Origin of the sequence: Limnohabitans sp. 2KL-3, assembly GCF_001269405.1 — a bacterium.
Classification (GTDB): domain Bacteria; phylum Pseudomonadota; class Gammaproteobacteria; order Burkholderiales; family Burkholderiaceae_C; genus Limnohabitans_A.
Window position 1 is genome coordinate 286,679 of the sequence record NZ_CXON01000001.1, and the last position, 110,028, is coordinate 396,706.

Below are 110,028 nucleotides of genomic sequence, written 5' to 3' on the forward strand. Positions count from 1 at the left end.
GCCCGTGCGCCCGCCATGCCACGCACGCCGCCTTGGCCATCGTCCTGCGGGTAACGCATGGCTTGCACCAGCTGCGTGGCTTGCTCGGCCGTATCCACCATGGGCACCAAAATGTTTTGCGCCCCGAGGTCGAGGTATTGCTTGATGAGCGCCGTCTCACCCAAAGGCACGCGGCACACCGGGTGGCTGCCGGGGTAAGCGTCCAGGGTTTGCAGCTGGGCCTGGATGCTGCGCAGGTCGTTGGGCGCGTGTTCGCCGTCGATCACCAACCAGTCAAAGCCCGACAGGGCGCAGATTTCGGCGGTGTAGGCGCTGGCCAGGCCCATCCAAAGACCGATCTGGGGCTGTTGGTGTTGCAGGGCTTTTTTGAAAAGATTCACAGGCGTGTTCATGGGGTGTTTCCTTTGTTAATGGCTTCGACGAGGATGCTGATCGGGTCTGGCGGGCCTGGCCGGGCTCAGAGGCGCTTCGCTTTGCCACATCGCCCAACCAGGCCCGCCAGACCCGATCAGCGTGGGCTTGCAAAACGCCCTGGTGTTAAGTGAATTTGAACTCCAGTTTGCCCAAAGGTCCGTAGTCCACCTCAAACACATCGCCCACCTTGGCGAGTGCGGGTTTGGTGAACGAGCCGGCCAGCACAATCTCGCCCGCCTGCAGGTGTTCGCCCCAGGGCGCGAGTTTGTTGGCCAGCCAGGCAATGCCCACGGCCGGGTGTCCTTGCACGCCCGCAGCCAGACCCGTTTCTTCGACCACGCCGTTTTGGCGCAAGACCGCACCGCACCAAGGCAAGTCGGTGGTGAGCGGGTCGACCCGCTTGGCTCCGAGCACGATGCCCGCATTGGCGGCGTTGTCGCTGATGGTGTCGTACACCTTGCGCATGACCTTGGTGTGGCGGTCGAACTGCTCGATGCGCGAATCGATGATCTCGATGGCGGGCGTCACGTAGTCGGTGGCTTCCAGCACCTGCTGCACCGTCACGTTGGGGCCGCGCAGTTCTTTTTTGAGGATGAAGGCCAGCTCCACCTCGACACGCGGGGCGATGAAATCGGTGAAGGGAATGTCGAGCACCTGACCGGGTGTGCAGGTGTAGCGCATGTCGTCAAGCAAGGTGCCGTAGTCGGGCTCGTCAATCTGGCTGGAGACTTGCATGGCGCGGCTGGTCAGCCCAATTTTGTGGCCAATCATGGTGCGCCCTTCGGCGAACTTGATCTGCATCCAGGCGCGGTTGATGCGGTAGCCGTCTTCGATGGTCATGCCCGGGTAGCGCTTGGAAAAGTGCTCGATTTGCAAGCGGGATTTTTCGGACTGGTTGAGCTCGTGGGCGAGCTGCTGGATCAATGTGTCGTCAAACATGGTGTTTCCTGTCAGAGCGGCACCCTCGCCGCGATGTTTTCATTGACCTTGCCGGGGTTCATCGCCGCGAGGGCGCGGCTCCCACAACCAGGTCAGGACAAATCAGGTCTTGTTGAACAAAGGATGGATGTTGCTGTGCTTGGCGTCAAACACCTCGGGTCCCACGTCGATCTGCAGCGTGATGCCGATGTGGCGTTGCGCCATCACGGGGGCAAAAAAGGCCTTGGCCACTTCGAGCAATGTTTGCCCAGCGCGTTGTTGCGTGGCCTCGCTGCGGCCCCGGCCCATGCGCACATTCAGGTACACAAAAGCGTAGTCGCCAGAACCCCCGTGGGGGTTCTGCTCATGCAGCCCTGCCGCTTTGCCCGCCGCGCCGCCATCGGCCACGGCGTAATGCGGCGCGGGGTAAGCCAACACCCGCGTGCCACCGGTCGGAAAGACTTGCTTGCCTTCGTCATCTTTGACGGTGAGCATGGCGTCAGCCATCTGGCGGCACAGGGTCGTCATGTTGACCTCGGCGTCGAGCTGGCCGGTGTAGAGAATCACAAGATGGGGCATAGCGAGGTCTTTGTAGGTCGGACCTTCAGGTCCGACATGGGTGGTTTGGTAAAGGTCCATGTCGGGGCTAAAGCCGCCGACCTGCGGGGAAAGTTCATAGCCTTGTACTCACAGCCGTGTAACCCGCCGCGCTGCTGGCCACGGCTGCCGGGATGTGCTCGCCTTTTTGGGGTGTCACTTCAAAAATCGCGTTGAGCTGACCTGTGCCGCTGGCCCCGAAATACGGGGTCACCATGTCCACCGCGCCGTCATAGTCCGTCCAACCCAATGCCCCCATCAGCATGGCGGTGTCGTGCATGAAGCCTTCGCCGTGACCTTTGCTGGCGTACTCGGGCAGCATCTCGCAAAAGGCTTTCCACTCGCGCTGGTCCCACATGCGCAGCACTTGCTCGTCGAGTTTTTCGAGGAAAGGGCTCCAGATTTTGTGGGCGAACTCCGGGGCCAAACCGTTTTGCGCAAAACGGTGGCTCAGACTGCCACTGGCCAAAAACGCCACCTTGCCGTCGTAATGCTTTTCCACCGCCTCGCGCATGGCCCAACCCAGACGTGCGCTGTCGGCCAAATAGTGCGAGGTGCACAAAGCCGAGACCGAGATCACCTTGAAGTGCTGGTCGGCGTTCATGTAACGCAGCGGCACCAGCGTGCCGTATTCGGGCTGCAAAGTGGTGGCGTCGTGCGCCAGGGTTTCCACGCCATGGTCGTTTGCCACTTGGGCCAGCAAGTGCCCCAGCGCAGGGTTACCGGGTGACTCAAACGCCATATTGCTGATGAAGTGTGGCAACTCGTTGCTGGTGTACACGCCCTTGAAATGCGGGCCACAGTTGATGTGGTAACTGGCGTTGACCAGCCAGTGCGTGTCAAACACCACCAAAGTATCGACCCCCATGGCGCGGCAACGGCGGCTGATTTCATGGTGGCCGTCGATGGCGCTTTGGCGCGTGCCAAAGCGTGGGCCGGGAATTTCACTCAGGTACATGCTGGGTACGTGGGTGATTTTGGCGGCGAGGGCGAGTTGTCCCATGGGGGTGTCCTGTCTGTGCGTGTGGGGGATGGGTCAGGGACTGATCAGGTCAATGCCCGGAAAGTAGCTGCGGTAGCGCCCCGCATCGCGGGTGAGCAATGGATAGCCCTCGGCTTGGGCATGTGCGCCGATGAAAAAGTCGGGCAGGACGCCGGTTTTGGTGCCGCCGCGTTGGCGGTACTGACGAAAAGCCTGACCGGCCAGCTTTGCGGCAGGTCGTGACAGCTCTGCCAAGCGGATGCCCAGTGTGTCCAAAAAAGTATCCAGATTCGCAGGCTCTCCAGGGTGCCCAGCCAGCTCGGCATAGACCACCATGTTGGTGCCCAGTTTTCCGGCTTTGGCGCTGCGCAGTTGTTGCAAAGACCAGGGCATCCAGATCGGGTCTGCCTTGTAGATGTCGAGCAGAACGTTGGTGTCGACCAGGATCATGGCTTGTTCCAATCCTCGCCACGCGTGATGGCCATCCATTCGTCTGTGCTGGGGCCATCCTTGACGATGCCAATGAATTGACGGATCGGGTCATCGGGTGCCAAAAACGACAGATCGGGCTCCGGCGCTGCGTTGTGGCCGGAGGCTGTTTTGGCCGCCACCAAATATTCGGCCAGTGCTTCCTGCACGACGTGTGACTTGCTCAGCTTGCGCGCAGCGCAATACTGGGTCAGTTCACGTTCAACGGTTTCAGGCAGGCGGACAGACAACATGGCTCACTCCTTGTCATACACATTCGAAATGAATGCATGACATCAAGTATGACAGATGACGGGAAATTGTCATACACCCCAATGCGGGATGTGGTGACCGCCCAAGGACACCGCCACGTTTTTGGGTTCACAAAACACTTCGTAGCTCCAGGTGCCGCCTTCGCGGCCGGTGCCGCTGGCCTTGGTGCCGCCAAAGGGTTGGCGCAGGTCGCGCACGTTCTGGCTGTTCACAAAACACATGCCCGCCTCGACTGCAGCTGCCACGCGGTGCGCTTTGCCCAGGTTCTCGGTCCAGACATAGCTGGAGAGGCCATATTCAATGTCGTTGGCTTTTTCAATCGCATCCTGCTCGTCCTTGAACGGGATCAGGCAAGCCACGGGACCGAAGATTTCTTCTTGGGCGATGCGCATGCGGTTGTCGACATCGGCAAACACGGTGGGCCAGACGAAGTTACCGCTCTTCACATGCGCAGGCAAATCGGCAGCGTAGCCGGGTTGGTCCAGTCCGCCGCACAGCAGGGTCGCGCCTTCTTTGGGTCCCAGCTCAATGTAGCTGCGCACCTTGGCCAAGTGGGCTTTGCTGATCATCGGACCGACGATGGTTTTTTCATCGAGCGGGTCGCCCACGGTGATGCGTTTGGCACGCTCGGCAAACTTGGTTGCAAAGTCGGCGTAGATGCTTTGCTGCACCAGGATGCGGCTGCCTGCTGTGCAGCGCTCGCCGTTGTTGCTGAAGATCATGAAGATGGCGGCATCGAGTGCGCGGTCCAAATCGGCGTCTTCGAAGATCACGAAGGGGCTCTTGCCGCCGAGTTCCATGCTGAACTTTTTAAGACCCGCGCTTTGCACGATGCGGTTGCCGGTGACGGTGGAGCCGGTGAAGCTGATGGCGCGCACATCGCGGTGCGACACCAGCGGCTCGCCCGCTTCTTTGCCGTAACCATGTACGAGGTTCAAAACACCTGCGGGTACGCCAGCTTCGAGCGCCAGCTCGCCCAGACGCGCTGCGCTCAAGGGTGAGAGTTCGCTCATCTTGAGCACAGCGGTGTTGCCAAAAGCCAGGCACGGCGCGACTTTCCAGGTGGCGGTCATGAAGGGCACGTTCCAGGGACTGATGAGGGCGCACACACCCACCGGGTGGAACAGGGTGTAGTTCAGGTGCGTGGGGGTGGGGTAGGTGTGGCCGTCCACGCGGGTGCACATTTCGGCAAAGTAATGGAAGTTGTCGGCCGCGCGCGGCACCAGCTGCTTGCCGGTCTGGCTGATGGTCTGGCCGCAGTCTTTCGTCTCGGTCTCCGAGATTTCAGGCACATGCTTGGTGATCAGGTCGCCCAGCTTGCGCATGATCTTGGCGCGCTCAGTGGCGGGGGTGGCGGCCCATTTCGGGAAAGCAGCTTTGGCCGCTGCGACGGCGGCGTTGACCTCGGCTTCGCCGCCAGAGGCGACTTCGGCCAGCACTTCTTGGGTGGCGGGGTTGACGGTTTCAAAGTAGTCGCTGCCTGCGACGCTTTGGCCATTGATGAGGTGGTTGATTTTCATAGCGGGTCTTCCTCGGTTTTTTTGTAGGAGCGACGCCCTCGTCGCGATCAGTGAAGCACTCGTTGAGCAATTCGCGACGGGGTCGTCGCTCCCACAGATTCAGGTCATGATGAAACAAGGGTGTTGGTGAGCGCCCCGATGCCTTCGATCTCGGTCACAACCACATCGCCAGGGTTCACGTTGACGATGCCGTCGGGCGTACCCGTCAAGATCAAGTCGCCGGGCTTGAGCGTCATGAAGCTGCTGAAGTATTCGATCAGCGTTGGCACATCAAAAATCATGTCAGCCGTGCTGCCGCTTTGGGTGACTTGGCCATTGACGGTGGTCTGCAATTTCAGCGCCATGGGATTGGGCACATCGGCCGCATCGACCAGCCACGGCCCAATGGGCGTGCAGGTGTCGCGGTTTTTCACGCGCAGGTTGGGGCGGTACCAGTTTTCCAGGTAGTCGCGGATGGCGTAGTCGTTGGCCACGGTGTAACCCGCGATGAAGTCATAAGCGTCGGCCTTTTTCACACGACGCGCTGTGCGGCCAATGACCACGGCCAGCTCGCATTCGTAATGCATGTACTTCACATCGGCGGGGCGCTTGGTGAAGGCCTTGTGCCCGATCAGCGAGGCTTCGCCCTTCATGAAGGCCAGCGGCTCTTCGGGGGCCTTGAAGGCCAGTTCCTTGGCGTGGTCGGCGTAGTTCAGCCCCAGCGCGATGACGGTGCGTGCTTGCGGCACGGGTGCGAGCGGAGGCAACCAGACGACCTCGTCAAAAGCCACACGGTGGCCCTTGTGCGGGCCTTGGGTGATGAGCAACTGGCCGTCAGATTCCACGGCTTGCTGGATGGCGCCCGACCAGGCGATGCGTGCGTGTTTCATGCGGCCTCCGCTTGAACAGTTTGAACCCAAGGTGCGAAGCCTGGCACCATCAAACAGACGGTATCGCCTGCACGGGCTCGAGGCCTTTGGCCTGACTCGAGCACATCGGTGCCCAGCATCAGCACATCGCCCGCTTGCAAGGTCATGAATTCGGCCACATCGGCCAGCAAACGGTCCATGGGCCGCACCACATCGGACAGGTGCACCGTCTGAACACGTTGCCCGTTGACCTGCACCGAAATGCTCAGTGATGTCAGGTCCAATGCCGACAGAGGCACGGGCGGCACACCGCAGCCCAAATAGCCGTCACGGCAGCGAAACTTGACCGGCGGACGGAAATAACTGCTGTGGGGCACCGACCAGTCATTGAGCAACACCACACCCTCAACGTGCCCTTGCTCGCCCATGACCAGACCCAAACAGGCCCCGATGTCCACCTCTTTGATCCCGTCTTGGAGCGTCAAAACTTTACCCGGGTTGAAAGTGTTGGCCGACTTGACATAAAGCACAGGGGCTTGCGGTGCCGCTTTGTGAGGGTCTTGCGTCATTTTCGGGACCCAAAAGTCCCATTCACGCCGAAAATTGAGCAAGGTGCCATACACCGTGCCCTGGGGTTGCCAATGGTTCATTCGTCCTCCTGGCCTTGCGGCCTTTGCTGTTCACATGCCGGGTCCACCTCCATGGCGATCACCGTGTCCAGCCACACATAAAGGTTTTGCAGGGCCTGTTTGCCCAGTTGTCGCTCCATCCAGTCGTAATGGGCTTCGATGCTTTGCGACAAAGCATGAACCTTCTCCAGACCGGCAGCCGTGGCGCGAACCACGGTGCGGCGTGCGTCTTGTGGGCAAGGGCTTCGCTCAATCAAACCGTCCCTGGCCATGCGAGTCAGCACCCCCGTCAGACTGGGTCCGAGCAAAAAAGCCTCTTTGGCCACACGCCCGGTTTCCACGCCTTCCGGGTCTTGTGCATGCTCTCCCAACACACGCAAAACACGCCACTGCTGATCCGACAGACCGTGGGCTCGCAAACTGGGACGGGTGTGCGCCATCACGGCCTCACGCGCCTGTAAAAGCAAAAGTGGGAGATTGCGGTGAACAAACGGTAGGGGGGTCATTTATTTAACATGTTAAATGATTAAGTCGATCCGCACCCGAGGGTTTACCCGTGTTTTGGCGCTTGACGAAAGCGCCGTACCGCCCATCCGATCACGATCCATTGATTTTTAAATATTTAACATGCATAAGAATAGAATTAAAAATATTAAGAACTCTTTTGTTCGCAATAAAAAGGGTCAACAGCCCCCTTTGAGTCCACCTTGACGACCTGCAGGGCAAGCCCCCCGATGGCAAAACGACCGATGAAAAACCTCAGCATCAAACTTCAACTGTCCCTCAGTGCCATTGCCATGGTCATCCTCTTGCTGCTCGCACAGTTGGGTTTGCAGTTTTACGTGATGCGTGCAGACATCGTTCAAAGGATTGAAAAACACGAGTTTCGCTTGCTGTCAGATTTCGCCACACACCTGGACGAAAGACTGCAAGACAACATCAGCATGTTGGCCAATGTGGCCTTGAATGTGCCTGCTGAGTCGATGGGCCAGACCGCAACACTCGAACGCTTATTGCAAAACGAGCATGCCTTGCTCACCACCTACGACGACTTGTATGTTTTTGACGCCAAGGGTGTCTTGCTGGTGGATTGGCCCATCAAGCCCGGACGCAGAAACCTGGACATGTCGTCAAGGGACTACATCCAAGACGTCATCGCCAGCAAAGAGCCCGTCATCTCCAAGCCATTTTTGGGCAAAGCCACCAAACAACCCATCGTGGTGATCGCGGCGCCCATCTTGGGCAAAAACAACCAATTGATCGGGATCATGGGGGGCGTGCTCAATCTGTACAAACCCAATTTGCTGGGCTCCATCGCCAACCGAAAAAACGGCGAAACAGGGTACTTTTACTTGGTCACCAAGGACCGACTGCGCATTGCCCACCCCGACACAGAACTGATTTTCAAAAAAGTTCCCGAAGGCAGCAGCAACGTCCCTTTTGAAAACGCCATGAACGGTTTTGAGGGCACCCAAGAAGGCTACACAACGCGGGGACTCAAAGGCTTGTTCACCTTCAAAAAGCTCACAACCACCGACTGGGTGGTGGCCTCGGTGGTTCCTTCGGCTGAGGCCTTTGCCCCCATTGAAGATTTGTTTCAAAAAATGATCTGGATCAGCATTTTGCTGATGCTGGTGATGGTGCCGCTCATGTGGACCTTTGTGGGGCGATTGGTCCGACCTCTGGGTTTGCTGGCCAAAGCCATGCACGAGACGGCCTCCAAAATGCGCGATGGCCGCCTGGCCGCGCCCATTGGGGCGCTGGGGGGCAAAGAAATCAAAACCGTGGTGCACGCCTTCAATGAATTTGTGGAAGCGCGCATCCGCGCCGAAAACGACCTGTCCAAAGCGCGCGATGCCGCACAAGCGGCCAACGCCTCGAAAAGCCATTTTCTGGCCAATATGAGCCATGAAATCCGCACCCCCATGAATGGCATTCTGGGCATGACCGAGCTGTGCCTTCAGACCCGCATGACGGCCGAGCAACGCAGCTATTTGGACATGGTGTCCACCTCGGCCAACTCCTTGCTGGCCGTGATCAACGACATCCTCGATTTTTCCAAAATAGAAGCGCGCAAACTGAGCCTGGATCCTCACCTGTTTTCACTGCACAGCCTGGTCCGCCAGGCCACCCGCACCTTGTCCTTGCGCGCATCCGAGAAAGAGCTGGAACTGGTGTGCGACATGGCCTGCAAGGTGCCCGATCAGGTGATCGGCGACCCTCTGCGCTTGCAGCAGGTCATCACCAACTTGCTGGGCAACGCCATCAAATTCACCGCTCAAGGCGAGATCGTCCTCAGTGTCAAGCCCATGGCCACCCCCCCGGGCAGCGAGGGCATCTGGCTGGAGTTTTCCATCAAAGACACGGGCATTGGCATTTCCCCAGACAAGCAAGCCATCATTTTTGACGTGTTCACCCAGGCCGACTCCAGCACGGTGCGCCGTTTTGGCGGTTCAGGTCTGGGTCTGGCCATCAGTCGCAGCTTGGTTCAGATGATGGGCGGCGACATCAGCGTGAGCAGTCAATTGGGTCACGGCAGCACCTTCAGTTTTGGCGTGAACCTGCAGCAAGCCGTCAGTGCGCCCTTGAACCAAAACGAGATTCCGCGTCAACTGGCGGGTCAAACCCTGCTCGTGGTCGACGACAACGCCAGTTGCCGCAAGGTTCTGAGCCAACAATTGCAGACCATTGGCCTGCATGCGGCCGCCGTAGACGGCGCAGCACAAGCCTTGCACTCACCCCAGTTGGCGCAAGCGCGTTGCGCATTGATCGACGTCAACATGCCCGACATTGATGGCTACGCCCTGGTGTCTCAGTTGAGGCAGATTCGCACAGCCACCCAGATGCCCATCATCATGATGGGGGCCTTGAGCGAACAAACCAGCCAGGAACAACTGGACCCACTGGGGATCCAGGGGTTTTTGGTCAAACCCATCGACACCCATGAATTGGTGTCCATGCTCAACACCTTGACCTGTCCTTTGGCTGAGGGCAAGGAAGAACCTGCCCCGAGCTCAAACTCACCCGCAAGCCCTCAGCGGGTTTTACTCGTCGAAGACACGCCCATCAACCAAACGCTGGAAACCATTTTGTTGACCCGCATGGGCTATGAAGTCACCATTGCCAACAATGGCGTTGAAGCCATCGAGGCCTGCACGGCAAGCACCTTTGACCTGATCATGATGGACATCCAGATGCCCGAGATGGGCGGCATTGAGGCCACGCAGGCCATCCGCGCCATGGAACTGGCTCAAAAGATGCGACGCACCCCGATCATTGCCGTCACGGCCAACGCCCTCAAAGGGGACCGAGAGCGTTACATCGAGTCGGGCATGGACGGCTATGTGTCCAAACCCATTGCGGTGGAGGCCTTGCGCACCGAAATCAAACGTCTGCTCCCCCAACCGACAAGGCCCGGCGCTTGATACGGTCAAGTCTTTGCACGCCTTGGCCTTGACGCTAAAGTGCATGCATGCACGCTTTCTTCAAAACACTGGGGCTGTCGGCCCCGATCATTCAAGCCCCCATGGCGGGTGTCCAAAATCACGACTTGGCCATCGCCGTGTGTCAAGCCGGTGGCCTCGGCTCCTTGCCTGCCGCCATGCTCAACCCACCGGCCTTGCAGGCGCAATTGCAGGCCCTGAAATCGGCAACGAACGGTCCGTTCAACGTCAACTTCTTTTGCCACACCACGCCCACACCCGACCCGGTGATCCAAGCACACTGGCAAGAAATACTGGCCCCCTACCGCCGTGAACTCGGACTTGACACAAGGCCCCCCAGCACCGAGCCCGGCCGATTGCCCTTCAACCACGACAGCGCCGATGTGCTGGAGGCCTTTGCACCTGCGGTGGTGAGTTTTCACTTTGGCCTGCCCGCACCCGACTTGCTGGCCCGGGTCAAAAGTTGGGGATCCATGGTGCTCTCGAGCGCGACCACCGTGCAAGAAGCCCTGTGGCTCCAAGCGAACGGGGTGGACGCCGTGATCGCACAAGGACTGGAAGCCGGTGGACATCGCGGGATGTTTTTGACCCAAGACCTGAGCACCCAAGTCGGCACCTTCGCCTTGTTGCCGCAAATCGTGCACGCCCTCGATGTGCCCGTCATTGCAGCAGGGGGCATTGGCAGTGCACAAAGCATTGCAGCCGCCAAAATGCTCGGCGCGCATGGCGTGCAAATCGGCACGGCTTATTTGTGCAGCCATGAAGCCACCACCAGCGCCTTGCACCGTGCAGCGCTCCAATCAGACGCTGCCCGACACACCGCCTTGACCCCGGTGTTCAGCGGCCGGCCGGCCCGAGGCATCGTCAACCGGGCCATGCGCGAACTCGGCCCGGTGAGCAGCCAAGCACCCGCCTTCCCGCTGGCCACGGCCGACATCACCCCCTTAAGAACGGCCGCCGAAGCCTTGGGCAGGACCGACTTCACGCCTTTGTGGGCCGGACAAAATGCAAGTCTTGCACGCAGCCTGAGTGCCTCCGACATCACCCGCGAGTTTGTGCAGGCCTGGCTGGATGCGCCCGAAATGGCCAAGCCCCACAGCAGCCCCACACCAGCGCCACATGCCCCCCTGAGGAACCACGACGCGGGCTAGAGCGCTGGCTTGGTCCGCCTGACCTCAAAGGCACAATCACCCCCATGGCCAAAGACAAATCGATATTCACCTGCACCGAATGCGGTGGCACCAGCGCCCGCTGGATGGGCAAATGCCCCAGCTGCAACGCCTGGAACACCCTGATCGAAGCCTCGGCCGAGCCCGCAGGCGGCAAAAACCGCTTTGGCTCGGTGCACGCCTCGCTGGCGCCCACGTCTGAAGTGCTGCCCTTGGCACAAATCGAAGCGGCCGACTTTGAACGCCACCCCACGGGCATCGACGAGCTCGACCGGGTGTTGGGCGGCGGCATGGTCGAAGGCGGGGTGGTGCTGATCGGCGGTGACCCGGGCATTGGCAAATCCACCTTGCTGCTGCAGGCGGTGGACGCCTTGCAGCGCAGCGGCATGAACACCCTGTACGTGACGGGTGAGGAAAGCGGTGCGCAAGTGGCCATGCGCTCGCGCCGCCTGGGCCTGCCCGACTCGCAAGTGCCGGTGCTGCCCGAAATTCAGCTCGAAAAAATCCTGCACACCTTGCAATCGCGCCAGCCGGGCATCGCCATCATCGACTCGATTCAGACGGTGTATTCGGACCAATTGACCAGCGCACCCGGCTCGGTGGCGCAGGTGCGTGAATGCGCGGCGCACCTGACGCGCACCGCCAAATCGACGGGCACCACCATCGTGCTCGTGGGCCACGTCACCAAAGAAGGGGCTCTGGCTGGCCCCCGTGTGCTGGAACACATGGTGGACACGGTGCTCTACTTTGAAGGCGACACGCATTCCAACTTCCGCCTGATCCGCGCCATCAAGAACCGATTTGGCGCGGTGAACGAAATTGGCGTGTTCGCCATGACCGAAAAAGGCCTCAAAGGTGTCAGCAACCCCAGCGCCATCTTTTTGAGCCAGCACGCCGAGCCCGTGCCCGGCAGCTGCGTGATGGTCACGCTCGAAGGCACGCGACCGTTGTTGGTCGAGATTCAAGCCCTGGTGGACAGCGGCGGCCCATCGCCCCGCCGCTTGAGCGTGGGCCTGGACCGCGACCGCCTGGCCATGCTGCTGGCGGTGCTGCACCGCCATGCGGGCGTGGCCTGCATGGACCAAGACGTCTTTGTGAATGCGGTCGGCGGCGTGCGCATCAGCGAACCAGCGGCCGACTTGGCGGTGATGCTGGCCATCACCAGCAGCTTGCGCGGCAAAGCCTTGCCCAAAGGTTTTTTGGCTTTTGGCGAAGTCGGCTTGGCGGGCGAAGTACGCCCTGCACCACGTGGGCAAGACCGCTTGAAAGAGGCGGCCAAACTGGGCTTCACGGCTGCGATCATCCCCAAAGCGAATGCACCCAAAAACCCCATTCAGGGCATGACTGTGCATGGGGTTGAAAGGATTGAGGAGGCCATGAGCCTCATCCGATCACTGACTTGATGACAGCTGAAATCTTCCTGCGTGTGTCATCTGCGCATCACCATCAAGTGCCGCACCCCAAGACCGCCAAAAGGCGGTCTTGGGGGGTGAGGTGCCTTTGTCAGGCCATCAAGGTTTGGGCAGGATCACCTTGTCGATCGCGTGAATCACACCATTGCTGGCCAACACATCGGTGGCGGTGATGTTTGCACTGCGTGCTCTTTGATCGGTGATGGCCAAAGCGGCATTGACCGTGAAGGTGTCCTTTTGCACGGTGGTGATGGGACTGCCCACAGGCACTTGCGCTTTCAACACCAAACCGGGCACCACGTGGTAAGTCAACACTTTCGTCAAAAGGGGCTTGTCCGCCAGCAAAGCGGCCTTGGTCGTGCCAAGTTCAGTCAACAGTGCCGCAAAGGCTGCATTGTTCGGGGCAAAGACCGTGAACGGTCCGTCGCCACTCAAGGTGGTGACCAAGTCTGCCGCAACCACGGCCTCGACCAGAATGCTGAACTCAGGCTGAGCTTCTGTGCTCAAAGCGATGGCCGTTTGCAGCACGTTTTTGTTAGCGGGCAGCAAGACCTTGTCGATGGTGTGTACCACCCCATTTTGGGCCACCACGTCTGCAGTCACCACGTTGCTGACGCGGTTGCGCCCGTCCGTGATTGTCAAACTCCGGCCCAGAGTCCCGGCTTTGAAATAACCTTTTTGCACCGTGGTGATGGGTTGGCCCACAGGCACCGCGCTCGACACCACTTTGCTGCCCAAGACATGGTAGGTCAGCACCGAAGTCAGGAAGTCTTTGTTGGCCAGCAACTCGGCTTTGCTTATCTTGAGTTCAGCCAACAAGTCAAGGAATGCCTGGTTGGTGGGGGCAAACACCGTGTAAGGCCCTGCTGCGCTCAATGTCGTTGCCAAACCTGCCGCATCGATGGCCTCGGCCAAAACGCTCAAGTTGGCATTGCTTTTGGCCAGTCTCACGACGTCCAAAGTTTCGTGCTCACCGCTACCGCCCTCTCCACAAGCTGACAGCAGTGCTGCACTCGCTGTGATCAAAGTGGCCAACCATCTTTTGATGTTCCATTGCATGATGTTCTCCTTCGCCCTGAAGATTGTTTAAAAAATCAGTATTTTTTACTACTGATGAGTTTAAATTTAAAACTTATCAGTTTTTTTGTCAACGCTTAAGAATAATTTTTTAACCGAAAGTCATCAAAACAAAGAACTTCAATGGTTTGAATGGGTCCAACAGAGTGGCAGAGATCCTTTGACCGCAGGTGATCACAAGGCACAATCGGCCCCCATGAATTTCAACAAAATACTTGCGCCACTGGCCATTCTTGTTTTCACCATTGGGGCTTGGCAGGCTTTTCAGTGGGCGGGCATTGCCCTGGCCGTGGGCGGCGTGGTCATGTGGGTGCTGCTGCACTTCACCCGCATGGTCACCATCCTCAAAAAAGCCGCCGACCGGCCCATTGGCCATGTGGCCAGCGCCGTGATGCTCAACGCCAAGCTGAAAAAAGGCGTCAATTTGATGCACGTCATCGCCATGACGCGCTCTTTGGGCCAGCTTGTGACCGACAAAGACGCCCAGCCCGAGATCTACACCTGGACCGACACCAGCGATTCGGTGGTCACCTGCACCTTTGTGGGCGGCAAGTTGACCGAATGGACCCTGATGCGCCCTGAAGTGCGCCCCGAAGAGCCAAACCCTTAAAATCCACGCCAACCCTGTTTATTGCAGCTAATTCAAAGGACACTTTCATGAGCGTTGTCATTCCCTCCATGTCAGACCGTGACGGCAAAATCTGGATGGACGGCCAGATGGTCGATTGGCGCGATGCCAAGATCCATGTGCTGAGCCACACCCTGCACTACGGCTGCGGCGCTTTTGAAGGCGTGCGCGCTTACAAAACCGAGCAAGGCACCGCCATCTTCCGCTTGGCCGAGCACACTGAGCGCCTGTTCAACAGCGCCAAGATCTTGCGCATGAACATCCCCTTCACCCAAGCGCAGGTCAACGAAGCCCAACGCGCCGTGGTGCGCGAGAACAAGCTGGAAAGCGGCTACATCCGCCCCCTGACCTGGATTGGCGACAAAAAGCTGGGCGTCAGCCCCAAGGGCAACACCATCCACCTGATGGTGGCCGCCTGGACCTGGGGCGCGTACCTGGGCGAAGAAGGCATGAAGCGCGGCATCCGCGTGAAAACCAGCAGCTACACCCGCCACCACGTCAACATCACCATGACGCAGGCCAAGGCGGTGAGCAACTACACCAACAGCATTTTGGCCAACATGGAAGTGACCGACGAGGGTTACGACGAAGCCCTGTTGCTCGACACTTCGGGTTTTGTGTCTGAGGGTGCGGGCGAGAACATTTTTGTGGTCAAAAACGGCGTGATCTACACCCCCGACTTGTCGGCCGGTGCCCTGAACGGCATCACCCGCAACACGGTGTTCCACATCGCCAAAGACCTGGGTCTGGAGATCGTGCAAAAGCGCATCACCCGCGACGAGGTTTACATCGCTGACGAAGCCTTCTTCACCGGCACCGCCGCCGAAGTCACGCCGATTCGTGAACTCGACCGCATTGAACTGGGCAAAGAAGGCTATGTAGGCAGCCGCGGCCCCATCACCGAGAAGATCCAAAGCGCCTTCTTTGACATCGTCAACGGCCGCAACCCCAAGTACGCCCATTGGCTGACTTTGGTCTGAGGAGCACCGATGAGCACCCAAGCTGTTGAACTGCTGGCCACCGACCTGAACCCCCAAGGCGGTGTGTTTTGCCCCAGCCCCAAAGCCGACATGAAACTGTGGAACAGCCACCCCAAGGTTTATTTGGATGTGGCCAAAACCGGTGAAGCCAAGTGCCCTTATTGCGGCACGGTTTACAAACTGAAAGCGGGTGAAGTGGTGGCACACCACTGAAGTTCGCGCTCAGCCATCTTGCCGATGGCAGGGCCGCCCCACGGCGAACACTCAGGTGTTCGCCGTTTTGCTTTGGGGCAAGCTCACTTCGAAACAAGCACCGCCACCCGGTCGGTCTGCGCACCGCACCCGCCCGCCGTGGCGCTCGGCAATTGACTTGACCAGCGACAGCCCCAAGCCCACGCCACCCACACGCTCGCTGGCCCCAGGCAAGCGGAAAAACGGCTCAAAAATCCGATCTCGGTATTCGAGGGGCACGCCAGGGCCACGGTCACCCACCGCAATCAGAACTTGTTGACCCAGGGTTTGCAAAGACAGCTCGATGCCACCGCCCTGCGTTGCATCCTGGCTGCCAGCCCCGTACCGCCCCGCGTTTTCCAGCAGGTTGCGCACCAAGCGCCGAAGCAGTTTGGACACGCCGGGCACTTCGAGCTGGGCCAGGCCCTCGGGAACCTCAAACCTCGCCCCCACCCGCGCACACTCTTCGGCGCACAAGCCCACCAAATCCACAGACTCCACGGTGCCGATGTTGGCCTCTTGGGCGTCCAGGCGGCTGGCCAGCAAGATCTCGTCGATCAGTTGGTCCAGCTCGGCCATGTTGCGCAAGATTTCGGCGCGGCTGCGGGCCAAAGCGTCCGAATCGGTCGGGCTGTTCATCAGCTCCAGACCCATGCGGATGCGCGCCAGCGGCGAGCGCAACTCGTGTGAGGCGTTGGCCAGCAAAGACTTTTGCGAAGCCATGAGGGCCTCAATTCGCTCGGCCGCCGCGTTGAAGCGCTCGGACAGGTCGGCCACCTCGTCGTCGCCCTGCACCGGCACACGCACCGACAAGTCGCCCTCACCCCAGCGCTGCACGCCGCGCTGCAGGCCTTCGAGGCGTTGCGTGAGCCTGCGCACCACCGGGTACAGGCCCAGCGCCACGGCCAGGCCAATGAGGCCCAGCATCCAGAAAAAACCCGAGGGCTTGGCCCACCAAGGCATGTCCTGGCGCAGGTGCGGCGGCAAACGACCCTCTGAACCGTGCCCTGTACCGGGCATGCCGTGCATCGCGGAGGCGCGGGGGTGCTCGGCCGAGCGTTCGCCGCTGCGCTGCACTTGCAGCGGCAGGGTCTGGCCGCCCGGCAAAGGCACCTCAAAGACCAAAGGCGCACCCGGCCCGGCCCGGGTGGTGCTGGCCAGCACATCGCCCTGGGCGTTCAGCACCAGCCATTCACGCGGTGCGGGTGGCGCAGCATGGTGCTCCACCGTGGCCCGCCAGGCCCAGCCCACCACCAGCATGAGCAGCGCCACGCCCGCCACCACGGCCAACCAAATGCGCAGGTAAAGGTGGCGTGACCAGTGTCGTGACAGGCTGCGAATGGGCATGATTGGCGCTCAGTCTTGCTGGCGGGCAAACACATAGCCCACACCGCGCACGGTGAGGATGCGTTGTGGCGCTTTGGGGTCGGCCTCGATGGCGGCGCGGATGCGGCCCATGTGCACGTCGATCGAACGGTCGAAGGCCTCGAGTTCACGGCCCCGCACCGCCTCCATGATCTGGTCGCGTGTGAGCACACGCCCGGCGCGTTCGGCCAGCGCCACCAACAGGTCGTATTGGTACGAGGTCAACTCGCAGTCCTGCCCCTTGACGCTCACGCGGCGGGCATCGCGGTCAATTTCCAGCGAGCCAAACTGCATGAGTTGAGGGGGTGTGTCGTTCACCTTGTTTTTGCGTCGCAAAATGGCCTTGATGCGGGCCAGCAACTCGCGCGGCTCAAAGGGCTTGGGCAAGTAATCGTCGGCACCCATCTCCAGACCAATGATGCGGTCCATCGGGTCGCCTTTGGCCGTGAGCATGAGCACCGGCACTTGGCCCACGCTGCCGGGCAGTGCGCGGATGCGTTGGCACACCTGCAGGCCGTCCATGTCAGGCAGCATCAGGTCCAGGATCACCAGCTCAATGCCCGGTGTTTGTAAACGGTCCAAACCACTGCGGGCATCGGGCGCATGGGCCACGGCAAAACCGTTTTGCCCCAGATAGTCCGCCACCATGCCAGCCAGGCGCACATCGTCTTCGATCATCAAGAGTTGTTGCATGGGGTGATCATCCTCCAAGCCGAAGAGCCCAGGGTTTCGCTTTTGTAAAGCTGGGTAAATCCTGGACCCTACCTCACCGGGGGGCCATGGCTTCAAGCCTTGCGCGCATGCACCCTGGACGCCAGCGCCACCAGCAGCAGCACGGGCAAGCCCAACCAGGCCGTGGCCGTGAAGAAGCTGGCGTAGCCGTGGGCATCCACAAACTCCCCCGAAAACCCGGCGATGAACTTGGGCAGCAGCAGCATCATGGAGCTCAGCAGCGCGTATTGCGTGGCCGAATAGCTGATGTTGGTGAGCGAGGACAAGTAAGCAATGAAGGCCGCAGACGCAATGCCGCTGGCCAGGTTGTCGGCCGAGATGACCCAGATCAAGGCCTGCACATCGTGGCCCACGCCGCTGAGCCAGACAAACAGCAAATTGCTGGCCGCACTGAGCGCCGCGCCCAGCATGAGCACACGCATGACACCCAGCCGCGCCGACAGCACGCCGCCCACAAACGCCCCCACCAATGTCATGATGACGCCATAGACCTTGGTCACACTGGCCACTTCGCTTTTGGTGAAGCCCATGTCGACATAAAACGGGTTGGCCATGATGCCCATGACCACGTCGGAGATGCGGTACACCGCGATCAGCGCCAGCAGCAGCACCGCTTGCCAGCGGTAGCGCAACCAAAAATCGGCAAAGGGATCGAGCACCGCGCCCTTGAGCCACTCGGCCACGTTGCGCGCTGGCGCAAAAGGCGCGGGCACCGGCTCGGGCGAGGCCAGCACCACCCCCATGCCCGGCAGCATGCTCAGTGCCATGACCAGATAGGCCGCTTGCCAGGCCGATTGTGAGTAACCCGCAGCTTGTTCGCCTTGCGCCCAGGCCGCCACCCACAACACGCCCGCCCCGGCCCAGATCATGGCCAGGCGGTAACCCGTCTGGTAACTGGCCGCCAAGGCGGCTTGGGCGTTGACCTCGGCCGACTCGATGCGGTAGGCGTCCAGCGCAATGTCTTGTGTGGCCGAAGCGATGGCCACCGCCAAAGCGCACGCCACCAAGGGCCCGAGCAATTGCGAAGGGTCGTTCAGGGCCATGCCCACCAAGCCCAGCGCAATCACCAGCTGCGACACCAGCAGCCAGCTGCGCCTGCGCCCCAGCTGCCGTGTGAGCCAAGGAATGGGCATGCGGTCCACCAGCGGGGCCCACATCCATTTCACGCCATACGCGAGACCCACCCAGCTGAGGTAACCAATGGTGCTGCGGTCAATGCCCGCCTCGCGCAGCCGAAAACTGAGCGTGCCCAGCACCAACAGCAGCGGCAAGCCCGCTGCAAAACCCAGCGCCAGCATGCGCAGGCTGGCGGGCTGCAAATACAGGCGCAGCGCCTCGCGCCAGGTGCGCACCGTTGGGGTTTGGGCAAGGTCAGCGGGGGGGAGAGTGGCGTTGGACATCATGGAATTATCAGCGCCTGCGAGCCAAGTGACCCAGCCACGCCCACAGGGACACACGGTGGCTCGCTTGATTTCTGGCCATTCGTTATCATTTGCGAACTATGTGCTTTATTTGCAATTTCAAAACCCCTGCCGCCCACGACCCTCACGATGTCAAGGCCCCCCACCCTGCCCGGTGGCAAGCACGACGGGCATTCCTCCTGGCGGCAGGTGCCGGTGCCGCAGGGTCTGCCTTGGCACAAGTGGAAGTCGGCTCTTCATCTGGCCTTCGCAAACTGGTCCCCGCTGAAACCCTGGAAGCTTCAGCACGCCAGCAATACGCCCAGGTTTTGGCCGAAGCGCGTGCCAAGAATGCCTTGGCCCCTGAAGGACATCCACAATTGCAGCGTCTGCACGCCATTGCACAAAGACTCATCCCGCACGCCGCACCGTGGAACCCCCGTTCACGCGAATGGAAATGGCAAGTCAATCTGGTGGGCAGCAAACAAATCAATGCCTGGTGCATGCCGGGCGGCAAGATCGCTTTTTACACAGGCATCCTGGACCAACTCAAACTCAACGACGATGAAGTGGCCATGATCATGGGCCATGAAATGGCGCACGCACTGCGCGAGCATGCCCGCGAGCGATTGGCCAAAACACAGGTGACCGGCATGGGCCTGTCCATTGCCTCACAACTGCTGGGCCTGGGCTCTTTGGGAGATGCGGCGGCCAATCTGGGCACACAGTTGTTGACCCTGAAATATGGCCGTGACGATGAAACCGAATCCGATCTGGTGGGCTTGGAGATGGCTGCGCGTGGCGGCTTCCGCCCCGAAGCCAGTGTCAGCTTGTGGCAGAAAATGTTGGCCGCCAATGGCAATGGCGGCCCATCCTTTTTGTCCACCCACCCCAGTGGCAGCAACCGCATTGAAGAATTGCAGGCCAACTTGCCCAAGGTTCAACACCTTTACGAACAAGCCCGCCGGGGCTGATGCACGCAGCACTTTGCCCCCCTCTGGGTGTGTAACCACCGAGCGGCTGGCAAACCGGCCACCTCAGATGCACCCATGGCATACAGAACTGGGCTCAGGTTCCGCCCACATAGGGGTTGCTTTTGCGCTCACGGCCAAAGGTGCTTTCGGGGCCATGCCCGGGAATGAACACGGTGTCATTGCCCATGGGCCACAGGCGTTGGGTGATGCTGGCGATCAAATCGTCGTGATTGCCTTGCGGAAAATCCGTGCGGCCAATGCTGCCAGCAAACAACACATCCCCCACAAAGGCCCGTTTGATCTCCGGTGAATAAAACACCACATGGCCCGGCGTGTGCCCAGGGCAATGGCGCACCTGCAAAGTGTGCGCCCCCAGGCTCACCGTGTCGCCATCGGCCAGCCAACGTGTGGGATGAAAAACCCGGGCGGGGGGAAATCCATAAGCGGCCGCCGCCTGCGGCAGTCCATCAATCCAGAACTGGTCTGCCGGGTGCGGCCCGATGATGGGCAATCCGCCCAGCTGCTCGGCCAAGTCGGCGGTGCCCGAAGCGTGGTCCAGGTGCCCGTGGGTGATCCAAATCTGCTCCAAACGCAGGCCATGGGTTTTGACGGCAGCCAATATCAATTCGAGATCGCCCCCCGGATCGACCACCGCCGCTTGACGGCTTTGGTCGTCCCAAACAAGGGAGCAGTTTTGCTGAAAAGGCGTGACAGGGATGGTTTGGTATTGCAGCATGCTGCAAATTATCGACCATGCGCTCAACGTGATGGGATCAACAGAACAGGCCGACACGGGCGTGTACAGTCCAACGCAGCCAGCGCCTTTTGATTTTTGGCTTTTGCGCTGCAACGATTGTCTGTTTGCACACCACTTCACCCGGCTATTTGACCCAGCACCACAGCGTTGCCATTGCGGGGGCGGATAAGCTGCTCATCCGCGCTCTGCTGAACAACAACCAATTCCACGACCCCCTGGATGAGGCCCTGAACTTGGGCATCTCCTCGGCCACCTGGCCTTTGTTTGGCTTGCTTTGGCCCTCTGGCCAACACATGGCCGATCGCATGGCCAAACGCCCGGTATCCGTCGAGCGCATTTTGGAAATTGGCTGCGGTCTGGGGTTGGCCAGTCTGGTGGCGCATCGGCGAGGGGCCTCGGTCACCGCCAGTGATTGCCACCCCTTGGCGCACGCCTTTCTGGATGAAAACACGCGATTGAACGGTTTGCCCCCCATGGCTTACTGTCACGGCCTGTGGGGCAAGGCGGCCTTGCGCGAAGATGGTTTGCCCGTCTTGACGACCGCCCAGGATGCCCTGCCCAGCGGCGTTTTTGACCTGATCATGGGCAGCGACATCTTGTATGAGCGCGATGACGAGGGCACGCTGGCCAGTTTCATCCAGGCGCATGCCGCCAGCCGCTCGGAAATCTGGGTGGTCGATCCCAATCGGGGCAACCGTGCGGCCTTTCACAAGCAGATGGCCCGGCTGGGCTTTGCCCGTCATGAACAGGTGCTGGATCAGCCCGCGCACGAGGGCGTGGCCGCCTACAAAGGCCGCATGCTCACCTACACACGCGGCTGAAGCCTCAGCGCGGCAACCAGCCCAGCCCCTTGGCGTGCAGGCTGTGGATGTAGAGCCGGTCCGCTGTCTCGGTCACGCCCGTGCTCTCGGGGTAAAGGCCGCTGGGGTCTTGCAGGTCTTGGACGACTTGGCCGTCTTCGGTGAAAGCCATCACATGGCCGTAGGCTTTGGGAATGGGCCACAGGGCACGGGGCAGGCGCAGCGTGACCTTGCGCATGAAGGGCTGGTCTGCCAGCTGGTCGATGGTCGGATTGCGCGGTTTGGCAAAGCCCAGCCAGATCTTGCCGTCCCGCCCCCGCATCAGGTTGTCGGGGTAACCCGGCAGGTTGTCGAACAACACGCGGGCCTGTGCGCCGCCTTGGGCCACGTCCAGGTTCTGGGCGTTGACGTCGATTTTCCAGACGCGGTATTTGCCCGTCTCATTCACAAACAGGTGTTTTTCATCTTGGCTCAGCGCCACGCCGTTGGCAAAGCTCAGGCCCCGGGCCACCACGCGGGTTTGGCCGCTGGCCGGGTCAAACTCCAGCACCCGGCCCGTGGCCGCTTGCTCCAGGATGTCGAGCACGCTGGCCTCGAAGGTGCCGCCCCAGTCCTTGGGGGCAAAACGGGTGGACGCATCGCTCAGGTACATCTTGCCGTTTTGGGCCACCACCACCGCGTCGGCATAACGGATCGGGTCGGGCTGACCGTTCACCGCCACCTTGTCGGTCAGCAGCTGGATGGATTTGTCGGGCGCAATCGACAGCAAGCCCTTGACCGCATCGGCCGCGATCAGGTGGCCACGGGCGTCAAAGTCAAAACCCAGTACCCTGCCACCTGTCTGGGCAAACACCTCTTGCTGCGAGCCGTCTGGCTGCATGCGCAAAATGCGGCCACTCTCCACCGTGGTGTAGAGCTTGCCGTCAGGCCCCATGGCGATGTGCTCCGGCCCCGCCTCGGCACCCAGGTCGATCATGTTGAGCTTGGCCAGCTTGTGGTTGACCGCATGTGGCCCGGCATAGCCCGGTGCAGCGGGTGCATGCCAGCTGACCGGCTCGATCGGGACCGGCCAAAGGCCAAAATAAGCCAGCCCTGCCAGCAACAGCACACCCAAAACACCGAACAGCTTTTTCACAGCGCCTCCTTGGTATGGCACCCCACGGGCCAAGGCAGCCATTGAAACAGTTTCAGAGCTTCAAGGTCCTCAGAGCAAACCCTCGTATGCGATGGTGATCGGCGCGTGGTCGGAAAACTTTTCGCCCTTGTAGATGTGCTCGGTGCGGGCTTTTTCGGCCACAGCGGGCGTGGCCAAGTGGTAGTCCAAGCGCCAGCCCACATTCTTGGCGTAGGCTTGGCCGCGGTTGCTCCACCAGGTGTAGCAATCGTCAGTGGTGTGCGGCTTGAGGTGGCGGTAGACGTCGACCACACCACCTTCAGTGGTCAGCTGTGTCATCCAGGCACGTTCTTCGGGCAAAAAGCCGCTGTTCTTGAGGTTGCCCTTCCAGTTTTTCAGGTCGGCTTGTTGGTGTGCGATGTTCACGTCGCTGCAGACAATGAAGTCGCGCTCGGCTTTGAGGGCCATCAGGTGGGGGTACATCTTGTTCAAGAAGCGAAACTTGGCTTCTTGCCGCTCGGGGCCGGACGAGCCACTGGGAAAGTAGACGCTGATGATGGACAGCTTGCGCTGCGGTGTATCGAAGCGTGTTTCCACATAACGGCCCTCTGCGTCGAACTCGCCGCCGTCAAAGCCCACCACCACGTCACTGGGTTCGTGGCGGGTGTAGACACCCACGCCCGAATAACCCTTTTTCTCAGCAAAGTGGAAGTGGCCTTTGAGGCCCGCGAGTTCCTCAAACTTGCCCGCCACATCGGGGGCCTGGGCTTTGACCTCTTGCACGCAAATACAATCGGGTTTCTCTTGGGCCAGCCACGCGGCGACCCCTTTGGTCGTGGCCGAACGGATGCCGTTGAGGTTGAGGCTAGTGAGTTTGAACAAGGATTTCCCCATGGTGACAGGACAGGCAAGCAGCGCCGAAATGCAGGCGCTCGCTCAGGAATTTGTGCAGTTTGCAGTCGACTCAGGCGTATTGCGCTTTGGTGAATTCAAAACCAAAGCGGGCCGCATGAGCCCATACTTTTTTAACGCCGGCCTGTTTGACGATGGCGCCAAGCTCAGCCGACTGGCGCAATTTTATGCAAAAGCCCTGTTGGCCAGCGGCATCGAATTCGACATGATTTTTGGCCCCGCCTACAAGGGCATCCCCTTGGGCGCGGCGGTGGCTGTCGAGCTGGCCCGCTTGGGCAAGAACGTGCCCTTTGCCTACAACCGCAAAGAAGCCAAGGACCACGGCGAAGGCGGCTCGCTGGTGGGCGCTCCCCTCCAAGGGCGCGTGCTGATCGTGGACGACGTGATGAGCGCAGGCACCGCTGCACGCGAATCGATTGCGCTGATCAAGGCCGCTGGCGCCACGCCGCACGCGATTGCGATTGCGCTGGACCGACAGGAAATGGCCACCGAAAAGCAGGCTGACGGCTCGGTCAAAGACGTTCCTCACAGCGCGGTTCAATATGTGCGCCATACCTTGGGCATGGGTGTGTGCTGCATCGCCCAGCTGTCCGACCTGCTGGCCTATCTGTCGGCGCAAAGCGGCCATGAGCTGGGCCAGCACCTGCCCAAGGTTCAGGCTTACCGCGACCGCTACGGCGTTTGACGCAACCCGGTCGCACTGGCCACTGTTTTCTGGTGCGACTGCGGTCACAACTTCTTGGTTTGAGATCACAACTGTCTTTTCGACGGTTTCAGGTCATTTGCACACGACCAAAACATCAAAATCAAATTAATTTGATTTTTTTACAAATATCTACTTAAAAAAACAAAGCTGGCTTTGCCCTTCTTCCAGCAGCGTTTCCGGATCGGCCAAGGCACACCGATTCGCTTTTGTTTTTTCCAATTTTTCCTGTTTTCTCCTCTGAAAACACGCTGAACTCACCACACCACGCTGGTCGATTCAGCGCCTGCTTGCACACACCAGCGAACGCCAAATACGCTACTTTTTTGTCTGAAATTTTTATTTCAGATGCACTTCGTGCTCGCTTGTACTCCATTTGGCGGATTCGCAACTTCTCTTTTTTCACGAGAATTTCAGTTTTAACGTAGCTGGTAATTCACCGCTCATGATTCATCTTGATTGCCAAAAATACTTTCTTCGTTCAACAACGAAGACAAAACCATCTCAAGGATTTTGGGCTGTGATGCAACGCGCCTGTCCTGGCCTCTTGCTGGCCAGCATGGGCCTGACCGTTCAGGCTCAAACCTTGACCGAAGTGGTCAATCAGGCCCTGCAAACATACCCATCTGTTTTGTCGGCTGCGGCCAAGGCCTCTGCTTCTCGTTCTGACATTGCGCGTGCCCGCAGCGCCCACTACCCACAGCTGGGCATGACCGCCACGGCCAATGCCTTTGCCTCTGACACCTTCCCAGCGGGCACCTCCAGAAGTTCGCTGTCCCCCACGGCCAAAGTGAACTTGTGGTCGGGCGGCAAAATTGAAGCAGAGGCGCAGCGTGCGCAGGCCTTGACGCAGGCGTCGGAATACCTGCAAGCCAGCACCTTGGATGAAGTGGCTCAGTTGGCCGCAGAGGCTTATCTCAATTGGGCGAAAACAGCCGATCTCTACCGCTTGGCTGTGCTCAACGTCAATGCCCACGAAGAAACATTGAGCGACATCCGAAAAATTGCCCAAGCTGACACCGGTCGTCGCGTGGACTATGAGCAGGCCTTGGTTCGGATGGAAAATGCCACACTGAGTCTGCAGCAACGCAAATCAGACTTCGCTCAAGCGATTCAGCGCGTCAGGCGCTTCTGGACTGCAGACATGGGCTCTCGGCCTGAAGGCCTTGAAGACGCCGTGACCGACTCGGGCGTTTTGGGCAAAATTCCTTCGTCTTTGGCTCAAGCGGTCGAGATGGTCTCGCTTGACCTCCCCGCCATTGCTCAAGCCCGAGCGCAAGTTGAGGCCGCACAAGCGGGTGTTCGTGTGGCCAAAAGCCAATTTTGGCCCACCGTGGATTTGTCAGTCTCCAAACAAGCCAACACGGCCAATGGCCGCCAAGAGGCTTTTACACAACTCCAAGTCAATGCGCCTTTTTACAACGGTGGCGGCACGGCCGCGCTGGTTGAAGGGGCTGTCGGTCAACTCAAAGCTGCCGAATTTGCCCTGGAAGAAGCCCAACTTCTGGCCCGTGAAAAGGCCGCATTGGCCTGGCAAGAATGGGCTTCTGCTCGCGCCCGCTCTGTCACGGGAGCCTCTCAATCCGATGTAGGCGACAAACTCGTGGAGGCTTATCGCCAACAGTTTCGTGTGGCCCGACGCTCCTTGCTGGACCTGCTGAACATTCAGGCCGACGCCTTCAATTACCGCAGCTCTGCCCGCGCGGCCTTCCATGACGAGCGCTTGGCCCGTGTGCGTCTTCTGGCCGTCACTGGCGACTTGGCCAAACGATTCACGGCCGAACCCGGTCGTGTCCTGACTCCCGCCCAGTGAGCGATTTTTTTCAAAGTGACCGACCATGGCTCAATTGATTCCCATGCCAACCGCAGTTGGCGCAGCCCCCAAGCCCTCAGCGGGCCAGGACATCCAGGCTGACCCATTTTTGCTGTGCATGACCATGGCCGCCAAGCAACTGGGGCGTCCTGTGCACGCTCAGGTTTTGCGATCCGGTTTTGCACTCGATGCGCGAGGCCGTGTGCCCTTGGCAGCTTATCCCGACATGGCGCACAAAAATGGCTTGATGGCCGCTTGGTCGCGCGTGCGCTTGTCCGAGATTCCTCATTACGTGCTGCCCGTGTTGATGCCTTTGATGGATGGCCGGGCCTGCGTGCTGCGCAGCATCGAGGGCAAGGAGGCTGTTGTCTGGTGGGCAGACAAAGGGATGGAGGACCACAAAATCGCGTTGCCAGAGCTGCAAAGTCTGGCCCGCCCCGAGGTGCTGGCCATCAAGCTCCCCCCCTCACGCCATGACCAAACTCTGGCCCCCATGGCAGGCTCTGCTTTCAACTGGTTTTGGGGCACTTTGTGGCGATTTCGCGCTTTTTATGTGGAATCGATGGTGGCCACGGTGGTTGCAAATTTGTTAACACTGGCCAGTGTGTTCTTCACCATGAACGTGTATGACCGGGTCGTTCCGACCGGTGCTTACACCTCGCTGTGGACACTGGCGATCGGCACCACAGTGGCCATTTTCATGGAGTTCATCATGCGCTGGCTCAAAGCCCGTTTGGTGGATTTGGGTGGAAAAAAAGCCGACCTGGCCATCAATGCCACTTTGCTTCGAGAAATCATGGCCATTCGACTCGAGCACCGTCCTCAGTCGGTCGGCATTTTTGCCAGTTCCATGCGTGACTTTGAGTCGCTTCGTGACTTTTTCTCCTCAGCCTCCTTGGTGGTTTTGGCGGACATGCCTTTTGTCTTGATGTTTCTCGCCCTCATTGCCATGGTCGGAGGAAACCTGGTCTGGATTCCTGCACTGGCGGTGCCTTTGCTGATCGTCATTGGCTTGCTGTCTCAAAGGCCTTTGATGAGTGCCATGCGGGAAAACATGAAAGAGTCGGGCGACAAGCAAAGCGTGCTGGTTGAGTCGGTTTTGAATCTGGAACTGCTCAAAGCACACAACGCTGAAAGCTACTTGCAGCGTCGCTGGGAGGTGGCCAATTTGGCCGGTGCCGACTCTTACAAGCGCATGCGCAGCCTGACCAACTGGATCATGGGCTTCACCACGGCGCTTCAGCAATTCATCACGGTGGCCATGGTGGTGGGCGGTGTTTACATGATTCATGCCAATCAGCTGACCTTGGGTGGTTTGATTGCCTCTGTGATTTTGGCTGGCCGTGCCATCTCTCCTTTGGCCAGCGTGATGTCTTTGGCCTCGCGTTACCAACAAGCCAGCTCAGCACTGGAAACCCTCGATGGCTTGATGAAGCGACCCCGTGACCGCATTCACGGTCGCAACTACCTTGTGCCCGAGAGCGTTCAAGGTGGTTTGCAGGCGGATGCGCTGGAGTTTGCCTACCCAGGCCAACACAAAATTCCAGTCATCAAAAACTTGTCCATGTCGATTGCACCCGGCCAAAAAGTGGCCATGCTGGGCCGTGTCGGCAGCGGCAAAAGCACTCTGCTGCGCTTGATGGCAGGTTTGTACGCCCCGTTGGCGGGCAATGTGCGTCTTGATGGTGTGGACATGCAGCAAATTGAGCCCACAGAGATGCGCAGCCGCATCGGCTACGTGGGCCAGGATCCGCAGCTGTTCATGGGCACGGTCCGCGAAAACCTGGTACTGGCCGACAGCTGGATCAGCGACACCAAGATTGTCGAAGTCCTCAAAACCTTGAACATTTACGACATTGTGTCCAACCACCCGCTGGGTCTGGACATGCCCATCACCGAAGCCGGTGGTGGTTTATCTGGTGGCCAGCGTCAACTTTTGTCGATTGCACGAATGATGCTGCGCAATCCGCAACTGGTCTTCATGGACGAACCGACAGCGAACATGGACCAAAACACCGAGGCCCGCGTGATTCTTGTGCTGCGCGACTGGTTGCGCGGACGCACTTTGCTCATGTCCACTCACCGCCCCCAGCTTTTGGAATGGGCCGATCTGATCGCCGTCATTGATTCCGGTCAGTGCGTGGCCTGGGGTCCCAAGCAAGAGATGCTCGACAAGTTGTCTCGCGGCATCGACGTCAATGGCACTAAACCACAAGGAGCTGTCGCATGAGCACGTTAACGCGCAAGAGCAAGGGCTTTGGCATGCCCACGGTCGAGGACGATGAGCGTCAAGCCAGTAAAACCCTGATATGGGCCACCGCCATCACCTTGTTTTTGGGTCTGGGATGGGCTTCATTTTTTGAACTTGATGAAATCACACGCGGTCAAGGCAAGGTCATTCCATCCAGCCGTGAACAAGTCATCCAAAGCCTGGACTCGGGTGTGATGAGTGAAATGTTTGTGCGTGAAGGCAGTGTGGTAGAAAAGGATCAGATTCTTTTGCGCATTGACGATGCACGTTCAGGCGCGGTTTACCGCGAAGCGCAAGAAAAATACTTGGCACTTTTGGCCTTGTCATCCCGCTTGAAAGCCGAAGCTTACGGAACATCTCTGGTCTTTCCCGATGAACTGAAAGCTGAACCCGCCCTGATGCGCCAGGAACTGCAAGCCTTCAATGCCAGAAAACTGGCTTTGTCTGAATCCCTGCGATCGCTGGACGCATCCCTATCTTCCGTGACCCGTGAACTGACCATCACCGAACCCATGGTCCGCCAAGGGGTCATGTCTGAAGTGGAATTGCTGCGCTTGAAACGCCAACAGTCCGAATTGATGGGACAAAGGGCTGAGCGACAAAACCGCTACCTCACCGATGCCAACAACGAATTGGTCAGGGTCGCTTCAGAGCTTTCTCAAACCAAAGAAAGCGCCACCGCACGCGAGGATGCGTTTCGGAGAACCACCATCAAATCACCGATGAAGGGCGTGGTTAAAAACGTCCAGATCACCACGGTCGGTGGTGTTGTTCAAGCGGGCCAATCGATTCTTGAAATCGTCCCGACTGAAGACGAAATGTTGGTTGAAGCTTACGTCAAGCCGGCAGAAGTGGCCTTTTTGAAAGTCGGCCAGCCTGCGGTCGTGAAGTTAACCGCCTACGACTTCAATAAATACGGTGGCCTCGATGGTGTGCTTGAGCATTTGAGTCCAGACACATTGCGCGATGAAAAGCAGCGAAAACCCGGTAACCCGGTGGAGCTCGAGGAGGGTCTTTACCGAATCATCATTCGGGTCAAACCCAGTCCTGAATTGCGCAATGGTCTTCGCCTCACCCCCTCACCAGGCATGACCGCCTCTGTCGAAATCAGAACGGGCTACAAGACCGTTCTTGAATACATCTTCCGTCCTTTGCAAAACGTCTCTCAGGCGTTGCGCGAACGTTAATCCAAATTTTCTTTCCAGGAGCCAAACCATGGGCGATGAACACACTCTTATTCTCGATGACGTCATTTCCGTCGAAGAACCCACCTTGTTGATCCCCAACAAGACAACACCCCATACCCCTCAATTTTTGAGTACGGCAGAAGCAGCCAGAATGTTGGGCTTGTCCACCACACTCGTTCAGACACTGGTTGACCAAGGTGAACTCAAGGGCTGGAAAACACGGGGCGGACACCGCCGTATTTCGCTCGACTCCATCATGGACTATCAAACCGTTTCACGGCATGCCGTGAATCGTCATGCCAAGTCCACCAGTAAACCTCGGGTAACGGTGGTCATTGAAACACCGGGTTTGATGAACAGCTTCATGCAAGATTTTCTTCAATGGGGCATTCCCATTGACGTTAACTTTTTTGAGTCCGTGACTGAAGCACTCTTGGATCTTTCGAACAAGCGCCCTGACATGATCGTGGTCGAGATGTCCATGCCACGAGCACTTCAGGAAAAAACATTTCAAGCACTTGAAAACTTCAACAAACGTGGCCACACCCCCTTGTCCGTGGTGTTGATCACGCAAGAAAAAGGACTGGCGTCTTCCATGCCATTTGGCGCAGCTTCTTCCATTCAGTTGGTTCCAGGCCCCTTGTCCTCTATCTGGTTGCATGCATATCTGACCGGTGTGGTGGCATCATGCAAGAACTGAAATTCACGTCGTTCAACAGGTCATCCTCGTTGTCGCGCAGTCCAACTCGCCCAGGACAAAATGAATCCCTCTTGCATGCCAATCGGTCTTCTGCAGCACACATGGATCAATTTGCCGAGGTCTCAGAAGACCCGAAAGGTCGATTGATCCGGAATTTGCGTTTGCACTTGGAACTGGACCCCGCTGAGTTGGCCACGCAAGCTTGCATTTCTGTGGCCCAGCTCTATGAAATCGAGCAGGGACTTTCAACGCGTTTTTACTCATCCTCCTTGCGCGAGCAAGCAGCCAAACGTGTTGCGAAATTGCTCAATGCGGATTGGGATAAATTGGAAGAAACTGCTGTTGCATTGAAGCCCTCCAACAAGGTGGTTCAATTGCAATGGCCCATCAGCAACAAGCCCGCCCCAATGGTTCGTCAACCAGAGTGGTCATCGCTTTCCGATTCACACATCAGCACGGCAGCAGCTCTTGACCAACCCATTGCATTGGTTTTGTCTACGCCTTGCAAAGATCAGGTCATGCCTGAATCTCAAGCAACACCCTTGATCGGTCCTGATCAACCCTTGCATGCGCCGATGGGGCAAGCTCGTTCGGCTTACCTATGGCGAAGTCTGATGCTTTTGTTGGGGGGCTTTCTGGGCTATGCCATTGCCGTGTGGAGCCCCTATGAATTGGTCTGGCCTTCGCAATTGATTTGGCCTTCTTCTCTGACGTCGGCCCTAGAGCTTGTGTGGCCTGAAAAAGTTTCTTGGCCATTTTCTTTTTGACACCGTCATGGGCATCGATTTCATTCAAGCGTTTGAATGGAACTTGGTGCGGCTGGCGGGGATCGAACCCACGACCCTTGGCTTCGGAGGCCAATACTCTATCCACTGAGCTACAGCCGCATGCTGTCAAGCCTTTGCATTATCTCATGGCTTGTCATTCATCCTGTTGGATGCAAGGTCTGTGAAGGTCAGGTCGCTATAATATTGTGTTGATTCCGGACCACCTGAAGGCCTACTGGCCAAGCCCCACAAGAGGATTTCATGAGCGACAACAGTCACGATCACCACGAAGCACACACCGGCCCGGTGAAAACGCCCAAGCAAATGCTTTTGCTGAGTCTTGCTTCCTTCATTATTCCTGTGTTCATCATCATTGGTTTGGTGTTTTACGTCACCTCGGCCAACAAAACTGCACCGGGATCCAGTGACAGTGAAAGATCTGTTGCACAACGCATCCAGAAGATTGGCACCATTGAAGTTCGTGATGCCAATCGCCCCTTGAAGGCCGGTGAAGAAGTTTACAAAGCGCAATGTGCTGCTTGTCATGCAGCGGGAGCCGCTGGCGCACCCAAATTTGCGGATGCTGCGGCTTGGGGTCCTCGTATCAAACAAGGTTTGGAGACATTGGTCACCTCTGCACTCAAAGGCAAGGGTGCCATGGGCGCTCAATCAGGTGGCGACTTCAACGATGTCGAAATTGCGCGTGCTGTCGTTTACATCACCAACAACGCCGGTTCCAAATTCGACGAACCTGCCGCTCCAAGTGCTGAGAAAAAGTAATTTTTCACGCACCAAACAACCGACCTCAGGGTCGGTTTTTTTTATGTGTTTTTTTCTTGAACGATGCTTTGTGGACTCATCACGTAGTGATTTTGACCCGGTAGCGCTTGGGATTCACATTCTTCCAAAACACAGTTGCCTTTTTCCAATGTTTCGGCCACCAGGCCCACATCCAGACTGTGTACCAAACCAAAACCAAGGTCCGTTTTCAGATACACACGTCCCAGCTCATCCATCAGGCATGCAAGCGCTTTTGAGCTGACGCCCGTATGTGCAACGGGCGTAAAGGGTTCATTGACACGCCACACGTAAGGCGTGATTTCAAGTTCTACAAAAACCTTTTGGGGGCCATTCTGAAAATAACAACACCCTTCCTCATCGACTGCATAATTTCGGTTGATGAACTCGATCAATTTTTCGTGTTTGAGCAAGGATCCTTTGCTTCCTGCGACCCCGCTTTGAAATGAGCCCAAGTTCTGAACACGCTCATCACGCATGAACCATTGCCCACGACTGTCCAAAGCCAACCATCCATAGCAATCGGGAACATTTGGCCATTTGGCCATGGCTTTTTTGACCAGATCATCCATGTTGAGCCATCCTCTCATTCATCATCACGCCTGAGGCATTCAAAAGCCACTCACCGACTGCATCGGGCATGCCTCGCACATGTCCGGGCCATGTTCCCTGTGCAAATCCGACATGGCCGCCTTGCTGGGGTTGCCAGAGTGTCACGGAAGATGACACATCGCTTTGTTTCGGCAGACTGAGCATGGGGACAAATGGGTCATTTTTGGCGTTCAAAGCCAAGGCGGGCAATTTGATTTGTTTCATCAGTGGTTTTGCAGAGGCTTTCAACCAGTAGTCGTCTGCATTTTGAAATCCATGCACAGGCGCTGTGAACACATTGTCAAATTCATACAGATCTCGCGCTGCTTTGAGTTTTTGGGCATCAAATAAACCTGGATGCTGGGCGAATTTGGACATGGCTTTGGGTTTCATGCTTCGCAAAAACATCCTGGTATAAATTTGACGATTGACCCCTTGACCCATTGCTCGACCACTTTCGGTTAAATCCAACGGTGCGCAAATGGAAGCAATGGCATCCACGGATTTCAAGGCTTCTTCACCATGCTCACCTGCCCAGCGCATCAATGCGTTACCGCCCAGAGAGACGCCTGCTGCAACCATCGTTTGTCCACCGGCTTGATGGTGCTCTTGGCGCAACTTGTTCAATATCCAATGGATTTCTTGGTGATCCCCTGAGTGATAGGCACGTGGTCCATTGTTCAACTCACCACTGCAGCCTCTGAAATGCGGCAACACGAAATTCACATCTTGCTCGGCGGCCCAATCAGCAAAGGCCACAGCGTAATGGCTGCTTGAGGAGCCTTCCAAGCCATGAAAAAGAACGATCAATGGTCTGTGCGGGCTGCTGGCCCTTTGTTTGTCCACGTCAATGAAATCACCATCAGGGGCATGCCATCGTTCTCTGACTTGAGGTGAAGAGGTTGAAAATTGTCGACGTGCGAACAATGCAGGCCATATGGTTTGTGCGTGTCCTCCCGGTAACCAAGTCGGCGCGACATAGTCCATCATGTTCAATTCAACACCTTGTAGATAACTCAACGATTGCACACAGTTTGTCTAGAGTTAACCTCACATCGAGGGCCCGTACAACTCAAGCTATCCAGCATGGTGAGTTTCAACATCGTTTCCATTTCCATCTTTTTCATCGTCAGCCATTGCGATCGTGGACTGTGTTTTTGTCCATCCAACCTCATGAAAACAAGCGTTCATGGATGTTTGTTTCATCCTTGATGTCAGCTGAGTTTACACATCAACATGGCGCATCCCAAAACAAAAAACCCGGAGACATTTCTGTTCCGGGTTACTTTGATGCATCGGTTAAAACCAATTTCAGCTGATCACTTCTTGCGGTATTTACGCAATGCCGACAACTGTGCAGCCAATACAGCAAGCTCTGATGTTGCACGAGCCAGGTCGATTTCACTCTTTGCATTTTTCAGTGCTTCTTCAGCCGCTGACTTCGCTGCGTTGGCTTTTTCTTCGTCAAGGTCTTTGCCTCGAATCGCGGTGTCAGACAGGACCGTCACACAGTCGGGCTGAACTTCCAGAATACCACCGGCAACGAATACAAATTCTTCGCCACCGTCAGCCTTCTCGATTCGAACTGAACCCGCTTTGATCCGAGTGATCAGCGGCGTGTGACGAGGATAAATGCCCAGTTCGCCAGATTCACCGGGTAAAGCCACAAATCGAGCTTCACCCGAATAAATGGATTCTTCGGCACTGACCACATCTACGTGGATGGTGTTCATGTTTTCTCCTTAAAAGGTACGTTAAAGCGGGCATTGGGGAGATTGAAAAAGCCCCCCAATGCGCTGCCTTAAGCGGCCTTTTTAGCCTTCTCGAAAGCTTCGTCGATGGTGCCGACCATGTAGAAAGCTTGCTCTGGCAGGTGATCGCACTCGCCAGCCACAATCATCTTGAAACCACGGATGGTTTCGGCCAAGGTGACGTACTTGCCGGGTGAGCCGGTGAACACTTCAGCAACGTGGAATGGCTGCGACAGGAAACGCTGGATCTTGCGAGCACGGGCCACGGCCAACTTGTCTTCTGGCGCCAAGTCATCCATGCCCATGATGGCGATGATGTCGCGCAGTTCACGGTAACGCTGCAAGGTGCCTTGCACAGCGCGGGCTGTTTCGTAGTGGTCTTGACCCACAACCAAAGGATCGAGCTGACGGCTGGTGGAGTCCAGAGGATCCACAGCAGGGTAGATACCGAGCGAAGCGATGTCACGCGACAACACGACGGTCGAATCCAAGTGCGCGAAGGTGGTCGCTGGCGATGGATCGGTCAAGTCATCGGCTGGCACGTAAACGGCTTGGATGGAAGTGATCGAACCGACTTTGGTCGAGGTGATACGCTCTTGCAGACGGCCCATTTCTTCGGCCAGCGTTGGCTGGTAACCCACAGCAGAAGGCATACGGCCCAACAAGGCGGACACTTCGGTACCGGCCAGTGTGTAGCGGTAGATGTTGTCCACGAAGAACAACACATCTTTGCCTTCGTCACGGAAGGATTCGGCGATGGTCAGACCGGTCAAGGCGACGCGCAAACGGTTGCCTGGTGGCTCGTTCATCTGACCGTACACCATGGCCACTTTGGACTCAGGCAGGTTCTCGAGGTTCACGACGCCGGAGTCGGCCATCTCGTGGTAGAAGTCGTTACCTTCACGGGTACGTTCACCCACACCAGCAAACACGGACAAACCGCTGTGCGCCTTGGCGATGTTGTTGATGAGTTCCATCATGTTCACGGTCTTGCCCACACCGGCACCACCGAACAAACCGACCTTACCGCCTTTGGCGAACGGGCAGACCAAGTCAATCACTTTGATGCCGGTTTCCAGCAATTCTTGTGATGGGCTCAGTTCGTCGTAAGCTGGCGCCTTGCGGTGGATGGAAGATGTCAATTCTTGGCTGACAGGACCACGTTCGTCGATGGGTGAACCCAACACGTCCATGATTCGGCCCAGTGTGGCTTTGCCCACGGGCACGGTGATCGCCTTGCCTGTGTTGAACACCATCAGACCACGGCGCAAGCCGTCGGAAGAACCGAGCGCAATGGTGCGCACGATGCCATCGCCGAGTTGCTGCTGCACTTCCAATGTCAGCGCAGAGCCTTCCATTTTGAGTGCGTCATAAACTTTGGGCATCTGGTTACGTGGAAATTCCACGTCGACCACAGCGCCAATACACTGAACTATTTTTCCTTGGGCTTGCATTTTTCGCTCCAAATAATTTGATTTAGCAGAACTGTGAATCAACCGCTGATCGCGGCTGCGCCAGAGACGATTTCAGACAGTTCTTTGGTGATGGCGGCTTGACGGGTCTTGTTGTAGACGAGTTTGAGTTCGCCAATCACATTGCCAGCATTGTCTGTTGCAGCCTTCATGGCGACCATTCGCGCTGCGTGCTCAGAAGCCATGTTTTCTGCAACTGCTTGATAAGCCAGCGCTTCTGCATAACGGACCAACAAATCATCAATCACCGACTGTGGATCGGGTTCGTAGATGTAATCCCAACCATGCGACACCGTACCTGCTGCCTTGGTATCTTCTTGCATCTTGGACGAGGACAAGGGCAAGAGCTGATCAATGGTTGGCACTTGCGCCATGGTGCTGACGAACTTGTTGTAACACAGGTACACAGCACTGACTTCACCTGCGGCATAAGCATCCAGCAGCACCTTGACAGGGCCAATCAGCTTTTCCAAGTGAGGCTTGTCGCCCAAATGGGTGACATGGGCCACCACTTTGGCATTGACGCGGTTGAGAAAACCCAAACCTTTACCACCAATGGCCACAGCCAGTGGCGTCTTGCCTTCTGCTTGCGTTTGACGCAATTGACCCGTCACGGCACGCAACAGGTTGGTGTTCAAGCCACCGCACAGCCCTTTGTCCGTGGTCACCACGATGAAGCCGACGGACTTGCCGTCGTTTTGCTTCATGAAGGCGTGCACGTACTCAGGGTTGGCCTGCCCGAGGTGAGTCGCAATGGTGCGAATCTTCTCGCTGTAAGGCCGGGCCGTACGCATACGCTCCTGCGCCTTGCGCATTTTGGAGACAGAAATCATCTCCATGGCTTTTGTGATCTTCTTGGTGTTTTCCACCGATTTGATCTTGGTGCGTAGTTCCTTGCCCGATGCCATCAGCGGCTCCTTTTGATCAGGTAGAAATTAAGCAAAGCTTTTCTTGAAAGCAGCCACGGCGGTGTTCAATTCGGCTTCAGCCTCTTTGTCCAGCGCTTTGGAACTTTCGATCTTGGCCAGCAAGGCGGCACACGAATCTTTCAGGTAAGCGTGCAAGCCATGCTCGAAGGACAAGACTTTCTTGACATCGATGTCGTCCATGAAGCCTTTGTTCACGGCAAACAGGCTGGCACCCATCAAGCTGATCGACAAGGGGCTGTACTGGGCTTGCTTGAGCAATTCGGTCACGCGGGCACCACGGTCCAACTGCTTGCGTGTGGACTCGTCCAAGTCAGAGGCGAACTGCGCAAACGCGGCCAATTCACGGTACTGGGCCAAGTCGGTACGGATACCACCAGACTGACCTTTGATGATCTTGGTCTGAGCAGAGCTACCCACGCGGGACACCGAAATACCGGCGTTGATCGCAGGGCGGATACCGGCGTTGAACAAGCTGGTTTCCAAAAAGATCTGACCGTCGGTGATCGAAATCACGTTGGTGGGCACGAAAGCGGACACGTCACCGGCTTGGGTTTCGATGATAGGCAAAGCTGTCAAAGAACCAGTTTTGCCAGTCACTGCGCCTTTGGTGAAGGCTTCGACGTAGTCGGCATTCACGCGGGCTGCACGCTCGAGCAAACGGCTGTGCAAATAGAACACATCGCCAGGGTAAGCTTCGCGGCCTGGTGGGCGGCGCAAGAGCAGCGACACTTGACGGTAAGCCACGGCTTGCTTGGACAGATCGTCATACACGATCAACGCGTCTTCGCCACGGTCACGGAAGTATTCGCCCATGGTGCAGCCAGAGTAGGCCGACACGTACTGCATGGCAGCAGATTCAGAGGCGGAAGCGGCCACCACAATGGTGTATTCCATCGCGCCAGCTTGTTCCAGAGCGCGCACCACGTTTTTGATCGACGAGGCTTTTTGGCCAATCGCGACGTAAACGCAGGTCATGTTCTGACCTTTTTGGTTGATGATGGCGTCGATCGCAACGGCTGTCTTGCCGGTCTGACGGTCACCAATGATCAATTCGCGCTGACCACGGCCCACGGGCACCATGGAATCGATCGACTTCAGGCCAGTCTGCATGGGTTGGTCAACCGACTTACGTGCGATCACGCCAGGGGCGACTTTTTCGATCACGTCGGTCATTTTGGCGTTGATGGGGCCTTTGCCGTCAATCGGCTGACCCAAGGCGTTCACCACACGGCCAATCAGTTCAGGGCCTACGGGCACTTCCAGAATACGGCCAGTGCACTTGACCGTGTCGCCTTCAGAGATGTGCTCATATTCGCCCAAAATCACGGCACCGACCGAGTCACGCTCGAGGTTCAGGGCCAGACCAAATGTGGCATTGCCATCAGCGGTCGATGGGAATTCCAACATCTCGCCTTGCATCACGTCGGACAAGCCATGGACGCGAACGATACCGTCGGTCACCGACACCACGGTACCTTGGTTACGGATATCGGCGCTGGCGGACAGCCCTTCAATGCGGCTCTTGATCAGTTCAGAAATTTCTGCGGGATTGAGTTGCATGACTCTTTCCTTCTTTCTTTAAATATGTCCGGTCTCAATCCGCTTAAGCGGTGAGGGCCGATTTCATTTGTTCCAGTCGGGCCTTGACGGAGGTATCGAGGACCTCGTCACCCACCACCACACGGATGCCACCAATCAAGGAAGTATCCAACTCGACGCTCACGTTGAGCTTGCGCGCAAAGCGCTTTTCGAGCGTGGCCGACAAATCAGCCAAAGCTGAAGCGTCAATGGGGAATGCACTGTAGACCACCGCATCTGCGGTGCCACCTTGCGCATTCATGAGAGCCCGGTACTGCTGTGCAACGACAGGCAGCGCACTGAGACGGCGGTTTTCGATCACCAGGTGCAGGAAATTCTTGCCAGCCTCAGGCAGTGCTGTGCGCAGCACGCCAGAGATCAGATCGAATGCCTGCTCGTCGGACACTTTGGGGCTGTCGATGAACTGCTGCAGTTGCGCGTTGTCGGCAACAGCAGCGAGTTCTTCCAGCCAAGCGGCCGTGCCAGCAAGATCGGATGCCTGCGCTTTGAAAAGCGCTTCGGCATAAGGGCGGGCGATGGTAGCAAGTTCTGCCATGGTCTTCTCTGGCTGGAGCTTTTTACAGCTCGGTCTTGAGGCGGCTCAGCAGATCAGCGTGGACACCGGCATTGACTTCCTTGCGGAGAATCTGCTCGGCGCCTTTGACGGCCAAGGCTGCAACTTGCTCACGCAGAGCTTCGCGGGCCTTGACTGCTTGCTGCTCGGCTTCGGCCTTGGCAGCGGCGATGATCTTGTTGCCTTCTTCGGTGGCACGTGCTTTGGCTTCGTCAACGATGCCATTTGCACGGCGCTCGGCGTCAGCCAAGCGCGTAGCCGTCTCGTTGCGCGACTTGGCCAACTCGGACTCGACTCGCGCATTGGCGCTGGAGAGTTCGGCTTTGGCTTTGTCGGCGGCAGCGAGGCCGTCAGCGATTTTCTGTGCCCGTTCATCGAGCGCTTTTGTGATCGGGGGCCACACGAATTTCATCGTGAACCACACCAGAATCGCAAAAACGATCATCTGAATGAACAGAGTAGCGTTAATGTTCACGGTTCAGTCCTTCTTCTGTTGGAAGAGGTACGTGGATTACTTCAAAACGAAGGGGTTGGCGAAGGCGAACAGCAAAGCGATGGCCACACCGATCAGGAACGCAGCATCAATCAGACCCGCCAAGATGAACATCTTGGTTTGGAGTTCGTTCATCAATTCAGGCTGACGAGCCGAAGACTCGAGGAATTTGCCGCCCATCAAAGCAATACCGATCGAAGCGCCGATAGCACCCAGACCAACGATCAAACCGCATGCCAATGCCACCAGGCCGAGAATGTTTTCCATGAGAAGCTCCTAAAAGTTAGTGGAAAAAAGAAAAAAGAAACAAGGGAAAAAGTGTCATCAATGTGCGTCGTGCGCTTGACCTGTGTAGATCAGCGTCAACATCATAAAGATGAAGGCTTGCAAGGTGATGACCAGGATGTGGAACAAAGTCCACACGGTACCGGCGACGATATGACCAATGGCCAGACCCACGCCAGTTGCCGACAATGCCCAGCCGCCACCCATGAGGGCAATCAACATGAACACCAACTCACCCGCAAACATGTTGCCAAACAGTCGCATGCCATGCGAAACCGTCTTGGCCAAATATTCAATCATCTGCATCAGGAAGTTCACTGGCCACAAAGCCCAGTGATCACCAAACGGAGCAGCAATCAATTCGTGCGCCCAACCGCCCAAGCCTTTGATCTTGATGTTGTAGACCAAGCAGATGAACAAGACTGAACAGGACAAACCCAATGTGGTGGACAAATCAGCTGTTGGCACCACACGCATGTAGTCTTTGAAGCCCAAAGCCGGACCCGCAGCATGCCATGCAGCAGGAATCAGATCGACCGGCAACATGTCCATCGCGTTCATCAGGAAAATCCAGACGAACACCGTCAATGCCAATGGCGAAATCAGTTTGCGGCTCTTGGCGTTGTGGATCACGCCCTTGGCCTGGTTTTCAACCATTTCAGACAGGATCTCGACCGCTGCCTGAAAACGTCCAGGAACACCCGAAGTTGCCTTGCGAGCAGCCGCCCACAGCACAACACAGCCAATAACACCCAAAACGAGGGAGAAAAAGACCGAGTCCAGGTTGAACAAACTGAAATCAACGATGCTTGTTTGCTTCACTCCCTCAAATGAGAAATTCATTTGCAGGTGTTGCAAGTGATGCTGGATGTACTCTCCAGCCGTTGGGGCGTGTGCGCCAGCGTTTTCAGCAGCCATAAATCACCAATCAGTTCAAAAAATAGTCGGTTTCGATTTTTGTTGTAACCAGCCCAGCGCCATGGCCAACCAGTACATCTTCATCGTCACCACAAAGCTTGCCACCAAGGCAAACCAGCTCAAATTAGAAATCACTTTGGGCGCAACCAGAAGCAGCGCCACAGTCAATGCAATCTTGACCAACTCCCACACCATCAAACCCACCAAGGCTGAGCCCGGCTGAGTCCGTCGCATTTGCCGATTCAAAGCCCTGACAAACACCACGGCAGGAATGACCACTGCCACTGAACCCCAAGCCACAGAAGCCGCCATAGCAGCATCCCCTGTGACCAAGCCCGTAAGCAAGACCATCAATACACCAACCCCCGCCTGCAAACCCAGAACTCGCCAAGGCGAGGCTTGTGGGTTGTTTTGTCGCCATGCTTGTGCTTGTGCGACCGTCAAGGGCTTGAATTCAGCTTCTTCGCCTTCATCTGCAAGCTCTTCGCTGTTGCCGCGTCTTTCGGTTTGTGTGGATGAGGCGATTTTGACCATCTCAAATTACAACCAGGTTACGCACTTGGCAAATGCTGCAAAGCCTCTGATTATACGTAGAAACCCGTGCCTGTTCATTTTTTTTGATACGCCGCCCCTACAGTCTAAGAAGTTTCGCCTTCGCACCGACTCAGGTGACAATCGAACCCTTGTTCGTTCAACGACAAATTACAAATTGATCAAGGGGTTACGGCATGTACGATTGGGTTAAATTTCTGCACTTGGGTGCAGGCATTGTTTGGCTTGGTGGGATGGCATTGGTCATTTTGGCTTTGCGCCCCGTGGCGATCCAACTTTTACAAGCGCCTGAGCGTCTGCGCCTGATGTCTGACGTTCTTTCCCGATTTTTCTTCATGGTCTGGATCTCGATTGCCTTGATTCTGGCCTCCGGTTTCTGGATGTTGTCGATGGCGGACATGAAGCTCGCCCCGACAGGTTGGCACGCCATGTCAGCCCTGGGCCTGCTGATGTGCCTGATTTTTGCCCACATCTGGTTTGCGCCCTTTCGACGTCTGAAAGCTGCCGTGGCAACCTCCGATTGGCCCGCTGCGGGCAAGGCTTTGGGACAAATTCACCCCTTGGTACTGACCAATTTTGCGTTGGGCTGGCTCGCGGTTTTGGCCGTCACCGTCTGGCGTTAAGCTTGCGTGTCTAAGGGACTATTTCATGAGTGCTTCTCTCACACCACCGGCAGGCATCGACCCTCGCAAAGACACCCTGATCGAGTACCCATCGGTCTTTCCGATCAAGGTCATGGGTGCCATGGTCGACGGCTTTGCCGAGGCCATGTGCCAAGTTGCTTTGCAATTTGATCCTGGCTTTGATCCCGCTTCCATCGAATTGCGACCCAGCAAAGGCGGCAACTACCTGGGCGTGACGCTCAGCATCACGGCCACCAGCCGCGAACAACTCGACGACCTGTACCGCGCCCTGACCTCGCACCCCATGGTCAAAATCGTGCTTTGAGCATGGACATCCGGCTTCTTGGGCAAGTGGACTATTTGCCAACCTACGAAGCCATGCAGGCGTTCACGACCGCGCGCACGCCTGAGACGCCCAATGAACTTTGGGTGTGCGAACACCCGCCTGTGTTCACCCAAGGGCTGGCGGGGCAAGCCTCGCACCTCTTGATGCCCGGCGATATTCCGGTGGTTCAAACCAACCGGGGTGGGCAAGTCACTTTTCATGGCCCCGGCCAAGTCATGGCTTACCCCTTGGTCAACCTGCAACGCGCCGGGTACTACGTCAAAGAATACGTCTTCAAGCTGGAAGAGTCGGTCATACGCACCCTGGCGCACTTCGGCGTGACAGGCCACCGGGTGGCGGGTGCGCCGGGCATTTATGTGCGCCTGGACGACCCCTTCAGCCACGCAGCCCTGGTCGGCCCGGCCCCGGCAGACGACCCATTCAAGGGCTTGGGCAAGATCAGCGCCTTGGGCATCAAAGTCAGTCGCCACTGCACTTACCACGGCGCAGCCCTGAACGTGGCCATGGACCTTCAACCCTTTGAGCGTATCAACCCTTGTGGTTATGCCGGCCTGAAAACCGTGGACCTTTTTACAATCGGTGTTGAAACCACTTGGGACGAAGCCGCCCGGGTGCTGGCGGGCGAACTCGCTGCCCGACTCTGAAACACCTCCTGACCTGCCGCCGAGCGGCCACCGAAAGAATCCGATGAGCAACATCCCGACCGAACGCCAAGTGGTACGCGAAGCGCAAAGCGTTGAAAACTACGACCCCATGGCCAAACAAAAGGCCGCCGCCAAACTCTCGCGCATTCCGGTCAAGGTCGAGCAGGCCGAGGTGTTGAAAAAGCCCGAATGGATCCGTGTCAAGGCGGGCTCGCCCACCACCCGTTTTTACGAAATCAAAGACGTGCTGCGCGCCAACAAGCTGGTGACTGTGTGCGAAGAAGCCAGCTGCCCCAACATCGGTGAATGCTTTGGCAAGGGCACGGCCACCTTCATGATCATGGGCGACAAATGCACTCGGCGCTGCCCGTTTTGCGACGTGGGCCACGGCCGCCCCGACCCGCTGGACGTGAACGAGCCCGACAACCTGGCCAAGACCATTGCGCAGCTCCAACTGAAGTATGTGGTCATCACCAGCGTGGACCGCGACGATCTGCGCGACGGCGGTGCCGGGCACTTTGTCGAGTGCATTCGCAAAACCCGCGAACTCTCGCCCACCACCCAAATCGAAGTGCTGGTGCCCGACTTCCGGGGGCGCGACGACCGCGCCCTCGAGATCTTGAAGGCCGCGCCGCCCGATGTGATGAACCACAACATGGAAACCGTGCCACGCTTGTACAAGGAAGCGCGCCCCGGCTCGGACTACCAGTTCTCACTGAACTTGCTGAAGAAATTCAAGGCGCTGTTCCCGAATGTGCCGACCAAGAGTGGCCTGATGGTGGGCTTGGGCGAAACCGACGAAGAAATTCTGGACGTCATGCGCGACATGCGCGCGCACAACATCGAGATGCTGACCATCGGCCAATACCTCGCCCCCAGCAACAGCCACCTGCCGGTGCGCCGCTATGTGCACCCCGACACCTTCAAGATGTTCGAGGCCAAGGCCTATGAAATGGGCTTTTCACATGCAGCGGTGGGTGCGATGGTGCGTTCGAGCTACCACGCGGATCAGCAGGCGCATTCGGCGCATCTGAGCTTGGCAGACAAGGCTTGAGCCTGGCCATTGACTGGCCCATTCACACGGAGCACCCCATCATGACCGACACCAGCGCTTACACCCCTCCCTCCGTCTGGACTTGGAACAAGGCCAACGGCGGGCGATTTGCCAACATCAACCGCCCCATCTCAGGGGCCACACACGAGCAAGACCTGCCGCGAGGCCAGCACCCACTGCAGCTGTACTCGCTGGGCACGCCCAACGGCGTCAAGGTCACCGTGATGCTCGAAGAGTTGCTGGCCCTGGGGCACGCAGGCGCCGAATACGATGCGTGGCTGATCCGCATCCAGGAGGGCCAACAATTCAGCAGTGGCTTTGTCAGCGTGAACCCCAACTCCAAGATCCCGGCGCTGCTGGACTGCAGCGGCGAGCAACCGGTGCGGGTGTTCGAATCGGGTGCGATTTTGCTGTACCTGGCCGAAAAATTTGGTGCTCTGGTGCCCACCGACCCCGCCCGACGCGCCGAATGCCTGTCGTGGTTGTTCTGGCAAATGGGCAGCGCCCCTTATTTGGGTGGCGGTTTCGGGCATTTTTATGCCTATGCGCCGGTCAAGATCGAATACGCCATTGACCGCTTTGCCATGGAGGTCAAGCGCGAGATGGACGTGTTGGACCGCCGCTTGGCCGAGAGCCGCTTCATCGCCGGCGACGACTACACGATCGCCGACATCGCCATCTGGCCCTGGTATGGCGCTTTGGCCAAAGGTCTGCTGTACGAAGCCGGTGAATTTTTGCAGGTGCAGGAATACACCCATGTGCAGCGCTGGGCCGAAGAACTGGCGCAACGCCCTGCCGTGCAGCGCGGTCGCATGGTCAACCGCGTGATGGGTGCCCCTGAATCACAGTTGCATGAACGCCATGATGCGGCTGATTTTGAGACGCAGACTCAAGATAAAAAATCAAAATCCAAGGATTGAGGCTTGATAAATTTCGGCCACCAGTCAACTCGACATCATGCTGGCCGGATCATCACTGTCCATCACTTGCTGAGCCCACAGCGCCAACTTGGCACTGTCTGAGCGCAAAATTTGTTGCTTGACCGCCAAAATTTGCGAGGGGTGCATGGAAAAGCTGCGAAGCCCCAAACCCAAGAGCAATCGGGTCATGCTGATATCTCCCGCCATCTCGCCACAAACAGAAACACTTTTACCGCTGACTTGCCCTTGTGCAATGGTGTCTGCGATCAAGCGCAGCACAGCAGGATGAAGCGGGTCGTACAAATGGGCCACCGACTCATCGGCTCGATCAATGGCCAAGGTGTACTGAATCAAATCGTTGGTGCCGATGGACAAAAAATCAAAGTATCGTGTGAACAAGCGCAAGGATAGGGCTGCCGCAGGAATTTCGATCATGGCCCCCAAACGCACGGGTCCATGGGCTGTACCCCTTCGATCGAGTTCCTGCCTGGCCTGCGAAATCAATGCCAGGGTTTGACGAATTTCGCTCCCATGAGCCAACATGGGCACCAACAAATTCACTTGACCATGCGTTGCTGAACGCAAAATCGCACGCAGCTGCGTCAGAAACATCGAGGGATCCGCCAAACTCCACCGGATTGCACGCAAGCCCAGTGCGGGGTTCAAATGCGATGCATCATGACGGGCTTCATCAAGCGGCTTGTCTGCGCCCACGTCAACAGTTCTGATGGTCACGGGCAAACCCTTCATGCCATCAACAGCGCGGCGGTAGGCCTCGTATTGCTCTTCTTCACCGGGCAAGTTCCCTTGACGGCCCATGAAGAGAAACTCACTGCGAAACAAACCCACACCGACTGCCCCCGCCGAGATGGCCGCTTGCGTATCTTCAGGCATCTCAATGTTGGCCAATAATTCGATTTTTTGACCATCCAGCGTGATGGCCGGTGTGTGGCGCAATCGGACCAAGCGCTCTCGCTCCAATTCACCTTGCCGTTGTTTGAAGCCATAGTCGGCCAAAATAATGGGCGATGGATCCACAATGATCACGCCAGCGTCACCGTCAATGATGACCCAATCATCTTGCTTCACCAACTGGCTGGCCGTACGGGCCCCCACCACAGCGGGGATGTCCAAACTCCGAGCCACGATGGCTGTGTGAGATGTTTTGCCCCCTACATCGGTCACAAACCCGGTAAAAACACTTTGCTTGAATTGCAACATGTCGGCGGGTGATAAGTCGTGTGCAACCAAAACCAGTGGCACATCCGTATCACCCAATTGAAGGTCTTGTTGCGGCCGCAAGGGTCTTTGGACCTTGACCATGGGTGAACCTGAGCCCTTGAGACTGTGCAACACACGCTCGGCAACTTGTTCTACGTCAGCTTTTCTCTCTCGCAAATAGGGGTCATCCATCTCGTCAAATTGACGCGCGATGATTTCCAGCTGGCTGGTCAATGCCCACTCGGCGTTATAAAGCCGCTCTTTGATCCAGTGCGCGACACTGGCATTGAGTTCCTCATCTTGCAGCAGCATCAGGTGCACATCGAGCAAAGCGGCCAGTTCGTGTGGCGCGTCTTTGGGCATGTCACGCTGCAAACGCTGTAACTCATCGATGACGGCATCTCGTGCTGTACACAAACGCTCGATTTCAACCGGTATTTGGTCCGCTTGGATGAAGTAGTGCGCCACATCGACACGACTCGACGCCACCAAAACAGCCCGCCCGATGGCGATGCCTCGGGCGACCGCCAATCCATGGATGCTGAACGTCATGGGTAAAGCTCCAAAGCCCGATTTTTATGAAGCACGAGCACCGTCATTCGCCCTCACCAAATTTATCGGCCATCAATGCGAGCAATGCATCAAGTGCTTCTTGTTCTCTTTCACCAGAAGTTTCAAGAACAACCTCACTCCCAATGCCCGCTGCCAGCATCATCACGCCCATGATGCTTTTGGCGTTGATGCGTCGCTCACCTTTGCTCAACCAGACATCACAGGGAAAACTGCCTGCCAATTTTGTCAGTTTGGCGGATGCGCGTGCATGAAGACCCAGTTTATTGCTGATGGTCGTGGTGGCTTGAGGCATGTCTTGTTCCTGTTTGATTTTGTGGGGCTGTACTTCCAACGGGCATGACACCCTGTGTTCCACCTGCGTGGGCACGTGCCGCCAGTGACTCCAAACTTTCGTGTCGGTAACAAACACTGCGCAGCAACATGGGCAAATTAACCCCAGCGACCAGGCGGGTTCGCGAGCCATCACCCAACTGCTGCGCCACATTACAAGGCGTTGCTCCAAACACGTCACTGAGCAACAACACTTCTTGCGTTGCCAACGCTGTCATGGCGTTGTACGCTTGCTGCAGGCTGTCCTCAGGGGCATCATTGGCCAACACATCGAGGGCCAAAACGCCGGCCGCACAATCCGGAAAAACATGCAATGCGCAATCGCGCAGAGCGCTGGCCAGTGGCGCATGAGCAATGATGAGGATGCCGATCATAAGCAGGTCATTATCAGGCTTGAATCGGACGTTTCAGCAAAAAATACACCCACGACAACCCCGAGCAAACACCAAAACAAGCCAAAGCCATTTGATAAGCCGCTGGCTTTTGAAGGCCCATGCCCAGACCGGCATCGACCATCAATCCAATGCCCCACTGAACAACAAAAATTCCGGCAAAAACAACCAGGTTGTAAGCAGACAATGCACGGCCTGCCAAATGGGGTGGAAATGCCATGCCCACGGCTGGCTGCGCCAACGCAACCACCGTGCTGGAAACACACAACAAAGCCACGCCAACAGCTGCACCCGTGCCGATGGATGGGCCCATCCAAGCCAAGCTGGCAATCACGACAAAACTCATGGGTAATCCCCAGGCTATCAAACGCTCCACAGGGATACCTCTGCGGGCCAAGCCAGGGCTCATCAATCCCCAGAGCCAAAATGTGACCAACATGCACAGATTGATCAAAAACAAGCCTTTTGCTGCCTCAGTCGGTGTCCAGCCAGCGACCTGCGTCATCCAGGGCCCAGCCCACAAGGTCTGAATGGCCACCATCCCTCCGTAGCTGAAAAATCCTATGGGCGTCATGCGCCAAAAATACGCACTGCGCCAAATTTCCCGGTAACTGCCATCATCTTGGATGACTTTGGCCGCAGGATCCTCGTTGGTGCTGGTTGTTCGCCATAAAGGGACCACCATGAAAATCAAGACCATGGCCAAGGCAATCATGATGCCCAACATGACAAAAAGCGCTCTCCAGCCCCAAATGGGCATCAACCACTGCACTGGCAATGTGGCCGCCAGCATGCCCAACGAACCGGTCATCAGCATCCATGAATTGCTTCGCAATTGGTCATTGGCGTCAAACCACCGTCTGTAGCCTGTCAAGGGGGCCATCAAGCATGCGCTGACCCCCATGCCACACAAGACTCTGGCGGCCAACAACCCTGTAAAGCTGTCCGCCCAAGCAAAAGCCAAACAACCCAACACAGCAAACGTCAAGAAAGCCAACACGACCTTTTTGGGGCCATGGCTGTCCAACAGACGGCCCAGTGGCAATTGGGTGAATGAAAATCCAAGGAAATATCCACCTGCCAACAATCCAAGGTCTTGCGCATTGAGACTGAATTCGTCAGTGAGTGTGGGTGACAGTGTGGCGGTGATGGCCCTGACCAATGCGGAAAAGAAATAAGCCAGCGCAAATGCCAAGAACACCACCACTGCACTTCTTCGTGACAAGCGATCGGAGTGCATGGTGTTGTGAGCCAATGTGACGGCGGTCATGGTCGAAGTCCCTCAAACAAGGTATTGGCCAAATCTGGCGAAATTTTTGGTGCGTAAACCACTGCATGGATCAATCGCACCCGATCACCATCGGCCACAGCCCCCCATACGGCGTCGATATTGACAGCTTGGCCATTGGCACTGAAACCCTTGGCTTGTAGTCGTAACGAAGCCTTCATGGGCAATTGGCCTGGACGATGCCACACTTGCTGTTGAACAGGCGTCCCAACGGTGTCCGCCCGCATATTCTCAAGTGTGACTTTTTGCCAGCCCTCCATGAGTGCATTGGCATCTGCACCCGTTTGCAACTCGACCGTCATGAAGGCGAGCATAGACCCTGAGCTTTCACAGCCCACAACTTGCAATTGGGCAGGCATGTTGTTCATGACGACAGACCGCTTGGCTCGATCAGGCTTGCAAGGCAATTGGACTTTAAAGGCGGTCCCCTCCAAAGTGACCTCGCGCCAGTTTTGATCTGGACTGCATGCACTGAGCCACAGCGTTGGCAACAAACAGGCCAAAAGGCCAATGCGAATACTTTTCATGGGGGTGATTATCCTGATCAGCAGAACTGTTTGGTTTTGGCGACAATGCAACCATGAATTCACTCGATGGCATCCGCGTTCTTGACCTCTCCCGCGTTCTTGCGGGCCCTTGGTGCACCCAAACCCTGGCCGACCTGGGTGCAGATGTGATCAAAATTGAACGCCCAGGCACAGGCGATGACACCCGAACCTGGGGACCTCCTTTTTTAAAAGACGCACAAGGCCAAGACACGGCAGAGGCGGCTTATTACCTGGGTGCGAACCGCAACAAACGCTCACTCACTTGCGATATCGCCCAACCCGAAGGTCAGGCCCTGATCCGGGACCTGGTCCAACACTGCGATGTGTTCGTTGAAAATTTCAAAGTCGGTGACATGGCCCGCTACGGCCTGGACTACGCCAGCCTGAGCGCGCTCAACCCCAAATTGGTGTATTGCAGCGTGACTGGTTTTGGCCAAACCGGCCCCTACCGTGAACGTGCCGGCTACGACTATGCCGTGCAAGGCATGGGCGGCCTGATGAGTGTGACGGGCGAGCGCGACGATTTGGGTGGTGGGCCTCAGAAAGTGGGCGTGGCCGTGACCGATCTGTTCACCGGCATGTACGCCACCGTGGGCATTTTGGCCGCACTGCGGCATGCCGATCGCACCGGCCAGGGTCAGTATGTCGACATGGCCCTGCTGGACACCCAGGTTGCCATGCTGGCCAACTTAGGCTCCAACTACCTCGTCAGCGGCAAGGTCCCTGGCCGTGCGGGCAATGCGCACCAGAACATCGTGCCCTACCAGGTATTTGAAGTGAAGGCTCCTGAAGATGCCCCCGATGGCACCCGTGATCACCTGATTCTGGCGGTCGGTAATGATGGGCAATTTGTCAAATTTTGCGCCGTGGCCGGCTGCCCCGAGTTGGCTCAAGACCCCCGTTATGCCTTGAACGCCGATCGGGTTCGTCATCGCGCAGAGTTGGTCCCCCTGTTGGAGACCATTTTGAAAACCCGCACCAAAGCAGAGTGGTTACCCACATTGGAAGCAGCCAAGGTGCCGTGTGGTGCCATCAACACCTTGAGCGAAGTTTTTGTGGACCCGCAAGTTCAAGCTCGGGGCATGGTTCGCCAATGGCAGCACCCGATCAAAGCCGACCTGCAGTTGGTGGCCAGCCCCATCAAATTGAGCCGCACCCCCGTTCGTGAAGATTTTCCGCCCCCCATGCTGGGGCAGCACACTGCAGAAATCCTGTCCGAAGTACTGGGTTGGACCGCTGCGCAACTGGATCCTCTGCGCGGCAAAGGGGTCATCTGATGGCCAATTTTTTACTGGTTCACGGGGCCTGGCATGGCGCCTGGTGCTGGCAACGTGTTTTGCCAGGCCTCATCCAAGCAGGTCACCGGGCTCACGCCGTCACGTTGACTGGCGTGGGCGAACGTGCCCACTTGCTGCGCCCCGACATCGATCTGGAAACCCACATTCAGGACGTGATGGCCGCTATGGATGCCGAAGAAATGGACGATGTGGTGCTGGTGGTGCACTCCTACGCCGGCATGCTGGGCACCGCCGTGGCCGCCCGCAGGCCGCAGCGGCTTCAACATCTGGTCTACCTGGACGCCGTATTGCCCAAGCCCGGCGAAAGCTGGAGCAGCACCCATGCGAGTGCCACCCGCAACGCACGCATCGCCGCAGCCCATGCTGATCCCTTGAACGCCTTTCCAGCCCCGGACCCATCGGTGTTTGGTTTGAGCGACGTTGACCACGCTTGGGTCCAACGCCGTCAAACACCCCACCCGGGCGGTCCTTACACCCAAGTGCTGGACTTTGATCCTCTGCAAGTGGCGCGTGTTCCCCGCACTTTCATCAACTGCACCGAACCACCGCTGGGCACCATCGACATCAGCCGACTGCGCATGCGTGACCCCAAATTTTGGGAAGGTGCGTGGTTGCCTGGCTCGCAGGTGATCGAGATGAAAACAGGCCATGACCCCATGGTCAACGACCCCGATGGCCTGTTGAAGCTCTTGTTGGCCTTGACTTGACGGTCTGCTATGGGTGCGCCGACTGCCGGTGAGGTTCATGACTCATCGCAAGGCGCCAAACACCTTGCTGAGCATGGCGCTACCTGCTTGCGCCGGGTTTTGGCGAATCTTCTTTTCTTCTTCGCCAATCATGAAATACAGCCCATCCAGTGTTTTGGCCGTCACATGGTTTTCCAGCTGTGCATTGTCTTTGGACAACAAACCCAAGCCCGACAGTTTGCCTGCCAGCGCATTGAACTGCTCGACCACACCGAGTTGACCCAACACCTGTTTGACCTGTGGCATGAATTCCTCGGTCAACGGCATCCGTGTTTTGTCGATAAAAAATCGGGTCACCGAGGTGTCACCACCTTGAAGAATGGACTTGGCATCTTGCACTGACATGCTCTGAATCGACTGGGTCAGTAATTTTTGCGACAAAGGCACGGCAGCTTCTGCAGCGCGGTTCATCTGCAAGTTCAGGGCGTCCAGCTGCTTGCTCATGCCCATGGTTTTGAGCATCCTGGTTCCCTTTTGCATGAACTCAGGCAAACCGATACGGACTTTGTCATTGCCCATGAAACCATCTTGAACGCCCAGCAGGCCAATCGCTGCCGCAGCCCCTTTCTCCAACGCTAACTTCAACCCTTGCGATGCATCGCCTTGGCTCAAATCAGCCAGACTGAAGGCCTGTGCAGGTCCAATCACCACCATGCCTGCGGACATGGCAAACGTATTAAACTTTCTACGATGAAGATGCACTTGAAAACTCCCTTGAATTTACAGCCTTTGGGCCGACGTGTTTGGTTGATGGCTTGCGCTCTTGGCATATCTGCAGTCCTATCCGGCTGCTCGGCTGAGCGTGCGCCCGCATCTTCCTTTGTTTTGCTGGATGGTTCGACCCTCACGTCTGCGCAATTGCAAGGAAAAGTATCTTTGGTTAATTTTTGGGCCACCAGCTGCACGAGCTGTGTCGCCGAAATGCCTGAACTGATTGCCACCTACAACAAGTTCAAAGGCCGCGGCTACGAAACGCTGGCTGTGGCCATGAGCTATGACCCACCCAGCTATGTGGTCAACTTTGCCCAAACACGCCAACTGCCCTTCAAGGTGGCCATTGACAATACAGGATCATTGGCGCGTGATTGGGGAGACGTCAAACTCACGCCGACGACTTTTTTGGTTAACAAGCGCGGTGAAATTATCAAACGCTTTGTGGGCACACCCAACTTTGTTGAACTGCACCAATTGATTGAAAAGCTGCTCGCCGAAACCTGACAGCAGGAATCAGAGCGACGGGCAGCTCATGTTTGTGCGCTTAATCTTTGCGGAAATTGTCGTGGCAGGCTTTGCACGATGCCGCAGCAGGTCCAAATGCAACTTTCAGAGCATCCAGGTTTCCCGCTTTGGCGGCCACGTTCAATTTCACAATTTCGGCTTGCATCTTGTCTGAAGCCTCCTTGAATTTGGCCGACTCTTTCCAGATTTCGGGCTTGGCGCGTGTATCTCCCTTGTCTGTTCCTTCACCATAGGCTGCCCACGGCAATTTGGACATGACGGCCACCAATTCGGCATTCTCTGCGGCGAGTTTGGCGTCATAAGGTGCACGACCGTTGGCCATGGCACCCAGACGTCCAAAATGTGCGGCCATGACCGAGTAGCTGGCCTTTCGGTATTTGATGGCATCTTCAGGCTTTGCAAATTGCGCCTGCGCTGGTATGGCCAAAGTCAAGGCCAGCAATGTACCCATCAGGGCAAATGTTCGTTTCATTTATAACTCCAATCATGTGATTCAGGTGCTAAAGGATTTATGCTTATTAGCAATTTCAGTTTCTCATATTTCCTTATTTTTTGCATGGATGAAAGTGCCTATGTTCAAAGTTCGCATTTGGGATCTTCCCACCCGCCTCTTTCATTGGCTTCTTACGGCCTGCGTGATCGGCTTGGTCATCACCGGCAATCTCGGTGGAAACGCCATGGTCTGGCATTTTCGTTTTGGTTATGCGGTCTTGAGTTTGCTTATTTTTCGCTTGGTATGGGGTTTCTTGGGTGGGCATTGGTCCCGCTGGTCACAACTGCCTTTACACCCCTCCAATGTCTTGGCTTATGTGCAAGGACGATCGCCTTCACTGCACCTTGTCGGCCATAACCCTTTGGGTTCATGGTCCATTTTGTTGATGCTGTTTTTTCTGGGTTTTCAAGTGGCCACGGGACTTTTCAGTGATGACGAGATTGCCAACAGCGGTCCACTGTCTTCGCTCGCTTCAAGCGCTGTGGTTTCGTTGGCAACGCAGTGGCACAAGCAATGGGGCAAGCTTTTTTTGATCCTGCTCGTGTCGACACACCTTTTTGCTGTGTTTTGGTATTGGTGGCGAAAAAAACAGTCACTTGTGCCAGCCATGTGGCACGGGGACAAAAAGCTGCAAGTCTCGGTTCCTGATTCCCTGGACACAGTGCGCACCCGTTTGATCGCCCTTGCTTTGTTTGGCGTGGCGGTTGTCCTTGTCTTTGCCCTTGTTTCTTTGGCTTCCTGATTTTCTGATTGGCATCCACTCTTTCAGACTGTAAACTGAATTTTTTACTTTTTTTATCTACCGCCTTGGCCAATCCCAACGTTCACCTGCGCCCACCCTCTTGCGAATCTGACCTGTCTCTTACACGCGAGATCTTTCGGGAGTACGCCAACAGCCTGAAAGTTGACCTGTGTTTCCAGGGGTTTGAAGAAGAACTGAGCGGTCTGCCTGGCGACTACGCAGAGCCTCGTGGTGCACTTTTGTTGGCTTGGGTCAATGACTCGGTTGCAGGCTGTTGCGCCCTCAGACCTCTTGATTCATCCGATTACACCAACGCTGCAGAGATGAAACGACTTTATGTCCGTCCCGCATTTCGCGGATTGAGACTGGGTCGACAATTGGCCGAAGGTATCCTGGATGCTGCACGCAGCGCGGCTTACAGTTGTGTATTGCTGGACACCCTGGACGACATGGAGTCTGCTCGTGCTCTGTACGAAGATCTAGGCTTCGAAGAAATTCCGCCTTATTACCACAACCCGCATGCGGGAGCGCACTACCTGAAAGTCGACATCGATTGAATTTGCATCAAAAAAGGGACCCATGAGGTCCCTTTTTTTGCGTTTCGAAAAACTCAAGCTTGGGCTTGAGCCAGCAAAGTTGCGGCATCGCTGATTTCGAATTTTCCCGGACCTTCTACGTTCAAAGTGGCGACTTTGCCATCTTTGACCAACATCGAGTATCGGTTGCTGCGCAGACCCATGCCTCGCGCTGTCAGGTCCAGCGTCAAGCCTGTGGCTTTGCTGAAGTCACCGCTACCGTCACCTAGCATGCGCACTTTGGCGCCGGTTTTCTGTTCACGGGCCCAGGCACCCATCACAAACGCGTCGTTCACGCTCACGCACCAGATTTCGTCAACACCAGCAGCCTTCAAAGCATCGTGGTTTTCAACATAACCAGGTACATGCTTGGCCGAGCATGTGGGTGTGAACGCTCCTGGCAGGGCAAACAAGGCAATGGTTTTGCCCGCAGTGGCCTTCGCGACATCGACCGGATTGGGGCCGATGCTGCAACCGTTGCCTTCTACTTCAACGTATTCCATCAGCGTGGCTGCTGGCAATGTGTCTCCGACTTTGATCATGTTGTGCTCCTTGTTGTGTTTTGGCGATATTGCCGGGGTAAAAAAAAACGACCCACCATTGTGGGTCGTTTTCAAAAAGTTTGCAGCAGTTGGCCGTATGGGCTTAAACGGCAGCAGCTTTCTGAACCAGGCGCGTAGCAACCCAGTTTTTGGTCTTCGAAATCGGACGGCTTTCCGTGATTTCGATGGTGTCGCCCAGGTGGAATTCACCTGTTTCGTCGTGCGCGTGGTACTTGCTCGACTTGGCCACGATCTTGCCGTAGAGCGCGTGTTTCACACGACGCTCGACCAGCACGGTCACGGTTTTGGCGCGCTTGTCGCTGACCACCTTGCCAATCAAGGTGCGCTTGAGGGATGTTTTAGCTTCCGTCATGGTCACTCCTTACTTGGCGGCTTGCTTTTGGGCAAGGATGGTTTTGGCACGGGCGATGGCACGGCGAGTCTGGCTCAGCGTACCGGTGTTGCCGAGTTGTTGTGTGGCTTTTTGCATACGAAGGCCAAAGTGGGCTTTTTGCAGCGCTTTGATTTCGTCTTTCACACCAGCAACGTCTTTTTGGCGCAATTCAGCAGCGTTCATTTCTTATTTCTCCTGAATTATTGGCCAATCATGCGAGCCACGAACGTGGTGCGCAAGGGCAGCTTGGCAGCGGCCAATTTGAAGGCTTCACGGGCCAACTCTTCAGGCACGCCCACGATTTCGTAGAGCACCTTACCGGGTTGGATCTCGGCCACGTAGTACTCGGGGTTACCTTTACCGTTACCCATACGCACTTCAGCAGGCTTGGTGGAAATCGGCTTGTCAGGGAACACACGAATCCAGATGCGGCCGCCACGCTTGACGTGACGGGAAATCGCACGACGTGCGGCTTCGATCTGGCGGGCCGTCAAACGGCCGCGATCTGTGGACTTCAGGCCGAAGTCACCGAACGCCACCGTGTTGCCACGGGTAGCGACGCCGGTGTTGCGGCCCTTCTGTTCCTTGCGGAACTTTCTGCGAGCAGGTTGCAGCATGTTGTTACTCCTTATTGACCGTCAGCTGCTGCAGCTGGCGCGGCGACTGTGCGTACGCGCTTAACGGCGGGTTTGGCATCACCACCTGCACCGGCGGGCTTGTCGCTACCGTCAGTGGGGGCTGTGTTGGTGCCTGCGGGACGACGTGGGCCACCACGGCGATCGCCTGCGGGGCGCTCACCTGGACGTGCATCACGGCGTGGACCACGTGGGCGGCGCTCTTCTTCAGCACGTGGCTCGGCCAGTGCTGGAGCATCGTTGCGGCCCAGTGTGTCGCCTTTGTAGACCCAGACCTTGACACCAATGATGCCGTAGGTGGTCTTGGCTTCGGAAGTGGCGTAGTCGATGTCAGCGCGCAGGGTGTGCAATGGCACACGACCTTCGCGATACCACTCGGTACGCGCAATTTCGATACCGTTCAAACGGCCAGCCGACATGATCTTGATGCCTTGGGCACCCAGACGCATGGCGTTTTGCATGGCACGCTTCATGGCGCGGCGGAACATGATCCGCTTTTCGAGCTGCTGGGTGATGCTGTCAGCAATCAGTTGAGCATCAATTTCGGGCTTGCGCACTTCTTCGATGTTGACCGCAACAGGCACGCCCAAGCGAGCAGCGAGTTCTTTCTTGAGCAACTCGATGTCTTCGCCTTTCTTGCCGATCACCACACCTGGACGAGCTGAGAAGATGGTGATGCGGGCGCTCTTGGCTGGGCGCTCGATCAGCACGCGGGAAACCGCGGCGTTCTTGAGCTTGGCCTTGAGGTACTCACGCACCTTGATGTCTTCGGCCAGCATGCCAGCGAAGTCTTTGTTGCTCGCGTACCAGCGGCTAGCCCAGTTGCGGCTCACGGCCAAACGGAAGCCGGTAGGATGGATTTTTTGTCCCATGTTTCTTCCCTGGCTTAGTTGCCGACCGTCACATACACATGGCATGTGGGTTTGCTGATACGGTTGCCACGGCCTTTGGCGCGGGCGGTGAAACGCTTGAGCGTGGTGCCTTGTTCGACGTAAATGGTTTTCACCTTCAACTCGTCGATATCAGCACCATCGTTGTGTTCAGCGTTGGCGATGGCGGACTCGAGAACCTTCTTGACGATGCCCGCAGCTTTTTTCTGCGTGAATGTCAGGATGTTCAGAGCTTGATCCACTTTTTTACCGCGAATCAAATCGGCGACCAAGCGGCCTTTATCGACCGACAAACGGACGCCCCGGAGGACTGCACGTGTTTCCATGGTCTTTCCTTATTTCTTCTGGACTTTTTTGTCCGCAGGGTGACCCTTGAATGTCCGGGTCAGTGCGAATTCGCCCAATTTGTGGCCAACCATTTGGTCGGTCACATAAACAGGAACGTGTTGCTTGCCGTTGTGAACGGCGATGGTCAGACCGATGAAATCGGGCAAAACCATGGAGCGACGCGACCATGTCTTGACGGGCTTTTTGTCTTTGGTGGCAATGGCTTTTTCAACCTTGGCCAACAAATGGTGGTCAACGAATGGACCCTTTTTGAGAGAGCGTGTCATTGTCTAACCCTTACTTCTTGCGACGCGACACGATCATGACCTGTGTGCGCTTGTTGTTACGGGTACGGTAGCCCTTGGTGAGGTTGCCCCACGGGTCTACTGCATGACGGCCTTCGCCGGTACGGCCTTCGCCACCACCGTGTGGGTGATCCACAGGGTTCATGGCCACGCCGCGAACCGTTGGACGGATACCCATCCAACGCTTGACACCGGCCTTGCCCAACTGGCGCAAGCTGTGCTCTTCGTTGGCGACTTCACCAATGGTTGCACGGCACTCGATGTGGATCTTGCGAACTTCACCGGAGCGCATACGCACTTGAGCGTAGATGCCTTCACGAGCCAGCAAAGTTGCCGAAGCACCTGCCGAGCGGGCGATTTGAGCTCCAGCACCGGGCTTGAGCTCGATGCAGTGGATGGTCGAACCCACGGGGATGTTGCGGATCGGCAAAGTGTTGCCTGCGCGGATGGGGGCTTCAGCACCCGACATCAGGGTTGCACCGGTTTCAATGCCACGGGGAGCAATGATGTAACGGCGCTCGCCATCGGCGTAGCACAGCAAAGCAATGTGCGCGGTACGGTTTGGATCGTACTCAATGCGCTCGACTTTCGCCGGGATCGCATCTTTGTTGCGCTTGAAATCGACCACGCGGTAGTGGTGCTTGTGACCACCGCCTTTGTGGCGAGTTGTGATGTGACCGTTGTTGTTACGGCCCGACTTCTGGTGCTGGGGTTCCAGCAACGGAGCGTAGCCTTCACCTTTGTGCAGGTGGTCACGGGTGACCTTCACCACGCCACGACGGCCTGGGGATGTCGGTTTGATCTTGATGACAGCCATGATTACGCAGCCTCCCCGGACAGGTTCAGCTCTTGACCTGGTTGCAGCGTGACATAAGCCTTGCGAACGTTGTCGCGACGGCCGATGGTTTTGCCAAAACGCTTGGTCTTGCCCTTGGTATTCACCACAGACACGCCTTTGACCTCGACCTTGAACATCAATTGCACAGCGGCTTTGATTTCAGGCTTGGTAGCATCCTGCAGCACTTTGAACGTCACAGTGTTGGATTTTTCTGCAACCATGGTGGCCTTTTCGGACACGATGGGAGCCACCAGCACGGACATCAGACGACCTTCGTCAAACTTCACGGCGCTCATGCAAACATCTCCTTGAGTTTGTCCATGGCACCTTTGGTCACGAGGACTTTCTTGAAGTTCACCAAAGACACGGGATCGGCGTAACGTGGCTCAACAATCAGGATGTTGATCAGGTTGCGCGATGCCAAGTACAGGTTTTCGTCGACTTCGTCAGCGATCACCAGCACATTGTCGAGACTCATGGCCTTGAACTTGGCAGCCAGCTGCTTTGTTTTTGGGGTCTCAACCTTGAACGAATCCACCACAGCCAAACGGCCTTCGCGGGCCAACTGCGAGAAGATCGAAGCCATACCAGCACGGTACATCTTCTTGTTGATCTTCTGGGTGAAGTTTTCGTCGGGCATGTTCGGGAAAATCCGACCACCGCCACGCCACAAAGGCGAGGAAGTCATACCAGCACGAGCGCGACCAGTGCCTTTTTGTTTGAAAGGCTTTTTAGTGGAGTGGTGAACTTGTTCACGGTCCTTTTGAGCGCGGGTGCCTTGACGGGCATTGGCCTGATAAGCCACCACGATTTGGTGGATCAGGGCTTCGTTGTATTCACGACCGAACACGGTTTCAGGCGCGTCCACTTTGGAGGCGGCTTGACCTTGGTCGTTCAGGAGTTCGAGCTGCATCAGTTCGCTCCTTTAGCTTTGATGGCGGGACGCACGGTCACGAAACCGCCCTTGGAACCAGGAATGGCACCCTTGACCATCAACAGGCCACGGACTTCGTCAACACGGATGACGGCCAGGTTCTGAGTGGTGCAAGTCACATCACCGAGGTGACCCGACATTTTTTTGCCTGGGAACACGCGGCCTGGATCTTGAGCCATCGAAATCGAACCGGGCACGTTGTGCGAACGGCTGTTACCGTGCGATGCGCGCTGCGATTTGAAATTGTGACGCTTGATCGTGCCGGTGAAGCCTTTACCAATGGAGGTGCCTTGCACGTCCACTTTCTGGCCCACAGCAAACACAGCAGCCACGGGCACAGTGGCGCCAGCGGCGTACTGGGCAGCCGTGTCGGCGGTCACGCGGAATTCTTGAATGATTTCACCGGCTTCAACACCGGCTTTGGCCAAGTGACCAGCGATAGGCTTGGTCACGCGCGATGCCTTGCGGGCACCAAATGTCACTTGCAAAGCGACATAGCCATCGTTCTCTTGGGTTTTGACCTGGGATACGCGGTTGTTAGACACATCCAGCACTGTGACAGGAACAGAATCCCCATCATCAGTGAACAGACGCATCATGCCCACCTTGCGACCCAGCAACCCGAGGGAGTTGCTCAGACTCATTGTTTTCTCCAAAACTTCCACCGAAGCCACTTCAATTGGCAGCCCCGTTTGGTATGTGAAAGACTGTTAATAAATCTCACCCCAAAAAGAGGTGAGCCTGAAATTATAGCCCGACTCACCATTTCTGGCAAATCGGGCCTGATTTCAAGTTTTTGGATGGCTTTTCAACCACCCCAAACCGCATTACTGCAGCTTGATTTCGACGTCCACGCCTGCGGGCAGATCGAGTTTCATCAGGGCGTCCACAGTTTTGTCTGTGGGGTCCACGATGTCCATCAAACGCTGGTGCGTACGGATTTCCAACTGGTCACGGCTGGTCTTGTTGACGTGCGGCGAACGCAAGATGTCAAAACGCTTCATGCGTGTTGGCAAAGGCACGGGGCCCTTGACAATCGCGCCAGTGCGCTTGGCGGTGTCAACGATCTCGGCAGCGGACTGGTCGATCAGTTTGTAGTCAAACGCCTTCAGGCGGATGCGGATTTTTTGCTTGGATGACATGTCAATTCCTTGTGGTGAGTGTTTGCTTGCTGCAGCGCAAAGGCCTGGCCTTTGCGCCACTGATCCACAAAAGAATTAAGCGATGATCTTGGCAACAACGCCAGCGCCAACGGTGCGGCCGCCTTCGCGGATGGCGAAGCGCAAGCCTTCTTCCATCGCAATGGGGTTGATCAATTTCACAGTGATCGACACGTTGTCACCCGGCATCACCATCTCTTTGCCTTCTGGCAATTCGATCGCGCCGGTCACGTCCGTCGTACGGAAGTAGAACTGAGGACGGTAGTTGTTGAAGAACGGCGTGTGACGGCCACCTTCGTCTTTGGACAAGACATAGATCTCGCCCGTGAAGTGGGTGTGGGGCTTGATCGAGCCTGGCTTGCACAGCACTTGGCCGCGCTCGACGTCTTCGCGCTTGGTGCCGCGCAACAAGATACCGACGTTGTCACCGGCTTGACCTTGGTCGAGCAACTTGCGGAACATCTCAACGCCTGTGCAAGTGGTCTTGACAGTGTCTTTGATACCGACGATTTCGATTTCTTCGCCGACTTTGACGATACCGCGCTCGATACGGCCAGTCACCACAGTGCCGCGGCCAGAGATGGAGAACACGTCTTCCACGGGCATCAAGAATGCACCGTCCACTGCACGGTCAGGCGTAGGGATGTAAGTGTCCAAAGCGTCAGCCAACTTCATGATGGCTTGCTCGCCCAGAGGACCCTTGTCGCCTTCCAGAGCCAGCTTGGCGGAACCTTGGACGATGGGGGTGTCGTCGCCTGGGAAGTCGTACTTGGACAACAACTCGCGAACTTCCATCTCGACCAGTTCCAACAACTCAGCGTCGTCGACCATGTCGCACTTGTTCAGGAACACGATGATGTAAGGCACGCCCACCTGACGGGCCAACAGGATGTGCTCGCGGGTCTGGGGCATAGGGCCGTCAGCAGCGGAGCAAACCAAAATAGCGCCGTCCATCTGGGCAGCACCGGTGATCATGTTCTTCACATAGTCAGCGTGGCCAGGGCAGTCCACGTGGGCGTAGTGACGGTTTTCTGTTTCGTACTCAACGTGAGCGGTGTTGATCGTGATACCACGAGCCTTCTCTTCGGGAGCCGCGTCGATTTGGTCGTACGCTTTGGCGGCACCGCCGAACTTGGCAGCCAACACGGTGGTGATGGCGGCAGTCAGGGTGGTTTTGCCGTGGTCAACGTGACCGATGGTGCCCACGTTGACGTGGGGTTTGGTCCGTTCGAATTTTTCTTTAGCCATTTTTCAATCCTTAAAAAGAGCAATGCCCGTGTGTTGGTTTAATGTTTGCATCAGGTTGCTTGATCACTCCGCACGGGCACAGAATGGCACTTGATCGCAGACAGTTTCTGAAATTTCAGCTCTGACTTTGGCTTGCTTTTCGCTTGGCTTTAGTCAGAGGTGCCCGAGCAAATTCGCAGGCGAATTGGGTCCGGCACACTTGTGATTACTTTGCTCTTGAAGCCACAATGGCTTCAGCCACGTTGCGAGGCGCTTCAGAGTAGTGCTTGAATTCCATGGTGTAGGTGGCACGACCTTGCGACATCGAGCGCAGTGTGGTCGAGTAACCGAACATTTCGGACAAAGGCACTTCGGCCTTGATGGCTTTGCCACCACCGACCATGTCGTCCATACCTTGGACCATGCCACGGCGTGAGGACAAGTCGCCCATCACGTTACCGGCGTAGTCTTCAGGTGTCTCGACTTCCACAGCCATCATGGGCTCCAGAATCACGGGCTGGGCTTTGCGGCAACCTTCTTTGAAACCAAAGATGGCGGCCATCTTGAAGGCCATTTCGTTCGAGTCCACATCGTGGTACGAACCGAAGTGCAGAGTGACTTTGACGTCCACCACGGGGTAGCCGGCCAACACGCCTTGACCCAAAGCTTCGATCACGCCTTTTTCGACCGCAGGGATGTATTCGCGCGGAACCACACCGCCCTTGATGGCGTCCACGAATTCAAAGCCCTTGCCTGGTTCCTGAGGCTCGACCTTCAGAACCACGTGGCCGTATTGACCCTTACCACCGGACTGACGCACGAACTTGCCTTCGGCTTCTTCGACGGTCTTGCGGATGGTTTCGCGGTACGCCACTTGAGGCTTGCCCACGTTGGCTTCCACACCGAATTCACGCTTCATGCGGTCCACGATGATTTCCAGGTGCAATTCGCCCTGACCACCAATGATGGTCTGGCCAGACTCTTCGTCGGTTTGCACGCGGAAAGATGGATCTTCAGCAGCCAAACGTGACAAAGCGATGCCCATTTTTTCTTGGTCGGCTTTGGTCTTAGGCTCAACAGCTTGGCGGATCACGGAGTCAGGGAACACCATGCGCTCCAAGGTGATCACGGCGTTGGGATCGCACAAGGTTTCGCCTGTGGTCACGTCTTTCAAGCCCACACAAGCGGCGATGTCGCCCGCACGGATCTCGTCGACTTCTTCACGGTTGTTGGCGTGCATCTGAACGATACGGCCAATGCGTTCTTTCTTGCCGCGCACCGAGTTGAACACGGTGTCGCCTTTTTTCAGCACGCCAGAATACACACGCACAAAAGTCAACTGGCCCACAAAGGGGTCGGTCATCAACTTGAATGCCAAAGCCGAGAACTTTTCGTTGTCGTCGGCCTTGCGGATGATTTCTTGCTCGTCTTCGTCAAAACCCTTGATGGCTTTCACGTCCAAAGGCGAAGGCATCAGTTCCAAGACGGCATCCAGCATGCGCTGAACGCCTTTGTTCTTGAAGGCTGTGCCGCACAGCATGGGCTGGATTTCGCTGTTGATCGTGCGAACGCGCAAGCCTTGCGTGATTTCTTCTTCGCTCAAGTCGCCTTCTTCGAGGTACTTGTTCATCAGCTCTTCAGAGGCTTCAGCAGCCGCTTCGACCATCTTTTCGCGCCACTCTTTGGCCACTTCAACCAAGTCAGCAGGAATTTCTTCGAAGGTGAACTTCATGCCCTGGGAAGCTTCATCCCAAATGATGGCTTTCATCTTGCGCAGGTCAACCACGCCGGTGAAGTTTTCTTCAGCGCCGATTGGAATGACGATTGGCACGGGGTTGGCCTTCAGGCGCAACTTCATTTGATCCACAACTTTGAAAAAGTTGGCACCAGTACGGTCCATCTTGTTCACAAAGGCCAAACGTGGCACCTTGTATTTGTTGGCCTGACGCCACACGGTTTCAGACTGGGGCTGCACGCCGCCCACAGCGCAATAAACCATGCAAGCACCGTCCAAAACACGCATGGAACGCTCAACTTCGATGGTGAAGTCAACGTGGCCGGGGGTGTCGATGATGTTGATGCGGTGGTCTTCGAAAGAGCCGTCCATGCCCTTCCAGAAGCAGGTGGTGGCAGCCGATGTGATCGTGATGCCACGCTCTTGCTCTTGCTCCATCCAGTCCATGGTGGCAGCGCCGTCGTGCACTTCACCAATTTTGTGGTTCACGCCGGTGTAAAACAAAATACGTTCGGTCGTGGTGGTTTTGCCGGCGTCAATGTGCGCCGAAATACCGATGTTGCGATAACGCTCGATGGGGGTGATGCGAGCCATATATTTCTCCAATGATTAAGTACCAAAGCCCGCCACCCCTTTTGGGGCCAGCGGGCTGGCTTCTGACAGTGTCGGGCTTCTTTGTGAAACCCTTGTGAATCAGAAGCGGAAGTGCGAGAACGCCTTGTTGGCTTCGGCCATGCGGTGAACTTCGTCACGCTTTTTCATGGCACCACCACGGCCTTCGTTGGCCTCGAGCAATTCGTTGGCCAAACGCAGGGCCATCGACTTCTCACCGCGCTTGCGTGCGGCTTCTTTGATCCAGCGCATCGACAGGGCCAAGCGACGAACAGGGCGCACTTCAACAGGCACCTGGTAGTTCGCACCACCCACGCGGCGGGATTTGACTTCCACCATGGGCTTGACGTTGTTGATGGCGATGGAGAACAGCTCGACAGGGTCTTTGCCAGTTTTCTTTTCCATGGTTTCCAAGGCACCATAAATGATGCGCTCAGCAACCGCTTTTTTGCCGCCTTCCATGATCACGTTCATGAACTTGGACAACTCGACATTGCCGAACTTGGGATCCGGCAGGATTTCACGTTTAGGGACTTCGCGACGACGTGGCATATTTCACCTCATATTGCTTCAGTTGGCGTCTTTTCAGACACCGCGAGCGTTATTCAAAACACTCACTTACTCGACCCACCAGGACAATTCCGGGCTTCGGGTCACTTCGCTGATTCACCGCGCCACGCGGGAAACAGCACCGAAAAATTTCAACCCGAAAGGGCTTACTTGGCCTTTGGCTTCTTCGCGCCGTACTTGGAGCGAGACTGCTTGCGGTCTTTCACGCCTTGCAAGTCCAAAGAACCGCGGACGATGTGGTAACGCACACCTGGCAAATCCTTGACACGACCACCGCGCACCAGAACCACCGAGTGTTCTTGCAGGTTGTGGCCTTCACCGCCGATGTAGGAGATGACCTCAAAACCGTTGGTCAAGCGCACTTTGGCAACTTTACGCAGAGCGGAGTTAGGCTTTTTAGGCGTTGTGGTGTACACACGGGTGCAGACACCACGACGCTGTGGAGAGTTTTGCATCGCAGGGCTTTTGGACTTGATCGTTTCGACCTCGCGCCCCTGACGCACCAATTGATTGATGGTTGGCATTGTTTGTAACGTCCCTAAACGTTGAATTTAGACAAAAGAAACTTCCCCGCCCCAAAAGCGGAAAAGCCCGCCAGTATAACCCCCTGGCGGGCTGATGGCAAGTTATCCACAGCTGCTGGGCTTGCGAAACTCCGAATTCACTTGATCCAAAGTCGAAGAGCATCCCATGCACGGCCCAAAACACCTGATTGCTCAACAGATTCCAGGGCAACCAAAGGCACTTCGAACAAGGGTCTGTCAGATTGGAGAATTTTCAAACTGCCCACAACTTGCCCTTTTGTAAAAGGTGCCACCAAGGGGTCTGGGCGCACGACTTGGGTTTTGAGTTGACTGGCACTCCCGGCTGGCACCGCCACCACCAAGGGCTGGGCCGATCCCAGCTTGAGCACCGGAGATTGACCTTTCCAAACCGCAGGTGTGACCACCGCTTGGTTGGCATCAAACAACTTGACGGCATCAAATGCTGCATAGCCCCAGTTCAGCAATTTTTGGCTTTCGTTGGCGCGGGCATTTTCACTGTCAGCACCCAAAACAACGCTGATCAAACGACGAGAGCCCACATTGGGAAAGTCACGTTTTGCCGATGCCACAAGACAGTAACCTGCTGCTTGTGTGTGTCCGGTTTTCAACCCATCCACCGTCGGATCTCGAAACAGAAGCAAGTTTCGATTCGAGTCATTGGCGGCAGGCGTGCCCGCATATCGGTATTTTTTGGTAGCGTAATAAGTGATGTATTCGGGAAAATCACGCATCAAACGTGTCGCCAAGGTGGCCAAGTCACGCGCAGAGGTGGTGTGCCCCGCAGCCGTGAGGCCTTCAGGATTTTTATACACCGTGTTTTTCATGCCCAATACCGCAGCTTGATCGTTCATCAATTGCACAAAGCGGTCTACCGTACCCGCGACCCCTTCGGCCAAGGCCACGGTGGCATCGTTGCCCGACTGAACGATCATGCCTTTGATCAAATCCTCGACAGGAACCTGCATTTTCGGATCAATGAACATCCGAGATCCGGGCATTTTCCAAGCGCGTTCTGACACCGGGAGGGTCTGCTTGAGATTTATTTTTTTACTTTTTAAGGCATCAAACACCAAGTAAGCCGTCATCAATTTGGTCAATGATGCGGGCTCCACACTCATATCGGGGTCTTTGGCGGCCAACACTTGGTTGGCCGTCACATCCATCAACAAGTAAGCCTTGACCGCCATTTCGGGGGGTTGAGGCATTTGGGCTTTGACATGCAATACGGCGGCAAGCAAGCAAATGCCCACACAAATTTTCATCAAATTTTTCATAACTCTTTTAACTACTCAGGCTTGCACATGCCCGACGACCAAGGTTTTGAGCAGCGGCAATTGTCCGTGAAAGAAATGCGACACACCGGGAATCACCGTGATGGGCAAGGATTGAGGCCTGGCCCAATCCATGACGCTTTGCAATGAAACCGTATCGTCTTGCTCGCCGTGAAGCACCAAGGTTCGTGCGTGAAGTTCCTGTGGGACAGGTGCCACATCGAAACGCGATGCGGCCGTCCCCACCAACACCAGTTTTTCTGGCGCTCGCTCCGTGCCCAGCATGTTCACCACATGGCTGGTGACAAATGCCCCAAAAGAAAAACCAGCCAAAGCCAGCGGCCCTGATGCCGCGGTTTGGGCGATCACGCGCACCATGTCCAAGGCTTCTCCTCGGCCCTCATCGTATTGACCCGCACTGGCTCCCACACCGCGAAAATTGAAACGAACAGCTTGCCAACCACACTGAACAAATGCCCTGGCCAGTGTTTGCACCACCTTGTTGTGCATGGTGCCGCCAAACAAAGGATGGGGATGGGCAATCACGGCCGTTCCCCGCGCTTGCAGACCCGCAGGCACATCCAGCAAAGCCTCGATCACACCCACCTCGCCCTCCAAGGTGAGGTTCTGAGTTGCCGAATTCATCAACGCCCCAAATGTTCCGGGGACACCAAGCGTTCGACCACTTGGCCATTTTTGAGGTGGGAATCCACGATTTCATCAATGTCATCGTTGTCCACATAGGTGTACCAAACGCCTTCTGGATACACCACGGCTACGGGACCCGCTGCGCAGCGGTCAAGGCACCCCGCCTTGTTGACGCGGACCTGTCCGGGGCCCGCCAGCCCCAAGGATTTGACACGGGACTTGCAGTGATCAAAAGCCGCTTGGGCGTTCTGTTGCGCACAACATGCCTCATTGTTTTTCCGCTCATTCAAGCAAAAGAAAATGTGGCGTTGGAAGTACGGCTGAGGTTGGTTTTCGTTGCTCATGATTTGATTCTAGGCCCCAGCGCTTTCACGTGCGACCCAAAGGGCGCTCACGGGTCAAGCCCTCGACCAAATAGGCCAGTAATGCATAAGGCCACAACCAACCCAACCACTGAATCAGTCCATGAAAACGGATAAATCGCCCCTGCTCCCAAGTCTGCAAGGTCATCGCAAAGTAAACGTCTGCCGAGGCATCGTTGAGCAAACTCAGCTGCAACAACAAGGCAGCCAAAGCCACAGACCAGCAAAAACGCGCTGAACTCCACAACACAGCACTGGCCAAAAGCACAGCCAACAAGACACCGATCAACACCTCGGGACTGACCCAACCCCAAGCATGTGCTGGACCATAGGTCAATGCAGCCGAAAGGGCGCTGGCCATCAAGCCCATCAGCAAGCATAAAACCGCCAGGACCAGTCGTTGCTGCCAACGGCGCACAACGCCGTACATGAGCAAACAAGGCAAACACAAACCCAATGCCACACACAAGACCTCTGTCATGGGAAGCAAAGGCTCCAACTCCACCTCTCGAAGAGGCCACCACTCCAACCAAGGCGTATCTTGCAAAACCTCGACCAAGGCCGTCTCCAGTCTTTCGAGGACCTGCCCCAAACCAAAAGGCACGGGGGCTGGGAACAAAAGGGCCAAGGGCCACAAGGCCAACAAAGCCAGTGCACCACTGGCATCCGGCACAAACCAGCGATGCCGAAAACGATGCCATCTCGCGATCAAGCCGACCCAAGCCAGTCCACGCGATGTCAAAGCGCCCAACCAAGCCCCCAACACATTCAAACTCAGATCGACATTCGAGGGTACCCGCACAGGCAAAAGGGTTTGCAAAGACTCCATGCACAAGGAAAGCACGCCTGCAGCGATCGTGGTCAAGACAACGGCTGGCCATCCCCGATGCGACCGATGCAAGGCCAAGGCCATTAAAAACCCCAAAGGCGCATAGCCCAGAAGGTTCGACAGCACATCAAAGCCCGTCCAATATTTAGGCCAAGGTGCCGTCAAAAAATGCCAAGGGGCGATGCCTTGAAAACGCCAGTTGTCAAATGGGTAAAGGCTGGCATAAACAATCAGGACCGCATAGATCCACATCAAAGGCCAAGCGGCGGTCTTGCGCATGGCGGATTGCGCTGGGTCAAGCCCTTAAAAAGGCTTGACCACCACCAAAATGACGGCCACCAACATCATCAAAACAGGGGCCTCATTGAACCAGCGAAACCAGACGTGGCCATGCGGTGTCTGACCATTTTTGAATTTGCGCAGCAACACCCCACAACTGTGGTGGTAACCGATCAAAAGCAGCACCACCGCAAGTTTTACATGCATCCAGCCCTGCCCGGAACCACGCCCGATCCCAACCACCAGCCACAACCATAAACCCAGCGCCAATGCAGGAATGGCCAAAATGGTCATGAAGCGATAGAGCTTTTGGGCCATCAAAAGCAAACGCGCTCGCTCCGCCAGCGAGTCGGGCGCCACCATGGCCAAATTGACGTAAATGCGTGGCAAATAAAACAAGCCCGCAAACCAGCTGGCGATGAAGACGATGTGTAAGGCTTTGATCCAGAGCATGTGACAAGTGTAGTCAGCACTTCACGGGTCCGGGGGAGATGCCGACGGGTTTGGTCAAAAAAAACCCCCGGCCATGGCCGAGGGTGGGAAGCCTTTTTGCTGTCACACATCAAGGCGCCCGCTCAGGGAGGAAAAGCGGGAGGCAGCATGCTGCCCACATTGAATTTATCAAATATCAAAACCAATAACAAGAAAAAATTTGTTGTTCATGACATTTTTGACACACTCAATCATTCAGAGCGTCACCTATCTCAAGGGAGACGGAGCACCCGCTTGTGTTTTTGGTGTTTGGTGCGACTTCAGGCACAATTTTCCTTATGAACCCCGTCGCCCCCTTCCCCTCCAGCCGCCCACGCCGCTTGCGCCGTGACGAATTCACCCGCAACCTGGTGCGTGAGCACCGGGTCACAGCGCACGACCTGATCTACCCGGTCTTTGTGCTGGACGGGCAAAACCAGCGCCAGCAAGTCGGCTCCATGCCCGGCGTGGAGCGCTTGTCGCTTGACCTGCTGCTGCCGGTGGCCGAAGACTGTGTCAAGCTGGGCATCCCGGTGATGGCGCTGTTCCCAGTGATCGACGCCAGCTTGAAGGACCCGACGGGCAGCGAAGCCATGAACCCCGACGGCCTGGTGCCGCGCGTGGTGCGTGAGCTGAAAAAACGTTTTCCCGAATTGGGCGTGATGACCGATGTGGCGCTCGACCCCTTCACCAGTCACGGCCAGGACGGCCTGCTCGACGAGACCGGCTACATCCTGAACGACGAAACCACGGCCGTGCTGGTGCAGCAAGCCCTGACCCAAGCCGAAGCGGGCGTGGACATGGTCGCGCCCAGCGACATGATGGACGGGCGCATCGGGGCGATCCGCCAGGCGCTCGAAGCGCGTGGCCTGATCCACACGCGCATCATGGCCTACAGCGCCAAATACGCCAGCGCCTTTTATGGCCCCTTCCGCGACGCGGTCGGCTCGGCCAGCAACCTGGGCAAGAGCAACAAAAAGGTCTACCAAATGGACCCCGGCAACACCGACGAAGCCCTGCGCGAAGTCGCCATGGACCTGGCCGAAGGGGCCGACATGGTCATGGTCAAGCCCGGCATGCCTTATCTGGACATCGTGCGCCGCGTGAAAGACGAGTTCAAGGTGCCCACCTTCGCCTACCAAGTGTCGGGCGAGTACGCAATGATGAAGGCCGCTGCGCAAAACGGCTGGCTGGACCACGATTTGGTCATGATGGAAAGCCTGCTGGCCTTCAAGCGGGCGGGTGCCGATGGCGTGCTGACTTACTTTGCCCGCGACGCCGCACGCTGGATCGCCGCCCATTGAAAGACGCCCACAGCCCTGCAGACGCCCCCGGTTCTCGGGTGTTCGGCATCCAGGGCAGCCAGGTGCAGGCCTGGCCTTCGCAGGGCTCTGAGACCGCCTTGCCCCAGGCTTTGCCCGAGCAAGGCTTTCTTTGGTTGGCTTTTTCCCGCTCGCATTTTGAGCAGCACCTGCCCGCCATTCAGGCCAGCCTGCAGCAGCTGACAGGCCAAAGCTTGGTGGACCTGCATGTCTCGGACTTGCTCAACGGCCAACTGCCTTCGCGCTACGACTTCACCTCGCACTACGACCTGCTGGTGTTTCGCCGATTGGCGCAGCAAACGGGCACTGCACCCCGGCACAGCGAAACCTTGTCTGCACACCTCCCAAGCAAACGGCCCGGCCCGCCCATCTTGCAGCGCATCGACACCAGCCCGGTGGGTTTTGTGGTGTTTGAGCGGGTGCTGCTGAGCGTGCACCCCGACGACTGCGCCGTGCGCGAAGCCTACGCCAGCCGACTGTTGAACGCGACGGGCGACAAGGCGCTGAACGTCGACCCCCGCTCGGCCGGGGCACGCGGCATTCCCTTGAGCCCCGCCGACATGATGCTGCGCATCGTGAACCAGATGGTGGACGCCTACCTGGACCTGCGCCGTGAACTGAGCCGCCAGCTCGACCACTGGCAGGCCGAACTGCTTCATCCCCGCGCACGTTTTCGCCGCTGGGACGCCCTGCTTCAAGCGCGATTGGCCCTGCACCAGCTTGAAGACCTGTGCGACGACCAGCACACGGCCATGCTCAACTGGAACGAAACCCTGGACGACTGGGTGGTGAGCGATGACCCGGCCGCGCTGCGGGAACACGAGCTTTTGAGGGTGCGCTGCCGCGATGTGCTGGAACACATTGACCGGGTCGTCCACCATGTGCGTCGCCTGGAGCACAACACCGAAACCGCTGTGCAAATGCACTTCAACGCCCAAGGCAACCGCACCAACGACATCATGCGGACCCTGACGGCGCTGACGGCGATTTTTTTGCCACTGAACCTGATCGCGGCGGTGTTCGGCATGAACTTCGAATTCATACCCTGGCTGCACACTGCCAGCGCCTTTTGGTGGACGCTGGGCGGCATGGGGGCCATTGCCACGACCATGGGCCTGGTGTTCTGGCGCAAGCGCTACTTGGCGCAGACTGGCGATTGAGCGGCCAGATCAGCCCAAGTGCTGCTTGAAAAACGCCAACGTGCGCTCGCGCGCCAACTGGGCCGAGGGCGCATCCCAAGAACCTCGCTGGTCACAGTTGAAGCCGTGGTGTGCGGCATAGGTGAACACCTGAACTGAAGGATGAGCCTTTTTAAAGGTCTCAACCGTGTCCAAGGGAATCCACTTGTCCTCCTCGGCAAAGTGCGCCATGACCGGCACGCGAGGCTGGCGGGCGGTTTCGGCCTCTGTGGTCACACCGCCGCCGTAATAAGGTGCCGCCGCGCTCAGGCCGGACAAGGTGCAGGCCGCACGCCAGGTCAGCAAGCCACCCCAGCAATAACCCACGATGCCCACCTTGCCGCCTGAGGCCTGGGCCGCGTGGTCAATCGCGGCTTGAATGTCCTGCATCACGCTGGGCGCGGGCAAGGCCTCCGCCGCCGTTTTGTAGCCAAAGCCCTCGCCCATGTCGGCATCGGTGTAGCCCAGCTCCACCCCAGGTTTGACGCGGTGAAAAGCCGCAGGCGCAACGGCCAGGTAACCCTCGGCCGCATAGCCATCGGCCACGGCGCGGATGTGGCTGTTCACGCCAAAAATTTCCTGAATCACCACCACAGCCCCCTTGGGCGTGCCAACAGGCCGGGCCTCGTAGGCAGGCACCACAGTGCCGTCTGCGGTTTGCAGTTCAATCATCGTTCCCATGTGTTTTCCTTTCAATTCAAGCTGCGCTCAACGGGCCAGCGCACGCTCGACGAAGTCAAGTCGGTCCTGGCCCCAAAAAATTTCGCCATCGACCACATAACTGGGGGCACCAAACACCCCCACATCAATGGCCGTTTGGGTGTAGCTTTCATAGCGCTCTTGCACTGCTTGGCTGCGCGAAGCCTCCATCAGCTGCTCCGGCAAACCCTGCTCAACAAGCAGTTCTGCCAACACCTTGTCGTCGGCCATGTTGCGCTCTTGCGCCCAGCAAGCCGCCAAAATCGCGCCTGCGATCTTCATGGCGGCTTGTGAGCCTTGTGCCAGATCGGCGGCAATGATCAGCCGGGCCGAGTCGTCGCCACCCACAGGAAAATACCTGGGCTTGAGGTTCAAGGGCACATTCAGGTGCTGGCTAAAACGCTGCAACTCCACCAAACGGTAGGCTTGTCGCTGCGGCGCACGTTGCCCCAAAGGCAAGCCGCCCGAAATCGGGAAAACTTTTCCGCCAAGATCAATGGGCATCACCCGCAAGTTTGCGCCTGTGCGCTGCACGATGTCGGCCAGGCGTTGGTGGCCCAAATAAGCCCAGGGGCTTTGGGGGGCGAGGTAATAGTCCACTGTGCGACCCATGCTGTCTCCTTGTGTGTTGTGTAATCTTTGCAGATGCGGTTGTAACCGCAACAAACCATTCTTGCAGGAGACACACGATGAACAAGGTCTTGTTGGTGACGGGCGGCAGCCGGGGTATCGGGGCCGCCACCGCCCTTTTGGCAGCCCAAAATGGTTGGTCAGTGGCCGTGAACTACACCGCCAACTCACTGGCCGCCGACGAAGTGGTGCGCCAGATCCGCGCCATGGGCGGTCAAGCCATGTCGGTGCAGGCCGACGTGGCCGAAGAAGACCAGGTGCTGCGCATGTTTGAGCACATCGACGCCAAATTCGGCCGCCTGACCGGTCTGGTCAACAACGCAGGCGTGGTTGACGTCAAAGCCCGCGTCGACGAAATGAGCGTGGCCCGCTGGAAGCGCATGTTCGACATCAACGTGATCGGCAGCCTGATTTGCGCCCGCGAAGCCGTGCGCCGCATGAGCACACAACACGGCGGCGAAGGCGGCAGCATCGTCAACTTGTCGAGTGCCGCCTCGCGCTTGGGAGCGCCTGGCCAGTACGTGGACTACGCCGCCGCCAAGGGAGCGATCGACGCCTTCACCATCGGCTTGGCCAAAGAGGTGGCCGCCGAAGGCATCCGCGTCAACGCCGTGCGCCCGGGCCTGATCGAAACCGAGATCCACGCCTCGGGCGGCCTGCCCAACCGCGTGAAAGAACTGCAACACTTGGTGCCCGCCCAACGTGGTGGCACCGCCCAAGAAGTGGCCGAGGGGATTGTGTGGCTCTTGTCAGACAGCGCCAGCTACACCACCATGAGCTTTCTGGACATCTCAGGAGGCCGCTGATGGCACAGATCAAGTATTACTGGGAAGACTTCGCCCCCGGTCAGGTGCGCGACCTGGGCACCATCACGCCCACCCGAGAAGAAATCATCGCCTTCGCCACCCAATTTGACCCCCAACCCTTTCACCTGAACGACGAAGCGGCCCAGGCCTCGGTGTTTGGCGCTCTGTCGGCCAGCGGCTGGCACACCTGCTCGATGGCCATGCGGCTGATGGTGACCAACTTCTTGTGCGAAACCTCCAGCCTGGGCTCACCGGGCCTGGAAGGCATCAAGTGGCTCAAGCCCGTGTACCCCGGCGACACCTTGCGTCTGCAAAGCACCATGCTGGAGACCAAACCCATGGGCAAGCGCCCGGATGTGGGCATGACACGCAACCTGTGGGAGATGTTCAACCAGCACGGCGACAAAGTGCTGCACATGGAAGGCTGGGGCATGTTCAGAAGGCGCACGCCAGCAGCCTGAGGCGGAGCACAATCGGGTGATGGACTTCAAACCACTCATCACCCTGCTGGCCATCGTCAACCCGCTGGCCATTGTTCCTTTCTTCATTCACTACACCCAGGGTTTCAGTCGGGCGCAACGCAAGAAAACGATTTGGGTGTCGTCCTTTTCTGCCTTTGTGGTGATCGCAGCCAGCGCCTTGCTGGGCCTGCAAATTCTGGAGTTCTTCGGCATCTCGCTGGCCAGCTTCCAGGTCGGCGGTGGCATGCTCTTGCTCACGTCCGCCTTGTCGATGCTCAACGCCCAACCCGCTGAATCCCGCGCCAACGCCGACGAAGTGCACGACGCCGAAGCCAAAGCGGCCGTCGGTGCCAGCATTGCCGTGGTGCCACTGACCATCCCCCTGTTGACCGGCCCGGCCACCATGTCCACCGTGGTGATCTATGCCGAAAAGGCCAAGAATTTCGCCCAACTCGGCACCCTGGTCGGCTACGGCGTGGTGATTGCGTTGGCGACCGCCTTGTGCTTTTCATTGGCCACGCCCATTGCCCGCATTTTGGGCAAAACCGGCATCAACGTCATGACCCGCCTCATGGGCCTGATCCTGGCCGCACTGGCCGTTGAGGTGATGGCTGATGGCCTGCACAAGCTGTTTCCGGTGCTGGCGCGGGGGATTTGATTCCAGCAGCACTGACCGTGTTGAAGCGGCTCGATGCGCAGGACACTGACGCGTCCAAGCCTTGAGCCCATGCTCACCCGCTGAAGGCTTCTTCCGCGTTGATGTTGAAGAACTCGACCGCCTGCTCCCACACTTTTCTCTGCTGAGCGACGAATCGCGAAAAATCCCGCTCCGACAGATTCAACGCTGCCAAACCACGCTCTCCTCTGAATGCGCGGTATTCCGGCATGGCCATGATTTTTTGAAAATCCAATGCCAAGGACTCAATCAGTGGTGTTGGCACATTGGTTGGTGCCAAAACGGCATCCCAGGAATAGTAAAAAAATGAGCCCTTCAGTCTGTTGCCCAGCAACTCCGCGAGCGTGACGACCGCTTGGTTTCTGTGGTTCATCACCGGCCCATCGCCAATGTTGACCAGAAAACTCAGGCCTCGGTCCAGATAGCGATGACACGAGCCTTTGTCCACCATCGCCGTCGTCAGCTCACCACTCAACACACGCTCAATCGCATTGGCATCGCCCTGCGTGACCATGTAGGTGCCCAATGGCTGCGCCAATCGGGAAATCATTTCCGAAAACAAATGCCCGGCAGCGCCCACCCCCGAAATACCGCACTTTCGACTGGCCAATGGCACACGCTTCAAATCATCCAGCGTTGCGACAGTTTCTTGACGCGCAATCAAGACAGGATCATCACGGTAAAGAGACGCCACATAGCGAAATTGATCGACCGCTCTCACGTTGTGCATCGGGCTGGCCACCACCCCCGCCGTACTGACGACCGCCCCTGCAATCAATAGACTGGGGCGCTGTGGACGGCTGTGTCGCTCGGCATACTCCACCGCCTTCATGCCGGTATACCCATGCTGGTGCGCCACTTGGACAGGCAAACCGGTCATGTTGGACAGCGCCACTTGGAAGTACCGGGCCACCTGACTGGTGATGCCATTGGCACCAAAAGGCACCACCAGTTCAATCCCCTCCAGGTCATGTGTTGGACTGTTTGCCCCCTTGGTCAGGGCAGGTGCCCCCAAGCTGCAACCCAGGCCCAAGGCTGCCAGTTTTTGCACAAAATCACGCCGCCGCATTCCGCCTCCCCCGATTGAGCCTTGCAGCGTGCGAATGACCGTCGGCCTTTGAAGCCTGATCCATGCTGCTTTGATGTTCTTTGAATCATTCATTATTACCAAAGAACTCAAATTGTTCTGCCATTTGTTTCGGCGCGGTAGCTCATGGCATTCAGGCTGGCTCAAAGCAGGCGGCCATGGTGCGCAAAATGGGCTTACAAAATGGACGCGCACGTAAGTGCACGCCAAATCCTGGCAAGTCAGTGCCAGGAGGATTTGCTCAACAAGCGCTTGTTGATTGGGTTTCTAAACCTGCAGATTGCAGGATAGGCGGATTTCTTCCACTTTCACGCCGCCCAGCTCCAGGGCTCTTGCAGGAACCGCATCCCGCTCAAACCCTGCCGCTTGGTAAAAACGCATCGCCCGGGTGTTTTGTGCCAAAACCCACAAGCAACAACGGCGATAAGCTTGTTCACGCAAGGTGGTTTGAGCCGCCCACCACAACTGACGCCCCACACCTGTAGACCAAACAGCAGGCGATGCATACAAGGCCCAGATTTCGGCATCCCCCTTGGCTGCATCCTGATCACGACAAGGATTTCAGCCACGCCCCTGGCATCTTCAGGCTCTGCAAGACGAATTCGCATCACTGCCTCCTTTTCAAAGTGAACCACCGGTCAGGCACCCATTTGTGCTTCACGATGAAGGTGCGCATCATTCAGTGTATTTTTGAATTATTGATCCAGCCCTGAGAAGTTTGAAGTGGAAGGCTTGCCTTGGGGACAGTGATCAACGATGGGGGCTTTGTGGGAGCCCCGCCCTCGGGGCGATGGGTGGTGGTCTACGAGGCTCTTTCGCGGCGAGGGCGTCGCTCCTACAAAAAGGCGTTCATGCAAACTTCATCGGGCCGGATCAATAAGTCAATTTTTTGCCCAGTTCACTGTCCAAAGTGCATGAGAGCCCAAAACATTTCCCTTCCAGAAACCTTGAAGACCTTCGTGGATCGTCAAGTCAGCCAACGCGGGGACGGCACCCACAGTGAGTTCGTGCCTAAACCGATCCGCAAGGACCAGGATCGGCTGCAATGGCGAGAACAACTCCTGGCTGGTGCGAGTTCCGCCCCCACGGCACCGGTCAGTGCCACGTACTTTGATGGCCTGCGGGATCGGGTTCGCCAAGCCAGATTGAGCTCACCTTAGCGGCATTGAAACAGCAGTGCCAAGTCTCTTCGCTGGCTATACATCACACCCCAAATCCCGTAGCCAATCCTGCCCTCAAATGCACCACCAACGCTGCCACGGCGCGGGGCACATGCGGCGCGTAGGGGCGGATGGCGTAAATGGTTTCGGCAAAGGCCCCCACGGGTTTCCAGCCGGGCAGCACGCGGACCAACTGGCCTTTGCGCAATTCGGCTTGGGCGCTGAAGTCGGGCAGAAGGGCAATGCCTGCGCCGGTCATGGCCGCTTCGCGCAAGGCCTCGCTGTTGTTGGCAGCGAAGTGGCCACTCACAGGCACCGTGATGCGTTCACCCGCTTGTGAAGGCTCACGCGGCTCGAAGGTCCATGCGGGCGTGTCTTGCGAGCGGGGGTAGTGCAGGCAGTTGTGGGTTTGCAGCTCGGTGGGGGTTTGCGGTTCGCCGTGTTGACGGATGTAAGCGCGAGTGGCCACCAGCACCGATTCGGTCGCACACAAGGCCCAAGCCACATGGGTGTCGGGCGGGCGGGCGGTGTGGCGAATGGCCAGGTCGTAACCCTCGGTGGCCAAGGCGCTCAGGCGGTCGGACAGGTCGAGTTCGATGCGCACATCCGGAAAATCTTTCAAAAAAGCGGCCATCAGCGGCACCAGCTGCTGGCGGGCCAGCGCCACCGGGGCCGTGACGCGCAGCAAACCGCTGGGCTGTTCGGCCAAGTCGCGCACTTGGGCAAAGCTTTGCTCGATCTGCTCGAACGAGGCTCGCGTGTCATCCACCAGCCGCTGCCCGGCCTCGGTCAGACGCAGGCTGCGGGTGGTGCGCTGCACCAGGGTCACCTTGGCGGTCCGCTCCAGCTCGGCGATGCGCTGGCTCATGGCAGCCTTGCTCACGCCGAGACGGGCGGCAGCGGCCGTGTAACTGCCCTGTTGCGCCAGCACGCTGAGCCAGTGCAGGTGGGTCCAGAGGGTGTTGATTTTTTGCTCTTCCATGCAAGCATTGTTCACCATTTTGAACAATCAATTCAGCTTTACGGGCTTGTGAGGGGTGTCGGGGGTGCCTACACTCAGGACTCTTTCGGCGCTTTTTATCGGCAAGAGCTGGATACAAAGCGCCGAATTTTGGTAGGACCCCACCCCTGTCGGCGATCAAACGGTCACCACATGATCGGAGATTCGCCCACGGGGTGGGTTCCTACAAAAGACAAATTCACGAGCAACAGGCGCAAGCCACAAGGAGCACACCATGAGCATCACGAACATCGGTCATTACATTGGCGGCCAAGTCGCCGCTGGCACTTCGGGCCGCAGCCAACCCGTGACCAACCCCGCCACCGGCGCCGTGACCGGCAGCGTGGCCTTGGCCAACAGCGCCGAAGTGGCCCAAGCCGTGGCCGCCGCGCAAGCCGCTTTCCCCGCCTGGGCCGACACACCGCCCCTGCGCCGCGCCCGCGTGATGTTCAAGTTCCTGGAGCTGCTGAACACCCACAAAGACGAGCTGGCCCACCTGATCACCGCCGAGCACGGCAAAGTGTTCACCGACGCGCAGGGCGAAGTCTCGCGCGGCATCGACATCGTCGAATTCGCCACCGGCATCCCCCAACTGCTGAAGGGCGACTTCACCGACCAGGTCTCCACGGGCATCGACAACTGGACGATGCGCCAGCCGCTGGGCGTGGTGGCGGGCATCACGCCCTTCAACTTCCCAGTCATGGTGCCCATGTGGATGTTCCCGGTCGCCATTGCAGCGGGCAACACCTTCATCCTCAAACCCAGCCCGACCGACCCCACCCCGTCGCTGTTCATCGCCGATTTGCTGAAAAAAGCCGGTCTGCCCGATGGCGTGTTCAACGTGGTGCAAGGCGACAAAGAAGCCGTGGACGCGCTGCTGGAGCACCCCGACGTGAAAGCCATCAGCTTTGTCGGCTCCACGCCAATTGCCAACTACATCTATGAAACCGGCGCCCACCACGGCAAGCGCGTGCAGGCCCTGGGCGGCGCGAAAAACCACCTGGTGGTCATGCCCGACGCCGACATCGACCAGACCGTGGACGCGCTGATCGGCGCAGGTTACGGCTCGGCTGGCGAGCGCTGCATGGCCATCAGCGTCGCTGTGCTGGTTGGTGATGTGGCGGACAAAATTTTGCCCAAGCTGATCGAGCGCACCAAGGCCCTGCAAGTGCTCAACGGCGAAAACCTGGCCGCCGAAATGGGCCCCATCGTGACCGACGCTGCGCGTCAGCGCATCAAGGGCTACATCGACGCGGGCGTTGCCGAAGGTGCTCAACTGCTGGTCGATGGCCGCGAGTTTGACGGCGCGAAGGCCGGTGCTGGTTGCGAACAAGGTTTCTGGCTGGGCGGCACGCTGTTTGACAACGTGACCACCGACATGAAGATCTACAAGGAAGAAATCTTTGGCCCCGTCTTGAGCTGCGTGCGCGTGCCCGACTTCGCCACCGCCGTGCAAATCATCAACGACCACGAATTCGGCAACGGTGTGAGCTGTTTCACCCGCGACGGCAATGTGGCCCGTGAATTCAGCCGCCGCATTCAAGTGGGCATGGTCGGCATCAACGTGCCAATCCCCGTGCCCATGGCCTGGCACGGTTTTGGCGGGTGGAAGCGTTCGCTGTTTGGCGACATGCACGCTTATGGTGAAGAGGGCGTGCGTTTCTACACGAAGCAAAAGTCCATCATGCAGCGCTGGCCTGAGAGCATTGGCAAGGGGGCTGAGTTTGTGATGCCGACCGCCAAGTAATCATCACTTCTTGCAGGTGTGAATGGCCTCGTTGCGCTTCGGCGTGCCGAGGCCTTTTCTTTGGCTTCTCGCGTTGCGGGTCTGGAGAAGCGTTAAGCACTCACGAAAGTGAGCGTGCGTGCCGAGCTGTTGCTGTGGTGACCTGCTTGAGGGACTCGTTTCGACCCAAAGTAGACGTCACCCATGCCAAAGAACGGACCCAACCCAAGGCATACGAGTTCTTCAACTACCTGCTGCATTTGGCTCACTGACCACGACAGCCCTATGGGCTTCGTTTTCGATGTCGATGGTTTGGTGAAATTTGTGAAGTCCTACTTCGTTCAGTGCCCGTTTAAAGCGAGCAGCCAAATCGGGTTTCAGCGATGCCAGCTTTTGGGTGATGCGCTCTGATTCTGGCTCCAGTTCCTCAGGTTCGACAACACGCCAGATGAGACCCCATGATTGCGCATCTTCGGCGGAGAACTCATCGCCCAAGAGCATGAGTGCTTTGGCCCGGGCAACACCCACATAGGCAGGAAGGGTAGCAATCAGTCCCCCCGTCACAAACACACCAAGGGATGCCTCGGGCAGTTTGAAACGAGCACTGGATGCAGCAATCACCACATCTGCGTTAAGCATCCATTCCAGGCCCGCTCCAACGGTCCAGCCATGAACCGCTGCAACGACAGGCTTGGACAAGCCGACGATGGCTTGTGCAACCGCTTGGACAGAGGTCAAGTCTTCCTCGGTTGGAGCGGCAGCGATATCCCGCCCTGCGCAGAAGGCTTTGCCATTGCCTCTGAGTAATACGACTTTGACGGATCTGTCTTCATTGGCTAAGTGCAATGCTTCGAGTAGTTCGTGAGACAGCTCGTTGTCAATCGCATTGAGCTTTTCAGGTCGGTTCAACGACAAGATCATGGTCCCGTCATGGATTTTGCAGAGGAGTTTGGGATTGGTCATATTCGGTGATTTTGTTGCATATCTTTCACTGCATGTGAGCAAAATGATTTGGGTGGATGCGCTGAAAGTGACTGCCCTCGCAAATAACGCTCATCGCTACCGTCCGTTAATGGCCGAAACGGGCCCCTCGAAATTGAATGAGCGCAGCGCCACGAGCGCCTGCTTACCGCCCCACCCAAGTCGAAAACTCCAACGGCCGAATCCCAAACCGCACCGCATTGCCCGCATGCAACGCCGCAAACTCTGCCAGCACCAGCGCGGTGAAGTGCGCGTGCTCGTCCGGCGGCACCGTGTTGGGCATCTTGCTTTTCACCGCCTGCTCGGTGGCGGCTTCGCCTTGGCGCACGATGGCCGCGACCACTTCGGCCAGCGCTTGCCGGTGACGCAGCCGAAATATGTCGGGCGGCACCAGGGTTTGCTGAATGGCCACGTACTGTTGGCATGAGCGTTCATAGGCCCACACAAACACGTCGCGCAGCAGCTCCACGCGGTTGAGTTCGTACACGCCCAGCATGGCGTGCACATAGGCCTGCTGCGGCACGTCGATGAAGGACAGCGGGCACAGGTTGTGGCGGATGAAGGGGATGTTGGCGGCCAGCCGCGAGACGCGTTTGTTCACGTCTTCAAACGGCTGCAGGTAGGGCAGGTGCACCATCAAAAAGAAGGCTTGCTCGAACGGGTCGGCAATCTCGGCCGCCATCTGCACCACGATGCCCAGCAACTCTTCCAGCCGCTGGGGCAGCGCCAGCGGCAGGTAAACGCTGCCGCCGATCTCCACCGGGCGGCGGCGCACGCGGCCCACGGCGGTGGGGTCGGCCATCAGGCCGTCCGACAAAAAAGCGTGCAACGCGATCACGGTGTCGGTCTGCACACGGGCATTGTCGGGGCTGAGCACCAGGTATTCGATGGCCTGTTTGTGGTTCAAGATCATCTGCGTTTCCAGCGCGTCCTTGCCTTCGGCGGCTTGGCCAAACGCGATCAGCCGCTCGGTGTCCAAGCGGCTGTAGGTGTTGCCCTCCAGTTGCGACGAGGCCCAAGACAGGTCGATCAGCAAGCGGTTGAGCATGTCCCGCGCGAAAGTGCCCGCAGGGGTTTGCGCGGCGGGCGAGCGGCCCATGGTGTGCAGCTGCTCGCGCAAGTCCAGCGGCAAGTAGGCGGTGTGGTTGGGCTGGTATCGCTCCAAGAACGATGGCCGGTAAGCCACTGGACGGCGCAGGTGGCGCGGCTGGGTCACGTAGGCGCGGACCTCGGCCCCTGGTGCCGACACGGGCAGGTCATCAGGCGGCGGGGCGATGCGCCAATCGACCTCTGGCTCTTGTGCGCGAATGGCGGCAGATGTCGTGCGGCGGTAACGCGCCGTGCGGCGATCGCCCAGCATCTCGATGCGTTGCTGCGCCACCAGCAAGGCCAAGCGCCGTTGCAGTGTGCGGCGGTGGATCGGGGTTCCCCATTGCTGCGCGAGGGTGTCAATGCCCACGCCATCGGCGGCGGTGACGATGAGTTCGAGCAAGCTGTCCAACTCTTGTGTGGGGGTCAGGCGTGGCATGAGACGGGGTTTGAAGAAGTGTGTGGTTTGCGACAATCAATTGTCGTAAAACATTTTATGCGACACAAAAATTGTCGCAAAGACCTATTTTGACGCCCTTATGCGCCAGCTCTTTAGGTCCTATTGATCCGGCCCTGAGAAGTTTGAAGTGGAAGGCTTGCCTTGGGGACAGTGATCAACGATGGGGGCTTTGTGGGAGCCCCGCCCTCGGGGCGATGGGTGGTGGTCTACGAGGCTCTATCGCGGCGAGGGCGCCGCTCCCACAAAGAAAGCGTTCATGCAAACTTCATCGGGCCGGATCCATAACACTGTGGCCTGGCAGCTTCTGGCTGGGCGGCACGCTGTTCGACAACGTGACCACCGACATGAAGATCTACAAGGAAGAGATCTTTGGCCCGGTCTTGAGCTGCGTGCGCGTGCCCGACTTTGCCACCGCGGTGCAAATCATCAACGACCACGAGTTCGGCAGCGGCGTGAGCTGCTTCACCCGCGACGGCAATGTGGCCCGTGAATTCTCGCGCCGTATCCAGGTGGGCATGGTCGGTATCAACGTGCCGATCCCCGTGCCCATGGCCTGGCACGGTTTTGGCGGCTGGAAGCGTTCGCTGTTTGGCGACATGCACGCTTATGGCGAAGAAGGCGTTCGTTTCTACACGAAGCAAAAGTCCATCATGCAGCGCTGGCCCGAGAGCATTGGCAAGGGCGCTGAGTTTGTGATGCCGACGGCGAAGTAAAAAATCCAAAAAACAGTCAGGGATTTCCCGAAAATCGGGAAATCCCTGAGGAAATTCAGGGTCTTGTTCCCTTACAGTTCAGCCACTCGATGCAAAGCAGTATCTGCATCCCGAGGGCCGAGGAGACAACTCGAACCCCAAAAATTCGAACATCAACCAACATCCGAACGAGATGTATTTCCAAAGCGTCGCGCAAGCGGCGCTTTTTTTTGGCTTTGTCCATCGCCCTTGGCGCTGAAGGCAACACAAGCACCTGCCGATGACGACATGCCCTCACATGACGCCACGGCACAATCACTCCCCATGGAATTACTGATTGTTTCACTGGCCTCATTTTTGGCTGGCCTGATCGACTCGATTGTGGGCGGCGGCGGCTTGATTTTGATCCCGGTTCTGTTTGCCACCTTTCCCCAAGCGCCACCGGCCACCTTGTTTGGCACCAACAAAAGCGCCTCAATCTGGGGCACCGCCTTTGCAACCGTGCAATACAGCCGCAAAGTGGTCATGCCCTGGCGCTCTTTGCTGCCTGCAGCGGGGGCTGGATTGATCGGCTCACCGATGGGCGCGTGGACCGTCTCCCAAGTCGACCCCGGGGTGTTTCGCAAAATTTTGCCCATCTTGATGCTGGCCTTGCTGCTGTACACCCTGGCCAAAAAGGACATGGGCCGTCATCACGCACCACGATTTGCTGGTGCCCAAGAAGCCTGGGTGGCTGCAGCCATCGGCTTGACCATTGGCTTTTACGATGGTTTTTTTGGCCCCGGCACCGGCAGTTTTCTGGTCTTTGCCTATGTGCGTCTGATGGGCTACGACTTTTTGAACGCCTCGGCTTCGGCCAAATTGATCAACATGACCACCAATTTCTCAGCCTTGGTGCTGTTCACCCTGCAGGGCCATGTGTGGTGGCACCTGGCGTTGGCCATGGCGGTGTCCAACATTTTGGGCAGCTTGATCGGCACACGCCTGGCCCTCAAGCACGGTGCGGGTTTTGTGCGACACGCCTTCATTGGGGTGGTGGTGGTCTTGATCTGCAAAACCGCCTACGACACTTGGCTGAGCTGACAAGCGCTCAGCGCCTGCGCCATTTGATCTGCCCGGCATACTGCGCCAGCGCCACGCCCAGCAAGGTCACGCCAGCCCCTGCGATCTTGGCCCAACTGTAATGCTCACCCGACAGCGCCCAGGCAAACAAGCCTGCCATCGGTGGCATCAAGTACATCAGGGGCGCACTTCGGGCCACACCGCGGACCGTGTTGATCCAGCCCCAGGCCAGCCAACCGATGAAGGCCGACACCAAGATCGACCAAAACAAGCCCACCCAAGCCCAAAAATCAAGCGCCCCCCAGTTGGCAGCCATGCCAGCGGGCACCGACAAAAGCATCACCGGCAACCCGCCCAGCAAGGTGGCGTACCCCATGGTCAAGACCGGTCCGTGTTTCTCCATCACGGGTTTGACCGCCACGGTGTAATAAGAAAAGAAAGCCGCAGCGACCAGCAAAACCAAATCGCCCCCGCCTGCCCGCCAATTGCCACCCAGCAACTTGTCTGACAGGAACATCAACACGCCCCCAAAAGCCAGTCCCACACCCGACATTTGCGGGGCAGTCAGTCGCTCCAGACCCTGATAGCGCAAGATCAACAAGGTCAAAATCGGCCCGCACGCCAAAATCACCGAACTGGAAAAGGCCGTGGACCAATGGATGCCATAAGTGACCAAGCCCACATGCAAAGAGTGGCCGATAAAACCCAACCAAGCCATCTGCAGCACGTCCTTGCGGGGCAAAGGCGGCAGCCAACGACCAAAACGCCAGCGCATGAGCAGCAGCGCACACACGGGCATGATGAGGTAACGCGCCCACAAGAAGCCACCGGGCGTGATCAGGTCGAACAGGTACTTTTGCAGGGTGAAGTTGCCACCCCAAATGACAATCAACACCAAGGCAATGAGCAAGGCCAGCTGGTCATGACGGTGCAGTGGGGCGCTGTGGGACATGGTTTTCATGGTGAGCCTTCAGGCTTCAAAGGCTGACACCCTTAAAAAAATGCGTGGCCAGCCATGCATGACTGGCCACGTCTGACATCACTTTTTACGCGCAGCGACAGCGGCTTCGGCCTCTTTCACCAGAGCAGGGCCCACGGTATTTTTCCACTTGTCATACACCGGGCGGGTGGCTTTGACGAAGGCTTCGCGCTCGCTGGCCGAGAGCGACGTCACTGTCACGCCCATGGCGGCGATGTCCTTGAGCACAGGCTTGTCGGCTTCAACCAAGCCTTTGCGGGCGATGGCGATTTCGGCTTTGCCTGCATCCACAGCGGCCTGGCGCACGATGGCCTGGTCAGCAGGCGTCCATGAAGCCCAGATGTCTTTGTTGACCACAAAGATCAGCGGATCGGCCACATAGCCCCAGGTGGTCACGAATTTCTGGCCCACGTTGTGCATTTTGAGCACAGTGAACAAGAACAAGGGGTTTTCCTGACCGTCCACAGCGCCGCTGGACAGTGCAGGCTGCGCATCGGCCCAGCTCATTTGTGTGGGGTTGGCCCCCATGGCGCTGAACATGTCCGAGTAAATGGGCGAGCCCACCACGCGAATTTTCATGCCCTTCAGATCGGCTGGCGACTTGATGGGGCGCTTGGAGTTGGTCAGTTCGCGGAAGCCGTTTTCACCCCAGGCCAAAGGCACCACGCCCGATTTGTCCAGCGTCTGGAAAATCTTCTGGCCCACGCTGCCTTGTGTCAGCGCGTCAATGGCGGCGTAGTCGGGCATCAAAAAGGGCAGCGAGAACAGGTTCAGTTCTTTGACCTGGGGTGACCAGTTGATGGTCGAGCCCACGGCCATGTCGATCACGCCCTGGCGCAGTGCGCTGAATTCGCGGGTCTGGTCGCCCTGGATCAGCGACACACCGGGGTAGAGCTTGATGTTGATGCGCCCCTGCGTGCGTTCCTTGACCATGTCGGCCCACATCTTGCCGGCCTGGCCCCAGGGTGTGGGGGGGCCCAGCACCAGCGACATGCGGTATTCGGCTTTGTAATCGGCGGCCACGGCCGGGGCAGTGAAAGCGCTCAAACCAGCGGCTACAGCCAGCAGGCTGAGCAAGTGACGACGAAGTTTCATGGTTGTCTCCTTGTTGAAAAAATGAAAACGGGGGGATCAATAGCCCAGATAACGCGGCAGCCACAGGGCCAGCTCAGGCCAGGCGATGACGGCCAGCATGACCAGGAACATCGAAAACAGCATCCAGCCGACCCAACGCACGGTTTCTTCCATGCGCACGCCGGCAATGCGGCAAGACACCATCAGGTTCACAGCCAAAGGCGGCGTGAACTGGCCCAGCGCCACTTTGAGCGTGAGGATCACGCCAAACCAGACCGGGTCCCATTTGTAGTACTGCACGATGGGCCACAAGAGTGGCACAAAAATCAGGAAGATGGACACGCCGTCGAGGAACATGCCCACAGTGATCAACATGAGAATCAGCAATGCCAGCACACCGTATTCACCCAAGCCCGAGTTGACGATGGCGGTGGTCACCGGATCGATCACCCCCAACGTGGACAGGGAAAAGGCAAAAATACCGGCCAAAGACACCACCAGCAAGATCACGGCCGACAACTCGCCGGATTCGCGCAAGATGACAAACAGGTCGCGCACCTTGATCGTGCGGTAAATCACCATGCCCACAAACAAGCCATAAAACACCGCCACCACCGCCGCCTCAGTCGGCGTGAACCAGCCGGCACGCATGCCGCCCAAAATCAAGACCGGCGCGGCCAGGCCCCAAGTGGCCTCCACAAAGCTTTTCCACAACTCGGGACGCGGCAAGCTGGCCTCGAGCGCACCCATCTTGTGTTTGCGGGCCATCCACACGGTGGGCACGATCAGGGCAATGCCCGCCAAAATGCCGGGAATCATGCCAGCCGCAAACAAGGCGGGCACCGAAGCACCGGGCACCAGCACCGAATACACAATGAAGGCCACCGAAGGCGGAATCAAGATGTCCGTGGCCGCTGCCGCGCCAACCACACTGGCCGAAAATGGTGCCGGGTAACCGGCCCGCGACATGGCCGCGATCATGACCGCACCCACGGCAGCGGCATTGGCTGGGCCTGAGCCGGAAATGCCGCCCAAAAACATGGCCACCACAATCGCCACCAAAGGCAACATGCCCGGGCCACGACCCACGATGGCCACGGCAAAGTTGACCAGCCTGAGCGCCACGCCAGAGCGGTCAAAAATCGAGCCCACCAGCACAAACATGGGAATGGCCAGCAGCGGGTACTTGCCCAGACCCGCGTAAAAGTTTTGCGGCACAGCCAACAGGCCAAACCACTGCGCGTCCGAATTGGCCAAGGCAATGCAGGCGGCTCCTGCCAAGCCCAGCGCCGCGCCAATGGGCACGCCCATCAGCATCATGACCACAAAGGCGACAAACAGAAGGGTCGGGATCATGGCTGACGCCCCCGGCGGATGAACAGGCCCAAGGCACGTCCGGCAATGGCCACCGACAAGACCGGCAGCCAGATGGTGTACCACCACTGCGGCACCCCAATGCCCGGCGAGGTTTCGCCAAAGCGGAAATCGTCCCAGACTACGCGCACACTCAGCACCGCGATCAGCGCAAACAGCACAAACACCATCAGCGCACCAAAGCGGGCCAGCGCCCGCTGGCGTTTTTCAGGGCCGCTGTCGGCAAAGTATTCAATGCGGATTTGGCGGTTGCGGGCCACCGAGGCCGAGCCCGCCACCAGCGCCAGCACAATCATCAGGAACACCGAGAACTCTTCGGTCCAGGCAAAAGACTGGTCGGTGAAATAACGCACCAGCACATTGGCAAAGGTGATGAGCGACAACAGGCCCATCACGATCACCGTGAGCCAATCCTCGATTTTCAAGGGCACAGCAGTTTGTTCATCGGGTTCAGCAGCGGCCACTTTGGCGGGGGCTTGTTCGTGCAAATGGGTCATAGGTTTCAAGCCAAATTTAAAGTTCAATTTACCATGGCGCTCTTGGTCACATGCCTCTCGAACAGTCCCCAAAGCGCCTCGGAGACACAGGGATTACCCCATGAAAAAACCCGCAGAGTGCACATGCAAGCTGATCGCAAACATGGGGCAACATCCTCACCGCGTGACGGGCTTCAGGCAATCTTGCGCTGCCGCCACGATTTGATCAGCCGACACGCGGGCGACCGCTTCCAGCACGGGGGCGTAGCCCACCGGGATGCGGGGTGCGCCCAAGCGTTTGACGCGCACGCCCAGAGTTTCGGCCACGGTGGCGGCGATTTCTGCGCCAAAGCCTGCCGCCTGAATCGCCTCGTGCACCACCAGCAAATGGCCTGTTTTGGCGGCCGACTTGAGCACCGTTTCCCGGTCCCAGGGCCACAGGGTGCGCAAATCGATCAGCTCCACCTGAACGCCCAATGCCGCCAATTGTTCGCAAGCCGTTTGGCACACCTGCACCTGACGGCTCCAACTGACCATCGTCAAATGATCACCCGGGCGCAGCACCGCAGCTTGGCCCAAGGGCACCTGCACGCTTTCGTCCACCGGCCCTTCCAGGCCCCAGAGCGTTTTGTGTTCCATATAGACCACCGGGTCGCCGCACTGCATGGCCGAGCGCAACAAGGAGTAGTTGTCTTGCACCGAGCCCGGGCACACCACCACCAAGCCAGGCATGTGGGCAAACCAGGCTTCGAGTGACTGAGAGTGCTGCGCCGCCGAGGCGTCCCAGATGCCTATGGGCATGCGGGCCACCAAAGGCACGCGGCCTTGGCCACCAAACATGTAACGGTTTTTGGCCGCCTGGTTGATGATTTCGTCCATGCCGCACAAGGCAAAGTCGACCACACGCATCTCCACCACCGGGCGCATGCCCGCCAGCGCCATGCCCACGCCGCCGCCCATGATGGCCGCTTCGCTGATGGGCGTGTCGATGATGCGGTGCGTGCCAAAGGTCTGTTGCAAGCCTTTGTACTGGCCAAAAATGCCGCCCCGACCCACGTCTTCGCCCATGACCACCACGCGCTCGTCGGCTTCCATTTCGCGCTGCACGGCCAGCACGGCGGCCTGGCTGTAACTCATCGTGTTCAAAACCATTGACCTTCTCCTGTGGTCTGGATGTCGGTGTAAGCGGCGGACACATCGGGCCATGGCGCTTGGTCCGCTGCCTGCATGGCCGCCTGCACTTCGGCCTGCGCTTGCTGGTCCATCTGGTCGCACACGGCATCGGTACTGCCCAGCGCCAGCAGGGCGCGGCGGGCGTTCTGGATGGGGTCGTTTTTCAGGGCTTCTTCGACTTCCCGAGGGTCGCGGTAAGCGGCCAGGTCCACCGACACATGGCCTTTGACGCGGTAGGTGCTGGCATGCAACAGCCGCGGCCCTTGGCCTGCGCGAATGGCCTGCACCAGCTCGGCGGCTTTTTCATAAACGGCCCAGACATCGTTGCCATCCACCGGAGTCGCTGCAATGCCCAGGCTTTCGCTGCGGGCCGAAGCACCAGGGCCAGCGATCATGGGACCACTGGCAGTGGTGGCGCTCCAGCGGTTGTCTTCGCACACAAACAGCACCGGCAGCTGGTGCACTTGCGCCCAGTTGAGGGCTTCCAGAAACGGCCCTCGGTTGATGGCGCCGTCACCAAAAAAGCAAACAGTGATGTCGCTGCGCCCCTGCAGTTTTTGTGCGTGGGCAGCGCCCACGGCAATGGGCAGGCCCGCCGCCACCACGCCGTTGGCCCCCAGCATGCCGACGGAAAAATCGGCAATGTGCATGGAGCCGCCTTTGCCCCCGTTGAACCCTGTGGCCTTGCCGTACAGCTCGCACATCATGCGGCCCAGATCTGCCCCCTTGGCCAGGGTGTGGCCGTGGCCACGGTGCGTGGAGGTCAGGTAGTCGCTGGGGCTGAGGTGGGCGCACACGCCAGCGGCCACGCCTTCTTGCCCGGTGGACAGGTGCAAGGGGCCGCGAACTTTGGCGCTGCCGTCGGCGGTTTTGTTGTAGGCGCTGACACCGCCCTGGCTCAGGATTTCGGCGGCATTTTCAAACGCCCGGATGCGGGCCATGCACAGGTACAAAGCGGCCAATGCGTCTTTTTGAGCGGTGGAGGGCAATCGATGTCTCCTGTGATGAGATCGCCCCGGAAAACAATTTTCTCAAGGCCATGTGCACTCTAATGGCATTTGACAGGCAGGCCTGCACGCAGGCGACAGGGCCCCTTGAGCGGGTTGACAGGGTCTTAGACCACCACCACGGGCACACGCGCAGCCAACGCACACATGAGCTCATAGCCCACCGTGCCCGCCGCTTGCGCCACCTCGTCGATGCTGAGCACCGCGCCTTGCGCCGACTGCCCCCAGAGCGTGACCATGCTGCCCACACCCGCATCGGGGAAGGAACTCAGGTCCACCGTCAGCATGTCCATGCTCACGCGGCCCACCGTGCGGCCCCGCTCACCATCCACCAGCACGGGCGTGCCCGTGGGGCAGATGCGCGGGTAACCATCGGCGTACCCGCAGGCCACCACACCGATGCGCAGGGGGCCATCGGCCACAAAGCTGGAGCCATAACCCACGCTGTCACCCGCCTGCAGGTGCTGCACCGCGATGATGCGGGCATTCAGGCTCATGGCGGGCAACAAACCCCAGTGCGAGGCGTTGTGCTCGGGAAAGTCCGGCGAGCTGCCATAGACCGCGATGCCAGGGCGAATCCAGTCGGCTTTGACGGTGGCATCGTGCGCATGACGCAAGCTGGCCGCACTGTTGCTGACACTGCGCTCGCCAGGCAGGTCGCGCGTGGCCTCTTCAAAACGGGCCATCTGCTCGGCGATGCCTTTGGGGCCGTCGGCGTCACTGAAATGGGTCATGAGCGAGATTTCGTCCACCTGCGGCAAGGCGTTCAGCCGCGTCCAAGCCGATCGAAAGCGGTGCGGGGCAAAGCCTAACCGGTTCATGCCCGAGTTCATTTTGAGGAAAACCCGGTGCGGCTCGTGCGTCTTGTGCAGCGCCAGCATGTCGATTTGCTCGTCACAATGCACCGTGTGCCACAGGTGCAGGCGCGAGCACAGCTCCAGGTCCCGCGCCTCAAAAGCGCCTTCCAGCAACAAGATCGGGCCGCGCCAGCCCAGTGAACGCACCCGTTCGGCCTCACTCAGGTCCAACAACGCAAAACCATCGGCCCCGCGCAGACCGTCGAACACCCGTTCAATGCCGTGGCCGTAGGCGTTGGCCTTGACCACCGCCCAGGCTTGGGCGTCGGGTGCGGCCTGGCGGGCATGGCTCAGGTTATGGCGCAGGGCGGCGGTGTCGATGGTGGCTTGTATGGGACGGGGCATGGGGGTTCAAGACAGAATGAGCCAATCAAGTATGCCAGCTTCAAGGGTCTCCAAATTGGACTCAAGCATAGGGATAACACAGCCTTTCCCCTGCCCGGCAGGGGCTTACAAATGATTTACACTGACCCGCAGCCTGTTAACCCCGCGCCATCTGCCTGAACTGTTCAGACGCTGGCAGAACCTTGACATCCATGGAAGTTTTTCAGTTTTTGATGCCCATCTTCACCGAATACGGTTATCTGGCCGTGTTCGTGATGTTGTTGATCTGCGGCTTTGGCGTGCCCGTGCCTGAAGACGTGACCTTGGTCACGGGCGGTGTCATTGCAGGTTTGGGCCACGCCGATGTGAACACCATGTTTGCAGTGGGCATGGCGGGCGTCATGGTCGGTGATGGCCTGATGTTCACCCTGGGTCGTCTGTATGGCCAGCGCATTTCCAAATTACCGGGTTTCCGCAAAATCCTCACGCCCGAGCGCTTTGCCAGCGCCCAAGACGCCTTCCAGAAATACGGCAAATGGGTCATGTTCGTGGCCCGCTTCTTGCCCGGTTTGCGCACGCCGGTATTTTTCTCGGCGGGCATGAGCCAGCGCGTGAGCTTTGCCACCTGGTTTTTCATGGACGGCTTTGCCGCCTTGATCAGCGTGCCGATCTGGGTGTACCTGGGTTACTTTGGTGCGCAAAACTGGGACTGGATGTTTGGCGTGCTGCGCCAGTTCCAACACGGCATCTTTGCCCTGCTGGGCATCGGTATTGTCTGGTTGGGCTGGCGCTGGTGGCGCAAGCGCCAGGCCACGGCAGCGGCCAAAGCTTCTGGCGACGCCTCCTGATCCGCCCACGCATGGGCCACACCTCCCCCAAAAGCCTGGCGGTTGCCGGGCTCCTGTTCAACGCCTTTGTTTGGGGCGTGTGTTGGTGGCCCTTCAAGCAACTCGAAGCCCAGGGCTTGCACCCGCTGTGGGCCACGGCGCTGGTCTACGCCTTTGTCTTTGTGTCCATCGCCTTGTGGCTGTGGCGCAGCGGGCAGCTGCAAAGCTGGCGCGGCCACCCCGGGCTGTGGCTTTTGCTGCTGAGCTCGGGGCTGACCAATGTCGGCTTCAACTGGGCCGTCACGGTGGGCGACGTGGTGCGCGTGGTGCTGCTGTTTTATTTGATGCCGGCCTGGTCGGTGCTGGTGGCCTGGTGGCTGCTGGGTGAAAAACCCACCCCCATGGCCTTGCTGCGCTTGCTTTTGGCGCTGGCCGGTTTATTCATCGTGCTCAAAACCCCCGAAACGCCCTGGCCCGTGCCCGAGAGCCTGGCCGATGGGCTGGCGCTGATGGGCGGCCTGACGTTTGCCATCACCAACGCCTTGCTGCTCAAGCTCAAAGACACGCCCAGCGCGTCGCGCACCCTGGCCATGTTTGGCGGCGGCGCGGTCATGGCCACGCTGGCGGCCTTTGTGGGTTTGGCCTCGGGCGTCGTGGCCATCGGCGCGGCACCCGCCTGGAGTTGGTTGCCCCTGGTGGCCCTGCTGAGCCTCTCGTTTTTGTTGGGCAACCTGGCGCTGCAATACGGTGCCGCCCGCCTGGCCGCCCACACCACGGCGCTGGTCATGCTGTCCGAAGTGCTGTTTGCCAGCGTGTCCTCGGTGCTGCTGGGCGCATCCAGCTGGGACAGCCGCACCCTGATTGGCGGGTCTTTGATTTTGCTGGCGGCTTTGCTGTCCATCGTCGGGCCTGGCCACAAGGCCAAATGACGCAGCTTGCACAGCCATGGGCTGTCGCTGGCATGATGTCCTTTTGCTCACTACCACCGGAAAGCACCCCATGAGCCTGTACGACCTCGAAGCCCAAAGCATCGACCACCAAACCGTGCCCCTGTCGCGCTACAAAGGTCAGGTGATGCTGATCGTCAACACCGCCAGCGCCTGCGGCTTCACGCCCCAATTCACCGGGCTGGAAAAGCTGCACAAAAGCTACGCCGACCAAGGCCTGGCCGTTCTGGGCTTTCCCTGCAACCAGTTCGCCAGCCAAGACCCGGGCGACGACGCACAGATTGCCAACTTCTGCCAGAAGAACTACGGCGTGAGCTTTCAGATGATGAGCAAGGTCAAAGTGAACGGCGACGAAGCGCACCCGCTGTACCAATGGCTCACCGCCGAAGCCCCCGGCATTCTGGGCAGCAAAGGCATCAAGTGGAACTTCACCAAGTTTCTGGTGGGCAAGGACGGGCGTGTGATCAAGCGCTATGCGCCGCAGGACTCGCCGGAAAAGATCGCCAAGGACATTGAGGCGGCGCTGGCGGCTTGATGGTGTTTTGATGGTGTTTTGATGTTGTTTTGATATCAAGTTGAGGGCGGTTTGATATCAGACGACTCGGTTACCCCCCTGCCCGTTGGTCTGACAGCCGTGACCAACGGCTCTGCATGATGGGCTTCCAACCCGTTCCGGCTCCTTGATTCAACCCCGCCAAGTCAGCACCACCAACCAAACCAACATCGCCATGCCACCCCACACCAACACCCGTGTGCGCAGGCGCAGCATTTCCACGGCGCTGACCAAGCGGGCGTTTTGTTCGGCCAACTCGGCCAGGGTTTCGGTGAGTTCGCGCTGGGTTTGGGCTTGCCGGTCGATCTGGCCTTGTGCGGCGATCAAGGCGTTTTTGAGTTCTCCCAAGCTGGGCACCGCACTGACCGGGGTCGTTGTAGCGGGCGTGCCTGCTTGACCGGGCGGCTGAGGCGGTTGGCGGTCCATCAGCTTGCGTGCGGCTTTGAGCACCGAAGGCGCGTGTTCGATCACATCGCCCCAGGGAATCACTTTGAGCGCCATCAACCAAGGTATCGCCATCGTCTTGTCCTTTGTTTGCGCTTTGCAAGCGCGGTCTGCCATCCAGTGTTGAATCCTACCCGGCTGGGCATTTGGGCGTGCTCGAGCGAGGGCCTTGCCGGATGGGGAAAAGGACTTTGAACTTCGGTTGAATACGCTCAGGGAGCCAGGATTTTTCTATTCATCCTTGAAATCTGAACGTCACACGTTAAATTTTCAAGGATGAGGGATCATCAACACCATTCCTGATGGTCTGAAAGCCAACACCAAGCACTGGCAGTGACCTTGTTCCCACACACACCGTTGGCCCTAGCGTGCGTAACGCTTCAACGCGAGATTTCAGGCGAGTTTGGGCCAGATGCTTTTAGAAAGTCGATTTATCCTTGTATTTTGAATATGGCATATTTAATTTACAAGGATGTTCAAACGCATTGCCCAAAGCACACTGGCCTCACACCTCACATGGAGCCCAGCTGTTGCCAGCTTGGGACCGCGCCAGATTGGCAAAACCACCTTGGCCCGCGCTCTGCTGGACACCCATCCAAATGCCATTTATCTGGACCTGGAATCCCCACAAGATCAGGCACGCCTGGGCGAGGGCCCGCTGTTTCTGCAAGCCCACGCAGACCGGCTGGTGATCCTGGACGAGGTTCAAAATGCACCGCAGTTGTTTTCGGTGTTGCGCGGTGAAATCGACCGCATCCGTCGCCCCGGGCGCTTTGTCTTGCTGGGCTCGGCTTCGTTTGAATTGCTGCGCCAATCCCAATCCTTGGCCGGACGGCTGAGTTTGATTGACATGTTCCCGCTCCTCGTCAACGAAGTCGGCTCGGACCTCAGTACCGTGCAGGACTTGTGGGTGCGCGGTGGATTTCCGCCCAGCTTCACCGCCGTTGATTCACACGCCTCTTGGGCCTGGCGTGATGCGTTCATCCGCCACCTGCTGCACACCGATTTGCCAGCTCTGGGCTTGCGCGTGGATGCCGAAAGTCTGCGCCGTTTTTGGCGCATGCTGGCGCATGTGCATGGCCAGCTGTTCAATGCATCGGCCATCGCCAACTCACTGGACGTGAGCGCCCCCACGGTCAATCGCTGGCTCGATCACATGGTGGGTGCCTTGCTGGTCAGAAAACTCGAACCCTATCACGCCAACCTGGGCAAGCGTTTGGTCAAGGCACCCAAGGTTTATGTTCGCGACAGCGGTCTGCTGCACAGCCTTCTGGGCTTGAGCCATCCGGACGACCTGCAAGGCCACCCCATGGCAGGTGCGTCCTGGGAAGGCTTTGTCATCGACCAAATTGCCGCCCACATGCCTACTGGGGCCAGCCTGTCGTTTTACAGAACAGCGGCGGGTGCCGAACTGGATGTGGTGGTGGAAACCGGGCAGCGAAAAATCGGTTTCGAAATCAAGTTCAGCGTGGCGCCCAAAGTCACCAAAAGCTTCTGGCAATCCCTGCAAGACGTGCAACCCGAAAAAACCTACATCGTCGCCCCCGTGCAGCAGCGCTGGCCTTTTGCCGAAGGGGTTGAGGTGATTTCCGTGGGTGATATCGCAGGGGTTCTGGCGGGTTGAAGGCGCAGCCCACATTCATCAACAAAGTCGGCGCTGCTCACGCAAATGCGCGCCATCCAGATACTGCGCCAGCAGGTCAATGTCCTGATCGCGCACATTCAGACCTTTGAACACCGCTTTCCAATGCGCCACCTGACTGGCGATCTCGGCCACGGTTTGCTGGGCTTGCGCGTCCGTCAGCCCGAAGGCCCGCGCTTTTGACATCGCATTGGTCAGGCTGGCCTCATGACCCAGAGCGCCCACACGCATTTGCTGGTAGCCCAAGCCTTGCGCGGCGGGCAGCACATCAAAAGCTGGGGAGAGTTCATAAAACCCGTCCGCACCACGCACCAGCGCGTGGTTCTTTTCGTGGTCGTCGGTGTTGTCGATCAGGATGTTGAAGACCATGCGCCTGAACAACTCTAGCTGCTGCGCTCGCACTTGGTCAGGCCGCCCCAAGCGGCGAATCAGCTGCGCCAGTTCGGGGTAGCCGAGGACCTCACCTGCGGCCCGCAATGCGACGCAGGCGGACTGGACATGCAGACGCTGGGCACCTTCGCGGTCAAAGCGCCGGACAGCCACGGCGTGACCTTTCGGCAATGGCAGCGCCAAGGTGTCTGCCGTTTGGATGCCACAACGGCGCGCCAGCTGCATGCTGGCGTGTTCGATCAGTGGCGAGTCCAGATCTCCGCCTTCCGAAAACTTGACCACCCAGGACACGCCATCGATTTGCATCAAGGACTTCGGCCGTGCGCCGCCCATCGACACGCCAGGCTGCAGCAAGCGACGCTGCTGTTCGCTGACGGCATCGCCCGCCATAACGCGCTGCACCGCCTGATGCATGTCGGTCAGCCCGTCAAACGTGGGCATGGCCGCTGTTAAGGCGGGGACATAACTTTCCGCTGGTAATGAAACGCCCAAAGCCCCAAAGCGGTCATCGCCAGCAAAGTACAAATACTCCAGCAAAGACAAACGCGCAGGACGCTCGATCAATCGGATGACACGCTCGCCCCATTGATCGGGTCGTGCATCGTCCACCGCACCCGCTGCGGTATCGCGTTCGGCGGGCAACATCAGCCCCGTGCGCAAGGGCAGGTCTTCGCTCAAGGCAAAGCCCTGGGGCGATGACAGCCATGTAGGGGCGTAAGTTAGGGCCACCTTGCGGCGCTGGTCTTGCAGGCTCAAGGTGCCGATGCGCACAGGATCTAGAACACCACCCAACCACCACAGGCTCACGCTGTCTTGGGGTTCATAGGCCTGGCTCACAGTGAGGGTTCCGGTTTGCGCGACAAGCGCTTGCTGCGCTGGCGCACGGCTTCAATGTCTTGCTCCAGCGCATTCAGATCTTGTGCAGGTGCCGCCATCTCAGGCAAGGCAGCATGCCGGCCCATGAGCCAGAGGGCCGTGGCGTAGACGCCCATGCCGACCGAAGGGTCGCCCTTTTCCATGCGGATGAGTGTGGGCACCGAAACCGACAGGCGAGTGGCCCAGGTACGCTGGCTTTCTTTGCGGCGCTGGCGGGCCAGCGCTAAATTTTCGCCCAGGTCTTTCAGGGCGCGGGCAACCGCAGCAGGCAGAATTTCTGTGGCGTGAGCAGGCTTCGACATGAAACAAAATTTACCATGAAATCAAACCATGTCAATTTTGTTTTACCTCAACGGGATCGTCACCCGGCCAGCAGCGCCTCATCCAACAACTCCACCCAATGCCGCACCGGCAGGCCGCTGCCACTTTGCAGGTGGGTGATGCAGCCGATGTTGGCGCTGATCACACCTTGCGGCTGCAGCGCGTTCAGGTGGCCCAGTTTGCGGTCGCGCAGCTGTTTGGACAAATCCGGGTTGAGCACGCTGTAGGTGCCCGCCGAGCCGCAGCACAGGTGGGACTCATTGGCCGTGACCTTGATCTGAAAGCCCAGATCGCCCAGATGCTTTTCGACGCCGCCTTTGAGTTGTTGGCCGTGTTGCAGTGTGCAGGGCGGGTGGTAGGCCTGCAGGCCTGCGGCTTGCAGGGCTTCCGGTTTCAGCTTGCTTTTGAGCAGCGGCACCAACTCAGGCAGCAACTCGCTAAGGTCTTTGGTCAGAGCACCGATGCGGGCAGCTTTGTCGGCGTACACCGGGTCGTCTTTGAGCACATGACCGTAGTCCTTGACCATGACGCCGCAGCCCGAGGCGTTCATCACGATGGCTTCGACTTCGCCGCTTTCGACCAGCGGCCACCAAGCGTCGATGTTGGCACGCATGTGGTCTTTGCCGCCGCCCTGGTCGTTCAGGTGGAATTTGACGGCACCACAGCAACCGGCCTTGGGGGCGGTCACGGCCTGGATGCCTGCCGCATCGAGCACGCGGGCGGTGGCGGTGTTGATGTTGGGGCTCATGCTCGGCTGCACGCAACCGGCCAGCATCAGCACCTTGCGGGCGTGCGTGCGGGTGGGCCAGATGCCAGCGTCTTGCGGCGCGGGCACTTTGGCTTTCAGGCTGTCGGGCAGCAGGCTGCGCACCATCTGGCCCATCTTCATGGCGGGCGCAAACAGGGGCGAAGGCAGACCTTCTTTGAGCGCCCAACGGACCAGTTTTTCAGACGCGGGGCGCTCGACTTTGGCGTCCACCAGTTTGCGGCCGATGTCCACCAGGTGGCCGTACTGCACGCCGCTCGGGCAAGTGCTTTCGCAATTGCGGCAAGTCAGGCACCGGTCCAGGTGCATCTGGGTTTTGCGGGTGGGCGTTTCGCCTTCCAGCACCGCCTTCATCAAATAGATGCGGCCACGCGGGCCGTCGAGCTCGTCGCCCAGCAGTTGGTAGGTGGGGCAAGTGGCGGTGCAAAAGCCGCAGTGCACACACTTGCGCAGGATGGCTTCGGCTTCGATGCCGTCGGGGGTGTTTTGGTATTCGGGGGCGAGGTTGGTTTGCATGACGAATCGCCTCAGAGGGGGTGCAAGCGGCCGGTGGCGAACACGCCTTTCGGGTCGAACTGTTGTTGCAATTGCTGCTGGATGCGTTGCTGCACCGGCTCCAAAGGCGTGTTCACGCCCACGGCTTTGTCCGTTGCGGCATGGGCGGCGCTGGCACGGAACAGCGTGGCATGGCCACCGACCTGCTGGGCCAACGCACGCAAAGTCACCGCTGCCGAAGCGGGTGCCCACAGCCAGCGCTGCGCACCTTGCCACTCCACATAGGTGGAATAAGGCAGGTCCAAAACCGGCGCGGTTTGCGGCACCGACAGACGCCACAGGCAGGCATCGGGACTGGGCGCATCAAAAAACGGCAAAGTCTGTTCGGTGCTGGCACGCCAGTCCAAGGCAGCTTCGGCATTGTCCATGGTCTGAACCTGCGCACCCAGGGCAACGGCATCGGCGCTCATTTTGACGGTAGCAGACTGCACTGCCGCCACCGCGCCGCGCAGGCGCACAAACACATAATCGGCCACGGGTTGGGCCGTGGTGTCGCGCACCCAGGCGCTGGCATTCAGGGGCAGGGGCTGGCCACCCCAGCGGTGCAGCAAATCCAGCGCCGGGCCTTGGGCCAGACCCGCGATCATCAGCGTGGCCTCGGCCGGGGCCACGGGCAAGACCTTGAGACTGACCTCGGTGATCAGGCCCAAGGTGCCCCAGCTGCCGGCCATGAGGCGGCTCACGTCGTAACCGGCCACGTTTTTCATGACCTGACCGCCGAAGGTCAGGTGCTCGCCCAAGCCGTTGATAAAACGCGCACCCAAGACATAGTCGCGCACAGCGCCAGCGGTTGCGCGTGCCGGGCCGCTCAAACCAGCAGCCACCATACCGCCTACTGTCGCGCCGGTGCCAAAATGCGGCGGCTCAAATGCCAGGCACTGGCCTTTCTCCGCTAAGGCAGCTTCCAGTTCGGCCAAGGGCGTGCCACAGCGGGCCGTCACCACCAGCTCGCTGGGCTCGTAACTGACGATGCCCTGGTAAGCCCGGGTGTCCAGCACCTCGCCCGTGAGGCTCTGGCCCCAGAAATCTTTGCTGCCACCGCCGCGCAAACGCAAGGTGCGGCCTTGGGCAGCGGCGGCACGCACGGCGTCGATGAGTGAATTGAGTTGAGCATCCATGGGCCAAGATGGTAACGCCCGGCCCCGTGAGGGCGCGTGAATTTTTTGAACGATGGGGTTGTGGGAAATTGCGGCATCTGGCCTTTGTGGGCGCTGCAGAGGCAGTTGCGGCAAAGGGTCAATTTGAAGCATTGTTCAAATGTTGACGTGGCCATCGTCCCGCTTGCAAGTGCACCAGACATGCACCGCATCAAATGCCTGACTGATCCCGCAGACGATCAATGAGTTCATGGGTGATTTGCACCCCTCTTGCTGGCAGAGGTTCGATACCCAAATCCGCCAGTTTTTAGCGGGGCCGGACCGCAAACCCATTCACAGGCAAACCCGCCACCGCCACCCGCGTCGCAAACACACACCCTGCCGCCGGGTACTGCGCCAGCTCTTGCGGGCTGCGGCCTTGGCGGGAGGTGGTGATGAACAGGGTTTTCAGGTCGGGCCCACCAAAGCAGGGCATCGTGGGGCAAGGCACGGGCGTGGCCACTTCGGCCAACACTTCGCCTGAGGGCGACAGGCGCAGCAAGCGATGGCCTTCGTATTGGGCAGACCAGTAACAGCCTTCGCTGTCCACCGCCGCACCATCAGGGCGGCCGCCATATTCCGCAGGGGGTGTGGGCTGGCCCCAGACCCAGCCTGCGGGTTTGGGGGGCATTTGGTGGAACACGCGCCCGGCAGACAGCTGGCCGGAGGCCAGATCAAAGTCAAAAGCGCGAATCTGGTGCGCGGCCGTGTCGGCCCAATAAGCGGTTTGGCCATCGGGTGACCAGGCCAGGCCATTGGCGGTCACCACACCGCCCTTCTCACCGCCCATCATGGCCTGTAGGCCTTGCTCGTCCAGCTTGTACAACACGCCCAGCGCCTGGTCTTTGGGTTCGTACAGGCTGCCTGCCCAAAATCGGCCTTGGGCGTCGCACTTGCCGTCGTTGAAGCGCAGCTTGGCTGTGTCGTAAGGCGCAGCGGCCAGCGGCTGCAAGTCACCACCCCACTGCCTCGCCAGATAAATGCCATCGCGCAGGGCCACGACCAGGCCGCCACCTGGGTCATCGCCTTGCACAGGGGCAATGCAGCCGGGTTCTTCGCCCATGGCCCAGTACTCGACCGCGCCACGGGTCTGCAGGCCATCGAGCTGGACGCGGGCGATGCGTCTGCCGGGGATGTCCACCCAATACAGGCGCTGCTCTTGCGGGTGCCAAAAGGGCGATTCGCCCAAGGCGTCGGGTTCGGGGGTGATGCGGGTCCAAGGGTTCATGCGGGGCATTGTGCCCTCAGCGGCCCTGTTTGCATGCCCTGAGGGCGTTAGGTAACCCGATCAATCGACTTGGCCCACGGTTTGCAGCTCGGCCGTGGTGCGGCGAAGGGTGGGCAGGCCCACGCCCGAGGCGTCAAAGCCGCCATCGACCGCGATGGATTGGCCGTTGATGTAACTGGCCTGGGGGCTGCACAAAAAGCCCACGGTGTTGGCCATCTCTTCGGTGCTGCCGTAGCGACCCAGCGGGATGGTGTCGTAGTAGTCGGCGCGGATGGCAGCGCTGTGCACCAGCTTGGCCATCTCGGTCTCGACCGGGCCGGGGCAGATCGCGTTGACGCGCACACCGTAATTGCCCAATTCGGCGGCGTACTGCTTGGTCAGGTGGATCAATGCAGCCTTGCTGGTGCCATAGGCCAAGCGCAAGGTGCTGGCGCGCAGACCCGAGATGGACGCGATGTTGACCACGGCCCCGCTGCGCTGGCTCGCCATGATGGTGCCAAACGCCTGCGTGCACAAAAACGCGCCATCCAGGTTGGTCGAGAGCACATGACGCCATTCATCAAAATGGGTGTCGAGTGCGGGCTTGAACACCGCCACGCCCGCGTTGTTGACCAGCGCGTCCACACGGCCAAAACGCGCCATGACTTGGTCGGCAGCGGCTTGGACTTGGTCTGGCTGCGACACATCGGTGTGCAGGCACAGCACGTCGCCTGACCTGCTCAGTTGCTTTTGCGTGGCGTCCAGCGTGGTGGAATCCACGTCGAGCAGCACGACCTGGTGTCCGTTGGCCAGAAACCACTGGCCAATGGCCAGACCTATGCCTCGGGCACCGCCCGTCACCACAGCCACTTTTCGATCTGCCCATGTCATGCGTCTACCTCTGTGCGTCAAAGCCAACACCATAGCAAAAAAGCCCGTGCACAGGGTGCAACGGGCTTGGGAAGATGGGAGGTGGCAAACCACCCTAAGCATTCAACTTGCCAGATCAGCCGTGGTAAGCCGACTCGCCGTGCGAGGAGATGTCCAGACCTTCGCGCTCTTCTTCTTCGGTGACGCGCAGACCAATGGTCAGGTCAACAATCTTGAAGGCGACAACCGAGACCACACCCGACCAGACAATGGTCAGCAGCACCGCTTTGGCCTGGATCCACACTTGTGAGGCGATGGAATAAGCATCAGGCGTGACCATGGTCAGTGTGACCCAGTCGCCCATGGCGCTGGGGCCACCCAAGGCGGGCGAATTGAACACACCGGTCAACAAGGCACCCACAATGCCGCCGACACCGTGCACACCGAACACGTCCAAGGAGTCGTCTGCACCCAGCATCTTCTTCAGACCATTCACGCCCCAAAGGCAAGCAAAACCTGCAATGAAGCCGATGATCAAAGCACCACCCAGACCCACGTTGCCCGCTGCTGGTGTGATGGCCACCAAACCGGCCACGGCACCCGAGGCGGCACCCAACATGGAGGCTTTGCCACGCATCAGCGCTTCACCCACACACCAGGCCAACACAGCACCGGCTGTCGCGATCAAGGTGTTGATGAAGGCCAGGGCAGCGAAGCCGTTGGCTTCCAGAGCAGAACCCGCGTTGAAACCGAACCAACCCACCCACAGCAAGGAGGCACCGACCATGGTCAATGTCAGGCTGTGAGGGGCCATGGATTCACGGCCATAACCCACGCGCTTGCCCACCATGAAGGCACCCACCAAGCCAGCCACAGCGGCGTTGATGTGCACCACGGTTCCGCCAGCGAAGTCCAAAGCGCCCCACTGCCACAGCAAACCGGCTTTGGAAGTCATCTCTTCGGCCACTTCTTTGGTCGTGTAGGCGTCAGGACCCATCCAGAACCAGACCATGTGCGCCACAGGCAGGTAGCTGAAAGTGAACCACAACACCATGAAGGCGAGCACAGCAGAGAACTTGATGCGCTCAGCGAATGCACCCACGATCAGGGCACAAGTGATGCCTGCGAACGTGGCCTGGAAGGCGGCGAACGAGATTTCAGGAATCACCACACCCTTGCTGAAGGTGGCGGCGTTGGCAAATGTGCCCGCGACGTTGTCCCAAATGCCCTTCATGAACAGGCGGTCAAAACCCCCAATGAAGGCATTGCCCTCGGTGAAGGCCAGGCTGTAACCGTAGATGAACCACAGCACGGTGATCATGGAGAAGGTGACCACCACCTGCATCAGCACCGACAGCATGTTTTTGCTGCGCACCAAGCCGCCATAGAACAGGGCCAAACCAGGAATGACCATCAAGATCACCAGGATCGTGGACAGCATCATCCAGCCCGTGTCGGCCTTGTTGGGCACGAGCACAGGCGCGGCTTCGGCTGCTGCGGGTGCAGCGGCAGCAGGCGCTGCAGGGGCAGGTGCCGCATCGGCCTTGGCATCAGCAGCAGGTGCCGTCACGGCGGCGGGGACGGTTGCGGGGGCGGTTTGTGCGGTGGCGACAGAAGCCGTACCGAACACACCGAAACCCAAACTCAGGCCCAAGGCCAAAGTAGCGAGTAACTTTTTCATTGTTTGACTCTCTTTCTTCTTGATCAGAGGGCTTCGCCGCCGGTTTCACCGGTGCGGATGCGAACCACTTGTTCGAGGTCGTACACAAAGATCTTGCCGTCACCGATCTTGCCGGTGCGGGCACCCGACTCGATGGCTTCGATCACACGATCGACGAGGTCGTTGGACACAGCGGCTTCGATCTTCACTTTGGGCAAAAAGTCGACCACGTATTCCGCGCCACGGTACAGCTCGGTGTGGCCCTTTTGACGACCAAAGCCCTTGACTTCGGTCACGGTGATGCCCTGCACGCCGATGCCCGACAGTGCTTCACGCACCTCGTCCAGCTTGAAGGGTTTGATGATGGCGGTCACCAGTTTCATGATGGCTCCTTGTTGGGTTGAACGGCGATCAGAAGGCGTATTTCAGGCCGACAACAACACCTGTCTTGCCTGTGAACTTGCCTGCGGGGGTGACGTACAAGGTTTTGTCAGCGTCGGTTGCCACCAAGGCGGCTGTGGCCGACAAGCCATTGCCCAAGTCTTTGCCCAATGTCAGCGAGTAATCGGTGTACGACCAATTGCTGCTGTTTTTGATGGACTGGTAGCCCACATGTGGCACCAAGCTCAAGCCGCTGCCCAAATCAAACGTGCCGCTCAGGTCCACGTAATAGCTGTTTTTGCTGTCGATGAAACTGAAGATGTTGGAGATGGCGTGCGAATACTTCAAGGTCACAGGACCCATGGTGCCCGCTGCATAAATCTCATTGGTGTTGGCGTTTGCAAAAGTTGGCACTTGAGCCAGTTTGTTACCCGAGTACTGATAGCGCAAGAAACCCACGTCATACGCCACATCGCCCACAGCCCCCTTGTAACCGGCATACAGGTCCAATTCCATGTTGGTGTCGCCACCCGCATCCTTGACCCACTTGATGCTCGAACCCCAAGCACCCACATAAAAACCGCTCTTGTCAGCGTAGTCGATGCCGCCTTGCACAGCAGGCTTGAGACGCGACTGAGAAATGCCACGGTAACGGTAATCGGTGGTCGCACCGACGTTGTAGGACAGGCTGCTCTCGGGAGCCGCTGTTTGGGCTTGGGTCAGACCGCTCACGCCGCCCAAAGCCAGGGCGATCAAAGTAGGAACAAGGATTTTTTTCATGAGGAACTCCAATAAAGTGAAGAAAAGACAAGCCATCTATGCACAGAGCGTGCCAACCCATGCGGCGTCGCTCATACCCGGGGATTTACCAGTGCATTTGCCCACAGTGCATGTTTGAATGGCATTTCAACAAGAAGCGCACGCACTGACGGCGTGCCAGAACACACACCATGCACCAGCATGGGGCAGGGAGGGAATATGAGTCTCAGTTTGGTGCATAGCCGCGCCTTGATCGGCCTGCAAGCGCCCGCCGTGACCGTGGAGGTGCACATGGCCAATGGCCTGCCCAGCTTCACACTGGTCGGTTTGGCGGACGTCGAGGTCAAAGAGGCACGCGAGCGCGTGCGCTCGGCCCTGCAAAACAGCGGCTTGGACTTTCCGCACAACCAACGCATCACGGTCAACCTGGCCCCGGCTGATTTGCCCAAAGACTCGGGGCGACTGGATTTGCCCATCGCTTTGGGCATCTTGGCGGCCAGCGGGCAAATCGATGCCACTAAACTGGCCGGTCACGAGTTTGCGGGCGAGTTGTCGCTGTCGGGTGAGTTGCGCCCGGTGCGTGGCGCCTTGGCGATGAGCCTGGTGCTGCGCCAGCAACAGGTGCGCACGCGGCTGGTGTTGCCCCCGGGCAGCGCCGAAGAAGCGGCTTTGGTGCCCGACACCGAAGTGTTCAGGGCCCGTCACCTGCTGGATGTGGTGCAACAGTTTTTGCCCCCCTCCAACGACACCCCGCCTGTGCCCAGCGAAGGATGGTCCCGCATGGCCGCCACCACACCCAGCGCCCCTCCTCGTTATGCCGACCTGGCCGATGTCAAAGGTCAAGCGGGCATCAAACGGGTGCTGGAGATCGCCGCCGCCGGAGGCCACTCACTGCTCATGGTGGGTCCGCCAGGCTCGGGCAAGTCCATGCTGGCACAGCGATTTGCGGGTTTGTTGCCACCCATGGCGATTGAAGACGCCTTGGAATCAGCGGCCATTGCCAGCTTGGCCGGGCGCTTTGACCTGAGCCGCTGGGCGCAGCGCCCCACCGCACAACCGCACCACTCGGCCAGTGCAGTGGCTTTGGTGGGGGGTGGCTCCCCACCCCGACCGGGGGAAATTTCGCTGGCGCACCACGGCGTGCTGTTTCTGGACGAGTTGCCCGAATTTCCCCGTGCGGCCCTGGAGGCCCTGCGCGAGCCCCTGGAAACCGGCACCATCACCATCGCCCGGGCTGCCCGGCGGGCAGAGTTTCCGGCGCGTTTTCAGTTGATTGCGGCCATGAACCCCTGCCCTTGCGGCTATTTGGGCAGCACCACGCGGGCCTGTCGCTGTTCGCCCGACCAGGTCAGCCGCTACCAGGGCAAGCTCAGCGGCCCCTTGCTCGACCGCATCGATTTGCACATCGAGGTGCCCAGCCTGCCCGCACAAGACCTGCTGAACGCGCCGCCCGGTGAAAGCACCGAGGCGATTGCTGCCCGCAGTCTGGCGGCACGCCAACGGGCCTTGGCCCGCCAAGGCTGCGCCAACGCCGACCTGCAAGGCCAAGCCATTGACGCCCAAGCCCAGCTGGACGAGCGAGCCACCGCTTTGCTGCAAAAAGCCGCCGCCAAACTGGGCTGGAGCGGACGCAGTGTGCACCGCAGCCTGAAAGTCGCCCGCACCATCGCCGACCTGGCGGGCAGCAGCACCATCGAGGCAGCGCATGTGGCCGAAGCGGTGCAATACCGGCGGGTGCTCAAAGAGCACTGATGATCCGGCCCTGTGATGTTTGAAGTCTGCGAGACTTTTCGCGACGGGGGCGTCGCTCCTACAAGGGAGATGCCTTGCAGTTTGTGGGAGCCCCGCCCTCGGGGCGATTGGGGGTGGTTTGCGAGGCTTTTCGCGACGGGGGCGTCGCTCCTACAAGGGAGATGCTCTGCAGTTTGTGGGAGCCCCGCCCTCGGGGCGATTGTGGGTGGTCTGCGAGGCTTTTCGCGACGGGGGCGTCGCTCCTACAAGGGAGATGCCTTGCAGTTTGTGGGAGCCCCGCCCTCGGGGCGATTGTGGGTGGTTTGCGGGGCTTTTCGCGACGGGGGCGTCGCTCCTACAAGGGGGATGCCCTGCAGTTTGTGGGAGCCCCGCCCTCGGGGCGATTGGGGGTGGTTTGCGAGGCTTTTCGCGACGGGGGCGTCGCTCCTACGAGGGAGATGCCTTGCAGTTTGTGGGAGCCCCGCCCTCGGGGCGATTGTGGGTGGTCTGCGAGGCTTTTCGCGACGGGGGCGTCGCTCCTACAAGGGGGATGCCCTGCAGTTTGTGGGAGCCTCGCCCTCGGGGCGATTGGGGGTGGTTTGCGAGGCTTTTCGCGACGGGGGCGTCGCTCCTACAAGGGCGATGCCTTGCAGTTTGTGGGAGCCCCGCCCTCGGGGCGATTGTGGGTGGTTTGCGAGGCTTTTCGCGACGGGGGCGTCGCTCCTACAAAAGAGCGTTGATGCCAACATCATCGGGTCGGATGCATCAAGAAAACCCATGACCAAGGTGCGTGGCAGTGACAACTGAAAACAAGTTCAGGTGTGCTCCGGTCAACGGCCCGTGCTGACCGGCGTTATGCAGGGACACACTTGCCAAAGGTTTTGCCATGAAAAGAAGTTTCCGCGTCTTCGTTTTGGGGCTTGTGCTTGCCAGCATGAGCAGTCTGGCCATGGCGGGGCCCCACCACGGGCAGCACCACAACCGTCATGGGGGTGGACGTCACGGTGCGGGCGACTGGATCGGGGCTTTGGTGGTCTTAGGCTTGGCGGGGGCGGTCATTCAGGCCACCACCAGCACACCGGTGCTGTCCGCACCACCGGTGACTTATGCCAACCCTGTCAACCCGTCTTTTCCACCTCCGGCTCCGACAGAAGCCCATTATTTTTGTGCTTCGGTCAGGCAGTTTTACCCCGACACCCGCTATTGTCCAGAAGGCTGGCAGTTGCTGACCCCTGCACGTTGAGCGCAGGGGCGGCCAGCCAGCTGGCCATCACACCAAAGACAAACCCCCGTCCATCATCAGGGTGTGTCCCGTGACCAATCCCGAAGCCGACGAGGCCAAAAACATCACCGCGTGAACGATGTCCTCTTCGGTGCCGGTGCGCTTGAGCGGAATGCTTTGCGTCTTGGTGCGCACGTAATCCGGGTTGGCAAACAAGTCCTGCGTCATGCCCGAGGGAATCGCCGTGGGGGCCACCGCGTTCACACGCACCAACGGTGCCCACTCGACGGCCAGCACCTTGGTCATGTGCGAGACGGCCGCTTTTTGAATGCCGTAGGGTGTGCCCTTGCCCGAGACCACCACCCCGTTGACACTGCCAATGTTCACAATCGCGCCGCCGCGTGTACGCATGGGCTCGCCAAAGACCTGGCAGCTGCGGTAAACGCCGTTCAGATTCACATCGGTCAGGGTCATCCAGGTCTCTTCGTCACAGCCCGCAAAGTCCGAGCGGATCTGCAAGCCGTGGGCATTGACCAGCACATCCAGACCCGCCGTTTGTGCCAGCTCGGCCTGCACCGCCAGCAGTGAAGCGCGGTCACGCACATCGGCCACGCGGTGTGTGATGCGCGGATCGTGCTCACCCGCTTGTATCGGGGACTGGTCCACGCACCAGACTTGCGCGCCCAGCGATGCAAAGCCTCGGCTGATGGCAGCGCCCAAAGTGCCACGCCCACCGGTCACGAGGACCTGTGTTCCCACCAAGTCCCGATAGGGAAAGGCGTAATCACCCGAAGGCGCAAAGTTGCCCAAAGCCGCCATGGCTCAGTCCACCGTGGCGCCAGAGATCTTCACACCCTCGGCCCACAACTCGATCTGGCGCGTCACAAACTGGCGAAACTCATCTGGCTTGTTGCCCACCACGGTGCTGCCCAGCTCGTTCATCTTCTGCACCACGTCGGCTTGCTTGAGCGCATCGGCCAAGTCCAGCGCCAGCTTGTCCACCACCGGCTTGGGCGTGCCCTTGGGCGCAAAGAAGCCGGCCCAAGGCGCGGCATTGAAATTGGCAAAGCCTTGCTCGGCCACCGTCTTGTAATCGGGCGCACCGGGCGCGCGCTGGGGGGTGGTGATGGCGATCATCTTGAGCTTGCCCGCCTTCAGGTGCTGCTGCACGGCTGGCAAGCCGGTCACACCCACCATCAAGGTGCCGCCCAGCAAGTCAGTGATCATGGGCGTGCTGCCCCGGTAGGGAATGTGGGTCAGCTGCACATTGGCCTTGGACTTCAGAATTTCCATGCCCAAGTGCGATGCCGTGCCGTTGCCGTCCGAGCCATAAGAGAGTTTGCCCGGCTCTTTTTTCAGCAGCGCGATCAACTCGCTCAGGTTGTTGGCCGGCACCTGAGGGTTGACCACAATCGCGTTCGGGTAGATCGTGGCCTGTGTCAAAGGCTCAAAGTCATTGAGCGGGTGGTAGGGCATCTTTTTATACAAAGAGATGTTGATCGAGTGCGAACCCGTCACGCCCAGCACGATGTTGTAGCCGTCCGGGGCCGACTTGGCCACCAGGTCCGAGCCCACGTTGCCGCCCGCGCCTGCTTTGTTGTCGATGACCACCGGCTGGCCCCACTTGGTGCTGAGTTTTTCGGCCACCACACGGGCCGTGATGTCGGTGGCACCACCGGGTGGAAAAGGCACCACGATGCGCACCGGCTTGTTTGGGAAGTCGGTGGTTTGTGCGGCCACAGGGCCGCTCAGCCAGGCGGCGGCCAGTACAGCGGTCGTCACAAGGGTTTTCTTCAACATGGTGTTTTCTCCTGGGATGAATGCCAAAACGGAAAGGGACGGGCGTCAAGCGGGGCGTGCAGCAACTGCGCGGCCCAATCAACGGCCTGCGCGGCAGGCAGGCTGCCCTCGCAGTAACTCAAAAATTTGTCCCGCAGCTCGGGCTCGGTGAAGGGCATTTGCGCATCGCCGGGCACGGCCGTGATGACGTGCTCATGCCGGGTGCCGTCGCTGCAGTCGATCAACACCCGCGCACCGCGCTGTTGCTGCTGGGTCCACGGGGCATCGATTTGCACCTGCACCTTGGCTTCCAGCGCACGCAGCAACGGGTCTTGAAACTGTGGATCGCGGTAGACCCAAGGGTCGAGACGCCCCCAGCGCAGCATGGCGGCCAAACCGAAGCTGAGGGAAAACTGCGCCTGCAAAGGCGTTTGGGGTGCCCGGTTGCCGCAGTAAATGGTGGCCTCTTCATAGACCTGCAGCACCACGCGATCGATTTTGGCCACATCCAGCGACAGCCGCAGCGCATGGGCGGCCAAAGCACCGTAATGCACATGGCGCACCGCCGCATAGGGCTTGAAATAGGCGTGCAAAAGTTGAAAACCCCGCGAATCATCCCAAGGCAGGGGCGGCTTGCCCAGGCCAATCTGGGCATATTCGGCCAGCGCCCCGGCAGGTGCCGTGATGCCACTGGCCACAGCCAGCGCGGCACTTTGGCCCAGCTGCGCTGCGTGGCCCAAATAGGTGTTGCGCGAGGTGTCGCCCGAACGCACGGGCAAATACAAACTCATGGGCAATTGGCAAGCAGCCACCTGAACCGCTTGCGCGATCTGCTCGGGGCTCAGCCCCAGCGCGTGCGCCACGGCAGCGGCTGCGCCCAAGGCTGGCCAGTTGCCATCGACGTGCATGCCTTTGTTGATGCGCAAGCTCGCCCCCATGCGGGCCCCGACCTCGTAACCCACCACAAAAGAGGTCAGAAATTGCCCATACGTCAGCTGCGAAGCCATCGGCAAGAGCGCTGCCAAAGCCGCCACCCCCGGGCGTCCATGGGCACCGGC

The 110,028-nt window shown here is 58.4% G+C and carries 121 protein-coding genes, 1 tRNA gene and 2 pseudogenes (2 of these 124 only partly in view); 39 read left to right on the forward strand and 85 right to left on the reverse strand.

The features are described 5' to 3' along the window. From AMM41_RS01310 to hpaR, 10 genes are all read right to left on the reverse strand, one after another. Positions 1-392, reverse strand: partial view of an aldolase/citrate lyase family protein gene (locus AMM41_RS01310; RefSeq protein ID WP_089952190.1) — the 5' portion only. Its footprint begins 424 nt before the window's first position; 392 of the gene's 816 nt are visible here — the first part of the coding sequence; the start codon lies at positions 390-392; the stop codon falls past the left edge of the window. Between the two features lie 145 nt (positions 393-537). Next, positions 538-1,353, reverse strand: coding sequence for a 2-oxo-hept-4-ene-1,7-dioate hydratase (gene hpaH / locus AMM41_RS01315; protein ID WP_089952192.1), 816 nt, complete (start codon positions 1,351-1,353; stop codon positions 538-540). A 102-nt stretch (positions 1,354-1,455) separates the two neighbouring features. After that, positions 1,456-1,911 carry a 5-carboxymethyl-2-hydroxymuconate Delta-isomerase gene (locus AMM41_RS01320; RefSeq protein WP_089952593.1) on the reverse strand — a complete coding sequence of 152 codons (456 nt, stop codon included), beginning with the start codon at positions 1,909-1,911 and terminating at the stop codon, positions 1,456-1,458. A 94-nt stretch (positions 1,912-2,005) separates the two neighbouring features. Further along, entirely contained in the window at positions 2,006-2,932 is a 927-nt protein-coding gene (hpaD, locus tag AMM41_RS01325) for a 3,4-dihydroxyphenylacetate 2,3-dioxygenase (protein WP_089952194.1), read from the reverse strand. Positions 2,933-2,965: 33 nt separating this feature from the next. Further along, positions 2,966-3,361, reverse strand: a complete 396-nt coding sequence (locus AMM41_RS01330; RefSeq protein WP_089952196.1) for a type II toxin-antitoxin system VapC family toxin — start codon at positions 3,359-3,361, stop codon at positions 2,966-2,968. Further along, positions 3,358-3,633: a ribbon-helix-helix domain-containing protein gene (locus AMM41_RS01335; protein ID WP_089952198.1), complete on the reverse strand. Its 276-nt coding sequence runs from the start codon at positions 3,631-3,633 to the stop codon at positions 3,358-3,360. The genes AMM41_RS01330 and AMM41_RS01335 overlap by 4 nt, the downstream gene beginning before the upstream one ends. Before the next feature lie 69 nt (positions 3,634-3,702). Continuing rightward, on the reverse strand, positions 3,703-5,172 hold the full coding sequence (gene hpaE / locus AMM41_RS01340; protein ID WP_089952200.1) for a 5-carboxymethyl-2-hydroxymuconate semialdehyde dehydrogenase: 1,470 nt from the start codon (positions 5,170-5,172) through the stop codon (positions 3,703-3,705). 104 nt (positions 5,173-5,276) lie between these two features. Continuing rightward, on the reverse strand, positions 5,277-6,041 hold the full coding sequence (locus tag AMM41_RS01345) for a fumarylacetoacetate hydrolase family protein (protein ID WP_089952202.1): 765 nt from the start codon (positions 6,039-6,041) through the stop codon (positions 5,277-5,279). Beyond that, entirely contained in the window at positions 6,038-6,670 is a 633-nt protein-coding gene (locus AMM41_RS01350) for a fumarylacetoacetate hydrolase family protein (RefSeq protein ID WP_089952204.1), read from the reverse strand. Before AMM41_RS01350 ends, AMM41_RS01345 begins: the two co-directional genes overlap by 4 nt. After that, entirely contained in the window at positions 6,667-7,155 is a 489-nt protein-coding gene (hpaR, locus tag AMM41_RS01355) for a homoprotocatechuate degradation operon regulator HpaR (protein WP_089952205.1), read from the reverse strand. The genes AMM41_RS01350 and hpaR overlap by 4 nt, the downstream gene beginning before the upstream one ends. Positions 7,156-7,398: 243 nt before the next feature. Here hpaR and AMM41_RS01360 point away from each other — a divergent pair, with 243 nt between their 5' ends. The 3 genes from AMM41_RS01360 to radA are packed head-to-tail and all read left to right on the forward strand — an operon-like array spanning position 7,399 to position 12,664. Continuing rightward, complete coding sequence (locus AMM41_RS01360) at positions 7,399-10,074, forward strand: response regulator (protein WP_194944558.1); 2,676 nt, start codon at positions 7,399-7,401, stop codon at positions 10,072-10,074. A 47-nt stretch (positions 10,075-10,121) separates the two neighbouring features. Next, a complete protein-coding gene (locus AMM41_RS01365; RefSeq protein ID WP_089952210.1) occupies positions 10,122-11,243 on the forward strand; it encodes an NAD(P)H-dependent flavin oxidoreductase in 1,122 nt (373 codons plus the stop codon). Between the two features lie 44 nt (positions 11,244-11,287). Further along, positions 11,288-12,664 carry a DNA repair protein RadA gene (radA, locus tag AMM41_RS01370; RefSeq protein WP_089952211.1) on the forward strand — a complete coding sequence of 459 codons (1,377 nt, stop codon included), beginning with the start codon at positions 11,288-11,290 and terminating at the stop codon, positions 12,662-12,664. Between the two features lie 108 nt (positions 12,665-12,772). On the opposite strand, the gene AMM41_RS01375 is transcribed toward radA, so the two are convergent. Further along, complete coding sequence (locus AMM41_RS01375) at positions 12,773-13,732, reverse strand: fasciclin domain-containing protein (protein WP_089952213.1); 960 nt, start codon at positions 13,730-13,732, stop codon at positions 12,773-12,775. Between the two features lie 214 nt (positions 13,733-13,946). Here AMM41_RS01375 and AMM41_RS01380 point away from each other — a divergent pair, with 214 nt between their 5' ends. The 3 genes from AMM41_RS01380 to AMM41_RS01390 are packed head-to-tail and all read left to right on the forward strand — an operon-like array spanning position 13,947 to position 15,571. Continuing rightward, on the forward strand, positions 13,947-14,360 hold the full coding sequence (locus AMM41_RS01380; protein ID WP_089952595.1) for a glycerate kinase: 414 nt from the start codon (positions 13,947-13,949) through the stop codon (positions 14,358-14,360). A 47-nt stretch (positions 14,361-14,407) separates the two neighbouring features. Then, the gene (locus tag AMM41_RS01385; RefSeq protein WP_089952215.1) at positions 14,408-15,358 is read left to right on the forward strand and encodes a branched-chain amino acid transaminase; all 951 of its coding nucleotides are present in this window, start codon (positions 14,408-14,410) and stop codon (positions 15,356-15,358) included. Positions 15,359-15,367: 9 nt separating this feature from the next. Beyond that, a complete protein-coding gene (locus AMM41_RS01390) occupies positions 15,368-15,571 on the forward strand; it encodes a zinc-finger domain-containing protein (protein WP_089952217.1) in 204 nt (67 codons plus the stop codon). Positions 15,572-15,622: 51 nt separating this feature from the next. Here AMM41_RS01390 and AMM41_RS01395 read toward each other — a convergent pair whose 3' ends face one another. The 3 genes from AMM41_RS01395 to AMM41_RS01405 form a co-directional block, all read right to left on the reverse strand. Further along, positions 15,623-16,936, reverse strand: a complete 1,314-nt coding sequence (locus AMM41_RS01395) for a HAMP domain-containing sensor histidine kinase (protein ID WP_089952219.1) — start codon at positions 16,934-16,936, stop codon at positions 15,623-15,625. Between the two features lie 9 nt (positions 16,937-16,945). Beyond that, a complete protein-coding gene (locus AMM41_RS01400) occupies positions 16,946-17,647 on the reverse strand; it encodes a response regulator (protein WP_089952221.1) in 702 nt (233 codons plus the stop codon). A gap of 92 nt (positions 17,648-17,739) precedes the next feature. Beyond that, positions 17,740-19,086 carry an AmpG family muropeptide MFS transporter gene (locus AMM41_RS01405; protein ID WP_228769040.1) on the reverse strand — a complete coding sequence of 449 codons (1,347 nt, stop codon included), beginning with the start codon at positions 19,084-19,086 and terminating at the stop codon, positions 17,740-17,742. Positions 19,087-19,187: 101 nt separating this feature from the next. Here AMM41_RS01405 and AMM41_RS01410 point away from each other — a divergent pair, with 101 nt between their 5' ends. Further along, the gene (locus AMM41_RS01410; RefSeq protein ID WP_089952225.1) at positions 19,188-20,060 is read left to right on the forward strand and encodes a M48 family metallopeptidase; all 873 of its coding nucleotides are present in this window, start codon (positions 19,188-19,190) and stop codon (positions 20,058-20,060) included. Between the two features lie 94 nt (positions 20,061-20,154). On the opposite strand, the gene AMM41_RS01415 is transcribed toward AMM41_RS01410, so the two are convergent. Further along, complete coding sequence (locus AMM41_RS01415; protein ID WP_089952227.1) at positions 20,155-20,796, reverse strand: MBL fold metallo-hydrolase; 642 nt, start codon at positions 20,794-20,796, stop codon at positions 20,155-20,157. A gap of 125 nt (positions 20,797-20,921) precedes the next feature. On the opposite strand from AMM41_RS01415, the gene AMM41_RS01420 reads away from it, so the two are divergent. Beyond that, complete coding sequence (locus AMM41_RS01420) at positions 20,922-21,638, forward strand: class I SAM-dependent methyltransferase (protein WP_089952228.1); 717 nt, start codon at positions 20,922-20,924, stop codon at positions 21,636-21,638. Between the two features lie 4 nt (positions 21,639-21,642). Here the strand turns inward: AMM41_RS01420 and AMM41_RS01425 are convergent, their stop codons facing one another. Both AMM41_RS01425 and AMM41_RS01430 read right to left on the reverse strand, forming a co-directional pair. Beyond that, complete coding sequence (locus AMM41_RS01425) at positions 21,643-22,743, reverse strand: SMP-30/gluconolactonase/LRE family protein (RefSeq protein WP_228769061.1); 1,101 nt, start codon at positions 22,741-22,743, stop codon at positions 21,643-21,645. Between the two features lie 78 nt (positions 22,744-22,821). Continuing rightward, positions 22,822-23,613, reverse strand: coding sequence for an exodeoxyribonuclease III (locus tag AMM41_RS01430; protein ID WP_089952598.1), 792 nt, complete (start codon positions 23,611-23,613; stop codon positions 22,822-22,824). Between the two features lie 10 nt (positions 23,614-23,623). On the opposite strand from AMM41_RS01430, the gene pyrE reads away from it, so the two are divergent. Further along, positions 23,624-24,328, forward strand: a complete 705-nt coding sequence (gene pyrE, locus AMM41_RS01435; RefSeq protein WP_089952232.1) for an orotate phosphoribosyltransferase — start codon at positions 23,624-23,626, stop codon at positions 24,326-24,328. 154 nt (positions 24,329-24,482) lie between these two features. On the opposite strand, the gene AMM41_RS21695 is transcribed toward pyrE, so the two are convergent. After that, complete coding sequence (locus tag AMM41_RS21695) at positions 24,483-24,752, reverse strand: hypothetical protein (RefSeq protein WP_194944559.1); 270 nt, start codon at positions 24,750-24,752, stop codon at positions 24,483-24,485. A 117-nt stretch (positions 24,753-24,869) separates the two neighbouring features. Between AMM41_RS21695 and AMM41_RS01440 the strand changes: the two genes are divergently transcribed. The 5 genes from AMM41_RS01440 to AMM41_RS01460 are packed head-to-tail and all read left to right on the forward strand — an operon-like array spanning position 24,870 to position 31,064. Beyond that, positions 24,870-26,159, forward strand: a complete 1,290-nt coding sequence (locus AMM41_RS01440; RefSeq protein ID WP_194944560.1) for a TolC family protein — start codon at positions 24,870-24,872, stop codon at positions 26,157-26,159. Positions 26,160-26,184: 25 nt separating this feature from the next. Further along, a complete protein-coding gene (locus tag AMM41_RS01445; protein ID WP_089952236.1) occupies positions 26,185-28,389 on the forward strand; it encodes a type I secretion system permease/ATPase in 2,205 nt (734 codons plus the stop codon). Beyond that, on the forward strand, positions 28,386-29,597 hold the full coding sequence (locus tag AMM41_RS01450; protein WP_089952238.1) for a putative HlyD family type I secretion protein: 1,212 nt from the start codon (positions 28,386-28,388) through the stop codon (positions 29,595-29,597). Before AMM41_RS01445 ends, AMM41_RS01450 begins: the two co-directional genes overlap by 4 nt. Before the next feature lie 28 nt (positions 29,598-29,625). Further along, positions 29,626-30,297 (forward strand): helix-turn-helix domain-containing protein, encoded by a 672-nt coding sequence (locus AMM41_RS01455; RefSeq protein ID WP_089952240.1) that lies wholly within the window; start codon positions 29,626-29,628, stop codon positions 30,295-30,297. Beyond that, a complete protein-coding gene (locus AMM41_RS01460) occupies positions 30,285-31,064 on the forward strand; it encodes a helix-turn-helix domain-containing protein (RefSeq protein ID WP_228769041.1) in 780 nt (259 codons plus the stop codon). The genes AMM41_RS01455 and AMM41_RS01460 overlap by 13 nt, the downstream gene beginning before the upstream one ends. Before the next feature lie 44 nt (positions 31,065-31,108). On the opposite strand, the gene AMM41_RS01465 is transcribed toward AMM41_RS01460, so the two are convergent. After that, positions 31,109-31,184 (reverse strand) — tRNA-Arg (locus AMM41_RS01465). Positions 31,185-31,325: 141 nt separating this feature from the next. Here AMM41_RS01465 and AMM41_RS01470 point away from each other — a divergent pair. Next, complete coding sequence (locus AMM41_RS01470; RefSeq protein WP_089952244.1) at positions 31,326-31,844, forward strand: c-type cytochrome; 519 nt, start codon at positions 31,326-31,328, stop codon at positions 31,842-31,844. A 41-nt stretch (positions 31,845-31,885) separates the two neighbouring features. On the opposite strand, the gene AMM41_RS01475 is transcribed toward AMM41_RS01470, so the two are convergent. From AMM41_RS01475 to AMM41_RS01525, 11 genes are all read right to left on the reverse strand, one after another. Further along, positions 31,886-32,434 (reverse strand): DUF2946 family protein, encoded by a 549-nt coding sequence (locus tag AMM41_RS01475; protein WP_089952600.1) that lies wholly within the window; start codon positions 32,432-32,434, stop codon positions 31,886-31,888. Next, entirely contained in the window at positions 32,427-33,440 is a 1,014-nt protein-coding gene (locus AMM41_RS01480; RefSeq protein ID WP_089952603.1) for a YheT family hydrolase, read from the reverse strand. Before AMM41_RS01480 ends, AMM41_RS01475 begins: the two co-directional genes overlap by 8 nt. A gap of 332 nt (positions 33,441-33,772) precedes the next feature. Then, positions 33,773-34,186 carry a F0F1 ATP synthase subunit epsilon gene (locus tag AMM41_RS01485; RefSeq protein ID WP_089952246.1) on the reverse strand — a complete coding sequence of 138 codons (414 nt, stop codon included), beginning with the start codon at positions 34,184-34,186 and terminating at the stop codon, positions 33,773-33,775. A 68-nt stretch (positions 34,187-34,254) separates the two neighbouring features. Continuing rightward, positions 34,255-35,658 (reverse strand): F0F1 ATP synthase subunit beta, encoded by a 1,404-nt coding sequence (gene atpD / locus AMM41_RS01490; protein ID WP_089952247.1) that lies wholly within the window; start codon positions 35,656-35,658, stop codon positions 34,255-34,257. A gap of 38 nt (positions 35,659-35,696) precedes the next feature. Beyond that, a complete protein-coding gene (gene atpG, locus AMM41_RS01495; protein ID WP_089952250.1) occupies positions 35,697-36,584 on the reverse strand; it encodes a F0F1 ATP synthase subunit gamma in 888 nt (295 codons plus the stop codon). Between the two features lie 27 nt (positions 36,585-36,611). Beyond that, the gene (gene atpA / locus AMM41_RS01500) at positions 36,612-38,165 is read right to left on the reverse strand and encodes a F0F1 ATP synthase subunit alpha (protein ID WP_089952251.1); all 1,554 of its coding nucleotides are present in this window, start codon (positions 38,163-38,165) and stop codon (positions 36,612-36,614) included. Positions 38,166-38,208: 43 nt separating this feature from the next. Then, positions 38,209-38,739, reverse strand: a complete 531-nt coding sequence (locus AMM41_RS01505; protein WP_089952253.1) for a F0F1 ATP synthase subunit delta — start codon at positions 38,737-38,739, stop codon at positions 38,209-38,211. Between the two features lie 22 nt (positions 38,740-38,761). Continuing rightward, entirely contained in the window at positions 38,762-39,232 is a 471-nt protein-coding gene (locus AMM41_RS01510; protein WP_089952256.1) for a F0F1 ATP synthase subunit B, read from the reverse strand. A gap of 36 nt (positions 39,233-39,268) precedes the next feature. After that, positions 39,269-39,517: a F0F1 ATP synthase subunit C gene (atpE, locus tag AMM41_RS01515; RefSeq protein ID WP_019429175.1), complete on the reverse strand. Its 249-nt coding sequence runs from the start codon at positions 39,515-39,517 to the stop codon at positions 39,269-39,271. Between the two features lie 57 nt (positions 39,518-39,574). Beyond that, the gene (gene atpB, locus AMM41_RS01520; RefSeq protein WP_089952258.1) at positions 39,575-40,453 is read right to left on the reverse strand and encodes a F0F1 ATP synthase subunit A; all 879 of its coding nucleotides are present in this window, start codon (positions 40,451-40,453) and stop codon (positions 39,575-39,577) included. Between the two features lie 15 nt (positions 40,454-40,468). Beyond that, positions 40,469-40,987, reverse strand: a complete 519-nt coding sequence (locus tag AMM41_RS01525) for an ATP synthase subunit I (protein WP_089952260.1) — start codon at positions 40,985-40,987, stop codon at positions 40,469-40,471. Positions 40,988-41,181: 194 nt separating this feature from the next. On the opposite strand from AMM41_RS01525, the gene AMM41_RS01530 reads away from it, so the two are divergent. Genes AMM41_RS01530 through yghU form a run of 5 tightly spaced genes read left to right on the forward strand, consistent with a single transcriptional unit; the run spans position 41,182 to position 44,592 of the window. Beyond that, positions 41,182-41,628 carry a CopD family protein gene (locus AMM41_RS01530; protein WP_089952263.1) on the forward strand — a complete coding sequence of 149 codons (447 nt, stop codon included), beginning with the start codon at positions 41,182-41,184 and terminating at the stop codon, positions 41,626-41,628. Positions 41,629-41,653: 25 nt separating this feature from the next. Beyond that, on the forward strand, positions 41,654-41,953 hold the full coding sequence (locus AMM41_RS01535) for a DUF493 family protein (RefSeq protein WP_089952265.1): 300 nt from the start codon (positions 41,654-41,656) through the stop codon (positions 41,951-41,953). Between the two features lie 2 nt (positions 41,954-41,955). After that, complete coding sequence (gene lipB / locus AMM41_RS01540) at positions 41,956-42,618, forward strand: lipoyl(octanoyl) transferase LipB (RefSeq protein WP_194944561.1); 663 nt, start codon at positions 41,956-41,958, stop codon at positions 42,616-42,618. Positions 42,619-42,661: 43 nt separating this feature from the next. Next, entirely contained in the window at positions 42,662-43,672 is a 1,011-nt protein-coding gene (gene lipA / locus AMM41_RS01545; RefSeq protein WP_089952269.1) for a lipoyl synthase, read from the forward strand. A 41-nt stretch (positions 43,673-43,713) separates the two neighbouring features. Continuing rightward, complete coding sequence (yghU, locus tag AMM41_RS01550; protein WP_089952606.1) at positions 43,714-44,592, forward strand: glutathione-dependent disulfide-bond oxidoreductase; 879 nt, start codon at positions 43,714-43,716, stop codon at positions 44,590-44,592. A gap of 24 nt (positions 44,593-44,616) precedes the next feature. Here yghU and ptsP read toward each other — a convergent pair whose 3' ends face one another. Genes ptsP through AMM41_RS01575 form a run of 5 tightly spaced genes read right to left on the reverse strand, consistent with a single transcriptional unit; the run spans position 44,617 to position 48,923 of the window. Beyond that, the gene (gene ptsP / locus AMM41_RS01555; protein ID WP_089952271.1) at positions 44,617-46,365 is read right to left on the reverse strand and encodes a phosphoenolpyruvate--protein phosphotransferase; all 1,749 of its coding nucleotides are present in this window, start codon (positions 46,363-46,365) and stop codon (positions 44,617-44,619) included. A 43-nt stretch (positions 46,366-46,408) separates the two neighbouring features. Next, positions 46,409-46,678 (reverse strand): HPr family phosphocarrier protein, encoded by a 270-nt coding sequence (locus tag AMM41_RS01560; protein WP_089952273.1) that lies wholly within the window; start codon positions 46,676-46,678, stop codon positions 46,409-46,411. Continuing rightward, positions 46,647-47,090 carry a PTS sugar transporter subunit IIA gene (locus tag AMM41_RS01565; RefSeq protein WP_089952275.1) on the reverse strand — a complete coding sequence of 148 codons (444 nt, stop codon included), beginning with the start codon at positions 47,088-47,090 and terminating at the stop codon, positions 46,647-46,649. Before AMM41_RS01565 ends, AMM41_RS01560 begins: the two co-directional genes overlap by 32 nt. A 13-nt stretch (positions 47,091-47,103) precedes the next feature. Further along, on the reverse strand, positions 47,104-48,378 hold the full coding sequence (locus tag AMM41_RS01570) for an MFS transporter (RefSeq protein ID WP_228769042.1): 1,275 nt from the start codon (positions 48,376-48,378) through the stop codon (positions 47,104-47,106). Continuing rightward, positions 48,375-48,923 carry a hypothetical protein gene (locus AMM41_RS01575; RefSeq protein ID WP_089952277.1) on the reverse strand — a complete coding sequence of 183 codons (549 nt, stop codon included), beginning with the start codon at positions 48,921-48,923 and terminating at the stop codon, positions 48,375-48,377. The genes AMM41_RS01570 and AMM41_RS01575 overlap by 4 nt, the downstream gene beginning before the upstream one ends. Positions 48,924-48,976: 53 nt before the next feature. Here AMM41_RS01575 and AMM41_RS01580 point away from each other — a divergent pair, with 53 nt between their 5' ends. Both AMM41_RS01580 and AMM41_RS01585 read left to right on the forward strand, forming a co-directional pair. Then, positions 48,977-50,221: a CaiB/BaiF CoA transferase family protein gene (locus tag AMM41_RS01580; RefSeq protein ID WP_089952279.1), complete on the forward strand. Its 1,245-nt coding sequence runs from the start codon at positions 48,977-48,979 to the stop codon at positions 50,219-50,221. Next, complete coding sequence (locus AMM41_RS01585) at positions 50,221-50,949, forward strand: alpha/beta fold hydrolase (RefSeq protein ID WP_089952281.1); 729 nt, start codon at positions 50,221-50,223, stop codon at positions 50,947-50,949. Before AMM41_RS01580 ends, AMM41_RS01585 begins: the two co-directional genes overlap by 1 nt. 42 nt (positions 50,950-50,991) lie before the next feature. On the opposite strand, the gene AMM41_RS01590 is transcribed toward AMM41_RS01585, so the two are convergent. Then, on the reverse strand, positions 50,992-51,654 hold the full coding sequence (locus AMM41_RS01590) for a DUF4197 domain-containing protein (RefSeq protein ID WP_089952283.1): 663 nt from the start codon (positions 51,652-51,654) through the stop codon (positions 50,992-50,994). Positions 51,655-51,738: 84 nt separating this feature from the next. Here AMM41_RS01590 and AMM41_RS01595 point away from each other — a divergent pair, with 84 nt between their 5' ends. After that, positions 51,739-52,206, forward strand: coding sequence for a TlpA disulfide reductase family protein (locus AMM41_RS01595; RefSeq protein ID WP_089952611.1), 468 nt, complete (start codon positions 51,739-51,741; stop codon positions 52,204-52,206). A 40-nt stretch (positions 52,207-52,246) separates the two neighbouring features. Here the strand turns inward: AMM41_RS01595 and AMM41_RS01600 are convergent, their stop codons facing one another. Beyond that, on the reverse strand, positions 52,247-52,699 hold the full coding sequence (locus AMM41_RS01600; protein WP_089952285.1) for a c-type cytochrome: 453 nt from the start codon (positions 52,697-52,699) through the stop codon (positions 52,247-52,249). A gap of 16 nt (positions 52,700-52,715) precedes the next feature. Here AMM41_RS01600 and AMM41_RS01605 point away from each other — a divergent pair, with 16 nt between their 5' ends. Both AMM41_RS01605 and AMM41_RS01610 read left to right on the forward strand, forming a co-directional pair. Then, positions 52,716-53,462: a cytochrome b/b6 domain-containing protein gene (locus AMM41_RS01605; RefSeq protein ID WP_228769043.1), complete on the forward strand. Its 747-nt coding sequence runs from the start codon at positions 52,716-52,718 to the stop codon at positions 53,460-53,462. Positions 53,463-53,527: 65 nt separating this feature from the next. Beyond that, positions 53,528-54,019, forward strand: a complete 492-nt coding sequence (locus AMM41_RS01610; RefSeq protein WP_089952289.1) for a GNAT family N-acetyltransferase — start codon at positions 53,528-53,530, stop codon at positions 54,017-54,019. Between the two features lie 53 nt (positions 54,020-54,072). Here AMM41_RS01610 and AMM41_RS01615 read toward each other — a convergent pair whose 3' ends face one another. From AMM41_RS01615 to AMM41_RS01715, 21 genes are all read right to left on the reverse strand, one after another. Next, on the reverse strand, positions 54,073-54,579 hold the full coding sequence (locus AMM41_RS01615; RefSeq protein WP_089952613.1) for a peroxiredoxin: 507 nt from the start codon (positions 54,577-54,579) through the stop codon (positions 54,073-54,075). Positions 54,580-54,682: 103 nt separating this feature from the next. Further along, on the reverse strand, positions 54,683-54,952 hold the full coding sequence (rpsQ, locus tag AMM41_RS01620; RefSeq protein WP_019426898.1) for a 30S ribosomal protein S17: 270 nt from the start codon (positions 54,950-54,952) through the stop codon (positions 54,683-54,685). 9 nt (positions 54,953-54,961) lie between these two features. Beyond that, positions 54,962-55,156 carry a 50S ribosomal protein L29 gene (gene rpmC / locus AMM41_RS01625; RefSeq protein WP_053172813.1) on the reverse strand — a complete coding sequence of 65 codons (195 nt, stop codon included), beginning with the start codon at positions 55,154-55,156 and terminating at the stop codon, positions 54,962-54,964. Positions 55,157-55,173: 17 nt separating this feature from the next. Continuing rightward, positions 55,174-55,590, reverse strand: a complete 417-nt coding sequence (gene rplP, locus AMM41_RS01630) for a 50S ribosomal protein L16 (protein WP_019426900.1) — start codon at positions 55,588-55,590, stop codon at positions 55,174-55,176. An 11-nt stretch (positions 55,591-55,601) separates the two neighbouring features. Further along, on the reverse strand, positions 55,602-56,480 hold the full coding sequence (gene rpsC, locus AMM41_RS01635; protein ID WP_089952292.1) for a 30S ribosomal protein S3: 879 nt from the start codon (positions 56,478-56,480) through the stop codon (positions 55,602-55,604). Between the two features lie 14 nt (positions 56,481-56,494). Beyond that, the gene (gene rplV / locus AMM41_RS01640) at positions 56,495-56,824 is read right to left on the reverse strand and encodes a 50S ribosomal protein L22 (RefSeq protein WP_019426902.1); all 330 of its coding nucleotides are present in this window, start codon (positions 56,822-56,824) and stop codon (positions 56,495-56,497) included. Positions 56,825-56,833: 9 nt separating this feature from the next. After that, positions 56,834-57,112 carry a 30S ribosomal protein S19 gene (gene rpsS / locus AMM41_RS01645; protein WP_047349368.1) on the reverse strand — a complete coding sequence of 93 codons (279 nt, stop codon included), beginning with the start codon at positions 57,110-57,112 and terminating at the stop codon, positions 56,834-56,836. A gap of 10 nt (positions 57,113-57,122) precedes the next feature. After that, on the reverse strand, positions 57,123-57,947 hold the full coding sequence (gene rplB, locus AMM41_RS01650) for a 50S ribosomal protein L2 (RefSeq protein WP_089952294.1): 825 nt from the start codon (positions 57,945-57,947) through the stop codon (positions 57,123-57,125). A gap of 2 nt (positions 57,948-57,949) precedes the next feature. Next, the gene (gene rplW / locus AMM41_RS01655) at positions 57,950-58,264 is read right to left on the reverse strand and encodes a 50S ribosomal protein L23 (RefSeq protein ID WP_089952296.1); all 315 of its coding nucleotides are present in this window, start codon (positions 58,262-58,264) and stop codon (positions 57,950-57,952) included. Then, positions 58,261-58,881 (reverse strand): 50S ribosomal protein L4, encoded by a 621-nt coding sequence (gene rplD / locus AMM41_RS01660; protein ID WP_019426906.1) that lies wholly within the window; start codon positions 58,879-58,881, stop codon positions 58,261-58,263. The genes rplW and rplD overlap by 4 nt, the downstream gene beginning before the upstream one ends. Beyond that, complete coding sequence (gene rplC, locus AMM41_RS01665; RefSeq protein ID WP_089952615.1) at positions 58,881-59,546, reverse strand: 50S ribosomal protein L3; 666 nt, start codon at positions 59,544-59,546, stop codon at positions 58,881-58,883. Before rplC ends, rplD begins: the two co-directional genes overlap by 1 nt. Before the next feature lie 183 nt (positions 59,547-59,729). Next, on the reverse strand, positions 59,730-60,044 hold the full coding sequence (gene rpsJ / locus AMM41_RS01670; RefSeq protein ID WP_019426908.1) for a 30S ribosomal protein S10: 315 nt from the start codon (positions 60,042-60,044) through the stop codon (positions 59,730-59,732). A 75-nt stretch (positions 60,045-60,119) separates the two neighbouring features. Next, the gene (gene tuf, locus AMM41_RS01675; protein WP_089951874.1) at positions 60,120-61,310 is read right to left on the reverse strand and encodes an elongation factor Tu; all 1,191 of its coding nucleotides are present in this window, start codon (positions 61,308-61,310) and stop codon (positions 60,120-60,122) included. Positions 61,311-61,515: 205 nt separating this feature from the next. Next, a complete protein-coding gene (fusA, locus tag AMM41_RS01680) occupies positions 61,516-63,618 on the reverse strand; it encodes an elongation factor G (RefSeq protein WP_089952299.1) in 2,103 nt (700 codons plus the stop codon). 99 nt (positions 63,619-63,717) lie between these two features. Then, positions 63,718-64,188 (reverse strand): 30S ribosomal protein S7, encoded by a 471-nt coding sequence (gene rpsG / locus AMM41_RS01685; protein ID WP_062406807.1) that lies wholly within the window; start codon positions 64,186-64,188, stop codon positions 63,718-63,720. Between the two features lie 164 nt (positions 64,189-64,352). After that, on the reverse strand, positions 64,353-64,730 hold the full coding sequence (gene rpsL, locus AMM41_RS01690; protein WP_011466063.1) for a 30S ribosomal protein S12: 378 nt from the start codon (positions 64,728-64,730) through the stop codon (positions 64,353-64,355). Positions 64,731-64,867: 137 nt separating this feature from the next. Then, on the reverse strand, positions 64,868-66,013 hold the full coding sequence (locus AMM41_RS01695; protein WP_228769044.1) for a D-alanyl-D-alanine carboxypeptidase family protein: 1,146 nt from the start codon (positions 66,011-66,013) through the stop codon (positions 64,868-64,870). Between the two features lie 27 nt (positions 66,014-66,040). Further along, on the reverse strand, positions 66,041-66,667 hold the full coding sequence (locus AMM41_RS01700) for an alpha/beta hydrolase (protein ID WP_089952303.1): 627 nt from the start codon (positions 66,665-66,667) through the stop codon (positions 66,041-66,043). Beyond that, complete coding sequence (locus AMM41_RS01705; RefSeq protein ID WP_089952305.1) at positions 66,667-67,014, reverse strand: (2Fe-2S) ferredoxin domain-containing protein; 348 nt, start codon at positions 67,012-67,014, stop codon at positions 66,667-66,669. Before AMM41_RS01705 ends, AMM41_RS01700 begins: the two co-directional genes overlap by 1 nt. Positions 67,015-67,039: 25 nt before the next feature. After that, positions 67,040-68,140, reverse strand: coding sequence for a VanZ family protein (locus tag AMM41_RS01710; RefSeq protein ID WP_089952307.1), 1,101 nt, complete (start codon positions 68,138-68,140; stop codon positions 67,040-67,042). A 24-nt stretch (positions 68,141-68,164) separates the two neighbouring features. Beyond that, positions 68,165-68,593 carry a CopD family protein gene (locus AMM41_RS01715; RefSeq protein WP_089952309.1) on the reverse strand — a complete coding sequence of 143 codons (429 nt, stop codon included), beginning with the start codon at positions 68,591-68,593 and terminating at the stop codon, positions 68,165-68,167. Positions 68,594-68,910: 317 nt separating this feature from the next. On the opposite strand from AMM41_RS01715, the gene hemB reads away from it, so the two are divergent. Beyond that, positions 68,911-69,915, forward strand: coding sequence for a porphobilinogen synthase (gene hemB / locus AMM41_RS01720; protein ID WP_089952310.1), 1,005 nt, complete (start codon positions 68,911-68,913; stop codon positions 69,913-69,915). 47 nt (positions 69,916-69,962) lie between these two features. Beyond that, positions 69,963-71,093, forward strand: coding sequence for a magnesium transporter CorA family protein (locus AMM41_RS01725; protein WP_194944573.1), 1,131 nt, complete (start codon positions 69,963-69,965; stop codon positions 71,091-71,093). A gap of 9 nt (positions 71,094-71,102) precedes the next feature. Here AMM41_RS01725 and AMM41_RS01730 read toward each other — a convergent pair whose 3' ends face one another. Together AMM41_RS01730 and AMM41_RS01735 are read right to left on the reverse strand one after the other, a co-directional pair. Next, positions 71,103-71,792, reverse strand: a complete 690-nt coding sequence (locus tag AMM41_RS01730) for a dienelactone hydrolase family protein (protein ID WP_089952313.1) — start codon at positions 71,790-71,792, stop codon at positions 71,103-71,105. A 27-nt stretch (positions 71,793-71,819) separates the two neighbouring features. Then, complete coding sequence (locus AMM41_RS01735; protein WP_089952315.1) at positions 71,820-72,422, reverse strand: 2-hydroxychromene-2-carboxylate isomerase; 603 nt, start codon at positions 72,420-72,422, stop codon at positions 71,820-71,822. A gap of 77 nt (positions 72,423-72,499) precedes the next feature. Between AMM41_RS01735 and AMM41_RS01740 the strand changes: the two genes are divergently transcribed. Genes AMM41_RS01740 through AMM41_RS01750 form a run of 3 tightly spaced genes read left to right on the forward strand, consistent with a single transcriptional unit; the run spans position 72,500 to position 74,365 of the window. Beyond that, on the forward strand, positions 72,500-73,246 hold the full coding sequence (locus tag AMM41_RS01740) for an SDR family oxidoreductase (RefSeq protein ID WP_089952317.1): 747 nt from the start codon (positions 72,500-72,502) through the stop codon (positions 73,244-73,246). Continuing rightward, positions 73,246-73,707 (forward strand): MaoC family dehydratase, encoded by a 462-nt coding sequence (locus AMM41_RS01745; RefSeq protein WP_089952319.1) that lies wholly within the window; start codon positions 73,246-73,248, stop codon positions 73,705-73,707. Before AMM41_RS01740 ends, AMM41_RS01745 begins: the two co-directional genes overlap by 1 nt. A gap of 19 nt (positions 73,708-73,726) precedes the next feature. Beyond that, on the forward strand, positions 73,727-74,365 hold the full coding sequence (locus AMM41_RS01750; RefSeq protein ID WP_089952321.1) for a MarC family protein: 639 nt from the start codon (positions 73,727-73,729) through the stop codon (positions 74,363-74,365). Between the two features lie 73 nt (positions 74,366-74,438). On the opposite strand, the gene AMM41_RS01755 is transcribed toward AMM41_RS01750, so the two are convergent. The 3 genes and pseudogenes from AMM41_RS01755 to AMM41_RS01770 form a co-directional block, all read right to left on the reverse strand. Beyond that, positions 74,439-75,215, reverse strand: a complete 777-nt coding sequence (locus AMM41_RS01755; protein WP_228769045.1) for a tripartite tricarboxylate transporter substrate-binding protein — start codon at positions 75,213-75,215, stop codon at positions 74,439-74,441. Positions 75,216-75,737: 522 nt separating this feature from the next. After that, positions 75,738-75,998 (reverse strand): annotated as a pseudogene (locus AMM41_RS22435) (GNAT family N-acetyltransferase); the annotation flags it as partial. A gap of 675 nt (positions 75,999-76,673) precedes the next feature. Next, on the reverse strand, positions 76,674-77,612 hold the full coding sequence (locus AMM41_RS01770; protein ID WP_089952619.1) for a LysR family transcriptional regulator: 939 nt from the start codon (positions 77,610-77,612) through the stop codon (positions 76,674-76,676). A gap of 253 nt (positions 77,613-77,865) precedes the next feature. On the opposite strand from AMM41_RS01770, the gene AMM41_RS01775 reads away from it, so the two are divergent. After that, entirely contained in the window at positions 77,866-79,377 is a 1,512-nt protein-coding gene (locus AMM41_RS01775; protein ID WP_089952331.1) for a CoA-acylating methylmalonate-semialdehyde dehydrogenase, read from the forward strand. A 222-nt stretch (positions 79,378-79,599) separates the two neighbouring features. Here the strand turns inward: AMM41_RS01775 and AMM41_RS01780 are convergent, their stop codons facing one another. Together AMM41_RS01780 and AMM41_RS01785 are read right to left on the reverse strand one after the other, a co-directional pair. Further along, the gene (locus AMM41_RS01780) at positions 79,600-80,319 is read right to left on the reverse strand and encodes an enoyl-CoA hydratase/isomerase family protein (RefSeq protein ID WP_089952334.1); all 720 of its coding nucleotides are present in this window, start codon (positions 80,317-80,319) and stop codon (positions 79,600-79,602) included. Positions 80,320-80,482: 163 nt separating this feature from the next. Beyond that, positions 80,483-81,865: a Fic family protein gene (locus AMM41_RS01785; protein WP_089952621.1), complete on the reverse strand. Its 1,383-nt coding sequence runs from the start codon at positions 81,863-81,865 to the stop codon at positions 80,483-80,485. A gap of 323 nt (positions 81,866-82,188) precedes the next feature. Between AMM41_RS01785 and AMM41_RS01790 the strand changes: the two are divergent. Then, a pseudogene (locus AMM41_RS01790) lies at positions 82,189-82,599 on the forward strand (aldehyde dehydrogenase family protein); the annotation flags it as partial. Between the two features lie 303 nt (positions 82,600-82,902). After that, complete coding sequence (locus tag AMM41_RS01795) at positions 82,903-83,661, forward strand: sulfite exporter TauE/SafE family protein (protein ID WP_089952623.1); 759 nt, start codon at positions 82,903-82,905, stop codon at positions 83,659-83,661. 7 nt (positions 83,662-83,668) lie between these two features. Here the strand turns inward: AMM41_RS01795 and AMM41_RS01800 are convergent, their stop codons facing one another. The 7 genes from AMM41_RS01800 to alr form a co-directional block, all read right to left on the reverse strand. Continuing rightward, the gene (locus AMM41_RS01800; protein ID WP_228769046.1) at positions 83,669-84,601 is read right to left on the reverse strand and encodes a DMT family transporter; all 933 of its coding nucleotides are present in this window, start codon (positions 84,599-84,601) and stop codon (positions 83,669-83,671) included. Positions 84,602-84,679: 78 nt separating this feature from the next. Beyond that, positions 84,680-85,714 (reverse strand): DctP family TRAP transporter solute-binding subunit, encoded by a 1,035-nt coding sequence (locus AMM41_RS01805; RefSeq protein ID WP_089952336.1) that lies wholly within the window; start codon positions 85,712-85,714, stop codon positions 84,680-84,682. Between the two features lie 36 nt (positions 85,715-85,750). Next, positions 85,751-87,049 (reverse strand): TRAP transporter large permease, encoded by a 1,299-nt coding sequence (locus tag AMM41_RS01810; protein WP_089952339.1) that lies wholly within the window; start codon positions 87,047-87,049, stop codon positions 85,751-85,753. Then, positions 87,046-87,564, reverse strand: coding sequence for a TRAP transporter small permease (locus AMM41_RS01815; protein ID WP_089952341.1), 519 nt, complete (start codon positions 87,562-87,564; stop codon positions 87,046-87,048). The genes AMM41_RS01810 and AMM41_RS01815 overlap by 4 nt, the downstream gene beginning before the upstream one ends. A gap of 156 nt (positions 87,565-87,720) precedes the next feature. Further along, positions 87,721-88,695: an alpha-ketoacid dehydrogenase subunit beta gene (locus tag AMM41_RS01820; RefSeq protein ID WP_089952343.1), complete on the reverse strand. Its 975-nt coding sequence runs from the start codon at positions 88,693-88,695 to the stop codon at positions 87,721-87,723. After that, complete coding sequence (locus tag AMM41_RS01825) at positions 88,686-89,657, reverse strand: thiamine pyrophosphate-dependent dehydrogenase E1 component subunit alpha (protein WP_089952628.1); 972 nt, start codon at positions 89,655-89,657, stop codon at positions 88,686-88,688. The genes AMM41_RS01820 and AMM41_RS01825 overlap by 10 nt, the downstream gene beginning before the upstream one ends. A 173-nt stretch (positions 89,658-89,830) precedes the next feature. Beyond that, a complete protein-coding gene (gene alr, locus AMM41_RS01830) occupies positions 89,831-90,925 on the reverse strand; it encodes an alanine racemase (RefSeq protein ID WP_089952345.1) in 1,095 nt (364 codons plus the stop codon). Between the two features lie 191 nt (positions 90,926-91,116). Here alr and AMM41_RS01835 point away from each other — a divergent pair, with 191 nt between their 5' ends. From AMM41_RS01835 to AMM41_RS01845, 3 genes are all read left to right on the forward strand, one after another. Then, complete coding sequence (locus AMM41_RS01835; RefSeq protein WP_089952347.1) at positions 91,117-91,752, forward strand: DedA family protein; 636 nt, start codon at positions 91,117-91,119, stop codon at positions 91,750-91,752. Positions 91,753-91,763: 11 nt separating this feature from the next. Continuing rightward, positions 91,764-92,660 (forward strand): DMT family transporter, encoded by an 897-nt coding sequence (locus AMM41_RS01840; RefSeq protein ID WP_089952630.1) that lies wholly within the window; start codon positions 91,764-91,766, stop codon positions 92,658-92,660. A 70-nt stretch (positions 92,661-92,730) separates the two neighbouring features. After that, positions 92,731-93,213, forward strand: a complete 483-nt coding sequence (locus AMM41_RS01845) for a glutathione peroxidase (protein WP_089952349.1) — start codon at positions 92,731-92,733, stop codon at positions 93,211-93,213. Positions 93,214-93,363: 150 nt separating this feature from the next. On the opposite strand, the gene AMM41_RS01850 is transcribed toward AMM41_RS01845, so the two are convergent. Further along, the gene (locus tag AMM41_RS01850; RefSeq protein ID WP_228769047.1) at positions 93,364-93,750 is read right to left on the reverse strand and encodes a hypothetical protein; all 387 of its coding nucleotides are present in this window, start codon (positions 93,748-93,750) and stop codon (positions 93,364-93,366) included. A 397-nt stretch (positions 93,751-94,147) separates the two neighbouring features. Between AMM41_RS01850 and AMM41_RS01855 the strand changes: the two genes are divergently transcribed. Further along, complete coding sequence (locus tag AMM41_RS01855; protein ID WP_089952353.1) at positions 94,148-95,299, forward strand: ATP-binding protein; 1,152 nt, start codon at positions 94,148-94,150, stop codon at positions 95,297-95,299. 18 nt (positions 95,300-95,317) lie between these two features. Here the strand turns inward: AMM41_RS01855 and AMM41_RS01860 are convergent, their stop codons facing one another. The 9 genes from AMM41_RS01860 to AMM41_RS01900 all read right to left on the reverse strand — a co-directional run bounded on the left by AMM41_RS01860 (position 95,318) and on the right by AMM41_RS01900 (position 104,259). After that, complete coding sequence (locus AMM41_RS01860) at positions 95,318-96,544, reverse strand: type II toxin-antitoxin system HipA family toxin (protein WP_089952355.1); 1,227 nt, start codon at positions 96,542-96,544, stop codon at positions 95,318-95,320. Next, positions 96,541-96,885: a DNA-binding protein gene (locus AMM41_RS01865; protein WP_089952357.1), complete on the reverse strand. Its 345-nt coding sequence runs from the start codon at positions 96,883-96,885 to the stop codon at positions 96,541-96,543. The genes AMM41_RS01860 and AMM41_RS01865 overlap by 4 nt, the downstream gene beginning before the upstream one ends. Positions 96,886-96,944: 59 nt before the next feature. Beyond that, entirely contained in the window at positions 96,945-98,186 is a 1,242-nt protein-coding gene (gene glcF, locus AMM41_RS01870) for a glycolate oxidase subunit GlcF (protein ID WP_089952359.1), read from the reverse strand. Positions 98,187-98,197: 11 nt separating this feature from the next. Beyond that, positions 98,198-99,343, reverse strand: a complete 1,146-nt coding sequence (glcE, locus tag AMM41_RS01875) for a glycolate oxidase subunit GlcE (protein WP_089952633.1) — start codon at positions 99,341-99,343, stop codon at positions 98,198-98,200. Between the two features lie 286 nt (positions 99,344-99,629). Beyond that, positions 99,630-100,589, reverse strand: a complete 960-nt coding sequence (locus AMM41_RS01880) for an SMP-30/gluconolactonase/LRE family protein (RefSeq protein WP_089952635.1) — start codon at positions 100,587-100,589, stop codon at positions 99,630-99,632. Between the two features lie 60 nt (positions 100,590-100,649). Next, positions 100,650-101,459 (reverse strand): SDR family NAD(P)-dependent oxidoreductase, encoded by an 810-nt coding sequence (locus tag AMM41_RS01885; protein ID WP_089952361.1) that lies wholly within the window; start codon positions 101,457-101,459, stop codon positions 100,650-100,652. 115 nt (positions 101,460-101,574) lie between these two features. After that, the gene (locus tag AMM41_RS01890) at positions 101,575-103,119 is read right to left on the reverse strand and encodes an ammonium transporter (protein ID WP_089952363.1); all 1,545 of its coding nucleotides are present in this window, start codon (positions 103,117-103,119) and stop codon (positions 101,575-101,577) included. Between the two features lie 23 nt (positions 103,120-103,142). After that, complete coding sequence (gene glnK, locus AMM41_RS01895) at positions 103,143-103,481, reverse strand: P-II family nitrogen regulator (RefSeq protein WP_089952365.1); 339 nt, start codon at positions 103,479-103,481, stop codon at positions 103,143-103,145. Positions 103,482-103,509: 28 nt separating this feature from the next. Further along, positions 103,510-104,259, reverse strand: a complete 750-nt coding sequence (locus AMM41_RS01900) for a TorF family putative porin (RefSeq protein WP_089952367.1) — start codon at positions 104,257-104,259, stop codon at positions 103,510-103,512. A 198-nt stretch (positions 104,260-104,457) separates the two neighbouring features. Here AMM41_RS01900 and AMM41_RS01905 point away from each other — a divergent pair, with 198 nt between their 5' ends. Both AMM41_RS01905 and AMM41_RS01910 read left to right on the forward strand, forming a co-directional pair. After that, positions 104,458-105,990, forward strand: a complete 1,533-nt coding sequence (locus tag AMM41_RS01905) for a YifB family Mg chelatase-like AAA ATPase (RefSeq protein ID WP_089952369.1) — start codon at positions 104,458-104,460, stop codon at positions 105,988-105,990. Between the two features lie 865 nt (positions 105,991-106,855). Next, the gene (locus tag AMM41_RS01910; RefSeq protein ID WP_089952371.1) at positions 106,856-107,212 is read left to right on the forward strand and encodes a hypothetical protein; all 357 of its coding nucleotides are present in this window, start codon (positions 106,856-106,858) and stop codon (positions 107,210-107,212) included. Between the two features lie 27 nt (positions 107,213-107,239). On the opposite strand, the gene AMM41_RS01915 is transcribed toward AMM41_RS01910, so the two are convergent. The 3 genes in view from AMM41_RS01915 to AMM41_RS01925 are tightly spaced (at most 3 nt apart) and all read right to left on the reverse strand, a layout consistent with a single transcriptional unit that may run on beyond the window. Next, entirely contained in the window at positions 107,240-108,010 is a 771-nt protein-coding gene (locus AMM41_RS01915; RefSeq protein ID WP_089952373.1) for an SDR family NAD(P)-dependent oxidoreductase, read from the reverse strand. Between the two features lie 3 nt (positions 108,011-108,013). Then, positions 108,014-108,991: a Bug family tripartite tricarboxylate transporter substrate binding protein gene (locus AMM41_RS01920; RefSeq protein ID WP_089952377.1), complete on the reverse strand. Its 978-nt coding sequence runs from the start codon at positions 108,989-108,991 to the stop codon at positions 108,014-108,016. After that, positions 108,985-110,028 carry the 3' portion of an MmgE/PrpD family protein gene (locus tag AMM41_RS01925; protein WP_089952379.1) on the reverse strand. 282 nt of this gene lie beyond the right edge of the window, so the window shows 1,044 of its 1,326 coding nt (coding positions 283-1,326); its start codon lies beyond the right edge, outside the window; the stop codon is at positions 108,985-108,987. The genes AMM41_RS01920 and AMM41_RS01925 overlap by 7 nt, the downstream gene beginning before the upstream one ends.

Bases quoted from the DNA above. Each gene is read 5' to 3' on its own strand.
- glnK (WP_089952365.1), bottom strand. From the start codon at position 103,481: ATGAAACTGGTGACCGCCATCATCAAACCCTTCAAGCTGGACGAGGTG.
- AMM41_RS01415 (WP_089952227.1), bottom strand. From the start codon at position 20,796: ATGCTGCAATACCAAACCATCCCTGTCACGCCTTTTCAGCAAAACTGC.
- rplW (WP_089952296.1), bottom strand. From the start codon at position 58,264: ATGAGCGCCGTGAAGTTTGACGAAGGTCGTCTGATGTCCGTGCTGGTG.
- AMM41_RS01715 (WP_089952309.1), bottom strand. From the start codon at position 68,593: ATGCTCTGGATCAAAGCCTTACACATCGTCTTCATCGCCAGCTGGTTT.
- alr (WP_089952345.1), bottom strand. From the start codon at position 90,925: ATGCCCCGTCCCATACAAGCCACCATCGACACCGCCGCCCTGCGCCAT.
- AMM41_RS01750 (WP_089952321.1), top strand. From the start codon at position 73,727: ATGGACTTCAAACCACTCATCACCCTGCTGGCCATCGTCAACCCGCTG.
- AMM41_RS01905 (WP_089952369.1), top strand. From the start codon at position 104,458: ATGAGTCTCAGTTTGGTGCATAGCCGCGCCTTGATCGGCCTGCAAGCG.
- AMM41_RS01440 (WP_194944560.1), top strand. From the start codon at position 24,870: ATGCAACGCGCCTGTCCTGGCCTCTTGCTGGCCAGCATGGGCCTGACC.
- AMM41_RS01745 (WP_089952319.1), top strand. From the start codon at position 73,246: ATGGCACAGATCAAGTATTACTGGGAAGACTTCGCCCCCGGTCAGGTG.
- AMM41_RS01595 (WP_089952611.1), top strand. From the start codon at position 51,739: ATGGCTTGCGCTCTTGGCATATCTGCAGTCCTATCCGGCTGCTCGGCT.
- AMM41_RS01345 (WP_089952202.1), bottom strand. From the start codon at position 6,041: ATGAAACACGCACGCATCGCCTGGTCGGGCGCCATCCAGCAAGCCGTG.
- AMM41_RS01570 (WP_228769042.1), bottom strand. From the start codon at position 48,378: ATGACCGCCGTCACATTGGCTCACAACACCATGCACTCCGATCGCTTG.
- AMM41_RS01530 (WP_089952263.1), top strand. From the start codon at position 41,182: ATGTACGATTGGGTTAAATTTCTGCACTTGGGTGCAGGCATTGTTTGG.
- AMM41_RS01560 (WP_089952273.1), bottom strand. From the start codon at position 46,678: ATGCCTCAAGCCACCACGACCATCAGCAATAAACTGGGTCTTCATGCA.
- rplB (WP_089952294.1), bottom strand. From the start codon at position 57,947: ATGGCTGTCATCAAGATCAAACCGACATCCCCAGGCCGTCGTGGCGTG.
- AMM41_RS01855 (WP_089952353.1), top strand. From the start codon at position 94,148: ATGTTCAAACGCATTGCCCAAAGCACACTGGCCTCACACCTCACATGG.
- AMM41_RS01410 (WP_089952225.1), top strand. From the start codon at position 19,188: ATGTGCTTTATTTGCAATTTCAAAACCCCTGCCGCCCACGACCCTCAC.
- AMM41_RS01525 (WP_089952260.1), bottom strand. From the start codon at position 40,987: ATGGTCAAAATCGCCTCATCCACACAAACCGAAAGACGCGGCAACAGC.
- AMM41_RS01885 (WP_089952361.1), bottom strand. From the start codon at position 101,459: ATGACATGGGCAGATCGAAAAGTGGCTGTGGTGACGGGCGGTGCCCGA.
- AMM41_RS01775 (WP_089952331.1), top strand. From the start codon at position 77,866: ATGAGCATCACGAACATCGGTCATTACATTGGCGGCCAAGTCGCCGCT.
- ptsP (WP_089952271.1), bottom strand. From the start codon at position 46,365: ATGACGTTCAGCATCCATGGATTGGCGGTCGCCCGAGGCATCGCCATC.
- AMM41_RS01535 (WP_089952265.1), top strand. From the start codon at position 41,654: ATGAGTGCTTCTCTCACACCACCGGCAGGCATCGACCCTCGCAAAGAC.
- atpE (WP_019429175.1), bottom strand. From the start codon at position 39,517: ATGGAAAACATTCTCGGCCTGGTGGCATTGGCATGCGGTTTGATCGTT.
- AMM41_RS01365 (WP_089952210.1), top strand. From the start codon at position 10,122: ATGCACGCTTTCTTCAAAACACTGGGGCTGTCGGCCCCGATCATTCAA.
- AMM41_RS01505 (WP_089952253.1), bottom strand. From the start codon at position 38,739: ATGGCAGAACTTGCTACCATCGCCCGCCCTTATGCCGAAGCGCTTTTC.
- hpaE (WP_089952200.1), bottom strand. From the start codon at position 5,172: ATGAAAATCAACCACCTCATCAATGGCCAAAGCGTCGCAGGCAGCGAC.
- rpsJ (WP_019426908.1), bottom strand. From the start codon at position 60,044: ATGTCATCCAAGCAAAAAATCCGCATCCGCCTGAAGGCGTTTGACTAC.
- rpsC (WP_089952292.1), bottom strand. From the start codon at position 56,480: ATGGGACAAAAAATCCATCCTACCGGCTTCCGTTTGGCCGTGAGCCGC.
- AMM41_RS01470 (WP_089952244.1), top strand. From the start codon at position 31,326: ATGAGCGACAACAGTCACGATCACCACGAAGCACACACCGGCCCGGTG.
- AMM41_RS01845 (WP_089952349.1), top strand. From the start codon at position 92,731: ATGAGCCTGTACGACCTCGAAGCCCAAAGCATCGACCACCAAACCGTG.
- AMM41_RS01335 (WP_089952198.1), bottom strand. From the start codon at position 3,633: ATGTTGTCTGTCCGCCTGCCTGAAACCGTTGAACGTGAACTGACCCAG.
- AMM41_RS01580 (WP_089952279.1), top strand. From the start codon at position 48,977: ATGAATTCACTCGATGGCATCCGCGTTCTTGACCTCTCCCGCGTTCTT.
- AMM41_RS01320 (WP_089952593.1), bottom strand. From the start codon at position 1,911: ATGCCCCATCTTGTGATTCTCTACACCGGCCAGCTCGACGCCGAGGTC.
- AMM41_RS01575 (WP_089952277.1), bottom strand. From the start codon at position 48,923: ATGAAAAGTATTCGCATTGGCCTTTTGGCCTGTTTGTTGCCAACGCTG.
- AMM41_RS01400 (WP_089952221.1), bottom strand. From the start codon at position 17,647: ATGCAACAACTCTTGATGATCGAAGACGATGTGCGCCTGGCTGGCATG.
- atpB (WP_089952258.1), bottom strand. From the start codon at position 40,453: ATGGCTGCTGAAAACGCTGGCGCACACGCCCCAACGGCTGGAGAGTAC.
- AMM41_RS01795 (WP_089952623.1), top strand. From the start codon at position 82,903: ATGGAATTACTGATTGTTTCACTGGCCTCATTTTTGGCTGGCCTGATC.
- hpaH (WP_089952192.1), bottom strand. From the start codon at position 1,353: ATGTTTGACGACACATTGATCCAGCAGCTCGCCCACGAGCTCAACCAG.
- hpaR (WP_089952205.1), bottom strand. From the start codon at position 7,155: ATGACCCCCCTACCGTTTGTTCACCGCAATCTCCCACTTTTGCTTTTA.
- rpsG (WP_062406807.1), bottom strand. From the start codon at position 64,188: ATGCCACGTCGTCGCGAAGTCCCTAAACGTGAAATCCTGCCGGATCCC.
- AMM41_RS01380 (WP_089952595.1), top strand. From the start codon at position 13,947: ATGAATTTCAACAAAATACTTGCGCCACTGGCCATTCTTGTTTTCACC.
- AMM41_RS01740 (WP_089952317.1), top strand. From the start codon at position 72,500: ATGAACAAGGTCTTGTTGGTGACGGGCGGCAGCCGGGGTATCGGGGCC.
- AMM41_RS01460 (WP_228769041.1), top strand. From the start codon at position 30,285: ATGCAAGAACTGAAATTCACGTCGTTCAACAGGTCATCCTCGTTGTCG.
- atpG (WP_089952250.1), bottom strand. From the start codon at position 36,584: ATGGCATCGGGCAAGGAACTACGCACCAAGATCAAATCGGTGGAAAAC.
- AMM41_RS01445 (WP_089952236.1), top strand. From the start codon at position 26,185: ATGGCTCAATTGATTCCCATGCCAACCGCAGTTGGCGCAGCCCCCAAG.
- atpD (WP_089952247.1), bottom strand. From the start codon at position 35,658: ATGCAAGCCCAAGGAAAAATAGTTCAGTGTATTGGCGCTGTGGTCGAC.
- AMM41_RS01565 (WP_089952275.1), bottom strand. From the start codon at position 47,090: ATGATCGGCATCCTCATCATTGCTCATGCGCCACTGGCCAGCGCTCTG.
- glcE (WP_089952633.1), bottom strand. From the start codon at position 99,343: ATGGATGCTCAACTCAATTCACTCATCGACGCCGTGCGTGCCGCCGCT.
- AMM41_RS01395 (WP_089952219.1), bottom strand. From the start codon at position 16,936: ATGCCCATTCGCAGCCTGTCACGACACTGGTCACGCCACCTTTACCTG.
- AMM41_RS01350 (WP_089952204.1), bottom strand. From the start codon at position 6,670: ATGAACCATTGGCAACCCCAGGGCACGGTGTATGGCACCTTGCTCAAT.
- hemB (WP_089952310.1), top strand. From the start codon at position 68,911: ATGAACCCCGTCGCCCCCTTCCCCTCCAGCCGCCCACGCCGCTTGCGC.
- AMM41_RS01700 (WP_089952303.1), bottom strand. From the start codon at position 66,667: ATGAATTCGGCAACTCAGAACCTCACCTTGGAGGGCGAGGTGGGTGTG.
- rplC (WP_089952615.1), bottom strand. From the start codon at position 59,546: ATGAGTCTGAGCAACTCCCTCGGGTTGCTGGGTCGCAAGGTGGGCATG.
- AMM41_RS01780 (WP_089952334.1), bottom strand. From the start codon at position 80,319: ATGACCAATCCCAAACTCCTCTGCAAAATCCATGACGGGACCATGATC.
- radA (WP_089952211.1), top strand. From the start codon at position 11,288: ATGGCCAAAGACAAATCGATATTCACCTGCACCGAATGCGGTGGCACC.
- rplD (WP_019426906.1), bottom strand. From the start codon at position 58,881: ATGCAGCTCGAACTCCTGAACGACCAAGGTCAAGCCGCCTCCAAAGTG.
- AMM41_RS01485 (WP_089952246.1), bottom strand. From the start codon at position 34,186: ATGAACACCATCCACGTAGATGTGGTCAGTGCCGAAGAATCCATTTAT.
- AMM41_RS01455 (WP_089952240.1), top strand. From the start codon at position 29,626: ATGGGCGATGAACACACTCTTATTCTCGATGACGTCATTTCCGTCGAA.
- tuf (WP_089951874.1), bottom strand. From the start codon at position 61,310: ATGGCTAAAGAAAAATTCGAACGGACCAAACCCCACGTCAACGTGGGC.
- AMM41_RS01850 (WP_228769047.1), bottom strand. From the start codon at position 93,750: ATGGCGATACCTTGGTTGATGGCGCTCAAAGTGATTCCCTGGGGCGAT.
- AMM41_RS01840 (WP_089952630.1), top strand. From the start codon at position 91,764: ATGGGCCACACCTCCCCCAAAAGCCTGGCGGTTGCCGGGCTCCTGTTC.
- AMM41_RS01735 (WP_089952315.1), bottom strand. From the start codon at position 72,422: ATGGGTCGCACAGTGGACTATTACCTCGCCCCCCAAAGCCCCTGGGCT.
- AMM41_RS01590 (WP_089952283.1), bottom strand. From the start codon at position 51,654: ATGTCCGCAGGCATGGTGGTGATTGGACCTGCACAGGCCTTCAGTCTG.
- AMM41_RS01815 (WP_089952341.1), bottom strand. From the start codon at position 87,564: ATGACCCATTTGCACGAACAAGCCCCCGCCAAAGTGGCCGCTGCTGAA.
- yghU (WP_089952606.1), top strand. From the start codon at position 43,714: ATGACCGACACCAGCGCTTACACCCCTCCCTCCGTCTGGACTTGGAAC.
- AMM41_RS01900 (WP_089952367.1), bottom strand. From the start codon at position 104,259: ATGAAAAAAATCCTTGTTCCTACTTTGATCGCCCTGGCTTTGGGCGGC.
- AMM41_RS01755 (WP_228769045.1), bottom strand. From the start codon at position 75,215: ATGAAGGCGGTGGAGTATGCCGAGCGACACAGCCGTCCACAGCGCCCC.
- AMM41_RS01785 (WP_089952621.1), bottom strand. From the start codon at position 81,865: ATGCCACGCCTGACCCCCACACAAGAGTTGGACAGCTTGCTCGAACTC.
- AMM41_RS01910 (WP_089952371.1), top strand. From the start codon at position 106,856: ATGAAAAGAAGTTTCCGCGTCTTCGTTTTGGGGCTTGTGCTTGCCAGC.
- rpsS (WP_047349368.1), bottom strand. From the start codon at position 57,112: ATGACACGCTCTCTCAAAAAGGGTCCATTCGTTGACCACCATTTGTTG.
- rplV (WP_019426902.1), bottom strand. From the start codon at position 56,824: ATGGAAACACGTGCAGTCCTCCGGGGCGTCCGTTTGTCGGTCGATAAA.
- pyrE (WP_089952232.1), top strand. From the start codon at position 23,624: ATGGTGACAGGACAGGCAAGCAGCGCCGAAATGCAGGCGCTCGCTCAG.
- AMM41_RS01695 (WP_228769044.1), bottom strand. From the start codon at position 66,013: ATGAAAATTTGTGTGGGCATTTGCTTGCTTGCCGCCGTATTGCATGTC.
- AMM41_RS01800 (WP_228769046.1), bottom strand. From the start codon at position 84,601: ATGAAAACCATGTCCCACAGCGCCCCACTGCACCGTCATGACCAGCTG.
- AMM41_RS01920 (WP_089952377.1), bottom strand. From the start codon at position 108,991: ATGTTGAAGAAAACCCTTGTGACGACCGCTGTACTGGCCGCCGCCTGG.
- AMM41_RS01385 (WP_089952215.1), top strand. From the start codon at position 14,408: ATGAGCGTTGTCATTCCCTCCATGTCAGACCGTGACGGCAAAATCTGG.
- AMM41_RS01770 (WP_089952619.1), bottom strand. From the start codon at position 77,612: ATGGAAGAGCAAAAAATCAACACCCTCTGGACCCACCTGCACTGGCTC.
- AMM41_RS01820 (WP_089952343.1), bottom strand. From the start codon at position 88,695: ATGGTTTTGAACACGATGAGTTACAGCCAGGCCGCCGTGCTGGCCGTG.
- AMM41_RS01585 (WP_089952281.1), top strand. From the start codon at position 50,221: ATGGCCAATTTTTTACTGGTTCACGGGGCCTGGCATGGCGCCTGGTGC.
- AMM41_RS01600 (WP_089952285.1), bottom strand. From the start codon at position 52,699: ATGAAACGAACATTTGCCCTGATGGGTACATTGCTGGCCTTGACTTTG.
- AMM41_RS01480 (WP_089952603.1), bottom strand. From the start codon at position 33,440: ATGGACTATGTCGCGCCGACTTGGTTACCGGGAGGACACGCACAAACC.
- rpmC (WP_053172813.1), bottom strand. From the start codon at position 55,156: ATGAACGCTGCTGAATTGCGCCAAAAAGACGTTGCTGGTGTGAAAGAC.
- fusA (WP_089952299.1), bottom strand. From the start codon at position 63,618: ATGGCTCGCATCACCCCCATCGAGCGTTATCGCAACATCGGTATTTCG.
- AMM41_RS01390 (WP_089952217.1), top strand. From the start codon at position 15,368: ATGAGCACCCAAGCTGTTGAACTGCTGGCCACCGACCTGAACCCCCAA.
- rpsL (WP_011466063.1), bottom strand. From the start codon at position 64,730: ATGCCAACCATCAATCAATTGGTGCGTCAGGGGCGCGAGGTCGAAACG.
- AMM41_RS01890 (WP_089952363.1), bottom strand. From the start codon at position 103,119: ATGAAAAAGTTACTCGCTACTTTGGCCTTGGGCCTGAGTTTGGGTTTC.
- AMM41_RS01710 (WP_089952307.1), bottom strand. From the start codon at position 68,140: ATGCGCAAGACCGCCGCTTGGCCTTTGATGTGGATCTATGCGGTCCTG.
- rplP (WP_019426900.1), bottom strand. From the start codon at position 55,590: ATGCTGCAACCTGCTCGCAGAAAGTTCCGCAAGGAACAGAAGGGCCGC.
- atpA (WP_089952251.1), bottom strand. From the start codon at position 38,165: ATGCAACTCAATCCCGCAGAAATTTCTGAACTGATCAAGAGCCGCATT.
- AMM41_RS01615 (WP_089952613.1), bottom strand. From the start codon at position 54,579: ATGATCAAAGTCGGAGACACATTGCCAGCAGCCACGCTGATGGAATAC.
- AMM41_RS01330 (WP_089952196.1), bottom strand. From the start codon at position 3,361: ATGATCCTGGTCGACACCAACGTTCTGCTCGACATCTACAAGGCAGAC.
- lipA (WP_089952269.1), top strand. From the start codon at position 42,662: ATGAGCAACATCCCGACCGAACGCCAAGTGGTACGCGAAGCGCAAAGC.
- rpsQ (WP_019426898.1), bottom strand. From the start codon at position 54,952: ATGACGGAAGCTAAAACATCCCTCAAGCGCACCTTGATTGGCAAGGTG.
- AMM41_RS01805 (WP_089952336.1), bottom strand. From the start codon at position 85,714: ATGAAACTTCGTCGTCACTTGCTCAGCCTGCTGGCTGTAGCCGCTGGT.
- AMM41_RS01705 (WP_089952305.1), bottom strand. From the start codon at position 67,014: ATGAGCAACGAAAACCAACCTCAGCCGTACTTCCAACGCCACATTTTC.
- AMM41_RS01915 (WP_089952373.1), bottom strand. From the start codon at position 108,010: ATGGCGGCTTTGGGCAACTTTGCGCCTTCGGGTGATTACGCCTTTCCC.
- AMM41_RS01810 (WP_089952339.1), bottom strand. From the start codon at position 87,049: ATGATCCCGACCCTTCTGTTTGTCGCCTTTGTGGTCATGATGCTGATG.
- glcF (WP_089952359.1), bottom strand. From the start codon at position 98,186: ATGCAAACCAACCTCGCCCCCGAATACCAAAACACCCCCGACGGCATC.
- AMM41_RS01450 (WP_089952238.1), top strand. From the start codon at position 28,386: ATGAGCACGTTAACGCGCAAGAGCAAGGGCTTTGGCATGCCCACGGTC.
- lipB (WP_194944561.1), top strand. From the start codon at position 41,956: ATGGACATCCGGCTTCTTGGGCAAGTGGACTATTTGCCAACCTACGAA.
- AMM41_RS01375 (WP_089952213.1), bottom strand. From the start codon at position 13,732: ATGCAATGGAACATCAAAAGATGGTTGGCCACTTTGATCACAGCGAGT.
- AMM41_RS01475 (WP_089952600.1), bottom strand. From the start codon at position 32,434: ATGGATGATCTGGTCAAAAAAGCCATGGCCAAATGGCCAAATGTTCCC.
- AMM41_RS01865 (WP_089952357.1), bottom strand. From the start codon at position 96,885: ATGTCGAAGCCTGCTCACGCCACAGAAATTCTGCCTGCTGCGGTTGCC.
- AMM41_RS01730 (WP_089952313.1), bottom strand. From the start codon at position 71,792: ATGGGAACGATGATTGAACTGCAAACCGCAGACGGCACTGTGGTGCCT.
- AMM41_RS01880 (WP_089952635.1), bottom strand. From the start codon at position 100,589: ATGAACCCTTGGACCCGCATCACCCCCGAACCCGACGCCTTGGGCGAA.
- AMM41_RS01825 (WP_089952628.1), bottom strand. From the start codon at position 89,657: ATGGCCCGCATCCGGGCGTTTGAAAATGCCGCCGAAATCCTGAGCCAG.
- AMM41_RS01835 (WP_089952347.1), top strand. From the start codon at position 91,117: ATGGAAGTTTTTCAGTTTTTGATGCCCATCTTCACCGAATACGGTTAT.
- AMM41_RS01360 (WP_194944558.1), top strand. From the start codon at position 7,399: ATGAAAAACCTCAGCATCAAACTTCAACTGTCCCTCAGTGCCATTGCC.
- AMM41_RS01405 (WP_228769040.1), bottom strand. From the start codon at position 19,086: ATGTCCAACGCCACTCTCCCCCCCGCTGACCTTGCCCAAACCCCAACG.
- hpaD (WP_089952194.1), bottom strand. From the start codon at position 2,932: ATGGGACAACTCGCCCTCGCCGCCAAAATCACCCACGTACCCAGCATG.